We start from the raw sequence: 96,479 nt of genomic DNA on the forward strand, positions 1-96,479 counted from the left end.
AAATGAAACTCAAAGGGCTGAGCCCTGTACAATACAGGACCCAGCCCTTAAATCGTCCCAGCCTTTAAACTGTCCAACTTTACGGGGTCAGTTCATGGCCTGGGTGACGGATTTTGCGGCCAAGACACCATACGAGTTGGATCAGGTTATGCGGAGTTTTGTTGCTCTGCGAACGATGGGGCTCGATCCAACAAACGGCTTAATGCGGGACTTGGGCGATAGTGCCGCCGCGATGGGAATTCCTGTCATACAAGCGGTCGAAGCTATGAAAGACGCTGTGACTGGTGAGAACGAGCGCCTCAAAGAGCTGGGCATCACAGCTTCCAAAGAAGCCGGCATGATTACGTATCACTATACAGACTCGACCGGAAAGATGATGGAGGCCTCCGTCGAGGCGACAGATCGCATCGGTATTCAGGCCAAGCTGATGGAAATTTTCAACGAGAAATACGGCGGAGCAATGGAAAAGCTGTCCAGCACATGGGGCGGCATGATTTCCAACGTAGCCGACATCTGGACCCAGTTTCAGTTAGCCATCATGAGCGCCGGCCTGTTCGACTGGATGAAGGAAAAGCTGAAGATGGTATTGGATACCATCAATCAACTGAAACAGAGCGGTGAGCTTGACAGGTGGGCGGCCTCTATCGGGCAGAAAATCCAGTTTGTGCTGGAAAGCGCGTGGAATTTTGCCACCAATGTATTCAGCGTCCTGCAAAAGCTCGGCGGGTATCTCAAAATCGCCGCCGACTATGTGGGCGGATGGGAGCGCCTTGGAGTAATCCTTGCCGGCATGGCCTTCGCGCCGATGCTGATTTCAACTGCTGCGGGCCTTGTCCAGATCGCCCTTGGGCTGACGATGCTCACAACCGCGCTGATGGCCAATCCGATTGTTCTGATCATTGCCGCCATAGCCATCGCAATCGCGGCAGCTGCCTATCTCATATATGCCAATTGGGACAGTATCGTCGCATTCTTCGTCAATATCTGGAACTCGATTTCTGCCGGCGCCAAGGCCGCTTGGGCGTCGATCAAGGAATGGCTTGGGTTCGATCCGGTCGCGGCATTGTCGTCAGCATGGTCCTCGATCTCGACCGTCATTTCTGATGCATGGGCTTCCCTGCCACCGCTGACATGGGACAATGTGCTCACGGCGCTCGACTGGCTTTCGTGGTTATCGCCGCTGCGCTGGCTGGATTTTGTTCCCGGCTTTTCATGGTCTGGCATCATTACCGGCACGATTGATTGGGCACAGTATATCGCGAGTTTCGAATGGTCCGATTTCCTGCCTTCGTTTTCGTGGCCGGAGATAAAGCCGCTCGATCTGCCCGAGATGCCGGATATAGCGGGCTGGATCGGCGGAATGGGCGACAAGGCCATGGCCGCGATAGAAGGCCTTTCATCCCGCCTCGGCAGCGCCTGGTCGCGGGTCAGGTCCGCCTTTTCCTTCGGGGCAAGCGCAAAGGTCGATGTGATGGACCCGGCGACGATCCAGGCGGCGCAGGCCGCCACGGCTGCGCTCAAAGCGGATATGCAAGCTGTGGCAGCGACCGACACCACCGGCGCGATGGGACAGCTTGCGCGCCTCGATGCCGAAGCCGGGCGTATCAAACAGGCGGTCACCAACTCGGTGCAACAGGCGCAATCCTATCTGGCCGGCGTCAGCCTTTATAATCAGGGCGCGGCGCTGATGGATACGATGGCGGCGGGCATCCGCGCTCGCGCGGTGGTGGTCATCGCCGAAATCCAGAAGATGGCTCAGGCGGTGCGTGACCATCTGCCATCCTCACCGGCCAAGGTCGGCCCGCTCTCCGATATCCACCGGCTCAAATTTGGGGAAACCATCGCCTCGTCCATCCGTCCCGCGCCGATGGTGAAGGCAATGCGCGGCGCTGCAGCGGCAACCATGGCGGCAGCAAGCATTTCTGGAACGAGTATTCCGGTCTCGGCGCAGCCCGTTGCCGGCGCGGCGGTGCGGGCTGAGGTGGCAGCGCGCAGCCAGTCGGCCTCCATCGCATCAGGGCAGACGGGCGGCGGCGTCCATATCGAGTACAAGCCGACCCTGCAACTCTCCGGCGATGCGAAGAGCGCCGAGGCGACTTTCCGGAAAGAACTGGATGCTCATGCTCGCCACATCGCCAAGCTTGTCGAGGAAGAGCGCCGGAAAAACGATAGGAAAAAGGCGTGATCTATCTGCTCGGCTCCATTCCCTTGGGCATTGCGCCGCTGACCGGCCCGACGGCGCATTCTTATGAACGCGCGGCGACGTTCGCACAGCACGCGCCGACACGCGGCAAGCCCGTGCTGCAGGAGATCGGCGAGGAACTGGACACACAATCCTTCGATTTCTTCTTTTCAGAAGAGTTCTGCGATCCGGGCGAGGAGCTGGCGAAGCTGGAAGCGGCCTTCGCGTTAAAATCACCGCTTCCGCTGGTCCTCGGAAACGGCGTTTTTAACGGGAAGCGCTACGTGGTTGAAAGCCTGTCTGTGACCGTGGCCAAAACGGATCGGGGCGGGTCGCCGGTGCGCATTGAGGCGTCGATTTCGTTGTTGGAAGACCCGATTGCGGGCGGGCTGTTCTCGCTCATCACCTCCCTCGCAAAATCCCGCGCGCCTGCCGTTTCCAAGGGCGCGGCGCAAAATCCGCAGGTGAAAAAATGACGGCGAAGCTCACCGGCGACTATTTCGAGCATGTCACCCAGACCGGCGACCGCTGGGATTTGCTGGCCTATCGTTATTATGGCGACCAGTACAAGCAGACCGTCCTGATCGAGGCGAACCGGCACCTGTTTCTCGATGACCTGTCAGTCCCACCGCTTGTTTTGCCCTATGGCATCACGCTGAAAATCCCGGTGATCGTGGAAGAGGCTACCAACACCGACCTGCTGCCGCCGTGGAAACGGGACAATCCCGTTTATGGAGGGCGGTGATGGCGACGAAGCCCTATTTCCAGCTCATCTATCAGGGTGTCGATATTTCGTCGGAACTGGATCCCGAGACCACTTCTGTCAGCTACACCGACAAGCACCATGGCGAGATGGACGAGATCAGCGTCACGGTACAGGATAAGGACGGCAAATGGAAAGGGGAATGGTGCCCGGAACCGGGCGACACCATGTCCCTGACGATCTTCGATGGCCTCGGCGGTGTGCTGCCCTGCGGTGAATTCGAGATGGACGAGCCAGAAGCGTCCGGTGATAGCAGCGGCGATACCATGACCATGCGCGGCATCGCCGCGCCGATCAGCAAGCCACTGCGAACCGAGAAAACCCGCGCCTTCGAAAAACAGCCTTTGCGCGCGATCGTCAGCAAGGTGGCCGGCGAAAATGGTCTTTCAGTCGAAGGCGATATCGAGAACATCAATTTCGAGCGCGTGTCCCAGCGCCGGGAACGTGATCTGGAATTTCTAACGCGCCTTGCCGAAGATACGGGCCATTATTTTACGGTGAAGGGCAAGCGGGCGATTTTCACCTCGTTCCGCTCGATCGACGGCCGCGCCGCCGCGCTCGTCATCAACCATACCATGATCGGCACCACGCTGCTGAGCTACAGTCTCAAATTCCAGACGGCCGAAACCTATTCGAAAGCAAGCGTCAGTTATCTCGACGCCAACAAAAAAGAGCCGATAAAGGCCGAGGAAAAGGACGCCCAGGTCAAGACCGGCGACACGCTCAAGATTTCCGGGGAGCGGACAGAAAGCCCGGCCAATGCCAAGGCGCTGGCAAGGTCTCGCCTGCATTACAAGAATCGGAAAAGCCGCTCCGGCTCGATCTCGCTGGTGGGGGATGTCCGGGCGTTGGCAGGCGTCACCGTCGATATGGCGGATTTCGGGAAATATGCCGGTATCTATCTGATTGACAGTTCAACCCACAATATGAGCCGGAGCGGTTACACTACGGACGCGGAGTTGCTCGATGCGCGCGCAAAATGATTTCCAGCAGAACAGTTCTAACAAGCGTGGGATCGTGGTCGATCGCGATCCCAAAAAGATGCGCGTGAAGGTGCAGTTTCAGGACGAAGATGACACCGTTTCTTTCTGGGTTGATGTGCTGGCGCGGTCTTCGGGAACCACGAAGAGTTTCATGATGCCGGATGTGGATGACGAAGTGTGGTGCGCCGTCGATATGAAGGGAGAAGACGGTTGCATTATCGGCTCCAAGTATAATGACAAGGATGCACCGCCTTTCGATGGCAATGACGATCTCGGCGTGACCTTTCCGGGCGGATCGATCCACATCGACCGCGCCAGTGGCGCAATCACGATCAACGTATCCGGCGAAGTCACTATCACCGGCGCAAGCGGACATCTGAAATAATGCCCCGGATCGTGCGTCTTGGTGATATTTCTTCTCATGGCGGCGTGGTGATCTCGTCCGCTTCGAAATGGCAGTGCGAAGGCTCGTTGATTGCCCGAAAAGGCGATCTTCATTCATGCCCCATTCCGGGTCATGGCGTGACGCCTATTATATCCGGATCGGGGAAATACCGCTGCGAGGGCGAGCCGATAGCGCGCGATGGGGATGCATGCGGATGTGGTGCGGTCATGATATCCGGCGCATCCAAGTGGGATTGCGACTAAGGGGCTGGCTTGCCTTGACCGGCTTTTCCGGCTAGCCTCGGTTGCCATCTGAAGGATTGACCGGAACCCAGTTCCGGTCATTTTTTATGTGCCGTCCGATAGTTTGGCGGCATGATCGACAAAGACAAAATTCGCCATCGCCATTGGTCGCTCAAGGTCAGCCGCATCGACCCGGAAACGGGTATTGCCGCTGATACCTATGGCGCGATCGTCACCGCCATCGACGATCTGCATCAGTCTATTTCCAACCTGATCATGACGCCGAAGCGCTCCGTGCCGACCGAGCCGGAAAAGGGCTGCGACATCGATGGCGCGATCGACAAGCATCCGGACATCGGCATTCCGTTGCTTACCCGCGAAATCTGGGACGCCATCACCATCTGGGAGCCGCGCGTCGTGGTCGAGAAGGTTGACGTGCTATTGGCACAGTTTTCCCATTTCAAGACACGGGTTTTCTGGCGACCGGTCGAGGGGGTGCTTGCCGATCAGTACATGACGGAGGTCCAATATCGTGCCTGATCCCGTCAAAAGGACGATTGAGCAACTGCGGGCCAATGGCGCGCCGCAGTTTTTCGAGCGCGATCCAGCCAAGCTGAAGGCGCTGTTCAAGCAGGAGTTCGAGCGCGTTTCCGGTCGCACGCTCTATCCGGCGCAGACCGAAATGTTCTTGATCGAAACCGCTGCCTATTCGCTTTCGATATTGAACGAGGCGGCGCAGACCGCGACCGAGCAAAACACCGCAGTGTTTGCCGAGGGCGTCCACCTTGAAAATCGCGGCTCGAATGTTTCGACCTTTCGGCTTCTGGCGCAGCGGGCCAAAACGGAGCTGCGGTTCGAGCTTAATCAGGTGCGGCTGGTCGATGTGGTGATCCCGCGCGGCACTCGTGTCGCGTCCGGTTCCGCTGTCATCTTCGCCACCGACGCCGACCTGATCATCCCGGCCGGGATGCTGGCGGCCACGGTGCGCGGCACGGCCGAGACGCCCGGCGCTGCCTTTAACGGCCTCGGCGTTGGCGCCGTGGCCGACCTGCTCGATCCGATTGCCTATGTCACCAGCGTCCGCAACGTGTCGATCGTCGAGGGCGGCACGGATGACGAGGATCTCGAGCGCTTTCGTCTTCGGGTGGTCAATGCGCTCTATACCATCGCCAAGACCGGCCCGCGTAATGGCTATCGCGAGCATGTCATGGCTGTCGATCCGGAGATTGTGGATGTCGAGCCGGTCAGGCCGGAGCCGGGCTTTATCAATATCTATCCGCTCACCAGAACAGGCCAGCCCAGTCAGGCACTGAAGGATGCCATCCTCGCCTATCTCGACCCCGACACATTGCGCCCCATGGGCGATGACGTGACGGTGCATGATCCCGTCCGTATTGGATTTCGCTTCACCCTGATCGTGCGTTCGCTCGAAGCGGTTGCCGGACTGGATGCCACTGCCCGCGCGGCGGCGGAAACGGCCTTTTTCCCATGGACGCAGGAGCTTGGCGCACAGATTGCGCCATCGGCCATCATCGCCGCCGTCAAGACGATTCCCGGCGTGACCGATGTCGCCATCGGCGGGCTGGATTTCACCGATCTGCCGAAAACCCATTATGCCGGGCTCGATGAGCTAATCGTCAAACTTGAGGTCAAGGCGAATGTCTGACCCGTTCATCCCGCTTGAGCTTGTTCCGCCCGGCGTCAATGACCGCCGTTCGCGGGATTTCATCAGCGCCTTGGGCGCATTGCTGGCTGATTTCAGGCCATCCGCCCTCATGATCCAGGACCCATGGACAGTCCAGTCATCGCTGTTGCCGATCATGATCGTCGAGGCCGGTCTATCCGAATTCGTTTCGCCCAATATGCGCGAGGATTTGGTGCGATCGCTGATCGCCCATGCGCCTGAAATCCATGCCCGCACCGGCACGGTGCGTGGCGTCAAGCTGGCGTTAGAGGCCATAGGCGTATCCGCCCGCTGGACGCAATGGTGGGAAGAGACGCCCAAGGCGCATCACGATACACACAGGGTTGTGCTTTTCCTCTCCGACACGGTGATCGACGGCCATGCGCCGCTCGATCTCGCCAATCAGCGCGCCGCCGCCCGCATCATCGCCGCCACCAAACGCCACAGCCAGGACATTGCCATCCAGTACGGCCTGCGCGGCCTTTCTAACGTCTACGCTGGCGCTGCCTCGCGACGTGGCCGCACGGTGCGTATCAACGCGCCGCAGCTCGGCGATGAAAGCTTCTCTACACCTTCCTACGCAGGGACAGGCGCGCGCGTCGTCCGTGACATCCGCATCAACGCAAAGGTCTGACCATGGCGCAAAACTACTTTTCCATCGTTACGAATGTAGGCCGTAACAAGCTGGCGCTCAGCGCAGCCGGCGGCGAAGAGGTGACGATCACGCATTTCGCGATTGGCGATGGCAACGGTGCAGAGGTCAACCCGACCGCCGCTAGCACGGCATTGGTGCGCGAGGTCTGGCGGACGCAGGTTGAAAGCGTTGAAATCGACCCGCTCAACCCATCTGCGGTACTGGTGACCGCGATCATTCCGACCAATGTCGGTGGTTGGTGGATGCGTGAGTTCGGCATTTTTGACCGTGCCGGCGACATGATCGCGGTGGCGAAGCCCGTCTCGCAATATAAGTCAACCGCGCTTGAAGGGCAGCTTGAAGATATCCGCTACGAATTCCAGATCATCATAGGCGAGACAGCCAACGTCACGATGCTGGTCGATCCGTCAGTCTTGCTGGCGAGCCGGGATTTCGTCGAGAAGCGCAAAGTGCCTGTGGCGCAGCTCTCCCTCACGCCGTGGGTGCCGGTAAAATCCATGACCGTCACCGCGCCGCCCGCAAATGCTGCCGCGTGGGATACCTACGTCATCCCCAACGGCGCGACGGGGGCATGGGCTGGGAAGGCTGGCGGTGTCGCGGAGTGGACCGGCGCGGCCTGGAATATCTTTGTTCCGAAGGACGGTCACGGTATAGGCCTGCCGGATGGGCGCGTCTTTTTGCGCGTGGCCGGCACTTATATCGAGTGGCTCGCCAGCCGCGAATGGGTGACCTCCCGGAAGACACCGGTGGAGCGGCTCAATAGTCTGCCTTGGCTCTCCGTGCAGAGCGTTACGCTGACCGCTCCGCCTGCGGCGCCAGCAGCGGGGGACATTTATCTGATCCCAGCGGGGAGTATCGGTAAATGGGCGGGACAGGCCGGGAAGCTCGCGGAATGGTCGGGCACGGATTGGACGTTTATTGCGCCTCGCGACGGCCATGGCGTCAGCCTGCCGGATGGACGGGTGTTTGAGCGCATCGGTGGCGCATATGTCGAAAAAATTGCCCAGGATGTACAGTCAGGCAGGTGGGTATATGTCGAGGACGCAAGCCCGGATGTTAACCGGGTGGTCGTGAGCCCGACGCCTGCCCTCACGGCGTTAACCGCGGGCCTCGGACTACGCGTTAAAGCCAAGAACTCCAGCACCGGTAAATCGGTGATGGCGGTTTCCGGTTTACCGGACAAGGAGCTTGTGCGGCTTGACGGGTCGACCCTCTACGACAGCGATATCGTGGCGGGCGGCATTTACGACTTCATTTATGATGGAGCCAAGTTCCGGGTTTTAAGCGCGCTATCCACTCCCCAATTGCGCCGGCCCATCACGCTCCATGTCAATGCCGCGATCGGTAATGATGCAAACGATGGCTCCGCCAATGACGCCGCCCACGCGATCGCCTCCATTCAGGGGGCGGTAGACCAGGCATTCGCGTATGGCCCTGGTCCCTACACGGTGACCATCCGTGTCGCTGCCGCTACCTACGGACGCGTCAGGATACCCGAGAGGGTCGGGCCGACCCTGTCCATTATCGGCGATGTCGCTACACCTGGCAACGTTGTGATCAATGGTGGCGCCGGCGCGGATACCTTCTCGGTTTATGGATCGAATGTCGTATCGGTTTCCGGTGTGCGAGCGCAGATGATTCAATCCGGCACGGAGCGCAGTGGCTTTATTTCCTACGGGCAGTCCACGCTTAACGTTGATCGCTGTGAGACCGGCGCTATCGATGGGGCATCCCTGCAGGCCTATGGCGGCGGTGTGATCAACGTCTCCAATCATCGCTTCACCAGCAGTTCCAGGTTCATGTACCGCGCCAATGTCGGCGGGCGGATTAGTATTGCAGGCACACAAACGCTGGTAGGCGTGGTCCCCCTCGGCAGCGCCGCCGCCCAGGCTGATAATGGCGGTGTAATTGTCGCCTCTCCTTCCAATCCAGTCACTTTCGTTAACCGAGAGAACCTCGCCGCAGGCGCGCGTTATCGCGTGATTATGAATGGTTTGATCGACACGGTGGGCGGCGGCCCCAATTTCTTCCCCGGCGTCGGTGATGGCGCCACCTCGACAGGAGGCCAATATGTATGATCCCTATGACTGGTATTGGCGCGCTGATGATGGACGCGTCTTTTCTTCGGCCCGGCAAGCGATTGTTGACGCCGACGATGAGGAATACCTCGGATGGCGCAATGACGCGCGCCAGCCGACGCCGTGGCCGCTGGATGATGCCGGACAGCAAACCGATGCGGCCTTGCAGGCTGTCCTGACGCCCTTTGGCCTCTATGTCGGGCTTGCGGAGGCCAAGGCCGGGCATAAGGCTGCGGTCGATCAGGCGGCGGAGCGTGAGCGGAAAAAATACATCACGCCCGGCGAAGGGCAGGCAATGGAGTATCAGCAGGCGGCAACCGAGGCGATCGCTTATCTGGCCGCGCTTGAGGCCGATCCGAAATATGAGCCCGAACCGGGCGCATACCCGATGCTGGAGGCGTCGATCGGCATTGATGGCGATACGCTTGCGGAGGTGGCAACGACCGTGGCTGCGATGCACACGCAATGGCAGATGATAGGCTCCGCTATCCGCACCGTTCGGCTCGCCGCAAAAGCGGCAGTCGGCGCGGCGGAGAGCGTCGAGGCCGCGCAGGCAGTACTGGATGGAATCAAATGGCCCACGCCGCAAGAGGTGGCGCGCTAGTCAAGGACGGCCACGTCAATTCGTGGCGGCGGGGTATCCGGCAAGAAGACCCGCCCGACAGCAGGGGTAGATAACCGTCGCGTCCGCGCCCTTTCGGGCAAGCGGCTTGTGACCGATTCTTGAGTATGAGTATATGACCTTCCAGCCTAACCACATCGCCGTCGATCCGGTTTCGCCGCCCGCTGCTTACATTGGCGGCAAGCGCCAGCTCTCGCGCCGCATCTGCGAGTGCATCGCAGCGGTGCCCCATTCGCTTTATGCGGAGCCTTTTGTCGGCATGGGCGGCGTGTTCTTTAAACGGTCATCTGCCCCACGTACCGAGGTGATCAACGACCGCTCCGGCGATGTGGTCAACCTGTTCCGCATTTTGCAGCGGCACTATCCATACTTCATGGACATGCTGAAATTCCAGATCACGAGCCGCCGCGAGTTCGAGCGGCTCAAGGCGAGCAATCCGGTCACTCTGACTGATCTCGAGCGAGCGGCTCGGTTCCTGTATCTTCAGCGTCTGACCTTCGGCGGAAAAGTGGCCGGCCGGACTTTTGGCGTCCAGCGCGCTGGCTCAGCCCGTTTCAATCTCACGCGCCTCGCACCCATCTTAGATGATATCCACGAACGGCTTACGGGCGTAGTGATTGAAAACCTCGACTGGCTAGACTTTATCGACCGCTACGATCAGCCAGAAACGCTGTTCTACCTCGATCCGCCCTATTGGGGATCTGAGGATTATTACGGCAAGGAACTGTTCAGCCGGGACCAGTACGAGGTAATGGCCGGGCGTCTCGCCCGCATCAAGGGCCGCTTCCTGCTCTCCATCAACGACGTGCCGGACATTCGCTCGATCTTCTCCGCCTTCGACATCGAGGACGTGTCGCTGACCTACACTGCCAGTGGCGGCCGGGGGAAAGCGGTGCGGGAATTGATCATCAGTAACGGATGATCCGATGATCGGCGTTAGCGTTTTTGGTTTTTTGTGCCAAAGCTAACGCCGATTTGTGCCAAAGGTCGCGCCGCGCCACACCGTCATTCCTGTGCTTGTCACAGGAATCCATGCCTCAACCTATCCATTCACGACAACGGCGCAAATACGTACCTTTCCTCCCGCATTGCGCAGATGATGTGGAACACGCTTGGCATTCCAAGACTATATGCAGGAGACAAGTATTGAGGCGCAGAGAAAACAAGCGAAAGCTAATATATTAAAAGAGTAAGGAAATCTCAAGCACCCATGTTGCACTGCAACAAAAGCTGGTGTTAGCTGAGCCAAATTGGGGAAATCGTATGTATCGAACCGCAAAGTTGCTCAGCGCCGCGCTGCTGTCGTCGTCCGTCTCTCATGCCGCGCCTGCATCCGATCTGCGCGCGCAGATCGTCATCTACGGGTGCACGCCGGCGGGGATCACTGCCGCAATCGCGGCGAAGCGGCGCGAGCATGATGTCGCGCTTGCCTGCCGCGACGGCTGGATCGGCGGCTTGAGCACCAACGGGCTCGGCTATGCCGATGCGGGCAATCATCATGCGATTGGCGGCCTTGCGTTGCAGTTCTATAAGGACGTCAAATCCTATTATGCCGAACGGGGTATTACCGACATCCCCGCGGCGCAGGCCCACCCCGGCTCACCCAACGACGTTCCCGGCACGCAATGGGTGTTCGAGCCACATGTCGCAGAGGCGATCTATCAGCGCTGGCTCGACCAGCACGGCATCGTGCCGATCTATAATTTCAAGCTTCGGCTCGACCAGGGCGGTGTCGTCTCGCAGGATGGCAAAGTCCGGGAAATGGTCGCGGAAGACGGCCGAAAGATCACGGGCGACATGTTCATCGACGCCAGCTACGAAGGCGACCTAATGGCGATGGCAGGCGTGTCCTTCACGACAGGCCGCGAAGCCAATGCCCAATATGGCGAAACGCTCAACGGCAACCAGCCGCTCAATTCGGTCTCGCACAATTTTACCGCAGACGTGGATCCGTATATCGTTCCCGGAAAGCCCGAGAGCGGGCTGCTGCCGCGGATCGAGCCCGGTCCCGCCGGCGTGGAGGGCGCGGGAGACAAGCGCATCCAGGCCTATACCTATCGCCTGTGCATGACGAAGCGGCCAGACATCCGGGCGCCGTTTCCGAAGCCCGCCAACTACGATCCGCTTCAATACGAGCTGCTTGCCCGCTATTACGACACCGGCTGGCGCGACCCCTTTACCAAATACGACGCCATTCCGAACGGCAAGACCGATACCAACAATTTCGGCGCCTTCTCCTTCGATAATATCGGCATGAATTATGGCTATCCGACGGGCTCCTATGCCGAGCGCGAGCGCATCGTCGCGGAACATCGCGACTATCAGCAGGGGCTGTTGTGGTTCATGCAGAACGACCCCCGCGTTCCCGCCGACGTGCGCGCCGCGATGGCGCCGTGGGGGCTGTGCGGCGACGAATTCAAGGATAACGGCCACTGGCCACGGGAGATCTACATGCGCGAAGCGCGCAGGATGGTCTCCGATTTCGTGATGGCGGAGAAACACCTTCGCGGGCTGGAGCCGACGCCGCAATCGGTCGGGCTCGGCTCGTACAACATGGATTCGCACAATGTGCGACGCTATGTCGACGCCCGCGGCTTTGCTCGCAACGAAGGCAATATCGAAGTGAGCCCGGGCCGCGATTATGAGATCAGCTACCTCTCGCTGGTGCCCCGCCGGAACGAGGCGCGCAACCTTCTGGTGCCTGCGGCGATCTCCGCATCGCACATTGCCTATGGCTCAATTCGCATGGAACCGGTCTTCATGATTCTGGGAGAGTCTGCCGGCACCGCTGCAAGCCTGGCGCTCCGGTCTAACAGCGACGTTCAGGATGTACGCTACGACGCGCTCGAACCCGAACTGGTCACGGCGGGCCAGGTACTCCATCCGGATAGCACCGTCGCCCGCTATTACAAGAAAATCAGGAGGAAGCTTGCCTCTATATATGCAGGCTTGACTGATTAGAAACGCTGCCGGGATAAAATAGGCGCCTTTTCATTACGGAACCTTTCACCGAAGCGGGGCGTTGTGCCGGACCGTTTCACCGGCTGAGGGGCTCCATGTCGTTCGATTTTTTCTCATACGATTTCTTCCTATTCGTTCTCATCGGCTTTTGCGCGCAGATCGTTGATGGCGCGCTCGGCATGGCGTTCGGCGTGCTGTCCACAACCAGCCTTCTTGCCATCGGGATGCCGCCGGCGACGGCGAGTGCGATGACGCATGTGGCGGAAATGTTCACCACCGCCGCGTCGGGCGCTTCCCATGCTTATCATCGCAATGTGAACTGGCATTTCGTCGCGCGGCTGGCGCCTGCGGGGATCGCGGGCGGCATCATCGGCGCCTATGTCCTCACCCAAATCGACGGCAAGGCGATCGAGCCGTTCGTCTCGGCCTATCTGGTGGCCGTCGGGCTCTATATCCTGTTCAAGGCCTTGCGCCCGCTCTGGCCGCGCGATGTGCGCGACTGGATCATCCCTTATGTGGGCTTTTGCGGCGGCCTTCTCGATGCGGCGGGCGGTGGCGGTTGGGGGCCGATTGTCACGACATCGCTCGTCGGGCGCGGCCATGATCCGAAAAAGGTGATCGGCTCCACCAACCTGACCGAATTCCTGGTGACGGTGTCGATCTCCGTCACCTTCGTGCTGACGCTCGGCTGGTCCGAATTGCACGCGGCCATAGGGCTGATCATCGGCGGCGTCCTCGCCGCGCCCATCGGCGCTTATGTGGTCAAGCGCGTGCCGGTACGCCCGCTGATGGTGGCGGTTGCGCTCATCATCATCGCCACCTCGGCCATCCGGATATTTTAAGGAACTTCACACTTCCAACGCCGCGAAACTTGCGCCATCCGACCGGCAATGACTATCTTACGGTGCTATTCCCGGTTGCCGGCGGGCGAAATGCCGTCCGGCAGACACGAAAGGCAGGCGTTAGTGCGAAGAAAGCCGAAAGACAGGAAGCTCTCCGCAGACATTCTCAGGGTCATCCGCAACCGGCCTGGCCACAGGCCGCATTCCGCCAACAGAGGGGCGGGAGATACGGTTATCGCCTCCTACAACGTGCATAAATGCATCGGCGTGGACAAGAAATTCGATCCTGAACGCACCGCGCAGGTCATTGCTGAAATCGATGCGGATGTGATCGCCATTCAGGAAGCGGACAAGCGCTTCGGGCGCCGCTCGGGACTGCTCGATCTCGATTGGCTGGAGCGGACAAGCGGGCTTGTGCCCGTGCCGATCGACGCCATGTCGCCCACCGGCCATGGCTGGCATGGCAATCTGATTTTGCTGCGCAGGGGCACGGTGCTTCGCGTTCGCCAGCTCAAGCTGCCCGGCGTCGAGCCCCGCGGCGCGCTGGTGGCGGATATCGATTTTGCCATCGGCCATCTGAGGATCATCGCGGCGCATCTGGGGCTGCTCAGGCGCTCGCGCGAGCAGCAGGCGGAGGCGATCATGGCCGCTTTCGAGGCGGAGGAGGCGCGCCCTACCCTGCTTATCGGCGATCTCAACGAATGGCGCGTCGGCAAGCGCTCCTCGCTCGCCTCGCTGCTTCCCATTTTCGACCCGTCATCAGGCGCGGTGCCCAGCTTCCCCTCGCGCTTTCCGGTGCTGGCGCTCGACCGGGTGCTCGGCCATCCGCACGATCTGGTGACAATGCTGGAAGTGCACAACACGCCGCTGGCGCGCATCGCCTCCGATCATTTGCCGATCAAGGCGCATATCGATCTGGAGGCGGCGCTTCTATCCACGAGGGAACCGCTTACAGATAGGGTGAGCCGAGCCATATGATACGCTCCATCAGTCGACGAAGGAACGGCCGGGCGCGCAATTCCTGCAGGATAACCGGCTTGGCGCCTTTCATCGCGGCGCGGATGCGAGTGTCCACCTTCCTCGCGAAACGCTTGTCGAACACTTCCAGATCCACCTCGAAATTCAGCCGCAGCGAGCGCGGATCGAGATTGGAAGAGCCGACATAGGCCCAGAGGCCATCCACCACCATCAGCTTGGAATGATCAAAATGGCCGGCCGCGCGCCAGATGCGGCAGCCATCCTTGAGCAGTTGGTCGAACTGCGCCGTCATCGCATGATCGACAAGCTTCAGATTGTTCACGCCCGGCACGAGGATATCTACCACGACGCCGCGACGCGCCGCGGTGACGAGCGCGGTGATCAACTCGCGGTCGGGCAGGAAGTAAGGCGACATGATGCGGATATAATCCTTGGCGACGGAGAACGCGCCCATCATAATGCGGTGATTGGTTTCAAGGCTCTTATCCGGCCCGGAAGGCACGACGCGCGCCATGGTGCCGGCGCCGAAAGGCGCCTTGGGCGAGACGACCGCCCAGGCGGGGCCTGAAAGCAGCTCGCCCGTGGTGAAAAGCCAATCCTCCAGCGCCGTGTGAAACAGATCCGTGACGATGGGCCCGGTGACGCGGAAATGCGTGTCACCCGAGACGCCGTTCCCCACGATGGCGGCGGCGAAACCGGCACGGATGTTCATGCCGCCGGTAAAAGCGGTCTCGCCATCGATGATCAATATCTTGCGGTGGGTGCGCAGATTGGCATAGGGCAGCCTAAGGCCCATGATGATGTTACCGTTGAACACATCGACCGGCACGCCGCGCCGCTTCAAATAGCCGACGATGCTGGGAATGGAATAGCGGGCGCCGACGGCGTCAATCAGCACACGAACCTCGACACCTCGCCGGATGGCCTTCGCCAGCGCATCGGCAAATCGGATGCCGACGACATCCCTGTCGAAGATATAGGTTTCCAAGAGGATGCTGCGTTGCGCCGCTTCCATGCCCGCGAGCATCGCGGCATAGGCGTCGTCGCCGCTCTCCAGAACGGCAATGCTGTTGCCGGAGGTAAGCTTGTAGCGGCTGACGCGATCGCCGAGCCGCTTCATGGCGGTTAGCGCGTTACCAAAACGCCGCTCCATCGTATTGCCGGTCACGTCATATTCGGCGAGGTGATACCGTTCGACCTTGGGCATTCCGGCGCGTTGCAGCGTCAACGTCGACCGGCGGATGCGGTTGATACCTGCGACCGCGTAGATCAGCGCGCCTATGATGGGCGACAGAACGATGACGCCGACCCAACCGATCGCCGCGCGGACCTCTTCCTTCGTCATCGTCGCATGGATGGCCGCGGCCGCCCCCATGACAACCGAGACGACGGCGAAGATTTGCGCCCAATGGGTGGAAATGACTTCAAGCATGACAGCCCGACTGTTTTCTTGAACGCATGATCTTATCCAAAAACCTGCAACCTTTTGCTGACGCGGGCGTTCGGTTCGGGATCTGCTTTATCCGCGAAACCGGAGACTTTGGAAAGAGCACCCCGGCAATATGGATGAAGCAATCAACAAAAGCGCAGAAGAAATAGGCCCCTTCGGCCAATAGAAATCCAAAGTATTACTTGAAGTATTTCCTTAGTAAAACGCGCGTATAAGAAAATTAACTTAACCATATTCATCCTGGAGAACTGCAATGGCGAAGATTGTGAAAACTATTCCCAATACCAACATCCCAGATATGGCCAATGTTCAGCAAATGCTGCACAGCAAATGGTCATGGTTCGTCGGGATCGGCATCCTGCTCTTGCTGCTGGGCGGCCTCGCGCTCGGCAATATGATCGCCGCGACGGTGGCGTCGGTCTATTTCATCGGGTTGCTGATGCTTCTGGGCGGCATCATCGAGATCGTCCATGCCTTCGGCGTGCAGGGCTGGAAGAGCTTCCTGTTCTGGCTTCTCAGCGGGCTGCTCTATGCCGCCGCCGGCATCGTCGCTTTCCTCAATCCGCTTCTCGCCTCGGCGGTGTTCACCTTTCTGCTGGCAGCGGCGCTTCTCGCGGTCGGCATCATTCGCATATGGACCGGCTTCGAGACCAGGCATACCACGACGGGCTGGGGCTGGATCGTGGCGACGGGCGTATTGACCGCGCTTGCGGGCCTCATCATCGCGCTCGGCTGGCCGATCAACAGCCTGTGGGTGCTCGGCGCGTTCCTTGCCATAGACCTGATCTTCCAGGGCTGGTCGTTCATCGCGTTCGGCCTCGGCCTCAAGGGTTACGGCACGCCTGCGCCAATCGCCGCCGCCGTCAAGACCACTGCTTCCCGGTCCACCACGCGAGCAAAACCGGCGACAAGAGCGAAAACAGCCACCTCACGGGCGAGAACGACCGCCGCCAAGGCGAAATCGAAATAAAGACGTGCTGACGTTACGATCCGGAGAGAGCCGTCATGTCCTTCGCCACGATCATTGCCCACACCCCCATTTGGGTGTGGTTTCTTTTAGCCTACCTGCTCTATGGCGGCATCAAGGCCTTGCAGCCAAGGGAGATGACCTGGCTGCGGATGCTTCTCCTGCCAATTCTTTTCCTCGTCTGGGGGCTTTATGACATTGTAACGGTGCTGCACCATCCCATCCTCGCCCTTGTCGCCTTTGCGGGCGGGATCGTCATCGGCGGCGCCATCGGCTGGCTTCTGGCCGCGCATCAGGATGCGGCATGGATCGACCCGGCGAGCCGGCTCATCCATCGCCCCGGAACGCCCGTGACGCTGATCTTGATCCTCATCGGTTTCATCTGCAAATATGCGCTTTCCGTCGCCCTGGCATATCATGCCGACCTTGCCGCCAGCCCCGACTATAATGTGCTCTCCGGCGCCATTGCGGGCGCGGTGGATGGCGTGTTCTGGGGCATGACTGGTCGCCAGCTTAATCAGGCGTTCGGCGGGAAGACTACGTAACCGCACACGCCTTCACCCTCGTGGTTCGAGGCTCGCTACCCTCGCACCTCACCATGAGGGTGAAGGGGCCGCGGTTTCAGAAGCCCTCATGGTGAGGTGCGACCCTGGCCCGGATCGTGAGCTTGTCGAACGGTCCGGGTCAGGGGAGCCTCGAACCACGAGGGCGCTTGGCACCCTCCATCAAAACAGGTCGACGGGCGGCCCTTAGGCTGGTAGAAGCCCGCAGTTCCCGATCTTTCGAAAATGAGCTTGCCAAGTATGTCCGCCGCAGCCGACCATCCCGTTTCCAGACGCCGCACCTTCGCGATCATCGCCCACCCGGACGCCGGCAAGACGACGCTGACGGAGAAGCTGCTGCTGTTCGGCGGCGCGATCCAGCTGGCCGGCGAGGTGAAGGCCAAGAAGGACCGCATCCAGACGCGTTCGGACTGGATGAAGATCGAGCGCGAGCGCGGCATCTCCGTCGTCACCTCGGTCATGACGTTCGAATACAAGGATTGCGTCTTCAACCTGCTCGATACGCCGGGCCACGAGGACTTCGCCGACGACACCTATCGCACGCTGACGGCGGTGGACTCGGCGGTCATGGTCATCGACGCGGCCAAGGGCATCGAGCCGCGCACGTTGAAGCTCTTCGAAGTCTGCCGGATGCGCGACATTCCGATCATCACCTTCATCAACAAGATGGATCGCGAGGCCCGCGACCCGCTGGAAATCCTCGACGAGATCGAGGAAAAGCTGGCGCTCGACACCGCGCCGATCACCTGGCCGATCGGCTCCGGCAAGAGCTTTGCCGGGACGTACGATCTCCACAACAATACGCTGCGCCAGAAGGACGCCGAGGAACAGCCGGTCAAGGTCAACGGCCCCGAGGACGCGGCGAAGCTGCTGCCTGAAAACGAGCGTCAGGCGTGGATCGACGGGCTGGAGCTGGCGCAAGGCGTCTGCCGTCCTTTCGATCTCCAAGCCTTCCGCGAGGGCCACATGACGCCGGTCTATTTCGGTTCGGCGTTGAAGAATTACGGTGTGCGCGACCTGATCGAAGCGTTCTGCGATTTCGGGCCAAGCCCGCGCGCGCAGGATGCCGACACGCGCAGGGTGGAGGCGACGGAGGAGCGGATGACCGGCTTCGTATTCAAGATCCAGGCCAATATGGACCCCAACCACCGCGACCGCATCGCCTTCCTGCGCGTCTGCTCGGGCAAGCTGGCGCGGGGGATGAAAGCCAAGCTGGTGCGCACCGGCAAGCCGATGAGCCTTTCGGCGCCGCAATTCTTTTTCGCCCGCACGAGGCAGATCGCCGACGAGGCCTTTGCAGGCGATGTGGTCGGCATACCGAACCATGGCACGCTGCGCATCGGCGATACGCTGACCGAGGGCGAGGACATATTGTTCCGCGGCGTGCCGAATTTCGCGCCGGAAATTCTCCGCCGCGTTCGGCTCGACGATGCGATGAAGGCGAAGAAGCTGAAGGAAGCGCTGCAGCAAATGGCCGAGGAAGGCGTGGTGCAATTGTTCCTGCCCGATGACGGCTCGCCGGCCATCGTCGGCGTCGTCGGCGCACTGCAGATCGATGTTTTGACCGAGCGGCTGAAGGTGGAATATTCTCTCCCCGTGGGCTTCGAGCAATCGCGCTTTTCGGTCTGCCGCTGGATTTCGGCTGATGACCCAGCGGAGCTCGCCCGCTTTATTGCGACGCACCGCGCCGATATCGCCCACGATCTCGACAACGATCCGGTCTATCTCGCGCAGAACGGCTTCTCGTTGAACTACGAGGCCGAACGCTGGAAGGGGATCCGCTTTGCGACGATCAAGGATTATCAGGTGCGGGAGAAAGCGGCTTAGGGCCGTGCCTGGTTAATAGAATCGCTAGACGATCCTACCCCCCTCTGGCTTGCCAGCCATCTCCCCCTCAAGGGGGGAGATTACGCCTTCATAGGCATGCGGCACCAATCGCAGACGTTACAGAAGGGTGCGGAGGGTTGTGTCAGCCAATCTCCCCCCTTGAGGGGGAGATGCCCGGCAGGGCAGAGGGGGGTAGGATCGTCAAGCGATTCTATTAAACTAGGAGCCACTCTAAACCATCAGATGCCGCAGTTTGTCCGGGTTGCGCATGATATAGATCGCGGTGATCAACCCCTCCTTTATATCGAGCGTCACGGTCTGCGGCAGATCGTCAGCTTCGATGGTAATAATGCCCGGCAGCCCGTTGATATTTTCAATGCGATGGACTGGAGGCATCCCGGCCTTTTCGGCAATACCGACGAAGAACCGCACCGTCTTATCCCGTCCGTATATCGGGTTGAGCGCGGCACTCCTGATACCGCCGCCATCGGAATAGATGATGACATCCTCCGCAAGCAGGCTTTGCAAAGCCGTCGGATCGCCACTGCGCGAGGCCTGGAAGAAAGCTTCCGCGATGCTGCGCCCACGGTCTTCGGGAACAGGATAACGCGGGCGGCTTTCACGCACATGATCCCGCGCGCGGCTGGCAAGTTTGCGGCAAGAGGCCGGATCGCGATCCAGAATGCTGGCCACTTCCTCGAAATTCACATCGAACACATCGTGCAGGAGAAAGGCGGCGCGCTCCAGTGGCGATAGGCGCTCCAGCGCCATCATCAGCGTCAGCGTGAGATCGTCATCCTCATCTTCCACAAGCTCGACGACAGGCTCGGGAAGCCAGGTGCCGGGATAGGTTTCCCGGCGCACCCGTGCCGATTTCATGTGATCGAGGCAGAGCCGCGTGACGATGCGCGCGAGAAACGCCTTCGGATCGCGCACAGAGGCCCGGTCCTTGGCTGTCCAGCGCAGCCAGGCATCCTGTACGATATCCTCCGCCTCCGCGACCGATCCGAGCATGCGATAGGCAATGCGGATCAGGCGCGGGCGGAGCGTCTCGAAAGCCGCTCCGAGATCGACGACGGCATTATGCGACGGCATGAACCGCTTTCACCGGATGGATCGAGCGGAAGCCGACAGAGATACGGTTCCACGCGTTGATGGTGGTGATCACGAGGGTCAGCTTGACGATTTCCTCCTCGCTGAACTGGGCTTTCAGCGCTTCATAATCCGCATCGGGCGCCCGCGTCTCGGCAACCAGCGTCAGCGCCTCGGTCCAACCCAGCGCGGCCCGCTCGCGGTCGGTGTAAAGCGGCGATTCCCGCCAGCCGTCGAGCAGGTAAATCCGCTCCTCCGTCTCGCCATGGGCGCGGGCTTCGCCGGTGTGCATATGGATGCAATAGGCGCAGCCATTGATCTGCGAGGCGCGAATTTTGACCAGATGCCGGATGGTTTCATCGAGCCCGCTGTGTGCCACCTTGTTTTCCATGTCGAGCATGGCCTGCATAAGCTGCGGCGCGACGGCGAAGGAGTTCATTCTCGGTTTCATCGGATAGCTCCATGATTTGGTTATGCGATGTCTAGACGAGATGGGGGGTGGGAGTGTGACATGGGGGACGATTTTTTTAGGTGCAGCGCGTGTGAGTCCCCCTCTGCCTTGCCAGGCACCCCCACCCCAGTCGTCATCCTCGGGCTTGACCCGAGGATCCACGGCAAGGGGGCGGAAGCAGTACTATCGTCCGGGACGGCATCATGAAAATTCAGCCCGGATATCGACCGCACGCGCTTTTTGGAACGCGTCGATGCCATGGCGAGATCAGCGCCCCTCAGCCATGGATCCTCGGGTCAAGCCCGAGGATGACGACTGGAAACGGGGGAGATGCCTGGCAAGGCAGAGGGGGGTGACAGCGCCTCCGCAATCTTTTCGGCCAGACGGGAAGCCACCTCTTCCTTGCTCATATCCGGCCAATCCTCGACACCCCGTTTCGAGACGATGCGCACCGTGTTGCGGTCGCCGCCCATGACGCCACTTGTATGCGAGACATCGTTGGCGACGATCCAGTCCGCACCCTTCCTCTCCAGCTTTCGCTTTGCATTGGCGAGAAGATCCTGCGTTTCGGCGGCGAAGCCGACGACAAGGCGCGGGCGTTTGGCGTGATGGCCGACGCCGGCGAGAATGTCGGGGTTTTCCACCATGCGCAGCGTCGGCGGCGCGCCGCCCGGGCTCTTCTTGAGTTTCTGCGCCCATTCGCTCTCCACCCGCCAGTCGGCGACGGCGGCGACCATGACCGCCGCATCGGCGGGCAGGAGGGATTCGACCGCGCTCTTCATCTGCTGCGCCGTCTCGACATGAATGAGCGAAACGCCTTCGGGGTCGGGGATCGAGACCGGGCCGGAAACGAGGCGCACCGTAGCGCCGAGCCGGGCAAGGGCCGCGGCGATAGCATGGCCCTGTTTGCCCGAGGAGCGGTTGGCGATATAGCGGACCGGATCGATCGGCTCGACGGTTGGGCCGGATGTCACGATGATGGTTTTGCCGGCTAACGGCAGATAGGCCGATTTGAAGAACGCCTCGATGCTGGCGACGATTTCGAGCGGTTCGGCCATGCGGCCAATGCCCGCCTCGCGGCTTTCCGCCATCTCGCCCCCGTTAGGGCCGACGAAGCGGATGCCATCCCGCGCCAGCGTTGCGCGGTTGCGGCGCGTCGCAGGATGATCCCACATCAGCGGGTTCATGGCCGGAGCGATGAGCACCGGCGCGGTGGTGGCCAGCAGCACGGCCGTGGCGAGATCGTCGGCAAGACCGTTAGCCATCTTGGCCATCAGATCGGCGGTGGCTGGCGCGGCCACGATCAGATCCGCCTCGCGCGACAGCCGGATATGGCCGACATCCTGCTCGTCCTCGCGGGAGAAGAGATCGGTGAAGACATGATCGGCGGCCAGCGCGCCGACCGACAGCGGCGTGACGAATTCCTGCGCCGCCTTGGTCATGATGGGGCGTACGGAAGCGCCGCGCTCGCGCAGGCGGCGGATGAGATCGAGGCATTTATAGGCTGCTATGCCGCCGCCGATGATGAGGAGAAGCCGCTTTCCGGCCAATGTTTGACCCGGGGGGGAATGCCCCTCACCCTTACCCTCTCCCCGCAAGCGGGGCGAGGGGGGCATCAGCGTTGACGTCTCTTCCTTCTCCCCGCTGGCGGGGAGTTCCAGATGGCTCAGGAGCACCCTCGCCTCCTCTTCCATGGAGCGGCCGTTGCGGGCGGCGCGCTGGCGCAGGCGTTCCTTGGCTGCGTCGTCGAGATTGCGGATGGTGATGCTGGCCATTTGATTGCAACCCTCCAAATGAAATCGCGCATAGCGCAATCATTGCAATCACTTTAGGCCATTTTCCCTATAAATGGAAGCCGAATGCGAGGCCGACGACGGCGAGTGCAATCAATGCCAGCGCAACCCGGCCCCAGCGTGAAGCGCGCGCCGCAGCCCTCCCGATGGCTTCCGTCGTTTCCAGATCGTAGCGCAGGCCGTTTTCCGCCATCCGGTCCAGCTCAAAGGAAATTCGTTCGAAACGCTTGGCGAGATCGGGCGTCTGGCGCAGCAGGTGTAGGAGCGCGAAGGCGCTTTCGCGCGCATCGGTGACGATGCCAACCGGGCCGAGATTCTGCCTGATATAGTCGCTGACCACCGGCTCGGACGCCTTCCACATGTTGAAATGCGGATCGAGCGTACGCGCCACGCCTTCGACCACCACCATGGTCTTCTGAAGCATCAGCAGCTCCGGGCGGGCCTGCATGTCGAAGAGTTCTGTCACTTCGAAAAGCAGGGTTAGCAGCTTGGCCATGGAGATGGTTTCCGCCGACTGGCCATGGATCGGCTCGCCTATCGCGCGGATCGCCTGGGCGAAGCTCGCGGCATCGTGGCGGTGCGGTACATAGCCGGCTTCGAAATGCACGTCGGCGACGCGGCGATAATCGCGCGTGATGAAACCATAGAGGATTTCGGCGAGGAAGCGGCGCTCCTTCTTGCCCAGCCGTCCGGTGATGCCGAAATCGACGGCGACGATGATGCCCTGAGGATCGACGAAGAGATTGCCGGGGTGCATATCGGCATGGAAAAAGCCGTCGCGCAGCGTGTGGCGCAGGAAGGACTGGATGAGCGTTTCGGCAAGCCGCACCAGATCGTAGCCGGCGGCGCTCAATGCCTCCACATCGGACATCTTGATGCCGTCGATCCATTCGAGCGTCAGCACATCGCGGCCCGTGCGCTCCCAATCCACGGCGGGTACGCGGAAGCCGGGATCGTCCTTCACATTTTCGGCGATTTCCGAGAGGGCGGCGGCTTCGAGCCGCAGATCCATCTCGATACGCGTGGTCTGGGCGAGCGTTTCGGTGATCTGGACCGGGCGCAGGCGGCGCGTGGCCGGCACATGGCGCTCTTGCAACCGCGCCAACATGAAGAAGCTTTCGAGATCGCGGGCGAAGCGCTGGCGGACGCCGGGGCGGATGACCTTGACGGCGACCTTGTGCGGGACACCGTCACGGAGAACCTCCGCCGGATGGACCTGGGCAATGGACGCCGCGGCTATGGGAGAGCCGAAGCGGACGTAGAGATCATCGATGTGGCGGCCAAGCGAACCCTCTATCCCCTTGATCGCGGCCTCACGCGGGAAATAATCGAGCTTGTCCTGCAGGAGCGCCAGATCGAGCGCCACGTCACGCCCGACGATATCGGGCCGTGTCGCCAGGAACTGACCAAGCTTGACATAGGAGGGACCCAGCCGGTTCATCGCGCGCGACATGCGCTCGGAACGCTGGGCCATGCGGCTGCGACGGCGCGCCAGCAGCCCGGCGATGCGGTGGCCGAAGGCGGGCAGCCCGGTCAGCCCATCGGCAGGCAGCGCGGAAATGACGCCCTCGCGCGTCATGATCCACCCGGCATGGATCAGCCTGAAGGCGGCGGCGAGACTGCTCATGCGGGGGTACTCATATCTCGTGAGACGGGATGGATCAGCCCTCTATGAAACACCCCCCTCTGCCTTGCCAGGCATCTCCCCCTCAAGGGGGGAGATTGGCTGACATGAACCTCGGCATTCTTTCTGCAACGTCTGCGATTGGAACCGCGCTTGATGAAGGCGTAATCTCCCCCCTTGAGGGGGAGATGGCTGGCAAGCCAGAGGGGGGTAACTCGTTGAACGCAAACAGTTTCCATCTGGACTAAAGCTTCCAGCCGGAATGAAGCGCGGCGATGCCGCCGGAATAGTCGCGCCAGGTCACGCGCTCGAAGCCGGCGGTGCGGATCATCGCGGCGAAATCGGCCTGGCGGGGGAATTTGCGGATGGATTCGACGAGATAACGATAGGAATCGCCGTCGCCGGCGACTATCTGGCCGATGCGGGGAATGGCGTTAAACGACCAGCCATCATAGATGCGATCAAGCAGCGGCATTTGAACTTCGGAAAATTCGAGGCAGAGGAAGCGTCCGCCCGGCTTCAGCACCCGGTAGGCTTCCGACAGCGCCCGGTCGATATGCGGAACGTTGCGGATGCCGAAGGCGATGGTGTAGGCGTCGAAGCGGCAGGCCTCGAAAGGCAGCTCCTCGGCATTGGCCTCGACGAATTCGATATTGTCGGCAAGTCCCTTCTTCACCGCCCGGTCATGGCCGACGGCAAGCATGGAGCCGTTGATATCGAGAACGGTGGCCTGCGCCTTGCGCCCGGAAGCCTCCAGAATGCGGAAAGCGATATCGCCGGTGCCCCCCGCGACATCGAGCACCTGCCAGCCCTCGCGCTTCGGCGGTGAAAGCCAGTTCACCATCGCATCCTTCCAGACGCGGTGCAGCCCGGCGGACATCAGGTCGTTCATGAGATCGTAGCGGGAGGCGACGCGGTGGAACACCTCGTTGACCAGCCCCTGCTTCTCATCCTCGCCGACCTTGCGGAAGCCGAAGGAATTCTCCATGCCGCCTCTGGCACCGACGCGGTCCGAACTGCCCTGTTCCTGGCTCATACCGTCACCTATCCGCTCTTCGATCCGCTGTTATGACACCGATATAAAGCTTGCATCGGGCGATACAAGCAGGCACGACGATGTTTAGAGTTTTGTTTTACCGCAATGAGATACCCATGGGCATTACCGTCATCGATCATCCGCTTGTCCAGCACAAGCTCACCATCATGCGCAAGAAGGAGACCTCGACGGCGACTTTCCGGCGGCTGCTGAAGGAGATATCGCTGCTGCTTTGCTACGAGGTGACGCGCGATCTGGAACTGACGACGATACGCATCGAAACGCCGCTGACGGAAATGGACGCGCCGACGCTGGAAGGCAAGAAGCTGGTCTTCGCCTCCATCCTGCGCGCCGGCAACGGACTGCTTGAGGGGATGCTCGATCTGGTGCCCGCGGCGCGCGTCGCCCATATCGGGCTCTACCGTGACCACGAGACGCTGCAGCCGATCGAATATTATTTCAAGGCGCCGGAGGATATCGTCAACCGGCTCATCATCGTGGTCGACCCGATGCTCGCCACCGCCAATTCGGCCATCGCGGCCATCGACAAGCTGAAGGAGCGCGGCGCGAGCAACATCCGCTTCCTCTGCCTCCTCGCCGCGCCAGAAGGCATCGAGCGCTTCACCAAGGCCCACCCGGACGTGCCGGTATTCACGGCGGCTATCGATAGCCATTTGAACGAGAAGGGCTATATCGTGCCGGGGCTGGGCGATGCGGGTGATCGGATGTACGGGACGAAATAGGGCTGCACTGCACCAGTCGCGGCGATAGTATAGAGGGCGTCTGCCAGCACCCCCATTAAACCATGACTAATTCTAAAGTGTTTCACTTTCAGATGGAAGCGCGCTGCGATCTCACCCCTCTGGCTTGCCAGCCATCTCCCCCTCAAGGGGGGAGATTACGCTTTCATGAACGCTCGCGCACCAATCGCAAGCGTTGCAGAATAAGCACCGAGCGTTGCGTCAGCCAATCTCCCCCCTTGAGGGGGAGATTGGCTGGCAAGGCAGAGGGGGGTGAGAACACGAACGATTCCGTCAAAATAAGCACCGCTCACAGCTAGCCTGCCATCAAATCGGAATTCCGTGCTCGTCATAGCCGATGATCTCATCAGCGCTGCGATCATCGAGGATAGGCAGTTGGGCCCAGCGCTCACGCATTTCGCGCAATTCATCAAGCAGGCGCTCCTGTTCCGGAGTGCTTGGGGCGGTCGTTTCCGGTTTTTTGCTATCAGGGAACATCGGTTGTCCTCCATTCACATATATAGGATTTCACCTTAACTTCTGCCCGTTGTCAAAACGGCTAAGTCTTACTCGCTCTAATTGACATAAACATATCTTTATGTCATTAAATCCCACCAGCAGGGCACAGCAGGTAATTTGGCATTATGAGTTCTCTTGACGATCTCTTCGGACCCCAAGCACCAAAGCCGGACGGTTCGGAAGTGCTGGCTGCGCTGACCAAGGCGGCGCGGGAGCGCATCCTCATTCTCGATGGGGCGATGGGGACGCAGATCCAGGGGTTGGGCTTCCACGAGGAACATTTTCGCGGCGAGCGTTTCAGCGCCTGCGAGTGCCATCTGCAGGGCAACAACGATCTCCTCACGCTGACCCAGCCGGCGGCCATCGAGGACATCCACTACGCCTATGCCATGGCCGGGGCGGATATCCTCGAAACCAATACCTTTTCCTCTACCTCCATCGCGCAGGCCGATTACGGCATGGAGGAGATGGTCTATGAATTGAACCGTGACGGTGCGCGCCTTGCCCGCCGCGCCGCGCTGCGGGCTGAGCAGGCGGATGGCCGCCGCCGCTTCGTTGCCGGCGCGCTGGGGCCGACCAACCGCACCGCGTCCATCTCGCCCGATGTCAACAATCCGGGCTTCCGCGCCGTCTCCTTCGATGATCTGCGTATCGCCTATGCGGAGCAGCTGCGCGGCCTGATCGATGGCGGCGCCGATATCATCCTCGTCGAAACCATCTTCGACACGCTGAACGCCAAGGCGGCGGTCTTCGCCTGCGAGGAAATCTTTGCCGAGAAAGGCGTCCGCCTGCCGGTGATGATATCGGGCACGATCACCGATCTCTCCGGCCGCACGCTTTCCGGGCAGACGCCAACGGCGTTCTGGTATTCTCTGCGCCACGCCCAGCCCTTCACCATCGGGCTCAATTGCGCGCTGGGGGCCAACGCCATGCGCGCCCATCTGGCGGAGATATCAGGCGTTGCGGATACATTCGTCTGCGCTTATCCCAATGCCGGCCTGCCCAATGAATTCGGCCAGTATGACGAGAGCCCGGAGGCGATGGCGGCGCAGATCGAGACCTTTGCCCGTGAGGGGCTGGTCAATGTGGTCGGCGGCTGCTGCGGCTCGACGCCGGATCATATCCGCGCCATCGCCGAGGCCGTCTCCCGGCACAAGCCCCGCGCCATTCCAGAAATTCCGCCGCTGATGCGGCTTTCCGGTCTTGAGCCGTTCACGCTGACCAAGGATATCCCCTTCGTCAATATCGGCGAGCGCACCAATGTCACCGGCTCCGCCAAATTCCGCAAGCTGATCACGGCAGGCGATTTCGCCGCCGCGCTCGATGTCGCCCGCGACCAGGTGGAGAACGGCGCGCAAATCATCGACGTCAACATGGATGAGGGCCTGATCGATTCTCAGAAGGCGATGACCGAGTTCCTCAACCTCGTCGCCGCAGAGCCGGATATCGCGCGCGTTCCCGTGATGATCGATTCCTCCAAATGGGAGATCATCGAGGCAGGTCTGAAATGCGTTCAGGGCAAGCCGCTGGTCAATTCCATCTCGATGAAGGAGGGTGAGGAGGCCTTCCTGCATCACGCGAGGCTCTGCCGCGCCTATGGCGCCGCCGTCGTCGTCATGGCCTTCGACGAGCAGGGGCAGGCGGACACGAAAGAGCGCAAGGTCGAGATCTGCACCCGCGCCTATAAGCTCCTGACCGAGCAGGCGGGCTTCCCGCCGGAAGACATCATCTTCGATCCCAACATCTTCGCGGTGGCGACGGGCATCGAGGAGCACAACAATTACGGCGTCGATTTCATTGAGGCGACGCGCGAGATCATCGCGACGCTGCCCCATGTCCATATCTCCGGCGGCGTGTCGAACCTCTCCTTCTCGTTCCGCGGTAATGAACCGGTGCGCGAGGCGATGCATGCGGTGTTCCTCTACCACGCCATCCAGGCGGGCATGGACATGGGCATCGTCAATGCGGGCCAGCTCGCCGTCTATGAATCCATAGAGCCGGACTTGCGCGAGGCCTGCGAGGACGTGGTGCTCAACCGCCGTGCGGATTCGACCGAACGCCTGCTGGAGCTTGCCGAGCGCTTCAAGGGCGCCGCCGGCAAGGAAGCCAAGGAGCGGGATCTGAAATGGCGCGAATGGCCGGTGGAAAAGCGGCTGGAGCACGCGCTGGTCAACGGCATCACCGAATATATCGAGGCCGACACCGAGGAAGCGAGGCTCGCCGCCAAACGTCCGCTGCATGTCATCGAGGGGCCGCTGATGGCCGGGATGAATGTCGTCGGCGATCTCTTCGGCTCGGGCAAAATGTTCCTGCCGCAGGTGGTGAAATCCGCTCGCGTCATGAAGCAGGCCGTGGCGGTCCTCCTGCCCTATATGGAGGAGGAGAAGCGCCTCAATGGCGGCGGCAGCGAGCGCCAGAGCGCCGGGAAGGTGCTGATGGCGACCGTCAAGGGCGACGTGCACGATATCGGCAAGAACATCGTCGGCGTCGTTCTCGCCTGCAACAATTATGAGATCATCGATCTCGGCGTCATGGTGCCGGCGACGAAGATATTGCAGACAGCGCGCGAGGAAAACGTCGATATCATCGGCCTTTCCGGCCTGATCACCCCATCGCTCGACGAAATGGCGCATGTGGCGGCGGAGATGGAGCGCGAGGGCTTCGATATCCCGCTCCTCATCGGCGGCGCCACGACGAGCCGGGTGCACACGGCGGTGAAGATTCATCCGCGCTATGAACGGGGCCAGACGGTCTATGTCGTCGATGCCAGCCGCGCCGTCGGCGTCGTCTCCAGCCTTCTATCGCCGGACGGCAAGCAAACCTATATCGATGGCGTGCGCACCGAATACGCCAAGGTGGCCGCCGCCCATGCGCGCAACGAGGCGGAAAAGCAGCGCCTGCCGCTCGCCCGCGCCCGCGCCAATGCGCAAAAGATCGACTGGGACGCCTACACGCCACCCAAGCCCGCATTTCTGGGAACCCGCACCTTCGAGAATTGGGATCTGGAGGAGCTATCCCGCTATATCGACTGGACGCCCTTCTTCCAGACCTGGGAGCTGAAGGGCCGCTATCCGGCGATTCTCGAAGACGAAAAGCAGGGCGAGGCCGCCCGCCAGCTTTACGCTGATGCGCAAGCGATGCTGAAGAAAATCATCGACGAGAAATGGTTCCAGCCAAGGGCGGTTATCGGCTTCTGGCCGGCCAATAGCGTCGGCGACGATATAAGGCTGTTCACCGACGAGAAGCGTAGCGGAGAACTCGCGACCTTCTTCACCCTGCGCCAGCAGCTTTCCAAGCGCGACGGCAGGCCGAACGTGGCGCTGTCCGATTTCGTCGCGCCGGTTGGGACCCGCAAGCCGGATTATGTCGGCGGTTTCGTGGTGACGGCGGGCATCGAGGAGGTGGCGATTGCCGAACGCTTCGAGCGCGCCAATGACGATTATTCCTCGATCCTCGTGAAAGCGCTCGCCGACCGTTTTGCCGAGGCCTTCGCCGAATTGATGCATGAGCGCGTACGCAAGGAATTCTGGGGCTACGCGGCGGAGGAAAAGCTGACGCCGGAAGAGCTGATCTCCGAATCGTATCACGGCATCCGCCCCGCGCCGGGCTATCCCGCCCAGCCCGATCATACCGAGAAGACGACGCTTTTCCGCCTGCTCGATGCGGAAAAGGCGACGGGCGTAGAGCTTACCGAAAGCTATGCGATGTGGCCGGGCTCGTCCGTCTCCGGCCTCTATCTAGCACATCCCGAAAGCTATTATTTCGGTGTCGCCAAGGTCGAGCGCGACCAGGTCGAGGACTATGCCGCCCGCAAGAATATGAGCGTGGCGGAGGTCGAGCGCTGGCTCGGGCCCATCCTCAACTATGTGCCTGATAATCGGCCCGCATCGGCGGAGGCGGCGGCATAACGCTGACGCCCTCCTTCCCCCTTGCGGGGAAGGTGCCCGCGGAGCGGGCGGATGGGGGTGGTGACGGGTGTGCTCTCTTTTGAACCACCCCCACCCGGCCCGGAGCCCGTCCTGGGCTTGCCGAAGGCAAGACCCGGGAGGCCACCCTCCCCGCAAGGGGGAGGGAAGGCGGCCCCTTCACATTACCGCGATTTAACCCTGCCATTCACATTCCATTCACGCCCTTGGGACCATGTTGTGCGCGTGAAATTCATCCCCCCAATCAATGAATTTCCTCGCCTCAATGAAAAGGAATCAAGATGAAAAGTCTTGTCATCGCCGTCACCGCGTTTTCCATCCTCGCCCCCACGGCGGCTCTCGCTCAGTATCAGCCGAAGCACGGCTATGAGCGTCCGGTGGAGCAATCCTATGGCAAGCGTCACGACGATCGCCGCGACATGCGCCGCCATGACGACCGCCGTGACATGCGCCGTCACGATGACAGGCGTGAGCGTTGGTCGCGAGGCAGAGAGTTGCCGCGCAGCTATCGCAGCCATGTCGTGCGCGACTATGGCCGCTATCGCCTGAGCAGGCCGCCGCGCGGACACCAATGGGTGCGGGTGGATAACGACTATTTGCTGATCAGCATCGCCAGCGGCGTGATCTCCTCCATCGTCGCGGGCCGGTAAATCGGCCTTGATCCGGCTATAGGAATGAAAGGCGGCTCCGAAGGCCGCCTTTTTCGTTTTGAGCGGTTCATGTTTTGATGGAATCGCGAGGCATACCCCCCTCTGGCTTGCCAGCCATCTCCCCCTCAAGGGGGGAGATTACGCTATCATTGCCGTTTCCGCCAATCGTCAACATTCCCAGGATAAGTGCCGTCATCGATGCAGGCCAATCTCCCCCCTTGAGGGGGAGATGGCTGGCAAGCCAGAGGGGGGTATACTGTCCCGCCAGCATTTCCATCTGAATATGAAATGCTCTAGCCTATGCGGCCTGTGACAAATCCTCACGAGCATGGTTCTGGGCCATCGCCTGTTTGATCGCTATCGGCAGCACATCGGCGAACTTGGCGGCAAGCACACCGTGGATCGTCGCGCGATCATTCGGCTCGAACAGCTCAAAGCCCTGTACGCAGCCATAGGGCGTGGCGCCGATTCTGATTTCCTCCAGCGCCGCCAAGGCCTTTTTTCCCTTCACCGCATCTACATAGGCGAGTCCCATCGGCTCCGAGACGGCAACGCCATGCCGCGTTATTTCGAGATGATTGGCAAGCGACACGGTATCGAACTGAGCGATATCGCGGTACCGAAAGGAAATTTGCCGGTTGAGCACATCCGGGTGCTCCGAGAAAAAAAGCTGCAAGGTTGAGCGGCGCAAGGGGTGCGGATAATGATGGACATTCAGAAACCGGCCGCTCATGCCCGCGAGAACCGCGCCCTTCCATTGCGCCAGACGATATCTTGGCAAATTATGTTGGTATCCGGGAATTTTCCCGAGAAGCTGTCGGAATTTATACTTCCAGCGCGTATTTTCAGGCACGTCCCAGACGCCATGCAGCAGGGGTAGCTCATCCCTGTAGAAATCTGCCGGCTGCAATGGTGCATTCAGGAAAAAATCGTCATTAGCATAGATGAAATGTTCCGACAGGCTTGGGATTCGCCAAAGCGCGGCCGCGATGGTCCGGGCGTTGAAATTGGGACGAACGGCGTTCAATCCAGCGAAAATATCATCATGCGACACGATCTTGAGAAATGACGGATCGCATTTTCCTTCCGTGATGAAGGAATCGAGATGCTCAGGCTTTTGATTGTCGGTGACGATGAGAATCCGGCGGATGAACGGCGCATATTTTATCACCGATGCGATGTGATAATAGATCTCGCCGTTGTCGGTATAGCGCTCACTGGTCGTCGCCTCGAAATGGGTCGTGCCGGAAACCGGGGCGAATTCCTGGCGCGCCGCGATGTGTTTCGGGTCCTGCCCATCCACCCAGGCGATGACGTAATCGATCTTCAAAACGATCCCCTCTGCGACGCGCTGTTACAAAACCGTAACAATTTCGTCACGTGGGGGCAACGGGTAGCCGGCTGATAATCCCAGGGAAAAACAGGCGCGCTCAAGACGCGATTTTCCGGTCCTCCGGCTCCCGCTCGACGCCCAGACGCTTCATCAGCGCCATGGCATCGGCAGGGGCGCGAACCTTCGCGTCATTGTCGAAATAGACATAGACATCTCGCCCGCTCTGCAGTGGTCTGGTCGGATCGAGCACCCGCTCGGCATTATCAGGCTCGCGGCCATGCGCCCAGGCGCGCACACGCTCGGCCCAGCGGTCGAGCGACTTGTCATCGTAGCCGCTGGTATAAAGCTCCTGCGAACCGTGCAGGCGGCAATAGACGAAGTCGGCGGTGAGGTCCATCAACAGCGGCCATTCCACCGTATCGGCGCAGACCAGCGCCACGCGATGGCGGCGCAGCAGCGCGATGAATTCGGGCGAGCGGAAACTGTCATGACGGATTTCGACGGCGTGGCGGATGGAGCGTTTCGCATCGCTTTGTGTAAAGGCGCGCCCCTCCAGCCGGGCATCGTGATGTCGGGCGATTTCGGAAGCCTGCCGGGTATCGTGCGGCAGAAGGCTGAGAAAGGCATCGAACAGTTCCGCGTCGAATTTCAGGTTCGGCGGAAATTGCCAGAGAATCGGCCCGAGTTTGCTACCCAGCCGAAGGAGGCCCGAGGCCATGAAATTGGCAAGCGGCGTTTCCACGTCCCGCAGCCGCTTGAGATGGGTGATGTAGCGCGAGCCCTTGATGGCGAAGACGAAATCATCGGGCGTGCTCTCGCTCCACCGGGCGAAGCTTTCGGGCCGCTGCAGGCTGTAGAACGTGCCATTGACTTCGATCGAGGGAAAATGCTCCGCGGCGTATGTCAGTTCCAGCCGCTGCGGCAGCCTTTCTGGATAGAACACCCCGCGCCAGCGCGCATAGGTCCATCCCGATATGCCGATGCGGATCGTTCCAGCCCTCGCCATCGTTTTCGCCTGTGCCTGAATGGGTCGATGAGCGGAAAACGCAGGGGTCGCCCATATCGTTCCCATGGCGTGGCCACGCCATTATTCGGTGGAGCTATTACCGTCTTTTACTGAGGAACTGCTCGGCCTCTTCTGTCGCATTGGCTAATGCCCGGATATCGCCGCTCCGCAACGCGACAACCAACTGCTCAAGAAGCCGGGTAGCTCGCACCGTATCGGCTCCCTCAATGCCCGTTTCATCTGTTAGGCCAGGCAGCATGAGCCAGACAAGATCAACTCCAAAGGCCTTGCTGTATTTCAACGCAACGTCGGCGTCGAATGTGTTCTTGCCGATCTCGTGAGCGCGATAGGTGTCTTCGATTATCCCGGATTTCTTGGCCGCGGCGCGCAAAGTCTTGAACCCGGCGGCAATCCTCGCCTGGCGAAGTCGGGCTGCACGCGCGGCAATGAGCTTCTCTCGGTCGTCCGCTGGATGCGGCGGATTTGGTGAAGGTTGCGGCATAATGGCCTTACGGGACCCGCAATCTCACGCCAGGGCCACCGCCGTTTTCAGGGATGAACTCGATTCCGACCGCTTCGAATGCCGCGACAAGGCTGGCGAGATTATTGGAAATCGGCATGCGCGCACCGCGTTCGAAATCTGCGATTGTCTGCCGGGAAACATTTGCAGCCTCAGCCAATTCTGCCTGACTCCAACCGAGCATACCTCGTGCACCACGGCACTGTTCCGGTGTCAGGCTTTTCATACGTCGTACTTTCTGATTGACATCAATCATTTTGTAGGTAGCTTGTTATGGAAAATGCAGCCGAGCGAGATGTTTGAGCCATCTTGCCCGGCCTGACCAAAATCAAGCTGGTGAGAGCTCGGATCGTGGCTGATTCTGAGGATAGCAGAACTTTGCCTGCCGTCACCCGTCCGAAATTGTTGATTATCTCAATTAAGCAATCATGCGGGGAAAAATGACATTACAAACAGAAGATGTTTCGACCTCAACCGATAAGCCGACTCCGCAAGAAGGCCTGAAACTCGTTCAAGCCTTCCTTCAAATTTCAGACCCGGCAAAAAGGCGGGAAGCGCTGGCATTGGTGCAAGCGCTCGCGGAAGGTCAGCCGGAAACGGACGCATCGTAGCCCGATGCTCGATCTCATCAACGGCCTGCTGTCAGCCGTATCTATTGTGCTGACCGTCGCTACCGTGGCCGTCTGGCTCGATGCGCTGCGATCGGACGGCCCGTCCTGACCTACCGCGCCGGGGTCTGCGGCACGACCGAACAAGGTGGATTGCCGCTAGAATTGGCGCGGGGAAAAAAGCCCGTGAGTACCATCTCTTTGCCTTGAACGCTTTGATGCCGACCGCCGCATTTGCCGAGGCAAACGGCATTCCGGCCTATAATGTCTGCAATGGCGCCTTGCGCAGGATCGTGCAATTCACGCTGCGCTCTTACGCGACCCAGCGGCCATCGCCGCCGCTGCGGGCAAAGCGCAGGGCTCGCCCATATCGGTTCCCCGAAGGCGGAAGCTTCAATATATTGCGCTTGAATGATACGGCATTTTGCCGTATAAAAACGGAAAGGAATGTGTCATGCCCAAACCCATTGTCGAAAACGATACCGCCCGGCTCGAAGCGCGCATTCCGGCCCAGGTCTACGATCAAATGCAACGCGCGGCGCGCCTGCGCGGCATGACACTGACGGGCTATCTTATCGCCACCGCAGGCGAGGACGCCCGGCGCGTTGTCGAACAGGCCGAAATCATGCGCCTTGCGCGCGCCGATCAAATCCGCTTCGCGGAGGCGTTGATCGATCCGCCCAAGCCGAATGAGCGGCTGGCCCGCGCCGCCAAGCGGCACGCCGAACTGATCGAGCGCCGGTGAGCGCCCGCTTCATCATCGAGCCGCTGGACAAGAAGCACAAGCGAACAGACTTCTCTTGTGGCAACGAGCGTATCGATACCTATTTCCGCGAAATAGTATCGCAGGACGTGAAGCGCAAATATGCGACCTGCTTCGTAGCAAGGGAGATTGCGACGGATCGTGTTTCCGGATTCTATACCCTGTCTTCCAGCAACGTGCCTCTGAATGAAGTTCCCGAGTCCCTGGCGAAAAAGCTGCCGCGCTATCCTTCCGTCCCGGCAGTGCTGATCGGCTGGCTCGGTCGCCATGGCGACTATGCCGGGCAAGGGCTTGGGGAGGTTTTGCTGTTCGATGCGATCAAGACTGTCGCAACCTCGTCCATCGGAGCACATGCCATCTTCGCCGACGCCATCGACGACAAGGCCGCATCATTCTACGCGAGCTTTGGGTTCATACCTTTGATCGAGCGACCGCGTACGCTTTATCTATCGGTGACGACGGCATTGAGCTTGATCGGGCAGAACTGAACTGGCGGAGAGAGCGGGATTCGAACCCGCGATACGGTTTCCCGTATACACACTTTCCAGGCGTGCGCCTTCAACCACTCGGCCACCTCTCCGTCCGTCTGTTCCCGCAAATTTGAGGCGGGGAACAGATAAATAAATGCACCGAACATTCGATGGCGTTGGTTAGGCGCCAACCATCCGGTGCGGCGCGGACTATAGTCAGAAAAGCCGCGCGTTCAACCGCTATTTCGCATGAATCCGAAAAGAATCTGATCTCGCCCGGCGGCGATTGCGCCGTGCATCGTCGCGCTCTAAAATTCGGGACGGCTGATTGCCAAATTCACAGAGTGTACCCATGTTCCGTTTTCTGTTTCGCGTATTCGCCATCGCCGCGCTGGCGCTCTCCGTCATCCTCGCCGTACTCGATGCCGCGCGCTCCGTGGGCGCGTCGAGAATGGTCGCTACACCTTTGGCGGATATCTGGGCCGCCGCCTCCCCGCAAACCTTTGCCGATGCAAAAACGCTGGTGACGCATTATATCGGACCTATCGGCTGGGACCCGGTGCTGGTCTGGGTGCTGGATTGTCCCGCCTGGGCTGTCTTCGCGAGTATGGCGCTGCTCTTTTATGCCATGGGATATCGCCGCGAAGCCAGGTTTGGCCATTTGGTCGTTGACTGAGCATGATCCCGAAAAGTTGCAGACTTTTCGGATAAGATCATGCGGCTAGGTAAGCGGCATGATCCCGAAAAGTTGCAGACTTTTTGGATAAGATCATGCGGCCAGGCAAGCGGCATGATCCCGAAAAGTTGGCTAGCTTTTCGGACAAGATCATGCGGCTGAAACGAAATTGACCATAGGAGAAAGCGGATGTCGCTGATTGAAAAACTGAGCCGGAAAACGCGGATGCCGGCGCTGGAAGAGGCACTCCCGGGCCGGGCCGCTTCGATCCCGACGGCCCTCACGCATTTCATCACGGGAAGACCGCTCAAGGGGCCGTGGCCCGGCAACATGAAGAAGATCATGTTCGGCATGGGCTGCTTCTGGGGCGTGGAGCGGCTGTTCTGGCAGATGCCGGGCGTCCATGCGACGGCGGCAGGCTATGCCGGCGGCATCACGCCGAACCCGACCTATGAGGAAACCTGCACCGGCCTGACCGGACACAACGAAGTGGTTCTGGTGGTCTATGATCCGGCGATCGTCAATCTTGCCGATCTCCTTAAAACCTTCTGGGAAGAGCATGACCCGACGCAGGGCATGCGGCAGGGCAACGATATCGGCACCACTTATCGCTCCGGCATCTATACATTTTCGCCCGAGGATCGGCGCGTTGCCGAGGACAGTCGCGAAGCGTATCAGAAGGCGCTGGATGCGCGAGGGCTCGGTGAAATCACCACCGAAATCCTGGACGCGCCGGAATTCTATTACGCCGAGGATTACCACCAGCAATATCTTGCCAAGAACCCCGGCGGCTATTGCGGCCTGAAAGGTACGGGCGTCGCCTGTGTCGCGTCCTGACGACAACTGTGGGGAGTTTCCCGGCGCCTAAGATTCCGCGTGAAATTCGTTTGCCGGCATGCCAGATTGAAGCTCAAGTGTGCGGGTGGGTCTGCGCGCTGTATAATCTGTATAGAGTGATCCAGAGGGTTTAGAAAATGAAACAGATTGTCCTTGGCCTGATGGCCGCGACCGCCCTTTCCGTGGGCGGCATGTCGGCCGGCGCTTGGGCGGCCGAGCCGGCTGTCGTCTACGATCTTGGCGGAAAATTCGACAAATCGTTCAACGAAGCGGCCTATGATGGCGCCGAGAAATACAAGAAGGACACCGGCATCGCCTATCGCGAGTTCGAGATCCAGAATGAGGCGCAGCGCGAGCAGGCATTGCGCAAATTTGCCGAAGACGGCAATTCGCCCATCGTCATCGCCGGCTTCACCGCAACGGCGGCCATCGAAAAAGTGGCGACCGAATTCCCCGACACCCAATTCGTCATCATCGATGCGGTGGTAGAGAACAAGCCGAATGTCCGCTCCGTCGTCTTCAAGGAAGAGGAAGGCTCCTATCTCGTCGGCCTCCTGGGCGCCATGGCCTCCAAGTCCGGCACGGTCGGCTTTGTGGGCGGCATGGATGTGCCGCTGATCCGCAAGTTCGCCTGCGGCTATGTCGCCGGCGTCAAGGCCACCAGCAAGGACGCCAAAGTCATCCAGAACATGACCGGCGACACGCCTTCGGCATGGAACGATCCGGCCAAGGGCGCCGAGATCGCCAAATCGCAGATGGACCAGGGCGCGGATGTGATCTACCACGCGGCCGGCGGCACCGGCATCGGCGTGCTCCAGGCGGTTGCCGACGCCGGCAAGCTCGGCATCGGCGTCGATTCAAATCAGGATGGCCTGCATCCCGGCCATGTGCTGACGTCCATGGTCAAGCGCGTCGATACTGCCGTCTACAACGCCTTCAAGGATGCGGCTGATGGCAAGTTCACCGCCGGCACTCAGAATTTGGGCCTGAAGGAAAATGGCGTCGATTATTCTGTCGATGAATACAACGAAAAGCTGATCAGCCCGGAAATGAAAAAGGCTGTCGAAACAGCCAAGGCCGATATCATCGCCGGCAAGATCACCGTTCATGACTACATGACGGACAACAAGTGCCCTTATTGATCGGGCGGCCTGTGGATTGAATGCGAAACCGCCGGGTGATGAGCCCGGCGGTTTTGTATTGAAAAACGCTGGTTCCAGGCATACCCCCCTGGCTTGCCAGCCATCTCCCCCTCAAGGGGGGAGATTACGCCTTCATGAACGGTCAGCGCCAATCGCCGACATTGTAGAAGAGGGTAGCAGTCGATGCCAGCCAATCTCCCCCCTTGAGGGGGAGATGCCTGGCAAGGCAGAGGGGGGTGTGAGGAAGCGCACAGACATTTCACCCTCACCAATGCGGCGGCTTCGTCACCGGAATATCCGGCGCGGCCTGTTCCTCCAGCACGAGAAACCGATCCGTCAGCGCATCGAGCTTTTTACGCATCGCTTCGATGGTCTTCCACTGCTCGGTGATCTGCCCGGAGAGTTCCTCGATCGTCTTCTCCTGCTCCGCGATGCGGATTTCCAGTTCCACGATACGCTCCGCGTCGGTGCCGTTCATCGTTGTCTCCGTCCGATATCAAAGGGTAACCCTGCCAGAAACGGTCCGATCAATCCACCGCTTGAGGCGTCTTTCGGACTCTTTGGTGTTGACACGGGCGGCGTCCTTGGATGATTCGTGCTAAAAAGCATGGCCCCGAAAAGTTGCAGACTTTTCGGATAAGATTATGCGTTTAAAGGACTGGCTGGCGGTTTGACCATCCGGGAATGAAGATCACCAATGGATGGGATATGGCGCGGGCTGCAATCGAACTCATCGGCATCGACAAGCGTTTCGGGTTGGTCCATGCCAACCGCGATATCAATTTGGCGATAGAACGGGGTACCATTCACGGCATCATCGGCGAGAACGGCGCGGGCAAGTCGACGCTGATGTCTATCCTCTACGGCTTCTATCAGGCCGATCGCGGCGAGATCCGCGTCAATGGCAAAAAGGTCGCCATCATCGATCCCAATGCGGCCATCGCCGCCGGCATCGGCATGGTGCACCAGCATTTCATGCTGGTGGAAAACTTCACTGTGCTGGAAAATATCATGCTCGGCGTCGAGGGCGCGCCGCTGCTCTCCAAGGGCATCGCCAAAGTTCGCGCGACATTGCGACGGCTGGAGGAAGAATATGGCCTCGAAGTCGATCCCGACGCGCTGATCGAGGATTTGCCGCTTGGCCTGCAGCAGCGCGTGGAAATCCTGAAAGCACTCTATCGCGGCGCCGATATTCTGATCCTCGACGAGCCGACGGGCGTGCTCACCCCCGCGGAGGCCGACCATCTTTTCCGCATCTTGAGGAAACTCAAAGAGCAGGGAAAGACCATCGTCCTCATCACCCACAAGCTGCGTGAGATCAAGGCCGTCACCGATAACGTCTCGGTCATGAGGCAGGGGGAGATCGTCGCGACGCTGAAGACTAAGGATGCAAGCGTCGAGGAATTGGCGGAGCTGATGGTCGGAAGGCGTGTGCTCCTGCGTGTCGACAAAGGCGCGGCGAAGCCCGGCGAGGTCAAGCTTGCGGTCGAGAATTTGACCGTACGCGACAACCGGGGGTGTGTCGTTGTCGAAAACGTCTCCTTCAATGTTCGCGCCGGCGAGATTGTCGGCATCGCCGGCGTGGCGGGCAATGGTCAGTCGGAGCTGATCGAGGCGATTGCCGGCATTCGCCGCGCGGTTTCGGGAAAGGTGACGCTCGATGGCCGGCCGGTCGATGTCACCGGCAGGGCCAACCCGGCGGAACTCAGGCAACGCGGGCTCGCTCATGTGCCGGAGGATCGGCACCACATGGGGCTGGTGCTTCCTTTCGAGGAAAGCGAGAACGCCATTCTCGGCTATCACGACGATCCGCGCTATCTCAAGGGGCCGTTCCTTGACATCGAGGCGATACGCGCGGACGCGCAGAAGAAGATCGCGCAATACGATATCCGCCCCGCCGACGCCCGCCTGAAGACCGCCAATTTTTCCGGCGGCAACCAGCAGAAAATCGTGCTCGCGCGTGAGATCGAGCGCGATCCATCAGTTCTCATCGTCGCCCAGCCGACACGCGGGGTCGATGTCGGCGCCATCGAGTTCATCCACCGCCGCATCATCGAGATGCGCGATGCCGGCAAGGCCGTGTTGCTCGTCTCCGTCGAATTGGATGAAATCCGCTCGCTCTCCGACCGCATCCTGGTGATGTTCGCCGGCCGCATCGCCGGCGAATGCGGCCCAGAGGCAAGCGAAGGCGAAATCGGCCTGCTGATGGCGGGCGTGGAAAAGAAAGCGGCAGCGGAATGATTGCGACACAGGCACTCATGATTATCGATGTGCAGAATGCGATCGATGATCCGAAATGGGGCAGACGTGGCCAGCCCGGAGCAGAGGCGGCCATCGCGCAATTGCTCGCCGCGTGGCGCGAACGCCGCCTGCCGGTGATCCATATCCGCCACGATTCCACCGATCCGGATTCGCCCTACCGTCCCGGCACCAGCGGCAATGAGTTCAAGGCGGAAGTAGCGCCGCAGCCGGGCGAGCCTGTTGTTGATAAACGCACCAACAATGCCTTCATCGGCACCGATCTGATGGATGTGCTCGACGAGTTGCAAATCGGCAGCCTTGTCGTTACCGGCGTTCTCCTTGAAAACTCCGTCGATGCGACCGTGCGGATGGCTGCCAATCTCGGCTTCGAGGTCACCATCGCCGAAGATGCGGTGGCAAGCGTCAACCGCACGGACCATAACGGCAAGACGTGGGCAGCCGAAGATGTCCATGCCCTCACCCTGTCCATCCTCGATGGCGAATACGCGCGTATCTCCAATTCAAAAGCCATTATCGAGGCCCTGCCATGAGCCAACCTTTCGCCAAGCTCCCCGCCTGGGCGGATTACGGCCTGATCCCGCTCGTCAATCTGATCGTCGCCTTTCTCGTCGCGGGGCTGGTGGTTCTGCTCGTCGGGGAAAATCCGCTGCAGGCGGCGGTGCTGATGGTCAAGGGCGCGTTCGGCTCCGGACAGGGCATCGGTTATACGCTCTATTACGCCACGAACTTCATTTTCACCGGCCTTTGCGTGGCGGTAGCCTTCCATTGCGGCCTCTTCAATATCGGCGGTGAAGGGCAGGCCTATCTCGGCGGCCTGGGCGTCTCGCTGGTCTGTCTTGCCGTCGGCAATCTCCTGCCATGGTGGCTGACCTTTCCGCTCGCCATTCTGGGCGCGGCGCTTGCGGGTGCGCTATGGGCGCTCATTCCGGCCTGGCTGCAGGCGCGGCGCGGCTCGCATATCGTCATCACCACCATCATGTTCAATTTCATCGCCGCCAGCCTCATGGTTTACCTGCTGGTCGGCGTCCTGAAACCCGCCGCGTCCCAAGCGCCGGAAACCGCCGTTTTCGGGCCGGGCGGGCAGTTGCCGCAATTGGGCTGGCTGTTGCAGATGTTTGGCCTCAAGGTCCGCTCCGCCCCATTCAATGTCTCGTTTCTGCTGGCGCTTCTCTCTGCCTTCCTCGTCTGGGTGCTGATCTGGCGCACGCGCCTTGGCTATGAAATCCGCACCTTGGGCCTAAGCCCCCGCGCCGCCGATTATGCCGGCATCAGCCAGACGAAAATAATCATCATCACCATGATGATTTCGGGCGCATTGGCAGGCATGATGGCGCTCAACCCGATCATGGGCGCGCAGCATCGCATGCAGCTTGATTTCGTCTCCGGCGCGGGCTTCGTCGGCATCGCCGTGGCGCTGATGGGCCGCTCGCATCCTCTGGGCATCGTGCTGGCGGCGATCCTTTTCGGCATGCTCTATCAGGGCGGCGCGGAAATCGCCTTCGACATGCCCAATATCTCGCGCGACATGATCGTCATCATTCAGGGCCTGGTGATCCTCTTCGCCGGCGCGCTTGAGCATATGTTCCGCCCGGCGCTCCAGCGCCTGTTCGGGCGCATTGCCGGGTCTGCCTTACGCGCCGCGCCCGTCACCACCGGGGAGAGCCACTGATGGACGCTTACGTCACGCTCATCCAGCTTCTGGATTCCACCATCCGCCTTTCCGTGCCGCTGCTCTTTGCCTGCCTCGCCGGGCTCTATTCCGAGCGGTCAGGCATTTTCGATATCGGCCTTGAAGGCAAGATGCTGGCCGGCGCTTTCGCCGCCGGCACCGCCGCCTATCTCACGGACTCGGCAATGGCGGGCCTTCTCGCCGCCGTTCTGGTTTCGGTGCTGCTGGGGCTGGTGCACGGCTTCGCCTCGATCACCCATCGCGGCAACCAGATCGTCTCCGGCGTCGCCATCAATTTCATTGCGGCGGGCACCACGGTCATCTTGGGTCAAGCCTGGTTCCGGCAAGGCGGGCGCACGCCGTCGCTGCCTGCAGCTGCGCGTTTCGGCGATCTGCAATTGCCCGGCGCGGAGGCCTTGAGGGATGTACCGGTCATCGGCTATATCTATTCCGAGCTCATCTCCGGCCATTCCATCCTGGTCTATCTCGCCTTCCTCATGGTGCCGTTCACCTGGTGGGTGCTCCAGCGCACACGCTTCGGCCTTCGCTTGAGGGCGGTGGGTGAAAACCCGGCGGCGGTGGATACGGCGGGTATCTCCGTCCCATGGCTGCGTTATCGGGCCGTGATCTGCTGCGGCATCCTCTGCGGCTTGGCAGGGAGCTACCTTGCCCAGGCGCAAGGCGCGGGCTTCGTCAAGGACATGACGGCCGGCAAGGGCTATATCGCGCTCGCGGCGCTGATCTTCGCCAAATGGCGTCCGGTCAACGCCATGTTCGCCTGCCTGCTGTTCGGCTTCCTCGATGCGCTGGCGATCCGCATGCAGGGTCACCCGCTGCCGTTGATTGGCGAGGTGCCGGTGCAGTTCATGCAGGCGCTGCCCTATGTGCTCACCGTCGTCCTGCTCGCGGGCTTCATCGGCAAGGCCATCCCCCCAAGGGCGGGCGGGGTACCCTATGTCAAGGAACGCTAACCATATCGAGGGGAAAGCCCATGTCCAAGGACTTGTTTGATGCGGCCCATGCCGCAATGCAGAAATGCCATGCGCCTTATTCGAAATTTCCGGTGGGCGCGGCATTGCGCACAAGGGACGGGCGCATCTATGCTGGCTGCAATGTCGAAGTGATTTCTTTCCCGGAAGGCTGGTGCGCGGAGACGACCGCGCTTGGCGCTTTCGTCATGGGAGGGGGTGGGGAAATTTCCGAAATTCTCGTCCTCGCCGAGAAGCTTGAGAAATGCCCGCCTTGCGGCGGCTGCCGCCAGCGTCTGGCCGAATTCGCCGGGCCGGAAACGCCGCTGCATTTGTGTGACAACACCGGCGTGATGGAAACCGTGCTGCTGGGCGACCTGCTCCCGCGCGGCTTCAAGACGGATGTGATTGGGGGATAGAGGAATTTTTGTTTTGATGGAAACGCTGTTCACCCCCCTCTGCCCTACCGGGCATCTCCCCCTCAAGGGGGGAGATTACGCCCTCATTAACGTGCGGCGCCAATCGCCAACATTGCAGAATAAAGGCGGATGGCGGTGTCAGCCAATCTCCCCCCTTGAGGGGGAGATGCCCGGCAGGGCAGAGGGGGGTGTTTCAAAATGAACGAAGCAGCAAACCTGATCGCCGCACGGCTCGAAGAGACCAAGCTCGCTCCAAAAGTCGCCATCGTGCTCGGTTCCGGCCTCGGTCCCCTCGTGGATAGCATCGAGGATGCGGTGCGCTTCTCCTATGCCGATCTGCCCGGCTTTCCGCCAAGCGGTGTTTCCGGCCATGCGGGCGAGCTGGTGGCCGGGCGGCTTTCGGGCAAGCCGGTGCTCGTTCTCTCTGGCCGGGCGCACTATTACGAGCATGGCAATGCCGCCGCCATGCGTCCCGTTCTGGAGACGCTTAAAAGCCTTGGCATCGACACGCTGATCCTCACCAATGCCGCAGGCTCGGTGCGTGAAGATCTGGCGCCCGGCAGCGTCATGCTGATCGATGATCATATCAACTATTCCGGTCTCAACCCGCTCATCGGCGAGCCCTCCGATGCGCGTTTCGTCGGCATGACGTCCGCCTATGATTCCGGTCTCAAACAGGCTTTCGAAGCCGCCGCCCTCAAGGCCGGCGAGGCGTTGCCGCGCGGCGTCTATATGTGGTTCTCCGGCCCGTCTTTTGAGACGCCGGCGGAAATCCGCATGGCGCGGGTTCTGGGCGCGGATGCGGTGGGCATGTCCACCGTGCCGGAAGTCATCCTCGCCCGTTTTCTGGGTCTGCGTATTGCCGCCTGCTCGGTCATCACCAATTTCGGCGCGGGTATGACCGGAGCGGAACTGTCGCATCAGGAAACCAAGGACATGGCGCCCATCGGCGGTCGCCGCTTGCAGGCTATCTTAAAAAATCTGGTGGGAGAAATCGCATGACCGCAGACGACCGCAGATCGCTGGCGCTTCGCGTGCTGTCCTTGATCGACCTGACCGACCTTGACGACAATTCCACGGCGCAAGGCGTGGCAGAACTGAGCGCCCGCGCGATAACCCCGCATGGCCATACGGCGGCGATCTGCATATGGCCCCGTTTCATCGAGACGGCAAAGGCGCTTCTGCACGGAACCGGGGTGCGGGTCGCGACGGTCGTCAATTTCCCCCATGGCGGCACCGATATCGATGGCGTGCTGGCCGAGACGCGGCGGGCAATAAGCGATGGCGCCGACGAGATCGATCTCGTTCTGCCCTATCGCGATTTCGCCGCCAATGGCGCGGCCCTTTCCCGGCAGATGATCGGCTCCGTGAAAAAGCTCTGCGGCCGCAAGGTGAAGCTCAAGGTCATTCTGGAGACAGGCAAGCTCGCCGATGAAGCCGCAATCGAGTCCGCTTCGGAAGTGGCGCTGGAAGAGGGCGCGGACTTCATCAAGACCTCGACCGGCAAGGTGGAAATCAATGCCACGCCGGCGGCGTTGCGCATCATGCTGGAAGCGATCCGCGAGTCGGGCAGCGCAGCCGGGGTGAAGCCCGCCGGCGGCATCCGCACGCTCGACGATGCCGCGCAATATCTCGATTTCGCCGATGCGATCATGGGCGAAGGCTGGGTAAAACCGGAAACCTTCCGCTTCGGCGCGTCAAAGCTTCTCGACGATGTGCTTGGCCAGCTGGGCAGCGGCGCGAGCAGCACGGCGTCATCGGGCTATTGATCCCCATGCTGCCGCAAGAAATCATCCGCGCCAAGCGCGACGGAAAGGTGCTGCATCCAGACCAGATCGCCTTTTTCGCCAGAAGCATCGCCACCGGCGCTGTCAGTGAAGGCCAGATAGCCGCCTTCGCCATGGCGGTCTTCTTCAACGGCATGAGCCGCGATGAGGCGGTAGGGCTGACGCTCGCCATGCGCGATTCCGGCGATGTGCTCGATTGGTCGTCGCTCGATGGCCCGGTGGTGGACAAGCATTCGACCGGCGGCGTCGGCGACAATGTCTCGCTGATGCTGGCACCCATCGTCGCCGCCTGTGGCGCCTATGTGCCGATGATTTCCGGTCGCGGTCTCGGCCATACCGGCGGCACACTCGACAAGATGGATGCGATTCCCGGCTATATCAGCCAGCCCGACAAGGCGCGCTTCGAGACGACGGTGCGCGAGGCCGGCTGCGCCATCATCGGCCAGACCGCCGATCTGGCGCCCGCCGACAAGCGCTTCTATGCGATCCGCGACGTGACGGCGACGGTCGAATCCATCCCGCTCATCACCGCCTCGATTCTGTCGAAGAAGCTCGCCGCCGGTTTACAAGGGCTGGTGCTGGACGTGAAATTCGGCAATGGCGCGTTTATGACGAAAAGCCGCGATGCGACGGCGCTTGCCGAAAGCCTCGTCGCGGTCGCCAATGGTGCGGGCCTTCCCACCACGGCGCTCCTCACCGACATGGACCAGCCCCTGGCGCTCGCCGCGGGCAATGCCGTCGAGGTTAAGAATGCCGTCGACTTCCTCACCGGCGACCGGCGCGATGCGCGGCTCCTTGAGGTGACGCTGGCGCTCGCCGCCGAAATGCTCGTCACCGCCCGCTTGGCGCAAACGCCGCGTGAAGCGATGGAACAGGCGCAAGCAGCGCTGACAAGTGGCAAGGCGGCTGAAACATTCGGGCGGATGGTGGCGCTTCTCGGCGGACCCAGCGATTTCATATCGCGCCCCGCGCATTATCTCCCCGCCGCGCCTGTTATCCGCCAAGTGCCGTCGCCGCAAAAGGGCTTTGTCGGCTCCATTGAAACCCGCGCGCTGGGCTTGGCCGTCGTCGCGTTTGGAGGCGGACGCACGCGCCCCGAGGATAAGATCGATCACGCAGTCGGCCTCACCGCCCTGCAGCCGATTGGCGCTGAAATGAACGCGGGCGACCCGCTCGCGATGGTCCACGCCCGCGACGAGGCGGCAGCGGAGGCGGCGGTTCGCGCTGTCCAGGCCGCCTACGGTTTCGTGCCATTACGCCCGCGCGCCAGTCATCCGGTCAAGCGCCGGATTGCAGGATAAAGAATAGAATTTTATGTGCTGGCCCTGCCCACGGAAGGAAAGGCGCTGGCGAAAAGTCTCGGCGCGAAATTTGTCGAAATCCCCGGCGGCCACGGCAGCCCAATCGAGCAGCCGCAGCGCCTTGCGCGGATTCTTACGGCGTTTCTGCAGAACGCGTCGAGCGGATAGCTGGTTATATCAGGCGGATCGGCGCGGAGATGGACGTGGGTGATCCGCCAGCGTTTGTCCAGGCCCGCAACGAGGCGGCGGGTGGGTGGTCCAGGCCGCTTGCGGCTTTACCCAACTCAAACCCTGCGCCATCTGCCCGGTCAAGCGCCGCATCGCGGGGGTGACATTCTTGCCGGTTTGGAGAATATGCGAAAAACGCCTTACATCACATAGGCGGCAATCGAAGCGCCTGTCAGCACGACCGCCAATGCAATCATGATGCCATAAAAGCGCGGCCGGTCGAACAGCACCGCGAAAGCAGAGAACCATGCAACGATGGCCGCGCCGAGCGCGAAGAGGAACCCGGGCTTGTCGCCGATCGTGATGTTGACGGCCATCAGTCCGCCGATGATGAGCGCGCCGAATACAATCAGCAGCCCGGTGGCGTATCTTTCGTAATCGTCCATTTGCATTCCTCGATCAGGCGCGGATGCCCTTATTATTCGCTTCTAGGCATAACATATTATCCCTCGTCTCCAACAGCAAATCAGGATTTCGGATAGGATCAACGCCATGGAATCGCTTGGGATAATTTCCTTCGAAACGGCCATAGGCTCCTGCGCCATCTCCTGGGGCGAGCGGGGCATTGTTGGTGTGCAGCTGCCGGAGGCGAGCGCGGCGGCGACGCTGGCGAGGCTGCGGAAGCGGTTTCCGCCGGCGCAAGAGATGCCCGCGCCTGCTCCTGTGCGGGAGGTTATAGACGGCATCGTTGCCCTCCTCGAAGGCGAGAAGGCCGATCTTTCAAAGGCTCCGCTCGATATGGAAGGGCTACCGGCGCTTCATCGGCAAGTTTATGAGATCGCGCTCCAGATACCGCCCGGCGAAACCCTGACCTATGGCGCGATCGCGAGGCGGATCGGCGGTGTCAGCCTTTCGCAAGCCGTGGGGCAGGCGCTTGGCAAGAACCCCTTCCCCATCATCGTTCCCTGCCATCGCGTGCTCGGCACCGGCGGCAAGACGGGCGGCTTTTCGGCCAATGGCGGTGCTGAGACGAAGTTGCGGATGCTGACCGTCGAGGGGGCGAGGACGAGCGATGAGCCTGACCTCTTCGGCAATCTGCCGCTTGCGATGAAGCCGGGGCGCGGCTGAATTCAGCGGAGCTTCGAAACAACATCCGCCGAAAAGCGCAATTCGCGCATGGGGCGTACATGCCTGGTGGTCTCGCTATAGGTAGGGTGGGCCTTGTAAGCCGCCAGCGCCGCCTCGTCGGCGAATTCGGCATAGACGACGAGATCGATCCTGTCGCAGAGCGGATCGACCTTGGTGTTGTCAAGAACCTCGAACAGATCGCAGTAGGGGATCGTCCCCAATTGCTCCAGCCCTGTACGCATCTCGTCTAGAGACTGTCCTTCCTTGGCGCTGAAAAAAACGATGTGCCGGATCAAGGCGGACTCCTTTTCATCCAAGTTGGAAATTGGAGAAAGGCAATAAGGCAGTAGGGCAGTAAGGCAATAGGGAATTGGAGATTACAGGCAGAAAATGGCAGCAAGGCTGGTAACAAAAAGTTTGTCTTTTCCTACTGCCCTACTGCCTTATTGCCCTAATGTCTTCATGCGGCCGCGCGGCCCTTTTCCGTGCCGGGGGCCAGCGTCACTTTGAGGCCGTTCAGTTCCGGCGTCATGATGAGCTGGCAGGAAAGGCGGGAGTTGTTCTCAACGTGGAAGGTCTGGTCGAGCTGGTCCTGCTCCTCGTCGAGCGGCTCGTAGAGCTTGTCGCGCCAGCCCTCGTCCACATAGACATGGCAGGTGCCGCAGGCGCAGGCGCCGCCGCACTCGGCCTTGATGTCCAGCCCCCAGTCGCGGATGATCTCCATCACGCGGAAGCCTTCGAGCGCCTCCAGCGTATGGCGTTCGCCATTCTGGTCGGTAACGTGGATGAGAAGCGTATCGGAACTCACTATGATTATGCCGCCTTCAGTTTCTTCTGTAGCGAGGTGGATGAGGTCGTATACTGGAAGATAATGCGCTCGCCGGGCGCCACAATACGTTTTGCCGCGTGCGCCATCAAGGCCGCCTCGTGGAAGCCCGATAAGATGAGCTTCAGCTTGCCCGGATAGGTGTTGATATCGCCGATGGCGAAGATGCCCGGCTCGGACGTCTCGAACTTCTCTGTATCGACCGCGATTAAATTCTGGTCGAGATTGAGCCCCCAATCGGCGATGGGCCCTAGTTTCATCGTCAGGCCGAAGAACGGCAGGAGACGGTCGGCTTCGAGGATCTCCTCGCCTTCGGCACCCTTGAGGATGACTTTCGACAATTCGCCGTTCTCGCCCTGCAGGCTGCCCAACTGCCCCATGCGGAACGCGACACGGCCCTCTTTTTCCAGCGCCCACATCTTGTTGACGCTGTCGGGCGCGGCGCGGAATTCCGGGCGGCGGTGAACGAGTGTCACCGATTTCGCCACCGGCTCCAGATTGAGCGTCCAGTCAAGCGCGGAATCGCCGCCGCCGACGATGACCACATCACGGTCGCGGAACGCCTCGATCTTGCGCACGGCGTAGAAGACGCTCTTGCCCTCATAAAGCTCAATCTCCGGCACGGGCGGGCGCTTGGGCTGGAAGGAACCGCCGCCGGCGGCAATAACGATAATCTTGGTCAGGAAGGTTTCGCCGGCATCGGTCTCGACGCGGAAGCGGCCATCTTCGAGGCGCTCCAGCGCCGTCACCATGGTGGAGAAATGGAACTGCGGATCGAACGGCGCGATCTGCTTCAGGAGATTGTCGGTCAGCGCCTGTCCCGTGACCTCCGGCAGGCCCGGAATGTCATAGATCGGCTTTTCCGGATAAAGCTCGGCGCACTGTCCGCCCGGACGGTCGAGAATGTCAATGACATGGGCGCGCAGGTCGAGAAGGCCCAGCTCGAACACCGCGAACAGGCCAACCGGCCCCGCGCCAACGATTACAACGTCTGTTTCAATCAATTCGGACATTAATGCTTCCTGTCGTTCAAGTCGAAATATCGAAATTCTGGCGTGTGCTCGAGGCATCACCCCTTCTGCCCTACTGGGCATCTCCTCCTCCCCATCGTCATCCTCGGGCTTGACCCGAGGATCCACGGCTAAGGAGCGCTGACCTTGCCGTGGCATCGGGGCATTCCCGTAAGCGCGTATGGCCGATATCAGGGACGATTACTCATGATCCCGTCCCGTATGATAAGCCCGGTTCCGCCTCCTTGCCGTGGATCCTCGGGTCAAGCCCGAGGATGACGACCGGAAAGGCAGTAGATGGCCGGCAGGGCAGAAGGGGTATCTGGCGCTTCCATCCCACTTCAAGCCACCGGCATCCGCCGCCAGCTATAACTGCCAGCCTGCGCCGATCCACGCCCCGGCTGGTAATAGCCCGGCGTGTCGTGCAGATCGCGTCCCTTCAGGCGTTCCAGCGCTATCCGGTTGGTCACCTGCAAGGTGTCGAAACCGGCGCGAAGCATGAACACCACCTGATCGATCAGCACATCACCCACCGCTCGCAACTCTCCACTAAATCCGTGGCGGCCTTTCAGCAGTTCGGCTTTCGAATAGGACCGGCCATCGTTGAAAGCCGGGAACTGAAGCGCGATCAGCGGGATCGTGTCCAGCTTTTCGAGCAGCGGGTCGATATCCTCGCCCGGCGCAACGGCAACGCCGATCCGGCGATTGCTGGTGCGCCTGACATCGTCATCTAGCCCAAGCCATGCGGCCAGCGGCAGGATGACGGCAGGCGCATCGCCCGCTGCGTCCAGGCTTTCCGCCTCGATATAGGGATCGTCGCGGAAACCTTCACGGCCCCACAGTTGTTTTTGGTTCTGCTCGGCTGCACTCATGAATTCGTTCCTGTCGGCGATAGATTGGACAGCGTGTCGGTCAGGCCCGTGAGATGGATGCCGCATTCCGTCTTGTCCGAACCGGCCCAGCGCCCGGCGCGCTGGTCTTCTCCGTCCGCGACCGGCCTGGTGCAGGGCATGCAGCCGATGGAGCGGTAGCCCTTCTCGACAAGCGGATGGGCGGACAGGCCATGCGCGACCATATAGGCCTGCAGATCCGTCGTTTGCCAGCGGGCCAGCGGGTTGATGCGAATGCGCGGGCCGACCGCCTCGAACACAGGAAGCTCTGCGCGGGTCGAGGCCTGGAACTGCTTGCGGCCCGTCATCCAGGCGCGGTATGGCGCGACGGCGCGGGCCATCGGCTCGACCTTGCGGATATGGCAGCAGCGGTCCTTGTCGGTCATGGACAGGGCGCCGAAGGGGTCTTTTTCTTTAAGCGAAACCGGCAGGGGATAGACGTTGCGAACATCCGTCAGGCCAAACTCCTCAACCAACCGGTCGCGATGCGCGAGCGTCGCGCTGAAATGCTTGCCCGTATCGAGGAAGATGACGGGCGTCGAATGGTCGACCTCTGAAATCAAGTGCAGCAGCACGGCGGATTCCGCGCCGAAGGAGGAGACCACCGCGATCTCCTCGTTGAAGAGATGATCCACCGCGAGTTCGATGATGAGCCGCGAATCAAGCCCGCCATAGCGCGCTTCCAGCGCGCGCGCCTCGTCGGCTATGGCTTTTTCATCGATATCAGGCAGCACGGCTGATTTCACCATAGAGCGCCTCCTTGAACGGAGCCGCGCCCACGCGCCTGTAGGCGGCGAGGAAGGTTTCGTCCTTGCTGGCGCGCAGACCGAGATAGGTATCGACGATCTTTTCGATGGCATCGACCACCTCTTCCGAGGAGAAGCCGCGACCAGTGATTTCGCCGACCGTGGTGATCTCATCGGCCGAACCGCCAAGCGTGATCTGATAAAGCTCCTCGCCCTTTTTCTCGACGCCGAGAATGCCGATATGGCCGACATGGTGATGGCCGCAGGCATTGATGCAGCCGGAAATCTTGATCTTCAATTCGCCGATTTCCGACTGGCGCTCCGCCGCGCCGAAGCGTACGGAAATGCGCTGTGCCACCGGAATGGAGCGAGCATTGGCGAGCGCGCAATAATCGAGGCCCGGGCACGCGATGATATCGGTGATCAATCCGGCATTGGCGGTGGCGAGACCGTCGGTCAGAAGCAGTTCATAGACCATATGCAGATCGGCAAGCGCCACAGAGGGGAGCACCAGATTCTGCTCGTGGCTGACGCGGATTTCGTCCTGGCTGAACTTCTCGGCGATATCGGCAACCAGTTCCATCTGCTCGGCGCTGGCATCTCCGGGGATGCCGCCGATGGGTTTCAGCGAAATGGTGACGACGCCGTAATCCGGGTTCTTGTGCGGCGTGACGTTCTGGTCGACCCAGGCGGCAAAACCGGCATCCGCCTTCTTCGCGGCAGCAAGCGCCGCCCAGCCTTCCGGCCGCGCGAGCAGTGCCGGGGGGCGGAAATAGCTGTCGATGGCGGCGATATCGCCCTGCGGCAGCTTGAGGTCGCTCTCCTTCAGCGCCTGCCATTCGGCTTCGATCTGGCGGGTCAGTTCCTCCGTGCCGGTCTCATGAACGAGTATCTTGATGCGCGCCTTGTACTTGTTGTCGCGGCGGCCATGCAGATTGTAAACGCGGACGATGGCCGTGGTGTAGGACAGCAGGTCCTCGACGGGCAGGAAATCGCGGATCATCTTGGCGACCATCGGCGTGCGGCCCTGACCGCCGCCGACATAGACCGCGAAGCCCAGTTCGCCAGCCTCGTTCTTCTTCAGATGCAGGCCGATATCGTGGACCTGGATTGCCGCGCGGTCATGCTCGGCGCCGGTGACTGATATCTTGAACTTGCGCGGCAGATAAGAGAATTCCGGATGCAACGAGGACCATTGCCGCAAGATTTCGCCGAAGGGGCGCGGATCGGCCACCTCGTCGGCGGCGACGCCGGCGAAATGATCCGCCGTGACATTGCGGATGCAATTGCCTGATGTCTGCATGGCATGCATCTCGACTTCCGCCAGTTCGTCGAGAATCGCCGGAATGTCGCCAAGCGCCGGCCAGTTGTACTGGATGTTCTGCCGCGTGGTGAAATGGCCGTAGCCGCGATCATAAGTGCGGGCGATATGGCCAAGCTTGCGCATCTGGCGGCTCGACAGCGTACCGTAGGGTACGGCAACGCGCAGCATATAGGCATGAAGCTGGAGATAGACGCCATTCATCAGGCGCAGCGGGCGGAACTGCTCCTCGGTCAGTTCGCCTGATAGACGGCGCTGGACCTGATCCTTGAACTGCTCGACGCGGGCCGCGACAAAGGCATGGTCGAATTCGTCATAACGATACATGGCTTACAAATTCCCGGATAGGTTACGCGGTACGAAATCGATGGTCGGGCCGGAGATGCGGATGCGCTCGCGCAGGCGCAGCGGGTAGAGCGTACCGCCGCGTTCCTCGACATCGATCAGATTGACATCGACTACCAGATTGGCGCGGATCGCCGCCTTGCCGATGGCTTCCAGCGCCGCTTCCGCTTCGGCGTTCCGTGCAATGGACACCCCTTCGATCGTGGGACGCCATTCACCGTCGGCCCCATACCAGACGACTTCGCCATCGATGAGGCGGTTGGCGGTCAGAACCTTTGATGTCATGGGTTAAGTCCTTCAACTTCAGGCGAGCGTTTCATGGCAGTTTCCGCCTTGGGGGACAGGGAAGCGGGCGTAAACGCCAGGGAGATGCCCGGCACGATCTCGGCGCCGATGCCGGCATCGCGGAGCGTCGCCATCTCCTCGCCCGCGCGGCTGGAGAGGAACAGATCACCGGATTTGAGCCGCGCCACGCGCTTGCCCTCCTGGGCCAGTTGCACAAGCAGCGCACCGGCCTCGCGGCTCCTCGCACGGCATCCCTTGCGATTGCCGACAGCAATGCGCTCCGCATCGCGGCGGCCCATGGCGATGATGGCCTCGGAAACGCCCGTATCATGGACAATCACATCCGCTTCCATCAGCACGCGCTGGGCGCGCAGCGTCAGGAGATCCTCAGCGCCCGGACCCGCGCCGACGAGCCAGACATAGCCCTGCGGCGCGTCATGATGCTCAAGAAGCGCCTTCGCGGCGGCATGGGCGGCGGCCTCGTCGCCGCGCTCAACGCTCCGCGCCACAGTCCCGGAAAAGAAGGCGCGCCAGAACAGCCGGCGGGCGACGCCTTTGGCCAAAAATTTCTCGACGGCGGGACGATAAGCCTCCGCCAGCCGGGCGAGATCACCCAGACGGGGGATCAACGCCGCATCGATGCGGGCGCGGATCATCTGGGTCAGCACCGGGCCGGTGCCTTCAGAGCCGATGGCGATGGCAACCGGCGCGCGGTTGACGATGGCCGGGGTTAGAAAATCGCAAAGCTCGGGACGGTCCACCACATTGACGGGAATGCGCTGGCGACGCGCCTCGGCGGCGATTGCCGCTTCCATTCCTTCCTCGCCGGTGGCGACGAAAACCAGCTTTGCGCCGCCAAGATGGGCGGGAGCGAAGGGCTCGGCCACATGTTCCAGCCCGTGCTCCGCGATGTAACGCGCCAGCACCGGCGCCGGCTCCGGCGACACGATACGGACAACAGCGCTTGTCTCAGCCAAAAGCCGCACCTTGTTGAGCGCTTCCTCGCCGTCACCCACGACGACCACCACTTCGTTCCGGATACGGAAGAAGGCGGGGAAGACCGACAGGGAGGCTGGATTGGACGCCACGGGATATCCTTTTCGATAGGCCTGGATTATCGGCCATTCGCCAAGGATTTATAAGGAACAGACTTGCGCTTGAATATGGCGCGAAGCACCGTTTTTTTCTTAAACTGTGACGCCACCAGAATTTTCGTTCCCCTCACGAAGGGAATGAAAATCCCACAATTCTTATGGGATTTACCAATCAACACAAGTATTTAGAGTTGGCAGAACCAGCTTGAAATAGCCCTCTCGGGTTAAACCCGAGGACTGAGAATGGCGGCAGGACAAGGAGCATCGTTCCTACCTCTAATTTCCAGCCATAAACGCAGCGGGGACGTGCAGCGGCCAGCGCCATGGCAACACAGCGACGAGATCGAACCGCAATGACAGCCGCGTCCGGTCCGGCTGGCGCGCCAGCCAGAGGTCGGCGGCGGCTTCGATGCGGCGCATGGCGGTGTGGTTGACCGCCTCCATCGCCGCTTCGAGCGATGAACGGGCTTTGACCTCGACGATGAGGATCAAATCACCGCGCCTAGCGATGAGGTCGATTTCGCCAAGCCGGGTCTTGTAACGGCGCTGAACGATGCGGAAGCCTTTCAGCATCAAGGCAAGCGAGGCCAGCCGTTCCGCCGAATGGCCGCGAAAGAACGCCTTGCGCTTGCGGTCGAGCGCCGTCATCCCTTCTTCAGCTCGATGAGCCGCTGATAAAGCTCGCCTTTCTGCCCGCCGGTCATCTTCGCGGCTTCCCCCGCCGCTTTCGCCGGAGACATTTCGGCGGAAAGCGACAGGAGCAGGCGGTCGATATCCTCCGCGCTTGCCGGAGCGCGTGTCTCTTCGGGCGGGCCTACCAGCAGGACAACCTCTCCGCGCAGACGGTCCTCGCCGTCGAACTGGCGGGAGAGTTCACCCAGCGGCGCGGTCACCACCGTCTCATAGGCCTTGGTCAACTCGCGGCAGAGCGCGCCCTTGCGGGTCTCGCCGAAGACCGCCGCCATATCCGCCAAAGTGGCGGCGGTGCGGTTGGGGGATTCGAAGAAAACGAGCGTCGCGTCGATGCGCTGCAGCGCCTCGAGCCTCGCGCGGCGCTGCCCCTGCTTGACCGGCAGGAAACCGGCGAAGAGAAAACTATCCGTCGGCAGGCCCGATGCCGTGAGCGCCGCCAGCACGGCGGATGCGCCGGGGATGGGCACGACGCGGATGCCGGCGGCCTTCGCTTCCCCCACCAGCCGGTAGCCGGGATCGGAGACGAGCGGCGTTCCCGCATCGGAGACGAGCGCGACGCTCTTGCCCTCTTTAAGTGCGGCGATCAGCTTCGGCCCCGCCTCCGCCGCGTTGTGCTCGTGATAGGCGACGGGACGCCTGGTGATGCCGAAGCGATCGAGCAGGACGCGGGTGACACGGGTGTCCTCGCAGGCGAGGACATCGGCGCCCGCGAGGGTTTCGAGGCCGCGGACGGTCATGTCGCCGAGGTTGCCGATGGGTGTTGCGACGATATAGAGCGCGGGTTCAAGCGGGCGGGCATGGAACCGGGCCTGGCCGATGAGGTAGTCGCGGGAGGGGGTTTCGGTCAAAGAGAGCGCTCCTGTTTGCGTGGAAGCGCTATAGCACCCCCCTCTGTCCTGCCGGACATCTCCCCCTCAAGGGGGGAGATTGGCTGACACCACCCTCTGCCTTCCTTCCGCAAGGCTGGCGATTGGTGCCGAACGCCAATGAAGGCGTAATCTCCCCCCTTGAGGGGGAGATGTCCGGCAGGACAGAGGGGGGTGCTCGACGGTAAATGCATGGACACCGGCTTCATCTGAAAAGGTGACCCCACCCTATGCCACAAATCATCCGCTGCAAAACATCAAGCCGCCAGATCAGCCACAACCGCATCCAGCAGCAGCGCTCCATCAGGTGTGGCGCGGATGTGGGTGGCGTCCATCGGCTCGATCAGGCGCTGGCCGACGAGGCTTTCGAGCCTGCCCGGATCGATATCGTGGCCGGTCAGGCGGCGATAGCGCGCCAGATCCACGCCCTCGACAAGCCGCAGGCCCATCATGAGGAATTCGTCGCCTTCCTGATCGGGCGTCAGATATTCCTCTTCCACGATGCCATGGCCCTGGCTCTCGGCTTTTTCCAGCCAGGTTTCGGGATGGCGTTCGGTCATGGTGACGGTGCGGATGCCGTTTTCGACGAAGCGGCCATGGGCGCCGGGGCCGATGCCGGCATATTCGCCATAGCGCCAATAGACGAGATTATGCCGCGACTCCGCCCCCGGCGCGGCATGGTTGGAAATCTCATAGGCCGGAAGGCCGTGCGCCACCGTTACGGCCTGCGTTTCGAGATAGAGCGCGGCGGCATGGTCGCCATCGGGCGTCACCAGCTTTCCCGCCTTCCAGAGATTGTAGAAGGGCGTGCCTTCCTCGATGGTCAATTGATAGAGCGAGAGATGATCGGCGGCGAGCGCGATGGCCTGTTCCAGTTCCGCGCGCCATTCGGCGATCGACTGGTCGGGCCGGGCATAGATCAGATCGAAGGACAGGCGGGGGAAGATTTCGCGCGCGAGGCCGATTGCCGTCAATGCTTCCTCGACATTGTGCAGGCGGCCAAGCCGTTTCAGGTCCCGGTCGTTGAGAGCCTGTACGCCGAGCGAGACGCGGTTGACGCCCGCCGCGCGATAGCCGCGAAAACGCTCCGCCTCGACGCTCGACGGGTTGGCCTCCAGCGTCACCTCGACGCCATCGGCGATGCTCCAATTGGCGGCGATCTCGTCCAGCAGCCGTTCCACCGTAGCGGGCTGCATCAGCGATGGCGTACCGCCGCCCAGGAAGATGCTTGTGACGACGCGAGGACCTGTTCGCTGCCGTATCGTTCGCATCTCCCGCGCGAAGGCGGAAGCAAAGCGCGCCTGATCGACCGGCTGATGGCGGACATGGCTATTGAAATCGCAATAAGGGCACTTGGCCGCGCAGAACGGCCAATGCACATAGACGCCGAAGGTGTTTTCACCCTCGGTCATGCTATTCAATACCCAGCGCATCGCGGGCGAAAAGCTGGAAGGCCCGGGCGCGATGCGAAAGCGCTTCCGCCATGCCGGGCTTCCAGCCATGCTTTTCTTCCGCTTCCATTTCGCCGAACGTTCTTTCGTGACCGTCGGGGAGGAACATCGGGTCGTAGCCGAAGCCTTGGCTCCCGCGCGGCGGCCAGACGAGCGCGCCTTCCACTTCGCCGCGATAGAAATCCGTATGGCCATCCGGCCAGGCGATGCAGATGACCGAGACGAACCGGGCGGTACGCTTATCCGGCGTCAGCGCGCCCTTCTCCCGCAGGGCATTCTCTACCCGGTGCATGCCATAGACGAAATCGCGCGTACCATCAGGAGTTTCCGCCCAGTTGGCGGTGTAGACGCCGGGCGCGCCGTCAAGAGCGTCAACGGCAACGCCTGAGTCGTCCGACAGCGCAGGCAAGCCCGTCGCCTTCGCCGCTGCCAGTGCCTTGATGGCAGCGTTTTCCTCAAACGTCGTGCCGGTCTCTTCCGGCTCGGGCAAGCCAAGCTCGGCTGCCGATTGCGTCTCGAAACCGAACGGCCCGATCAGGTCATGAATTTCCTGGAGCTTGCCCTTGTTATGGGTTGCGACGATGAGCCGGCCCTTTTCAAGCTTCCGCATGGTCAAGCAACCGCCATCTTCTGCAATGAAACCAGCCTGATAATGCCAACCCGCGCGAGCGCCATCAGCGAGGCGAATTCCTCTTCCGAGAAGGGCGCGCCTTCGGCGGTGCCCTGGATCTCGACGATGCCGCCCTTGCCGGTCATGACGAAATTGGCGTCCGTCCCGGCGGTTGAATCCTCGGCATAATCGAGATCGATGACCGGCGCGCCATCGACGATGCCGCAGGAGATGGCGGCGACATGGTCTTTCAGCACCTTGTCGAGCTTGACCATCTGGCGGGTTTCCATCCAGCGCAGGCACTCGTGCAGCGCCACCCAACCGCCGGTGATCGCGGCGGTGCGGGTGCCGCCATCGGCCTGGATAACATCGCAATCCACCGTTATCTGCTGCTCGCCCAGCGCCTGCAGGTCGACCACGGCGCGCAAGGAACGTCCTATGAGGCGTTGAATTTCCAGCGTCCGCCCGCCTTGCTTGCCGGAGGAGGCCTCGCGGCGCATGCGATCGCCGGTGGAGCGCGGCAGCATGCCATATTCCGCCGTCACCCAGCCCTTGCCGGAATTGCGCATCCAGCCCGGCACTTTTTCCTCCAGGCTCGCCGTGCAGAGCACATGCGTATCGCCGAAGCGGACCAGGCAGGAGCCCTCGGCATGTTTGGAAACGCCGCGCTCGAAGGAGACGGCGCGCATTTCGTCGGCGGCGCGCTTGGATGGACGCATGGGATGAACCTCGATTCACAAAACTTAAAAAAGGGCTTTTAGGCTGCAAAAGCAGAAATAGAAAGGGAGTTACCGCCTGCCCGGCTTTGATCCCCGGAAAGTCCGTCATATATAATCATGTTCACCCGCTTCAGGGCAAAGGAGTCCATGCAACGGACATGATGAAAGCAGTGGTTCCCGAAACGCTCGCGGCCCTCGACCAGCGCTCGCGCGATATTTTCCGGCGCATCGTCGAGAGCTATCTGGGCGATGGCGAGCCGGTCGGCTCACGCAATCTTTCCCGCCTGCTGCCGCTGGCGCTTTCACCGGCGACGATCCGCAATGTGATGAGCGATCTGGAGCAGCTGGGCCTCATCTATGCGCCGCACGTTTCGGCGGGGCGCCTGCCGACGCAGATTGGTTTGCGCTTCTTCGTCGATGCGTTTCTGGAAATCGGCGATTTGCCGCCGGAGGAACGCAAGTCCATCGAAACACAGGTGCGCGCCGCAGGCGGCGCCCATTCGATGGAGAAGGTGCTGACCGAGGCGAGCCAGATCCTTTCCGGCCTGTCGCGCGGCGCGGGACTAGTGCTTGCCACCAAGGCGGAAGGCGGTGCGCTCAAACATATTGAATTCGTGCGGCTGGAGCCGACGCGGGCGCTCGCCGTTCTCGTCACCCAGAGCGGGGATGTGGAAAACCGCGTCCTCGACCTTCCGCCCGGTGTGACGGCCTCGCAGCTCATCGAGGCATCGAACTTTCTCAACGCGCATATCCAGGGCCGCACCCTCTCGGAAGCGCGCAGCGAACTGGCGCGGCTGAAGGACGAAACGAAGCAGGCGCTCGACACGCTGTCGCAGCATCTGGTCGAGCAGGGGCTCGCCATATGGAGCGGCGGCGGCAACGACCAGCCGACGCGGCTCATTGTGCGCGGGCGGGCCAATCTCCTGGAAAACCTCCACGCACAGGAGGATATCGAGCGGCTGCGGCACCTTTTCGACGATCTGGAAACCAAGGAAGGCATGATCCAGCTTCTCGAACTGGCGGAAGCCGGATCGGGCGTGCGCATCTTCATCGGCTCGGAAAACAAGCTCTTCTCGCTGTCCGGCTCCTCGCTCATCGTCGCGCCCTATCGCGACGCGGAGCAGCGGGTTGTCGGAGCGCTCGGTGTTATCGGCCCGACACGGCTCAATTATGCCCGCATCGTGCCGATGGTGGATTATACCGCGCAGATCGTTTCGCGACTCTTGCGTTGACGCTCGAGATTATGCATCTCTTCAAGCACTTGATTTTCAAGGTTTGAAGCTCGATATCCGGGCACGATGATTTCAGAACGGAAGAAGAGAAATGGCTGACGAAAAGCATAAGGGCGAGACGCCAGACCTGCATCAACGCGACATTAACAATCCCAGGGATCGCGATGCGCTGAAGCGCGCGGCCGACGATTTCCTTAAAAGCCGCAAGGCCGAGGCCCGCGCCGAAGCCGTGGAAGACGAGGCGGAAGCGCAAGACGCCGATCCGGTGGCGGAGCTTCAGGCCGAAAACGGCGAATTGAAGGACCAGCTCCTGCGGCTTGCCGCGGAGATGGAGAATTTGCGCAAGCGCACCGCCCGCGACGTGCAGGACGCCAAGACCTATGCGGTCGCCAATTTCGCCCGCGACATGCTGGCGGTTTCGGACAATCTGGCCCGCGCCCTCGAAGCCATTCCCGCCGAAGCGTTGGAAAAAGGCGACACCGGCCTCAAGGCGCTTGCCGAAGGCGTGGAGATGACCGAACGCGCCATGCTTTCCACGCTGGAACGCCACGGCGTGAAGAAAATCGAGCCTGAGGGCCAAAAATTCGACCCGCATTTCCATCAGGCGATGTTCGAAATTCCGAATAGCGATGTGCCGAACAATACCGTGCTGCAGGTGATGCAGCCCGGCTACGTCATCGGCGACCGCATGTTGCGCCCGGCACTCGTCGGCGTATCGCGCGGCGGACCGAAGCAGGCGGCAACCGCCGAAACGGCTGCGGAACCGGTCGATCCGCAGGCTGAGAAGGACGCTTGAGCATTTTATAGGCGGTTCATGTTTTGATGGAATCGCCAAGCGCCCTCGCCCTTCGAGGCTTCGTTCCGCTTCGCTTCACTACGCACCTCAGGATGAGGGCTACTGCGGCGCTGCAACCCTTCACCCTCATGGTGAGGTGCGAGCGTAGCGAGCCTCGAACCACGGGGTGAAGGGCGCACCGTTGCTTCCATCTAAAAATGAAATGCTCTAAGTGGGTAGCTTGTGGGTTAACTGGCTACTCACGTTGCCTAAACCACGCTCCCGGAAATAATTTTCCAGCGTGGCGGCATCCGCTGATGGTTCGGCGACCGCGACATAGGTGTCGGGCCGCAGCAGATAGGCGGCGTCGCGCTGCAGTCCCGCCTCAGCGTATCGCTCGTTCCAGCCGAATACGCGCAACACAACACCGCGCTTTTCGCACCAGGCCGCCAGTTCCGGTTTGGCTTCACCATAGACGTGGAGCTGCCAGCCGATCTTCGGGAGCGGTTCGAAATTGTCTGTTCCGTCATTGTCTGTCCCGTCGAGCCGCACGAATGGCAGGCGATCGCCGCCGCTGACTTTCCCGGCGGTTCCGACGCTGAGCGGGCTTTCCGGGTAACTGATCATGGTTTGCGAGACGATGCGGAACATCATCTCACGGGCGGCTTCGAAGCTGTATACGACCTTCATGAAGAGCGGAGCGATTCGTGTGCGCACGAATTCGGCAAAACTGCCCTGCGCGGTGACGAAGGTGAAGGCGCGGTCAGTAGTCTCCACCAGCTTGCGGGCGAAGGCGGGGCGCTCCGCCTCGTAACTGTCGAGCAGGCTGTCAGGAGCATCCCCCTTGATGACATCAGCGAGTTTCCACGCCAGATTGATGGCGTCCCCAATGCCGGTGTTCATCCCCTGCCCGCCCGCCGGACTGTGCACATGGGCGGCATCGCCAAGCAGAAATACATTTCCATGGCGGAAGCGGTCGGTAACGCGGTGGTGGACGCGATGGTCGAGAACCAGTTCACAGCTCTGACCTGAAGACCCAGCGCGCGCACCGCCTCCTGTCCGACATCGTCGAAGGCAAGCGTCTCAGCGCTGCCCACCCGGTTTTCGCGCACGGTTCCGACGAAACGCAGCTTGCCCGGCTCACCGTAGGGCATGATCAGAACGAAATCCGGTCCCTCGAAACTGATGGTGACCTCGCCGCTGATCGTATGCGTTCCAGCGTCTACCTCGACATCGGCAACATAAAAGAGCTGCTCGTAGGTGCCGCCCTCGAAACTGGCGCCAAGGTTCTTACGCACCGTTGAGCGCGCGCCGTCGCAGCCGGCCAGATAGCGCGCCCGGCATTCCGCCTTGCTTCCGTCGGGCAGCTGCAGCTGCGCCTCGACGCCCGTTCCGTCATCCAGGAAATCAAGAAGCTCGGTCCGGCGCTCGACAACAATCCCCCGCATCCGAAGGCGCTCGACCAGGAAGCTTTCATGGAGATCCTGCGGATAGATCAGAACGTATGGATAGGGTGTGATATCTGCGCCGAAATCCGAGAAATTGAGATGCGCCCTTCTCTTGCCGAGGGTCCAGATCTCAATGCCTTCGGCCTTGTTGCCGGCGGCAACGACCGCATCCGCCAGACCGAGCTGTCGATAAAGCTCCAGCGTCCGGGCGTGGACCGCCAGCGCGCGTGAAGTTGTGCCGGGTCCCTCCGATTTGTCGATGATCCGGACACGCGCACCCTGCGCATCGAGCCACAGAGCGAGGACAAGGCCGGTCGGCCCTGCGCCAACGATCAAAACATCTGTCTGCGTCATTGCCATCTCCTTTTAGATTCCTCGGATTGAAGAACCAGAAGGCACTTATTCGCTGGGCGGACGATCAGGGTTCGCTAACAGGTCCCGACACCCAAAGCCTCTATCCTTCAACCATCTGCAACAGCCCGCTCTGTTCGGCGATATCCCGCAGGCTCGACTGCGGGCGCGGGCCCATTTGCTGGATGACGATGCCTGCCGTCAGCGAACCGAGGCGGGCGCTGTCTTCCAGCGAGAAGCCATGGGTATAGCCATAGAGAAAGCCCGAGGCATAGAGATCGCCCGCGCCGGTCGTATCCACCAGCTCGCGGAGTTCGATGGCCGGGACGGCGACCGTTTCGTCGCCCGATACGATGATCGAGCCTTTCTCCGAGCGCGTCACCGCGGCGAGCTTGCAATCCTGGCGGATCGCCTCCAGCCCGGCCTCGAAGGATTCGGTCTGGTAGAGCGATTTCAGCTCCGCCTCATTGGCGAAGACGATATCAACCGTACCGGAGCGCATCAGCTCCAGGAATTCGTCACGGTAACGGTCGACGCAGAAAGGGTCGGAGAGTGTCATCGCCACTTCGCGCCCGTGCTCGTGCGCGATCTTGGCCGAAAGCCTGATCGCTTCCTTAGCGCGCGGCGGATCCCAGAGATATCCTTCGAAATAGGTGACCTTGGCTTCCGCGACCTTCGAGCTTTCCACATCTTCGGGTCCGAGCTCGACGCAGGCGCCGAGATAAGTGTTCATGGAGCGCTCGCCATCCGGCGTCACGAAGATCATCGAGCGGGCGGTGGGCACGCCGTTTTCCAGCGGACGGGTATCGAACACCACGCCCTGCGCGCGGATATCATGGGTGAAGATGCGGCCCAGATGATCCGCCGCGACCTTGCCGAAATAGGCGGCGCGACCGCCAAGGCTGGCGACCCCTGCCGCCGTGTTGCCGGCGCTGCCGCCCGACATCTCGATTGCCGGTCCCATGCGGTCATAAAGCAGTTCGGCCCGTGTCGTGTCGATCAGGTTCATCGCGCCCTTGATGATGACGTTCTTCACCAGAAACGCATCATCCGTGCGCGCGATAATATCGACAATCGCGTTGCCGATGCACAGAACATCGAATTTGGACATGGAAATCGCGTGGGCCCCAACAATTGACGATCATTGCGGTGTACCGTTTTGCGCCGTCTTTGGCTAGCCTGCACGATGCATGGCCTTTTCCAATGCGCGCCGGCATCCTATGTCTTGGGACATCGCGCATCGCGCCGGACGGAAGGGAAAACGATGATTTTCGATGCGGCAAACGCCGCCCTGCGGCACCTGTTCACACCGCAATTCCGCTCGCTCGTGTGGAAATCGCTGGGCGCGACGTTCTTGATCCTCGTCCTCCTTTGGGTGGCGCTCCGGCACCTTTTCACCTATCTGGCATGGCCCTATCTCGACCAGATGCTGCCGGGCCTGCCGCAATGGGCCGGGTGGCTCGGCACCATCGGCGCGATCTTCGCCAGTCTCGGCCTCGCGCTGGGGCTGGCGCTGCTGATCGCGCCCATAGCCGCCATCATCGCGGGATTTTTCCTCGACGATGCGGCGGAAATCATCGAACGGCAGGATTACCCCGCCGACCCGCCCGGCCAGCCGCTGCCGCTCGTGCAGTCACTCGGCCTTTCGTTGAAGTTTCTGGGCGTCGTCATCGTCGGCAACATCTTCGCCCTGTTTCTTCTGCTCGTGCCGGGCATCAATCTCATCGCCTTCTTCATCGTCAACGGCTATCTGCTGGGCCGGGAATATTTCGAATTCGCGGCCATGCGGTTCCTGACCCCTGACGAGGCAAAGGGGCTACGCAGCAAATACGCCGTCACGGTGTTCATGGCGGGGCTGGTGATTGCCGTCTTCCTCGCCATTCCGTTCGTCAATTTCCTGACGCCGCTCTTCTCCGCCGCGATGATGGTGCACCTCTACAAGGCGATCAGCAAACGAGAGCCTGCACCGGTCGCGGCCTGATTATGCCGCTCTTGTTTTAGCCGCATGATCTTGTCCAAAAAGTCTGCAACTTTTTGGGATCATGGTTTCCAAGCCGCATGATCTTATCCAAAAAGTCTGCAACTTTTTGGGATCATGCTCGGATCGTAATGAGCGGCGCGGGAATATCCGTGGTCTTCACCGCCGCCTTGCAGAGATCGGCGATGATACACATCTCACATTCGGGCTTGCGCGCCTTGCAGACATAGCGACCGTGCAGGATCAGCCAATGATGGGCATGGAGGAGATATTCCTTCGGCACGACCCGCATCAGCTTTTCCTCGACAGCTTCGGGTGTTTTGCCCGGCGCGAGGCCGATGCGGTTCCCTATGCGGAAAATGTGGGTATCGACCGCCATTGCCGGCTGACCGAAAGCCACGTTGAGCACTACATTGGCCGTCTTGCGGCCAACGCCGGGCAGTTTCACCAGTGCGTCGCGATTGTCAGGCACCTCGCCGCCATGATCGCGAATCAGCGCCTCCGACAGGGCGATGACATTCTTCGCCTTGTTGCGCCAGAGGCCGATGGTCCTGATATAGTCACCGACCTTTTCCTCTCCCAGCGCCAGCATCTTTTCGGGCGTGTCGGCGATGGCGAAGAGCGGGCGCGTCGCCTTGTTGACGCCGACATCCGTCGCCTGGGCGGAGAGCACCACGGCGACGAGCAGCGTGAAGGGGCTCACATATTCGAGTTCGCCCTTCGGCTCCGGGCGCTGGACCAAGAAGCGCCTGAAGATTTCGTGGATTTCCGGCCGGGTATAAAGCGTTCCCGCCACGCGGGACGGGCGTTTGGCCACGGCTTCCGATTTGATTTTGGCGTTTTCCATTCGCATCTCTATACTGGTTTGACGCACCGCACGGCAAGAAAGCTGATGACATGAGGCATCCAGACGGAGCAAATCCAGAAGCGAATGAAGCGCCCTTCTTCCGCGCCATGCTGGTGCCGCACCGCTCGCTCGGACGCACCGGATTCCTGGTGCTGATGGCGGTGCTCATCGCGGGCTGGATAATCTGCGGTGTCTTCTTTCTGTCATTGGGCGCATGGCCGGTGTTCGGCTTTTTCGGGCTCGATGTACTCATCGTCTATCTCGCCTTCCGCCTGAATTATCGCGCGGCCCGCGCCCGGGAAGAAATATCCGTCTCGCGCACCGCGCTCGACATAAGGCAAATCGCGCCATCGGGCCACACGCGCGAGCATCGCTTCAACCCATTCTGGGCGAGGTTCCGTATCGCGCGGCATGACGAGATCGGCATCACGGCGATGAATGTCGAGGGCGAAGGGCGGCGCGTTGCAATCGGCTCCTTCCTCAATCCGGACGACCGCGAATCTTTCGCCAGCGCATTCACCAAAGCGCTTGCGACCGCCAAAGGGCGTTGATCGGCTCCGATACCCTGTATATGCGTTTTGGCATCAATACAGGAGTTCCCATGATCACCGTTATCGGCTCCATCAATCTCGACCTTATCGCACGGACCATGCATCTGCCGAAGCCGGGCGAGACCGTATCGGGCTCCGATTTCCAGTCGGCGCCCGGCGGCAAAGGCGCCAACCAGGCGCTGGCGGCGGCAAGGGCTGGAGCCCGGGTCCGTATGGTGGGCGCCATCGGCAACGACGCCTTTGGAGGGGAATCAATGGCGCTTCTCGATGAAGGGGGCGTCGATCTCAGTCTCGTGCGCAAGGCGGAAGTGGCGACGGGAATAGCGCTCATTACCGTCGAGGCATCGGGTGAGAATGTCATCGTCGTCGTGCCGGGCGCGAATGGAACGGTTTCGCTAGGCGATGTAAAAGCAGCGGGCCTTTCCGGCGGGCATCTTCTGCTTCAGCATGAAATCCCACTCGCGACGGTCGGCGCGGCGTTGAAAGCGGCGCGGGAGAATGGCACCATTTCCATTCTGAATATCGCGCCCTGGCGCGACGAGGCGGCGGATCTGCTGCCGCTCGCCGATATCGTCATCGCCAACGAGACGGAGTTCGATCTGGCGGCCAGCCGGTTGAAACTTGAAGGCGCGGATCGGGAAAGCCGCATGGCGGATTTCGCGGCGAAGACCGGTCGTACAGTGATTGTGACGCTCGGCGCGGATGGCCTTTGCGCCGCCACGCCGCAAGAGGCATTCGCCATGCCTGCCTATCCCGTCAAGCCGGTCGATACGGTCGGCGCGGGCGACACATTCTGCGGTTATCTCGCCGCCGGTCTCGACATGGGGCTGGCCCTGAAGGCCGCCTGCCGCCAGGCAGCGATAGCCGCCTCGCTCGCGTGTCTGAAGCCGGGCGCGCAGCCGGCTATTCCGTTTGCGGATGAGTTGCCAACGTAAGCGGAATGCCCCTCATCCGCCTGCCGGCACGTTCGTCGCTCAAAAAGCCAAATCGTTGGCTTTTTGTCCGCTGCACGGATCGCTCCTCAACCCGCACGCGGGGAGAAGAAAGAGGTGGCAACGTCTACGCCCCCTCTCCCCGTTCTTCACGGAGGGTAAGGGTGAGGGGCAATAGAAGCGTCAAAGCGTTCCAATCCGCTCCGCAAGGAGCGCGAAGAAGCCGTCGTGGTCGACATCGCGCATGACGAGCGCGTTTTTCGGCCTGCCGGTGACGCCCCACCAGTCGATGACGGTCATGCCGAGGGTCAGCTCCGACTGCGTCTCGATCTCGACATTGCAGGTGCGGCCCGAATAAAGGTCCGGCTTCAGGAGATAGGCGATGACGTTGGGGTCGTGCAGCGGTCCGCCGTCGCTGCCGTATTTCGCTTCATCGAAGCGCTCGAAGAATTCGAGCAGCGCCACGCAGGCATCGCCTGGCTTGGTGCACATCGCGCGGAAAAGGTCGATGCGCTCTGCTTTGGTCAGCGCCTTGTGGGTGACGTCGAGCGGCATCACCACGATGGGAATTCCGGCGGCGAAGACGACCTTGGCCGCTTCCGGATCGACATAGATGTTGAACTCGGCGGTCGGCGTGATGTTTCCGCCTTCGAAAAAGGCGCCGCCCATCAGCACGATCTCGCGAATCCGGGGGGCGATTTCAGGGGCGCGGATCAGCGCCATCGCGATGTTGGTGAGCGGCCCGATGGGGCAGAGCGTGACGCTGCCCGGCTCCTCGCGCATAAGTGTCTCAATGATAAAATCGACCGCGTGCTGCGGCTGCAGCGGCATTTGCGGCTCCGGCAAATCCGGCCCGTCGAGCCCGGTGCGGCCATGGACATGTTCCGCCGTCACCAGCGGGCGCATAAGGGGCTGCGCGGCGCCGGCATAGACCTTCGTCTCCGGCTTGCCGGCCAGCTCGCAGATCTTGCGCGCGTTCTTTTGCGTCAGCGCAAGCGGCACATTCCCCGCGACGACGGTGAGGCCCAGAACGTCCAGCTCGGGGCTCGCCAATGCCAGAAGAATCGCCAGCGCGTCGTCCTGCCCGGGATCGGTATCGATGATGATCTTGCGCGCCATTGCCGCCCTGCTCCTTGCTCTTACACCAAAAGGGAAAACCCAGCGGGCAGGAATCCGATTCGGCTCTTGAAGAGACGGATTTCACGGACCATATCTCAAGGCAAGGGAGAAATGCCGAAACGGGTTTCGCCTCAAGTTTCTCACGTAGGTCCAGACGGAAAGCTGCCTCACACTTTTCCTGGACTTGCTGGGTACGGTCGCTTTTGATGAGGGCTGAACATGACACGCATGACACCGTTCTCGAGCCCGCTTCTGCTCGGGTTCGATACGATGGAAAAAACGCTGGAGCGCATCGCCAAATCCGGCGACGGATACCCGCCATACAATATCGAGCGTCTGCGCACCGATTCCGGCCATGAACGGCTGCGGATCACATTGGCCGTCGCGGGTTTTTCCGACAGCGACCTGGAAGTCACCACAGAAGATAACCAGCTGGTCATTCGCGGGCGGCAGACCGACGAAGAGGAACGCGAATTCCTGCATCGCGGCATTGCGGCGCGCCAGTTCCAGCGCGTCTTCGTGCTGGCGGATGGGATGCGCGTGATCGCGGCGCAGTTGAAGAACGGGTTGCTTTCAATCGATCTCGATCGCCCGGAACCAGAACGGCTCGTCAAGCGTATCGATATAAGCGTAATGGATTGAGGCCGCGCTTTATTTTCGCCGGATAATTATCCGAAAGTTCCGCAACCTTTCGGGATATGCCCCGGCTCTCAGGGCAAGGTCAGTTGCACGACTTGCCAGAATGGAGGCTAAAATGGCCACGAACAAGGAAATATTCACCGAAGCGGAATTCGCGCATCTGGGCGCGGGCGAAGTCGCCTATGTGCGCAAGATGCTGACCGACGATCTGGCACGCACCTTCCCTGCCCTGCCGCCGATGATGCCGGGGATGGAGCTATGGGCGCTTTTCGGCGCTGACGGCGCACCGATCGTACTCTCCGACGCGCGCGCCAATATCCTTGCGGGGGCGCAAGAGCATGAATTGCGCACGGTGATGCTGCATTAATTTTTCCGTGTCTCTGACTATAAAAGGGCTGCCCTTTCGAAGGCAGCCCTAAATTCGGTATTTTCGAATTAAGGCGTAATTGTTATTAGCCTTTCATCAATGGCGGGCCCTTTAAAGTAGGTATACTTTACATGTACTCCGTCACCCTCGATTACAGTGTCAGTTTTTCCACGAAATGCATCCAGCACTTCAGCTACCTTTTCAGGCGCATATTTTGTCGCCAGCGCTGAGACCCAAGCCTCGGCAATCTCCTTGTCGATATGGACGCCGTATCCTGTATCTTGTGTCCAGTCGTTCCACATAATCTTTACATTGCTGACTGAAGCGTTGTCATCGCTCGCATTAACGAACACTTTAACGGCGTCGGCCCCCGGAAAGATGCATCCCCATAGGTCAGGCAATCCTTCAGTTTTCATGATCTTGGAGTCCGGACATTTAATGATGTTGGAAATTTCGCGCGTCTCATCTGCAAAATTTTTGAGACCTGCTGCGTTTGCAGCGCCGATACACAGTGTAATAGAAATCAGCACGAACAGAGGTAGTTTCTTTGAAATTGTATCCATAGTTTATTCCTAATACTGGCTTTTTGCTTCACGCGCCCGCACCTTCCATACCGCAATCGACCTGCAACGCTGGCGATTGGCGGAAGCAAACTATAGGCCTTGATGGAAGCTGGCCGTCCGGCTTGATCTCAAGCCGCGTGAGACGTGGGCTGTGTTGTCAAAAACGCATAAAGCGCCTGCGCGTCGTAGGTATCACGGAGCTTTGCCACCATATCGGGATCGCGCATAAGGCGGGCGATGCGCGAGAGAGCCTTGAGATGGTCCGCGCCGGCATTTTCAGGGGCCAGCAACAGGAAAACGATATCCACCGGCTGATCGTCCAGCGCCTCGAAATCCACCGGATTCTCAAGACGCGCGAAAAGCCCGGTAATGCGCTTGACGCTGGGCAGTTTGCCATGCGGGATAGCGATGCCGTTTCCAACCCCCGTGGAACCCAGCCGCTCCCGCTGCAAGACCGTATCGAATACTTCTCGTTCGGGAAGACCCGTCAGCTCCGCGGCCTTCGCGGCCATGATCTGTAACAATTGCTTTTTGGAGCCCGCTTTCAGCGCCGGCATGATAGCCGTCGGCTGAATCAGATCGCTAAGATCCATCTCTCCATTCCTTCTTGATGCGGGATCAACAATCCCGAATTCTATATAAGTTTCCGCCCACCCCGAACAATACGGAAACCTTCAAACATTATATCACCGCCAGCCAATGCGGCTGACGGCAAAACTGCTACGCAACGCTACTTACAAACGGCTACTCTGTTTAGTCGCATGGACCCTCCCCCGAAAAGTCTGCAACTTTTGCTGACGCTGACCTTCGGTCCAGAACCATGCTAGGAACCCGATACTTTCTGCCCCTTCACCGCCGACGGATCGATCCAACCGATGTTTCCATCGGCCCGACGGTATACGATATTGACCTGGTCGTTGCCGGCATTGCGGAATACGAGAACCGGGCTGTCCTTCAAATCAAGCTCCACGACAGCGGAAGCCACGCTCATGGTGCGCAGCGACACCGAGGTTTCGGCGACGATCGTCGGCGCGTAATCCTTGATGACTTCAGCGTCGTCATCATCCTCCTCTTCAGGAGCGGGCGACATCACCCGATAGATCACGTCGTCATAGGCAGAATTGTTGTTGGCGACCTGATGCGACTTCAACCTTCGCTTGTAACGACGCAGGCGCGTCTCGATCCTATCAGCGGCCGCGTCGAAAGCCAATTGCGGGTCCTGCGCCTCGCCTGTGGCCTGCAGCGCCGCGCCGCTATCGAGATGCAACATGCAGTCTGCCGAAAAGCGGGAGCCGGATTTGACCACCGTGACATGGCCGGAATATCCGCCATCGAAATATTTGCCGACTATCTCGCCGATCCGTTCCTCGATGCGGATGCGGAAGGCATCGCCGATGTCCATGTGCTTTCCGGAAATACGCAGACTCATGTGGTTATACCTCGTTTGCGTTGCGCCCTGTGTCATCTAATCACAAGGCATGACGTGAGCAAAGCGGTCAGCTGCAAGCACTTTGCGCGCGGACCTATGATTAAACTTTCCCCGTTCCGATTAAACCACCTGCTGCCGTGCATCCCTCACGTCCTTTGGCCCAGATGGCCATGCAGCTTTCGACAGCTCGCGCATCTACTCACGCGAGCGGGCTTCTATTGAGTGACATTGCGAAAGTCAATTCAATCTTAAGAAGCCCTTAATGGACTCCCTCCCTGGTTGCGCCGGATGCGGCAATCGCCTTTTTCTCCCGCCGCCGCTGGATAGACGATGGAATGCTCATCGCTTCCCGGTATTTGGCGACGGTGCGCCGCGCGATATCCACGCCATCCCGATTGAGGATATCGACAATGGCGTCGTCGGACAATATCGAATCGGGGGTCTCGCGATCTATCAACCGGCGTATCCGATAGCGCACCGCCTCCGAGGAATGCGCGTCGTCCCCCTCCCCGGCGGACGCAATCGCCGCATTGAAAAAATAACGCAGTTCGAAGACACCGCGCGGTGTCAGCATATATTTGTTTGCCGTGATGCGACTCACCGTCGATTCATGCATGCCGATGGCGTCGGCCACATTGCGCAGATTGAGCGGCTTCAACTGCGTAACGCCCTTTGCCAGAAAGCCGTCCTGACGACGCACAATTTCGTGTGCGACCTTGAGAATGGTGCGGGCACGCTGGTCGAGGCTACGCGTCAGCCAATTGGCGTTCTGCAGACATTCGGAAAGAAACTCTTTGTCCTGCGGCCCGATACCACGCTTAACGACAGCGTGGTAATCATAATTGATGAGGACGCGCGGCAGGGCGGCGGGGTTCAGCTCGATTTCCCAACCACCGCCGGGAGCAGATAGGACGTGAATATCCGGCACGATGGCATCAGCCGTACCGGCGGAGAAAAGCGCGCCCGGCCTCGGGTCGAGGAGGCGGATCTCCGCCAGCATATCGAGAAGATCCTGCTCATCAACGCCGCAAAGCTTTTTCAAGGCTTGAAAGTCTCGCTTCGCCAGCAATTCGAGATTGGCGACCAGCGCCTGCATCGCCGGATCGAAACGGTCCTTTTCCTTTAATTGAAGGCTCAGACATTCGGCAAGATCGCGGGCGAAAAGCCCCGGCGGATCGAAGGTTTGCAACACGCCGAGCACCTGCTTCACCATCGGCAATTCAACGCCCATACGCCCAGCGACCTCGGAAATATCGGCACGCAGATAGCCCATTTCATCAAGATGATCGGCAAGTTCGGCGGCAATCAGCCTTATGACCGGGTCACTGAAAGCGAAGAGTATCTGCTCATCCACATATTCACGCAGCGAGACGCGATGCGCCGTCACCTGCTCGATATCGAACCCCTCGCCACCGCTGACATAGCCATCGCCGCCGGAAGATTTCCACTGCGAGGCAAGGTCGGGCGCGATCTGATCATAGCGACCGGGATCGTCCGGGAAAACGTTCTCCATGGAGCTATCATAGGTTTGCGCTATGGTGTCCGCATCCGGCGCGCCGCCCTCCTCCAGCCAATCGGTATCTGCTTCGCCTTGGCTCTCAAGGGGCAAATTATCGGCATCGCCAGCCATCTCCGTATCGTCAGCCTGATCGATACGCTCAAGCAACGGATTTTTCTCGATTTCCAGATCGATGAATTGCTCAAGCTCGATATGGGTCATCTGCAACAGCCGGATCGACTGCATCAGCTGCGGCGTCATGACCAATGATTGCGATTGCCGCAGATCGAGCTTCGGCGAAAGTGCCATGGCCTAAAACTCCCCCCCGTTTACGCACCTTTTTAAGCCGCATAATCTTGTCCGAAAAGTCAGCAACTTTTCGGGATCATGCTTCCACGCCCCTCCTTACAAAACTGGTACAAACCTTGCTTGTCAATGGGAATGGTGAGGTAGTGAGATAGCGAGCAGGTGAAAAATCACCACTCACTATCTCACTTTTCGAAGCATCAAAAGGAAAGTGATCGAGAACGCTCGTCGCCTAAACGTCCAGATTGGCGACGCTCAGCGCGTTTTCCTGGATGAACTCGCGGCGCGGCTCCACGGCGTCGCCCATCAGGCGGCTGAAAAGCGTGTCCGCATTGGTCGCATCCGAAATCTTGACCTGCAGCAGCGAGCGGGCATTCGGATCGAGCGTCGTTTCCCAGAGCTGGTCGGCATTCATCTCGCCCAAGCCTTTGTATCTTTGCAGCGTCAAGCCTTTCTTGCCAGTGGCAAACACGGCTTCGAGCAGCGCGAGCGGACCGGAGATGACTTCGATCTTGTCCTTACGGCGGAGCGCCGGGGGAGCAGCGTAGATCTCATGCAGGCGGGATGCAAAACGGTCGAGCTGGCGGGCATCGGCCGAACCGAGCAACGCCATGTCGAGCGTGGTCACATCCTTGACGCCGCGCAGCATCCGCTCGAAGCGATAGCCGCCATCTTCCGAAACATAGCCCGTCCAGCCGCGTTCCGTCTCCTCGGCGATGAGATCGAGACGGCGCGCAATATCGTCCGCCGCCGTCTGCGCTCTTTCCGCATTGCTCGCGAGTTCGAGGTTGAGCGCGCCGGCAATCGCCGCCTGCTCGACCACGTTGCGATTATAGCGCGTGTGCAGGCCGGTCAGCAGGTGGCGGACAGCCAGCGCATCGTTGATGACGGCATGCAGATCGGCGCTGGCCCGCACCTCGCCATTGGCGAGCGTCAGCGTTGCCTCTTCCAAGCCCGATTCAATGAGGAATTCCTCGAAGGCTTCCTCGTTCTTGATATATTGCGAGGACTTGCCGCGCGTCACCTTATAGAGCGGCGGCTGGGCGATATAGAGATGGCCGCGCTCGATCAGCTCCGGCATCTGCCGAAAGAAGAAGGTGAGCAGCAGCGTACGGATATGAGCGCCGTCCACGTCGGCGTCGGTCATGATAATGATCTTGTGGTAGCGCAGCTTGTCCGGATTGAACCCGTGCACTTCATCCTTGCCGATGGAGGTGCCGAGCGCCGTGATCAGCGTGCCGATCTGTTCCGACGAGAGCATCCTGTCCAGCTTCACGCGCTCTACATTGAGGATCTTGCCACGCAGCGGCAGGATCGCCTGGTTCTGGCGCGAGCGGCCGCCCTTGGCGGAGCCGCCGGCCGAGTCACCCTCGACGATGAAGATTTCGGATTTGGCCGGATCACGTTCCTGACAATCGGCGAGCTTGCCGGGAAGCGACGTGATACCGAGACTTGTCTTGCGGGTCATGTCGCGCGCCTTGCGCGCCGCCTCGCGGGCGGCGGCGGCCTGAATGACCTTCTCGATCACGGCCTTGCCCTGCGCCGGATGCTCTTCCAGCCAGATCGACAGGGCCTCGTTGACGCAGCTTTCCACCACGGGGCGCACTTCGGAGGAAACCAGCTTGTCCTTGGTTTGCGAGGAAAATTTGGGGTCCGGAACCTTGACCGAAAGAATGGCGGTCAGCCCCTCGCGGCAATCGTCGCCAATGAGCGACACCTTTTCCTTCTTGGTCATCCCTGAGCTATCGGCATAGCCCGTTATCTGGCGGGTGAGCGCGCCGCGGAAGCCGGCAAGATGCGAGCCGCCGTCGCGCTGCGGGATGTTGTTTGTGAAGCAGAGGACTTTTTCGTGGTAGGAATCGTTCCACCACATCGCCACCTCGACAGTCATGCCGTCCTTTTCGGTGCGGATATAGATAGGTTCGCCGATCACCGAACTCTTGCCGTTGTCGATATAGCGGACGAATTCAACCAGGCCGCCCTCGTAGTGCAGCTCGTGCTCCTTGATATCCGCGTGACGGCGATCGGTCAGCTTGATGCGCACGCCGGAATTCAGGAAGGCAAGCTCGCGCAGGCGGCGCTCCAGCGTATCGAAATCGAATTCGATCATGGTGAAGGTTTCGGACGAGGGCAGGAAGGTGACTTCCGTTCCCGTCTCGCTGCCGGCATCGCCGGTTATGGCGAGCGGCGCATCGGCCACGCCATGGGTGAAGCTCATCTCGAAAATCTGCCCCTTGCGGCGGATCTTCAGCTTCAGCCACACCGAAAGCGCATTGACCACCGACACGCCGACGCCATGCAGGCCGCCGGATACCTTATAGGAATTCTGGTCAAACTTGCCGCCCGCGTGGAGCTGCGTCATGATGACTTCAGCCGCAGAGACGCCTTCGGAGTGCATATCCGTGGGGATGCCGCGGCCATTGTCCGTGACGGTGCAGGAGCCGTCGGCATTGAGCGTGACGGTAACGAGCGTGGCGTGGCCGGCCAGCGCCTCGTCGATTGCATTGTCCACGACTTCGTAGACCATGTGGTGCAGGCCGGAACCGTCGTCCGTATCACCGATATACATGCCGGGGCGCTTGCGTACCGCATCCAGCCCTTTAAGCACCTTGATGGATTCAGCCCCATATTCGGAGGATGCGCCGGAGACCGTTTCCGGTGTCGTCTCGGATATTTCGCTCATGAAAAACTTTCGTCTGTCTGCCGAAAAGATGGCGCGGCGCAGGCCCCGCGAATCACGCGCCAAGATCGGGTTAATATAGGTGTTAAAGCCAGTTTTTCCAAATCTTTGCGGCGATTTTGCGGGAAAGAACCCGCCTCCCGTGGCGGGATTGCCGGTACCACCCTATATTGGACGCATGATGGAGTTTCATCCATGAGCGACATGACGATGGGTGGCGTATGCGCCAAAGCGGACCGTTCCGCTGATCCATTCATTCCACCCGCCCCTACCCCGCGGGAAAAGCCGGTGGGGCGCCTCGAACTCATCCGCATCATCTACCGCAACCCACTGGAGCTATGGGGGAAGCCCTCCTATAACGAGCCATGGGTCGAGGTGGACTGGATGGGGATGCACACCATCATCGCCAACGATCCCGGGCTGATCCGTCATGTGCTGGTCGATAATGCGAAGAACTACCGCATGGCGGCGGTGCGCCAGCGCATCCTGCGCCCGATCCTGCGCGACGGGCTGCTGACGGCGGAAGGCGAGGTCTGGCGACGTTCGCGCAAGGCGATGGCGCCGGTCTTCACGCCGAGGCATATCCATGGTTTCGCTGAAGCGATGCTGGAGCGTTCCGTAGCTTTTGCCGAGCGCTATCAAACACCAGGCCTCATCACCGATGTCGCCCGCGACATGACGCTGCTGACTTATGACATCCTGGCGGCGACGCTGTTTTCCGGTGAGATCGCCGGAGAGCCGGGCCAGTTCGCTCATGAAATCGACAATCTGTTCGAGACCATGGGCCGCGTCGATCCGCTGGATCTCTTGGGCGCGCCTGTATGGCTGCCTCGCTTTACTCAAATCCGTGGGCGCCGCTCGCTCGCCTTCTTCCGCAAGATCGTCGCCGATACGGTCGCGATGCGGAAAACACGGATGGCCAAGGGCGACGATGTCCCCAACGACTTCCTGACGCTGCTTTTGAAAACCGAAGGTCCGGACGGGCTTTCGCGCGCGGAGATCGAGGACAACATCATCACCTTCATCGGCGCGGGACACGAGACGACCGCCCGCGCGCTGGGCTGGACGCTTTATCTGCTGGCGGAGGCGGTGCAGGAGCGCGAAATCGTCGAAGCGGAGATCGATGGCTTCTTCGGCAAAGGCGGGCGTGATCTGCCGCCGCATCAATGGCTGGATAATCTGCCCTTCACTCGCGCGGCCTTCGAAGAGGCGATGCGGCTCTATCCGCCTGCGCCTTCCATCAACCGCGAGGCGGTGGAAGACGACCAGTATCGCGATTTGAAAATCGCAAAGGGTTCGACGGTTCTCGCCATGCCGTGGACGATCCACCGCCATCGCCTCTACTGGCAAAACCCGGAAGCCTTCATTCCAGCGCGCTTCCACCCGGAAAATCGCGACAAGATCGACCGCTTCCAATATTTGCCCTTCGGCGCGGGTCCGCGCGTCTGCATCGGCGCGAGCTTCGCGCTGCAGGAAGCCGTCATCGCGCTTGCGGTCCTTATTTCGCGTTACCGGTTCGATACGGTGGGGGAGACCAAGCCTTGGCCGGTGCAGAAGCTGACGACGCAGCCGCAGGGCGGCTTGCCGATGAAGGTGGCGCCGCGGGTCCAAAATAAAACTTGATTTCTTATGAAATTTCTCCATATATTATTTTATAGGAAATGGAGAGAGGGCAATGCAGGGATTCTCCGAGACACAAGCGCCGTTTGGCCGGGCACGGCCTGAACCGGGTCCGTCAGAGCGGGCATCGGTCGTTGCGAAGGCGTTAATCCGAGCGGCTGATCTTCTCGCTATCAGCGGCAAGGAACTGGCCGCTATCATTGGGTTTTCAGAAGCCTCGCTTTCAAGGCTGAGGCACGGCAGCGACACTACGCTGACGGGCAAGCCCTATGAACTGGCGCTGCTCTTCATTCGCGTCTATCGTTCGCTCGATGCCATCATGGGCGGTGATGACATAGCCGCGCAAGAATGGCTGCGCGCGGACAACACGGCGCTCGGTGGCAAGCCGCTGGAACGGATCAAAACGATTGATGGCCTCACCCATGTCCTCGCCTATCTGGACGCCCGGCGCGCTCCGGTCTGAGGCGCGTCCGCGCCAAGGAACCGCCTGGCGGCTGGTCGAGGCGCAGCATCGCGTTTCCACGATGAAGCTGGTCGATACGCTGGACGAGCAGGCGCGGCTTGAAGAAGCGCTTGACGCCACCAAGCCGCCGCTGCCACCGGAATGCCGTGGCCTCGATTATCTTCTGGCCACGCCATTTCGCTACGGTCGTTATCCCGGCGATTCGCGTTTCCGCCGCTCGGGCTATTCGCCCGGTGTCTTCTACTGCAGCGAGGCGATGGAAACCGCCGTCGCCGAGACCGCCTTCTACCGGCTGCTGTTCTTTGCCGAGAGCCCGCAAACGCCGTGGCCGCGCAATGCGCTGGAATTCACGGCATTTCAGGTGAAATTCGCGAGCAATGCGGCCATCGATCTGACCGCCGAGCCTTTCGTGAAGCACGAGGCGCATTGGATGCACCTGACCGAATATTCCGCCTGCCTTGCTCTTTGCAACGCAGCGCGGGATGCAGAAATCGGGCTCATCCGCTACCGCTCGGTGCGCGATCCGCAAGGCGGGGCGAACCTTGCAATCCTCTCCTGCCGCGCCTTTTCAAACCCGCGCCCCGCGCGCTTCGCCACCTGGCGCATGGTATTTTCCGATTATGGCGTCAGCGCGCTCTGCGACATGCCGGAATTGCGGCTGGGTTTCCCGATGGCGCTGTTTGCCGGCGACCCGCGTATGGTGCGTTGAAAGAGCATTCCTTTAGCCGCATGATCTTGTCCGAAAAGTCTACAACTTTTCGGGATCATGCTCTAAAGCCGCATATCGACATGCGGGATGCCATCTTCGGCATATTCATCCGAGACGGGCACAAAACCGAATGAGCCGTAGAATGCCCTGAGATGGCTCTGCGCGCTCAAGTCGATGGCGCGGCCCGGGAAGCGTTCCCGGCATTTGGCAATCGCCTCGCGCATGATCTTTTCGCCAAGCTTCCGGCCACGATGGCTTGGCGCGACGATGACGCGGCCGATCCGGGCAGAACCGTCGCCCACAGGTGGAAGCACGCGCAGATAGGCGGCGAGGTCGCCATTATCCAGCACCCGCAGATGAGCTGCGTCCAGATCCTTGCCGTCGAGTTCCGGATAAGGGCAGTTCTGCTCGACGATGAATGTATCGACGCGCAATTTCAGCATGGCGTAGAGATTGCGGGGAGCGAGTCCGTCGAGCCCGCTCCAGACGAATTGCAGCTGCGCGTCGCTCATCAGTAGACCACGACCGAGCGGATCGACTTCCCCTCATGCATAAGATCAAAGGCGGTGTTGATCTCTTCGAGCGGCATGGTGTGGGTGATGAGCGAATCGATGTCGATCTTGCCGTCCATATACCAGTCGACAATTTTCGGCACGTCGGTGCGTCCGCGCGCGCCGCCGAAGGCGGAGCCTTTCCAGACGCGCCCGGTGACGAGCTGGAAGGGCCGCGTCGAAATCTCCGTGCCCGAGGGAGCGACGCCGATGATGATCGATTCGCCCCAGCCGCGATGGCAGCATTCCAGCGCCTGGCGCATGGTGTGGACATTGCCGATGCACTCGAAGGAGAAATCCGCGCCGCCGCCGGTCAGATCGACGATCGCTTCAACCACCTTGTCGCGACCAACCTCGTCAGGGTTGACGAAATGGGTCATGCCGAATTTCTTCGCCATTTCCACCTTGGATGGATTCAAATCGACGCCGATGATCTTGTCCGCACCCACCATGCGCGCGCCCTGGATCACGTTGAGACCGATGCCGCCAAGGCCGAAGACGACGACATTCGCGCCGGGCCAGACCTTGCCCGTGTAGACCACCGCGCCGATGCCGGTGGTGACGCCGCAGCCGATATAGCAGATCTTGTCGAAGGGGGCGTCCTCGCGCACCTTGGCGACCGCGATCTCCGGCAGGACGGTGAAATTGGAGAAGGTCGAGCAGCCCATGTAATGGAAGACCTCGCCGCCATCGCAGGAAAAGCGCGAGGTCTTGTCCGGCATAAGCCCCTGCCCCTGCGTGGCGCGGATGGAGGTGCAGAGATTCGAGCGCTGCGACAGGCAGGTTTTGCACTGGCGGCATTCGGGCGTGTAGAGCGGGATGACGTGATCGCCCACCCTGACCGAGGTGACGCCCGCGCCCACCTCGCGCACGATGCCCGCGCCTTCATGGCCGAGGATCGCCGGGAACTTGCCCTCCGAATCGAGGCCGGAAAGCGTGTAGGCATCGGTGTGGCAGACGCCGGTCGCCATGATCTCGACCAGCACTTCGCCTGCCTTCGGGCCGCCGATCTCGACAGTCTCGATGGTAAGCGGCTTGTTGGCTTCCCAAGCCACGGCGGCGCGAGATTTCATGGCGGTTTCTCCCTATGGGCTGATTTGACATTTGAGTTCCGGTTGTGGCTAGGCTCGTGCCCAAATGTCAAATTCAAAAGTGATCCCGCTGCCGCAACTGCCCGTGACCGAAGTGCTTCCCGCGCTGGATCAAGCACTGGCGGATCATGCGCGCGCAGTGCTCGTCGCGCCGCCGGGCGCGGGCAAGACGACGCTGGTGCCGATCCATCTGCTTCAAGCGGATTGGCGCGGCGACGGCATGATCGTGCTGCTGGAGCCGCGCCGGCTTGCCGCTCGCGCCGCCGCGCGCCGCATGGCCGAACTGATGGGCGAGGAGCCGGGCGCGACGGTCGGCTACCGGATGCGGCTTGAAAGCAAGGTTTCGGCGAAAACGAAAATCCTTGTCGTCACCGAGGGCGTGTTCGCGCGTATGATTCTCGACGATCCGGATCTGAAAGGCGTCGCGGCGGTTCTGTTCGATGAGTTTCATGAGCGCAGCCTCGATGCGGATTTCGGCCTCGCGCTGGCGCTCGACGTGCAGGCGGGCTTGCGCGACGATCTCAAAATCCTCGTCATGTCGGCGACGCTTGACGGCGCGCGCGTAGCTTCTCTGCTTGGCGATGCGCCGGTGATGACAAGCGAAGGCCGCGCCTATCCGATAGACATACGCTACCGCGAACGCAAACCGGACGAGCGCATCGAGGATGCGATGGCGCGGGCTATCCGCGAGGCTTTGACCCAAGAGACGGGGAGCATTCTCGCCTTCCTGCCCGGCCAAGGCGAGATAGAACGCACGGCGCAGCAGCTGGAAAGCCAGTTGCCCGCTAACGTCATTCTCGCTCCCCTCTATGGAGCGATGGAAGGGCGGGATCAGGATATCGCCATCAAGCCTGCGCCCACTGGCAAGCGCAAGATCGTGCTGGCCACCTCGATTGCCGAGACGTCTCTCACCATCGATGGCGTGCGCGTGGTGATCGATAGCGGCCTTGCGCGTTTGCCGAAATACGAACCGGCCACCGGGCTTACCCGGCTTGAAACCGTACGCGCCTCGCGCGCCGCCGCCGATCAGCGCGCGGGCCGCGCCGGGCGAACGGAACCGGGCATTGCCATCCGTCTGTGGCATTCCGGCCAGACGGCTTCGCTACCGCCTTTCTCGCCGCCGGAAATTCTGGAGGCGGACCTTTCAGGCCTCGTGCTCAATTGCGCCGCATGGGGCGTGACTGATCCGGCGACGCTCGCCTTTCTCGATCCGCCGCCGAAACCGGCGCTGGCGGAAGCGCGGTCCTTGCTGACACGGCTGGGGGCGCTGGATGAAGCAGGACGCCTGACGCCCGAGGCGCAAGCGATGCGCGCGCTGGCACTGCCCGTCCGGCTGGCGCATATGGTCGCTGAGGCGGCTAAGCGCGGCGAGGCACAGGCCGCAGCGGAACTCGCCATGCTTTTGACCGAGCGCGGACTTGGCGGCAACGACGCCGATCTCGAAACCCGCGCCTCACGAATTCGCAACGACCGTTCTGACCGCGCCCAACGGGCGAAGGGACTGGCGAAGCGTCTGGCGGCTTCAGTGCCGAACAAGGGGCAACCCGCCGGTTCCAGCATCGGCCGCATGTTGCTCGACGCCTATCCCGACCGCATAGCCAAAGCGCGCGGACAGGTGGGGCAATTTCTGCTCGCCAACGGGCGCGGCGGCGAAGTCGACGCGGGATTGAGCCTTAGCCGCGCGCCATGGCTCGTCGTAGCCGACATGAGCGGCAAGGCGGGCCGAGCCCGGATTCTTTCGGCGGCGGAAATTTCCGAGACGGAAATCCGCATGGCGCTTGGCAACAAGATCGAGAGCGGAAAGCAGGTCATTTATGACCCGGAAAAGAATGCGCTGCGGGCGCGGGAAGCGGTTCGCATCGGTGCGATTGCCCTGTCCGAAAAGCCGCTCGCGGCGCCGTCGGGGGCTGCTGCCGACGAAGGCGTGATCGCCGCCGTGCGCCAGCATGGGCTTTCCATCCTGCCATGGAGCAAAGAGGCGGAAACCTTGCGCCGCAGACTCGGCTGGCTGCACAAGGGTTTGGGCGAGCCATGGCCGTCGATGGAGGATGGATACCTTCTGGAAAAGCTGGAAGACTGGCTGTTGCCGTTCCTCACCGGCGAGGCGCAGCTTAACCGCATTCCCGGCCATGCGCTCAAGAACGGGCTGATGAGCCTCGTGCCCTTCGATTTGCAACGCAATGTAGACAAGCTCGCGCCTACCCATTTCGAAGTGCCTACCGGCTCGCATATCCCGATCCGCTACGATGCGGAAGAGCCTGTCATCGCGGTGCGGGTGCAGGAACTGTTCGGCCTCGCCGTCCATCCGGCGATTGCCGACGGCAAGGTGCCGCTGCTGCTGGAGCTGCTGTCTCCCGCCCATCGCCCGATCCAGATCACCCGCGATTTGCCGGGCTTTTGGAAAGGCTCCTGGGCCGATGTGCGCGCCGATATGCGCGGGCGATATCCAAGGCATGTCTGGCCGGAAGATCCGGCTACGGCTGATCCCACAAGGCGCGCGAAGCCGCGCGGGCAATAGATATTGAAATGGAACGGTTGGTGGGGCAGTACCCCCCTCTGCCCTGCCGGGCATCTCCCCCTCAAGGGGGGAGATTGGCTGACACGACGCTCCGCCTTCATTCTGCAACATTTGCGATTGGTGCCGCGCGTTCATGAAGGCGTAATCTCCCCCCTTGAGGGGGAGATGCCTGGCAAGGCAGAGGGGGGTGAGATGAAGCGCGCTTGCGGTAGCTTGAGAAATAGATAGGATCACAAATGACCCCCGAATTCAGCAACCGCGCCTCCTATCTCTCGCGCCGGCTCCGGCTCACCACGCTGGTGCGGCTGCGGTGGCTGGCGATTGCGGGGCAGACCGCGGCCATCCTCACCGTGATGCTCTATCTGGAATTCCCGTTCCCGGTCGGCATCTGCCTGGGGCTGATCGCTGCCTCGGCGTGGCTCAATCTTCTCCTTTCCTTCCGCTATCCCGTCAACCATCGCCTCTCGCCGGAAGCCGCCTTCGCCGTTCTCGCCTTCGATCTCTTCCAGCTTGCGGGGCTCATCTACCTGACCGGCGGGTTGCAGAATCCCTTCGCTGTGCTTTTGATCGTGCCGGTGGTCATCTCGGCCACCTCGCTTCCCGCCCGCAGCACGATGATCCTTGGCGCTCTCGTCGTCGCCTGCACCACGCTGCTCGCCATCTATCATCGCCCCCTGCCCTGGTATCCCGGCGTCGAGATGACACTGCCCATCCTGCTCGTCGCCGGGGTGTGGTGCGCCATTGTTTCGGCGCTCGTCTTCACAGGGGTCTATGCCTACCGCGTGGCGGAGGAAGCCCGGCAATTGGCCGATGCGCTCGCCGCCACGGAGTTGGTGCTGCAGCGCGAACAACACCTCTCCGCGCTTGACGGGCTTGCCGCCGCCGCCGCGCATGAGTTGGGTACGCCGCTCGCCACCATCGCTCTCGTGGTGAAGGAGATGCAGCGCGCCCTTGGGTCCGACGACCGCGTGGCTGATGATCTGGAGCTTCTGCGCTCGCAGACGCAGCGCTGCCGCGAGATATTGCAGCGACTGACCAGCCTTTCATCCGAAGGCGAGGAGCATATGTCGCGCCTGCCGCTGTCCTCGCTCATCGAGGAGGTGATCGCGCCGCACCGTAATTTTGGCATCGCCATCGATGTCAGCCGGACAGGCGGAGAGGGAGCGGAGCCTATCGCGCGGCGCAATCCCGGCGTGATCTACGGTCTGGGCAATCTCATCGAGAACGCCGTCGATTTCGCACGCACAAATGCGAGCGTCGCCTGGAGATGGACCGAGAGCACGGTGGAAATCACCATTCTCGACGATGGCCAAGGTTTTACACCTGATATTCTCGACCGTATCGGCGAGCCTTATATGACAAGCCGCGAGGCGGGGGCCAATAGCGGCGGGGGCCTTGGACTTGGGCTTTTCATTGCCAAGACGCTCCTTGAGCGTTCCGGCGCGCATATCACTTTCCGTAATCGCAGCGATCCCGGACAGGGCGCGGAAATACGGGTGGTTTGGCCGCGAACAGCTTTGGAGGGAAATTTCGCCTGATCTTCCAGCGCGATTTGACTTTTCGACATATGGCCATCAATAAGAAGCCAGATAAAAAAGTAGGAAAATACCCTGATGGAAGATGCAGATCAGGACAGCGCCGCCGCGATTGGCGGGGACCCTTCCCTTCTTCTGGTCGACGATGACAAGCCCTTCCTGCAGCGCCTCGCCCGCGCCATGGAGAGCCGTGGCTTCTGTGTGACGACGGCCGAATCCGTCGAGGAAGGCATTGCGGCGGTCAGGCACGCGGCGCCCGCCTATGCGGTGGTCGACATGCGTCTTGGCGATGGTAACGGACTCGATGTCATCGAGGCGATCCGCAGCCGCAGGCCAGATACCCGCGCCATCGTTCTGACCGGCTATGGCAACATCGCCACTGCGGTCAACGCGGTGAAGCTTGGCGCCATCGATTATCTTTCCAAGCCCGCCGATGCCGATGAGGTCTTTGCCGCGCTCACCCGGCGCTCAGGCGAAAAAGTCGTGCCGCCGGAAAACCCGATGTCGGCCGACCGGGTGCGGTGGGAACATATCCAGCGGGTTTATGAAATGTGTGAGCGCAACGTTTCCGAAACCGCCCGCCGCCTCAATATGCATCGCCGGACGTTGCAGCGGATATTGGCGAAGAGAGCGCCGAGGTAGTGAATGGTGAGGCAGTGAGCAGTGAGCAGTGAGCAGAAAAAAATCTACTGCTCACTGCTTACTGTCTCACCGCTCACTACCTCTATCCCCGCCAACTCCGCTACCGTCAACCGTGCCGCGCCTATGCGGGCGAAGCGTAGCGTCATTGCCTTGCGGGTCGCCGCCGCCAGCCGGTGTTCCGGTGCGTCGCGCAGGATTTCCGCACCATAGCCATCGGAGAGAATGAGGCCGCATTCCGCAGGGAAGATTTCGTGGGGCACGCCTGGGTGGCTAGCGAAGAACAGCCGATCGCAATGGAGGCGATATTCCGGCCATTTGCGGTCCGCTTTCCAGTCCTCGATCGATGATTTGATCTCGACGATCCAGATATCGCCGCTCTTGGTCAGCGCGGCCAGATCGGCGCGCCGCCCGGAGGCGAGTGGCAGTTCCGGCAGAACGGCAAGCCCCATTTCCAGAAACAGGCGCTGCACGCCACGCCGCACCAGCATGGCGTTTTCCGACTGGCGCCCGTCGGCAAGCGGATGCGTCTGATTGGGGACTATAATCGGCATGATCGAGCATTTTTGCAAAGGCGAGAGACATCGGAGCATGACCCCAAACCGAAGGGCACCGCCGGCAAAAAGTTGCAGACTTTGCGGATAAGATCACGAGACAAAAAACAAATGTGACTTTTTCGTGCCACACCAGCTGTTTTGGAAGACGCCTCTCCAGACAAAACTCGCATTATGGTTAACCGTCAGTTAAGAAAGCGGCGATTACGTTCATATACTTAAGTGGGTGATTCGCTAGGGCTACATACTATTTCACGAGGGAAAATACATGAATATCAAGCAGTTGCCGGTGGCTTTCACAATGATTGCCGCAGCCGCCCTCGCAGGCTGTTCAACAAGCGAACGCGAACATCAAATAGCATACGCCTCGGTCACGGATGCAGGATATACGCTTCCCGCGATACCTCAAGCCAAGATCCCTCCCCAATATAAGCGCCAGATCGTCGATTACCACACCAGCGAAACGCCGGGGACGGTGATCGTCGATACCGCGAACAAGTTTCTTTATTACGTCATGCCCGGCGGCAAGGCGATGCGCTACGGCATCGGCGTCGGCAAGGAGGGCTTTGACTGGTCGGGTACGGCGCGCGTCGCGATGAAGCGCGAATGGCCCATATGGACACCGCCCGCGCCGATGATCAAGCGCCGGCCTGAGCTGGCGGAATTCCGTGGCGGCATGCAGCCGGGACTACAGAACCCGCTCGGCCCGCGCGCGCTTTATCTCTACAAGGGCGGCAACGATACCGGCTATCGCCTGCACGGCACGCCCGAATGGTGGTCGATCGGCAAGGCAATGTCATCCGGCTGCATCCGCTTGCTCAATCAGGATATCATCGATCTTTATAACCGCGTGGATGTCGGCGCGAAGGTGATTGTGAAGTGAGGGCAGTAGGGCAGTAGGGCAGTAGGGCAGTAGGGCAGTAGGGAAAGATACCGCGCAAGCGAGCGGTCAATGGCAACCGCCAAACATATTGCCCTACTGCCCTATTCCCTTAATCTCAGATCGACTCGACCTGTTGCACTTCCGGCACGAAATGGCGGAGCAGGTTCTGGATGCCGTGCTTCAGCGTCGCCGTCGAGGATGGGCATCCAGAGCAGGCGCCCTTCATGTGCAGATAGACCGTTCCCTTCTCGAAACCGCGGAAGGTGATGTCGCCGCCGTCCTGCGCCACGGCGGGACGGACACGCGTTTCCAGCAGTTCCTTGATCATATCGACGATCTCGCCGTCGGCCTCGTCAAAGAACTCGCCCTCGCCATGCTCGGGCTCGGCGGCGGTCTCAGCGGCCATCACCGGTGTGCCGGCCATGAGATGTTCCATGATCGTGCCAAGAATGGCGGGCTTCAGATGCTGCCAGTCCGGGCCGTCGTTCTTTGTGATGGTGATGAAATCATAGCCGAAGAATACGCCCGTCACGCCCGGGATGGCAAAGAGCTTGGCGGCGAGAGGCGACGTGTTGCTCGCCGCGCCCGCATCGCGGAAATCAGCCGTGCCTTCCGGCATGACTACTTTTCCGGGCAGGAATTTCAGTGTCGCCGGATTGGGCGTTGTTTCGGTCTGGATGAACACAAGCGTTCTCCTGCGCTAGAGCATGAATAGGTTCGCTCTATATAGGCGCGTCACGCCACCGCATCAATGTCTTCATCGGTGAGACTGTGCGGCACCACAGTGACCGGAATGGGGAAAATTGCGCCGCGCCCGGCGATCGACTGCACCAGCGGCCCCGGCCCTTCGCTGCCAGCGCCAGCGGCGAGCACCAGGATGGCGATGTCCTGGTCTTCCTCGATAAGCTTGAGGATCTCCTCGGATGTCTGCCCCTCGCGGAGCACAAGCTCAGGCTCCAGCCCCTGTTCCTCGCGCAGCTTGGCTGCGAATTTATCCAGCGCGGCCTGGGCGCGTTCTTCCGCTTCCGCGCGCATGATGTCGCCTACGCCCAGAAAATGCTGGAAATCGGCCGAATCAATCACGAACAGCAGAACCAGCGAGCCGCCGGTATTTCGAGCGCGGCGCGCGGCATAGGCGACCGCGCGGTCGCACTCCGGCGTTTCGTCGATGACGGCAAGGAACTTGCGGCGATGTCCGGCTTCCCGGCTTAAGCGTTTTGAAACCATGGCGTCAATGTGTCATCGTGAAACGAAACGTGCAAGGTGGGCTTGGCTGATATCAATCCTGCAGGAACCCAATAATATCGCGGACATGGCGCATGGTTTCCTCGGCAAGAACGCTTGCGCGCTCGCCACCATCCTTCAAGACCGAGTCGACATAGGCCTGATCGCCTGAAATGCGGCGCATTTCCTCGGTGATCGGCGAAAGCCTCGCCACGGCGAGATCGGCCAAGGCCGGCTTGAAATCGGAAAACTGCCTGCCGCCGAAATCGCGGATGACCGTCTCTTTGTCCGTGCCGGAAAGGGCGGCATAAATGCCGACGAGATTGTCCGCCTCCGGTCGGCCCGCGAGCCCTTCCACATCGGACGGCAACGCTTCCGGATCGGTCTTCGCCTTGCGTATCTTTTTGGCGATGGTATCCGCGTCATCGACCAGGTTGATGCGCGAAAGATCGGACGGGTCGGATTTCGACATCTTCTTCGTGCCGTCGCGCAGCGACATGATGCGCATGGCCGGCCCCGAAATCATCGGCTCGGTCAGCGGGAAGAAGCCGGAAACCTGCTCGTCGCCCACCTGCATATCGACGCCGATGCCGAGCGAGGCGATGCGGTCGGAATAGTCATTGTTGAATTTCTGCGCGACGTCGCGCGTCAGTTCCAGATGCTGCTTCTGATCGTCTCCGACAGGCACATGCGTCGCGCGGTAGAGCAGGATATCGGCGGCCATCAGGTTGGGATAGACGAACAGCCCGGCGGAGGCGTTCTCGCGGTCCTTGCCGGCCTTGTCCTTGAACTGCGTCATGCGGTTGAGCCAGCCCATGCGGGCCACGCAGTTGAACACCCAGGCGAGTTCTGCATGCTGGCGTACGCGGCTCTGGTTGAAGACGATGCTCTTCTTCGGATCGATGCCGGAAGCGAGAAACGCCGCCGTGACTTCACGGGTAAACTGCATCAGCTCGACCGGATCGGGATTGACCGTCAATGCATGCATATCGACGATGCAATAGAGGCACTCATGGCTGTCCTGCAGGTCCAGCCAGCGCTTGATCGCCCCCAGATAATTGCCCAGATGCAGATTTCCCGTCGGCTGGATGCCGGAGAAGACGAGCGGTTTGAAACTATCCATGGGTGCTTCCTTTTGAAGCCGGTGGAGCATGATTGCGCGCTTTTGGCAGAGCGGTGCCCAGCGATCAAGCGGAATCGCTGCCTTGCTTTTTAACGCCAACCGCCGCCTTGCGCTTCAAACTGCGCCTGATCATGCCGGCGTTGGCGCCGCCCAGACCGAAGGCAAGCGCGAAATAGACGATCCCGCCCGCCGCCACGAGCAGGCCCACCGTCGCGGCTTGAACAAGGAAGGGAACGCCGGTGGCAAGCAGATGGCCCTGCCACTGCATCGCGTAATAAAGCCCCCCCGCCATGACCGCCGCCGCAAGGACGAGGCGCGGGATGCGGGTCAAAAGAGGAATGTCCTTCCCCCAATGCCCGCGCCAGGCGAGTGTCGAGAACAGGAGGACGACATTGATCCAGCCGGCGACGATTTCCGCCACCGCTATGCCGGCTGCCCCGTACCGCGGAAAGAGCGTCAGGGCGAGCGTGACGTTCACTATGACCGAAATGGCGGCGAATATCATCGGCGTGCGGGTATCCTCGCGGGCGAAGAAGCCGGGAATGAACGCCTTGATCAGCACGAAGGCGGGCAGGCCAAGGCCGTATATCGCCAAAATACCGGCGACGACGCGTGTGGCATCGGGGGAAAACTCGCCGCGCTCGTAGAGGAGCCGCACGATCGGCTCCGACATGACGAGGAGAGCGGCGGCGGCTGGCAGTGTCAGGAACAGCGTGAACTCGACCGAGCGGTTCTGCAGATTCGCCGCTTCCTTCAAATTGCCGGAGCGAAGCGCGCGAGCAAGTTCCGGCAGAAGCACCGTCGCCACCGCGATGCCCACCACGCCCAGCGGCAGCTGATAGATGCGGTCGGCATAGACGAGCGAGGAAACCGCGCCCTCCCTGCTTGAAGCAATATTGGTGTTGATCAGAAGATTGATCTGGGTGATGCCGCCGGTCACCGCCGCCGGAAGCGCCAGGATGAGCAGGCGTTTGACATTGGGCGTGAAGCGCGGACGACGAAAGCCGATCTTTATGCCCGCCTTGCGCACCGCTGTCGAGACGATGGCGAGCTGCACAAAGCCCGCCGCCATCACGCCCCAGGAGAGGCCGTAGCCCACTGACATCGCGTCATGGCCATTATACCAGGCCCAGCCGAGCACGCCGATCAGGATGAAATTGAGGAAGACCGGCGCGATTGCCGCCGCGAAATAGCGGTGCAGCGAGTTCAGCATCCCGCTCATCATCGCCCCAAGCGACATGCAGGCGAGATAGGGGAACATGATGGCTGCAAGCGTGATCGTGTTTCGGAATTTTTGCGGATCATCGATGAAGCCCGGCGCAATCACGTAGCGCACCAGAAACGGCATCGACAGTTCCATGACGATGGTGAGGCAGAGCAGAACCGTGAAAAGGACGCCGAACACTTCCTCCGAGAAACGCCTGGCACCATCGAGTCCGTTCTTCTCGATTTCCTTGGCGAAAAGCGGCACGAAGGCGGAGTTGAACGCGCCTTCGGCAAAAAGCCGGCGGAACGTGTTGGGAAAGCGGAACGCCGCATTGAACGCATCGGCCACCGGCCCAGTGCCAAGCGCCGCCGCCATCAGCATTTCGCGGGTGAAGCCGAAGATACGGCTCGCAAGCGTGCCCGACGCGACGGTGGCGAATTTTTTAACGAGGCTCATGGGTTGGAGCCTTTCATTTTGCAGGTATTATCCTTGTCAAACACCCCCCTCTGCCCTGCCGGGCATCTCCCCCTCAAGGGGGGAGATTGGCTGGGAGTTCCGCTTTCGCCAATCTCGAACGTAGCAGAATAATGGACCGTCATTGATGACGGCCAATCTCCCCCCTTGAGGGGGAGATGCCCGGCAGGGCAGAGGGGGGTGAAGAACGAAAGCAATTCCATCAAAATAAAAACCGCATTATTCCGCTGCCTGGTGCGCGCGGCTGCCAGCGCGTGCAGGGGCCTCTTCCTTGCCGAATAGCGCCAGGAGCTTGCGCTTGATATTGCCCTGCCGTGAGGCGCTGGAAACTTTGTGCCCTACAAGGTCCGTGACGTAAAAGGCATCGATCACCTTCTCGCCGAAGGTTGTGATATGCGCCGAGGCGATGTCGAGCGAGAGACCGGAAATCACGCCGGTAAGCTCCGATAAAAGGCCCGGGCGGTCCAGCCCTTCCACCTCGATGACAGTGAATTTGTTCGACAGCGTGTTGTTGATTTCCACCCGTGGCTCGACGCGGAAGGCCTTCGCGGCGCGCTTCGGCTTCACCCGCCTAGCGAGCATGTCGGGGAGATGCGAGCGGCCCGAGAGCACATCCTCGATCAGCTTGCCGACGCGCTGCGCCCGCCGCTTCTCATCATCGTCCGTCTCGAATTCGCGGTTGATGAGGATAGTGTCGAGCGCGCGCCCGTCGCTCGTCGTAAAGATCTGCGCATCCACGATATTGGCGCCGGCGCCGGCGCATGCACCAGCGATCACCGAGAGCAGGCGCGGGTGGTCGGGCGCCAGCACTGTGATCTCGGTTACGGCCTCAAAGGCGCGCGGCTCGACCATCGTAGCGAGAGCCTTCCCCGCCGCATCCGTCTCGCGGATGAACTTGGCATGCCGCGCCTGATCCTCCAGGCTGACGGTGAGAAAATAGTTCTGATAGTGCCGGCTGAGATAGCTTTCCCGCTCCTCCTCCGGCCAGGTATCAAGGGCCGCGGCAAGCTGCGTCCGCGCGTGGTCGAAGCGGTTCTGGCGCGAGACTTCCGAGAAACCGCCGGTGAGCAACAACTCGGTCTCATAAAAGAGCGTGCGCAGGAGCTGGCCCTTCCAGCCGTTCCAGACACCGGGGCCGACCGCCTTGATGTCGCAGACCGTGAGGATCAGAAGCAACTTCAGCCGCTCCAGCGTCTGCACTCTGGCTGCGAAATCCTCGATGGTCTTGCGGTCATTCAAATCGCGCGACTGCGCGACCATGCTCATGGTCAGGTGCTCCTGCACCAGCCAGGCGACCGTCTCGGTTTCGGCGAGGGTGAGGCCAAGGCGCGGGCAGAGCCGGCGCGCGATGCGGGCGCCTGCATCAGAATGATCTTCCGGGCGCCCCTTGGCAATGTCATGCAGAAGCAGCGCGATGTAGAGGAGGTTGCGATCTTTCTTTAGCGCCGGCATCAGCGTGTTGGAGAGCGGATGCTCGTGCCCCAACTCCCCATGCTCGATTTCGGAGAGAACCGCGATGCAGCGCAACAGGTGCTCGTCCACCGTATAATGGTGGTACATGTTGAACTGCATCATCGCGACGATCTTGCCGAAATCGGGAATGAAACGTCCAAGCACGCCGGATTCGTTCATCCGCCGCAGGATGAGCTCCGGATTGCGCGGCGATGTCAGGATTTCGAGAAAAAGGCGATTGGCTTCCGGGTTCTCGCGCAAATCGGCATTGATCAGCTTTAGGGAGCGCGTGATCTGCTGCATCGCTTGCGGATGAAACTCCAGGCCGTTCTTATCGGCCAGATGAAACAGCCTGATGATATCGACCGGGTCGCGCTCGAACACGCCCTCATCGGCGATGTTGATGCGGTGATTATCGGCAACGAAGCTTTGCGTACCGGCGAGCTTGCGCTTGCGGCGTGAGAAGGTGAGGAAGATGCGGTTGAAGCCCGGCACATGTTTTGCCTGCTCCTCCTCCAGCGCCGCGCAGATGATGCGCGTCAGGTCGCCGACATCCTTGGCTACAAGGAAATAGTGCTTCATGAAGCGCTCGACATCGTGAAGACCGGGATGCGACGTATAGCCGAGCCGGCTGGCGATTTCGCGCTGGATGTCGAAGGAGAGCCGCTCCTCCGCCTTGCCGGTCAGGAAATGCATGTGGCAGCGCACTGCCCAGAGGAAATCCTCCGCCTTCATGAACAGCTTGTGCTCGGCGCGTGAAAGCACGCCGGCCTTGACCAGTTCCTCGCTGGTGCGCACGCGGTAGAAATATTTGGCGATCCAGAACAGCGTGTGCAGGTCGCGCTGCCCGCCCTTGCTTTCCTTGACGTTCGGCTCGACCAGATAGCGCGTTTCGCCGGTCTTACGGTGGCGGGCGTCCCGCTCGGCGAGCTTGGCCTGGATGAACAAAGGGGCTGTGCCCTGGACCACTTCTTCATCGAAGCGCCGCGTCATCTCGTCGAAGAGTTCGCGGCTGCCGCAGAGAAACCGCGCTTCCAGAACCGCCGTGCGGATGGTCATATCCTCTTTTGACAAGCGGACCGTTTCATCGACGTTGCGCGTGGCGTGGCCGACCTTGAGCCCTAGGTCCCACAGCATATAGAGGACATATTCGACCACCTGCTCGCCCCATGGGGTCTGCTTGTAAGGCAGCAGAAACAGCAGGTCGATATCGGAGCCAGGAGCCAACGCGCCGCGCCCATAGCCGCCGACGGCAAGGATCGCCATGCGCTCGGCCTTGGACGGATTGGTGGCTGGATAGACGTGGGTCACCGCAAAATCATGGAGCGTTTCGATGATGACGTCCATCAAATGGCAAAGGCGGATGGCGCAACGCCGCCCGCCGCCATCCTTCATCAGCATCGCTTCGGCGCTCGCCCGCCCGCTCGCCATCGTGGCCTTCAGCGTTTGCAGGACCTGGCCGCGCAGGACGTGACCGTCAGCCTCTTTTGCGAGCGTATCCAACTGCCGGCGCAGCTTTTCGTAACTCGCGATCTGTTCAAGCTTCAGGTCTGACGCGCTCATGAGGGTTTACCAATGGGATGGATTGCCCCCTATAGCGCGTTTTAAAGGGTGTGGGTATGAAAAAGGTGAGGTCGCGGAATACCTTACCGGCCCCTTGCGCCTGCACGCGGGGGAAAATTCTAAAGGTATCGCTCGGCGTCCATCCGGCCATGCAGCACGCGAACTATGATGATTTCGCTCTTCGTCTCCCGGAAATAAACGATATGTGATCCCACCGCGTATTTCAGGTAATCTTTGCGACCGACTGCAACGGGGCGTCCCTTTTTCGTTCCCGCCGCAAGCCCCTCAAAAGCCGCCGCAAGTTTATCCTGATAGCTCTCGGCCTGTTCGACGGACCATTGGCTGGCGGTATAGAGCCATATATCCGCAAGATCGCGGTCGGCAGCCGGTGAAAGCCGGTACTGCCGCTTAACTCCCATAGACGGCTCGCATTCTCGCCTTGAACGCTTCGTTGTCGAACGGCTGCGGTTCACCCGATTCCTCGCCTTCGATCAGAGCCGCTTCCAAAGCCTTCACCTTTGCCTCGTGTTCTTCCAGCAGCCGAAGACCGGCCCGCACGACATCACTGGCTGAACCGTAGCGACCTGTTTTTACCTGGCTGTCGATGAAACCGGTAAAGTGATCGCCAAGGGAAATGGATGTGTTCCTTGCCATTTGCGAAACTCCTGCAAATCGATACCAAATAGTACCAATAAATCACATTCTACGCAAATAAAGTGCGCCCCCTTGCGTAGGGAGGCGCAACGTCTCGTTGTCCTCACGTCGTCGCGTTATAGGCCGCAATCGCCGCCATATTCACGATATCCGAATCCTTGGCGCCCAGCGAAACGAGCTGCACCGGCTTGTCGAGGCCGACGAGCAGCGGGCCGATGACGGTGGAGTTGCCCAGTTCCTGCAGCATCTTGGTGGAGATCGAGGCGGAGTGAAAGGCGGGCATGACCAGCACATTGGCCGGGCCGGACAGGCGGATGAACGGATATTGCTCCATCAGCGCCGGATTGAGCGCCACATCGGCGCTCATCTCTCCGTCATACTCGAAATCGACGCGGCGCTTGTCGAGGATTCTGACCGCCTCCTGGATACGCTCTGACCGCTCGCCGCCCATATGGCCGAAGGTGGAATAGGCAAGCAACGCGACCCGCGGCACATAGCCCATGCGCCGCGCCATGCCCGCTGCTTCTTCCGCGATATCGGCAAGCTCTTCCGCGTCAGGCATTTCATGCACCGCCGTATCGGCGACGAAAACCGTCCGTCCACGGCACAGCGCGATCGATACGCCGATAACCTTATGGCCTGGCTTGGCATCGATGACGCGGCGAACATCTTCCAGACCCGTCGCATAATTGCGCGTCACGCCCGTCACCATGCCATCGGCATCGCCCAGCGCCACCATGCAGGCGGCAAAATGGTTGCGGTCGTTGTTGATGATGCGGTGGCAATCGCGGAAGAGATAGCCCTGCCTCTGCAGCCGCTCGTAGAGATAATCGGCATAAACAGTGTTGCGGCTCGAAAGGCGCGCATTGATGATCTCGATGCCGGCCTTGGCGAGATCGACGCCGGCTAACTCAGCCGTTTCTCGAATACGATCCTCGCGTCCGAGCAGGATGGCGGTGCCGAGGCGCTGGTTGGCGTAGGAGACCGCCGCGCGCATGACCTGTTCCTCCTCGCCTTCGGCGAAGACGATGCGCTTCGGCTGGCGGCGTACCCGCTCATAGATGCCTTGCAGCGTCGAGGCGATGGGGTCGCGGCGGGCGGAGAGCTCGCGCGCATAGGCCTCCAGATTGGCGATGGGTTTGCCGGCGACGCCCGATTCCATCGCCGCCTTGGCCACCGCCACCGGAATGGCGGAAATCAGGCGCGGATCGAAAGGCACGGGGATGATGTAGTTCGGCCCGAAGCGCGGGCGGTTGCCCTGATAGGCGGCGGCGACATCGTCAGGCACGTCTTCACGCGCCAGCTCGGCCAGCGCATTGGCGGCGGCGACCTTCATGTCCTCATTAATGGTGGTGGCGCGCACGTCGAGCGCACCACGGAAGATGTAAGGAAAGCCCAGAACGTTGTTGACCTGGTTCGGATAGTCCGAGCGCCCAGTCGCCATGATAGCGTCGGAACGGATGCGTGCCACTTCCTCCGGCGTGATTTCAGGGTCCGGATTGGCCATCGCGAAAATAACCGGGTTCGGCGCCATGGAGCGCACCATTTCTTCCGTCAACGCCCCCTTGGCGGAAACGCCAAAAAAGATGTCCGCCCCGTCCATCGCTTCGGCGAGCGAGCGCTTTTCGGTTTTCACCGCATGGGCGGATTTCCACTGGTTCATGCCCTCTTCGCGGCCCTGGTAGACGACGCCCTTGGTATCACAGAGGATGACGTTTTCGGCTGCGAAACCCATCGCCTTGACGAGTTCGATGCAGGCGATGCCCGCCGCGCCCGCGCCGTTGCAGACGAGCTTCGTCGTCGTCATGTCGCGCCCGGTCAGGTGCAGCGCGTTGATGAGGCCTGCCACCGCGATAATCGCCGTGCCATGCTGGTCGTCGTGGAACACCGGAATGTCCATCAGCTCGCGCAGGCGGCTTTCGATGATGAAACAGTCCGGCGCCTTGATATCTTCCAGATTGATGCCGCCGAAGGAGGGACCGAGATAACGCACCGCATTGACGAAAGCGTCGATATCGGTGGTGTCGACTTCCAGATCGATGGAATCGACATCGGCGAAACGCTTGAACAGCACCGCCTTGCCTTCCATGACAGGCTTCGATGCCAGCGCGCCGAGATTGCCTAGACCAAGGATCGCCGTGCCGTTGGAGATCACCGCGACCATGTTGCCCTTGGCGGTGTAATCATAGGCCAGCGCCGGATTTTCCGCGATGGCTTTAACCGGAACGGCCACGCCGGGCGAATAGGCGAGCGAAAGGTCGCGCTGCGTCGCCATCGGCTTGGTCGGGTTGATCTCCAGCTTGCCGGGACGGCCTTGGCTGTGGAAATCGAGCGCTTCCTGTTCGGTGACCGAAGGAGCGGTCCGGCTGGTGGGCGTGGGGCTTGGCGTATCGACGGACATATTCCCTCCCGGTGCTTTGTCTGTGGAGAAAAATGCGATACCGCTAGCGTGGCGCTGTGTAAACAGCACCCTAGGTGTTTGATCCCAGACTTTAATGGTGCATTCTTTTCTCAGGAATGGAAGGAATCATTATGGGCCAGTTTCTCCATGGGAGCGCCACGACGACTGAGGCAGTCC

At 60.8% G+C, this 96,479-nt stretch carries 96 protein-coding genes, 1 tRNA gene and 2 pseudogenes; 51 read left to right on the forward strand and 48 right to left on the reverse strand.

From position 1 onward, the window contains the following. The first annotated feature begins 265 nt into the window (after window positions 1-265). The 15 genes from C7477_RS11610 (at window position 266) to C7477_RS11680 (ending at window position 14,375) form a co-directional block, all read left to right on the forward strand. Window positions 266-2,185, forward strand: a complete 1,920-nt coding sequence (locus C7477_RS11610; RefSeq protein WP_110752261.1) for a tape measure protein — start codon at window positions 266-268, stop codon at window positions 2,183-2,185. Continuing rightward, the gene (locus C7477_RS11615) at window positions 2,182-2,658 is read left to right on the forward strand and encodes a phage tail protein (protein ID WP_110752263.1); all 477 of its coding nucleotides are present in this window, start codon (window positions 2,182-2,184) and stop codon (window positions 2,656-2,658) included. Before C7477_RS11610 ends, C7477_RS11615 begins: the two co-directional genes overlap by 4 nt. Next, the gene (locus tag C7477_RS11620; RefSeq protein WP_110752266.1) at window positions 2,655-2,927 is read left to right on the forward strand and encodes a tail protein X; all 273 of its coding nucleotides are present in this window, start codon (window positions 2,655-2,657) and stop codon (window positions 2,925-2,927) included. The genes C7477_RS11615 and C7477_RS11620 overlap by 4 nt, the downstream gene beginning before the upstream one ends. After that, the gene (locus C7477_RS11625) at window positions 2,927-3,928 is read left to right on the forward strand and encodes a phage late control D family protein (RefSeq protein WP_110752268.1); all 1,002 of its coding nucleotides are present in this window, start codon (window positions 2,927-2,929) and stop codon (window positions 3,926-3,928) included. The genes C7477_RS11620 and C7477_RS11625 overlap by 1 nt, the downstream gene beginning before the upstream one ends. Then, window positions 3,912-4,313, forward strand: a complete 402-nt coding sequence (locus C7477_RS11630; protein ID WP_110752270.1) for a phage baseplate assembly protein V — start codon at window positions 3,912-3,914, stop codon at window positions 4,311-4,313. Before C7477_RS11625 ends, C7477_RS11630 begins: the two co-directional genes overlap by 17 nt. Further along, window positions 4,313-4,576 carry a PAAR domain-containing protein gene (locus C7477_RS11635; protein WP_110752272.1) on the forward strand — a complete coding sequence of 88 codons (264 nt, stop codon included), beginning with the start codon at window positions 4,313-4,315 and terminating at the stop codon, window positions 4,574-4,576. The genes C7477_RS11630 and C7477_RS11635 overlap by 1 nt, the downstream gene beginning before the upstream one ends. A 111-nt stretch (window positions 4,577-4,687) precedes the next feature. Next, window positions 4,688-5,095 (forward strand): GPW/gp25 family protein, encoded by a 408-nt coding sequence (locus C7477_RS11640; protein WP_110752274.1) that lies wholly within the window; start codon window positions 4,688-4,690, stop codon window positions 5,093-5,095. Continuing rightward, window positions 5,088-6,221, forward strand: a complete 1,134-nt coding sequence (locus tag C7477_RS11645; RefSeq protein ID WP_110752276.1) for a baseplate J/gp47 family protein — start codon at window positions 5,088-5,090, stop codon at window positions 6,219-6,221. Before C7477_RS11640 ends, C7477_RS11645 begins: the two co-directional genes overlap by 8 nt. Further along, window positions 6,214-6,873: a phage tail protein I gene (locus tag C7477_RS11650; RefSeq protein WP_110752278.1), complete on the forward strand. Its 660-nt coding sequence runs from the start codon at window positions 6,214-6,216 to the stop codon at window positions 6,871-6,873. The genes C7477_RS11645 and C7477_RS11650 overlap by 8 nt, the downstream gene beginning before the upstream one ends. Window positions 6,874-6,875: 2 nt before the next feature. Then, complete coding sequence (locus tag C7477_RS18980; RefSeq protein ID WP_181418401.1) at window positions 6,876-8,972, forward strand: phage tail-collar fiber domain-containing protein; 2,097 nt, start codon at window positions 6,876-6,878, stop codon at window positions 8,970-8,972. Next, the gene (locus tag C7477_RS11660; RefSeq protein WP_110752280.1) at window positions 8,965-9,576 is read left to right on the forward strand and encodes a hypothetical protein; all 612 of its coding nucleotides are present in this window, start codon (window positions 8,965-8,967) and stop codon (window positions 9,574-9,576) included. Before C7477_RS18980 ends, C7477_RS11660 begins: the two co-directional genes overlap by 8 nt. Before the next feature lie 133 nt (window positions 9,577-9,709). Next, entirely contained in the window at window positions 9,710-10,516 is an 807-nt protein-coding gene (locus C7477_RS11665; protein ID WP_110752282.1) for a DNA adenine methylase, read from the forward strand. Between the two features lie 341 nt (window positions 10,517-10,857). After that, a complete protein-coding gene (locus C7477_RS11670) occupies window positions 10,858-12,555 on the forward strand; it encodes an FAD-dependent oxidoreductase (RefSeq protein ID WP_110752284.1) in 1,698 nt (565 codons plus the stop codon). Window positions 12,556-12,650: 95 nt separating this feature from the next. Next, window positions 12,651-13,397 (forward strand): sulfite exporter TauE/SafE family protein, encoded by a 747-nt coding sequence (locus C7477_RS11675; RefSeq protein WP_110752286.1) that lies wholly within the window; start codon window positions 12,651-12,653, stop codon window positions 13,395-13,397. A gap of 90 nt (window positions 13,398-13,487) precedes the next feature. Next, window positions 13,488-14,375 (forward strand): endonuclease/exonuclease/phosphatase family protein, encoded by an 888-nt coding sequence (locus C7477_RS11680; RefSeq protein ID WP_110752442.1) that lies wholly within the window; start codon window positions 13,488-13,490, stop codon window positions 14,373-14,375. Here C7477_RS11680 and C7477_RS11685 read toward each other — a convergent pair. Then, window positions 14,347-15,807 (reverse strand): phospholipase D-like domain-containing protein, encoded by a 1,461-nt coding sequence (locus C7477_RS11685; RefSeq protein ID WP_110752288.1) that lies wholly within the window; start codon window positions 15,805-15,807, stop codon window positions 14,347-14,349. The genes C7477_RS11680 and C7477_RS11685 overlap by 29 nt on opposite strands. A gap of 316 nt (window positions 15,808-16,123) precedes the next feature. Here C7477_RS11685 and C7477_RS11690 point away from each other — a divergent pair. The 3 genes and pseudogenes from C7477_RS11690 to C7477_RS11700 form a co-directional block, all read left to right on the forward strand. After that, a pseudogene (locus C7477_RS11690) lies at window positions 16,124-16,654 on the forward strand (HdeD family acid-resistance protein); the annotation flags it as partial. Between the two features lie 176 nt (window positions 16,655-16,830). Continuing rightward, window positions 16,831-17,337, forward strand: a complete 507-nt coding sequence (locus C7477_RS11695; protein WP_110752290.1) for a DUF6622 family protein — start codon at window positions 16,831-16,833, stop codon at window positions 17,335-17,337. Between the two features lie 258 nt (window positions 17,338-17,595). Continuing rightward, a complete protein-coding gene (locus C7477_RS11700) occupies window positions 17,596-19,182 on the forward strand; it encodes a peptide chain release factor 3 (protein WP_110752292.1) in 1,587 nt (528 codons plus the stop codon). A gap of 231 nt (window positions 19,183-19,413) precedes the next feature. Here the strand turns inward: C7477_RS11700 and C7477_RS11710 are convergent, their stop codons facing one another. The 5 genes from C7477_RS11710 to ubiE all read right to left on the reverse strand — a co-directional run bounded on the left by C7477_RS11710 (window position 19,414) and on the right by ubiE (window position 25,178). Further along, entirely contained in the window at window positions 19,414-20,277 is an 864-nt protein-coding gene (locus tag C7477_RS11710) for a sigma-70 family RNA polymerase sigma factor (protein ID WP_110752294.1), read from the reverse strand. Further along, a complete protein-coding gene (locus tag C7477_RS11715; protein WP_110752296.1) occupies window positions 20,264-20,725 on the reverse strand; it encodes a carboxymuconolactone decarboxylase family protein in 462 nt (153 codons plus the stop codon). The genes C7477_RS11710 and C7477_RS11715 overlap by 14 nt, the downstream gene beginning before the upstream one ends. A 296-nt stretch (window positions 20,726-21,021) precedes the next feature. Next, a complete protein-coding gene (coaBC, locus tag C7477_RS11720; protein WP_110752298.1) occupies window positions 21,022-22,500 on the reverse strand; it encodes a bifunctional phosphopantothenoylcysteine decarboxylase/phosphopantothenate--cysteine ligase CoaBC in 1,479 nt (492 codons plus the stop codon). 67 nt (window positions 22,501-22,567) lie between these two features. Continuing rightward, on the reverse strand, window positions 22,568-24,145 hold the full coding sequence (gene ubiB / locus C7477_RS11725; protein WP_110752300.1) for a 2-polyprenylphenol 6-hydroxylase: 1,578 nt from the start codon (window positions 24,143-24,145) through the stop codon (window positions 22,568-22,570). Window positions 24,146-24,386: 241 nt separating this feature from the next. Continuing rightward, window positions 24,387-25,178 (reverse strand): bifunctional demethylmenaquinone methyltransferase/2-methoxy-6-polyprenyl-1,4-benzoquinol methylase UbiE, encoded by a 792-nt coding sequence (gene ubiE, locus C7477_RS11735; protein ID WP_110752304.1) that lies wholly within the window; start codon window positions 25,176-25,178, stop codon window positions 24,387-24,389. A 116-nt stretch (window positions 25,179-25,294) separates the two neighbouring features. Here ubiE and upp point away from each other — a divergent pair, with 116 nt between their 5' ends. Beyond that, on the forward strand, window positions 25,295-25,921 hold the full coding sequence (gene upp / locus C7477_RS11740) for a uracil phosphoribosyltransferase (protein ID WP_110752306.1): 627 nt from the start codon (window positions 25,295-25,297) through the stop codon (window positions 25,919-25,921). A gap of 324 nt (window positions 25,922-26,245) precedes the next feature. On the opposite strand, the gene C7477_RS11745 is transcribed toward upp, so the two are convergent. Beyond that, the gene (locus C7477_RS11745; protein ID WP_181418403.1) at window positions 26,246-26,416 is read right to left on the reverse strand and encodes a type II toxin-antitoxin system VapB family antitoxin; all 171 of its coding nucleotides are present in this window, start codon (window positions 26,414-26,416) and stop codon (window positions 26,246-26,248) included. A 143-nt stretch (window positions 26,417-26,559) separates the two neighbouring features. Between C7477_RS11745 and metH the strand changes: the two genes are divergently transcribed. Both metH and C7477_RS11755 read left to right on the forward strand, forming a co-directional pair. Continuing rightward, window positions 26,560-30,345, forward strand: a complete 3,786-nt coding sequence (gene metH / locus C7477_RS11750; RefSeq protein ID WP_110752308.1) for a methionine synthase — start codon at window positions 26,560-26,562, stop codon at window positions 30,343-30,345. Between the two features lie 299 nt (window positions 30,346-30,644). Then, entirely contained in the window at window positions 30,645-31,013 is a 369-nt protein-coding gene (locus C7477_RS11755; protein ID WP_110752310.1) for an RcnB family protein, read from the forward strand. Window positions 31,014-31,311: 298 nt separating this feature from the next. Here the strand turns inward: C7477_RS11755 and C7477_RS11765 are convergent, their stop codons facing one another. The 4 genes from C7477_RS11765 to C7477_RS11780 form a co-directional block, all read right to left on the reverse strand. Then, window positions 31,312-32,343: a Stealth CR1 domain-containing protein gene (locus C7477_RS11765; RefSeq protein ID WP_110752312.1), complete on the reverse strand. Its 1,032-nt coding sequence runs from the start codon at window positions 32,341-32,343 to the stop codon at window positions 31,312-31,314. Window positions 32,344-32,443: 100 nt separating this feature from the next. Continuing rightward, window positions 32,444-33,352: a DUF72 domain-containing protein gene (locus C7477_RS11770; protein WP_110752314.1), complete on the reverse strand. Its 909-nt coding sequence runs from the start codon at window positions 33,350-33,352 to the stop codon at window positions 32,444-32,446. Between the two features lie 97 nt (window positions 33,353-33,449). Next, complete coding sequence (locus C7477_RS11775; protein ID WP_110752316.1) at window positions 33,450-33,854, reverse strand: helix-turn-helix domain-containing protein; 405 nt, start codon at window positions 33,852-33,854, stop codon at window positions 33,450-33,452. Window positions 33,855-33,861: 7 nt separating this feature from the next. Then, window positions 33,862-34,128 carry a helix-turn-helix transcriptional regulator gene (locus C7477_RS11780; RefSeq protein WP_245411821.1) on the reverse strand — a complete coding sequence of 89 codons (267 nt, stop codon included), beginning with the start codon at window positions 34,126-34,128 and terminating at the stop codon, window positions 33,862-33,864. Between the two features lie 435 nt (window positions 34,129-34,563). Here C7477_RS11780 and C7477_RS19515 point away from each other — a divergent pair, with 435 nt between their 5' ends. The 3 genes from C7477_RS19515 to C7477_RS11795 are packed head-to-tail and all read left to right on the forward strand — an operon-like array spanning window position 34,564 to window position 35,731. After that, window positions 34,564-35,037 carry an alginate lyase family protein gene (locus C7477_RS19515; RefSeq protein WP_110752320.1) on the forward strand — a complete coding sequence of 158 codons (474 nt, stop codon included), beginning with the start codon at window positions 34,564-34,566 and terminating at the stop codon, window positions 35,035-35,037. Beyond that, the gene (locus tag C7477_RS11790; protein ID WP_110752322.1) at window positions 34,935-35,225 is read left to right on the forward strand and encodes a type II toxin-antitoxin system TacA family antitoxin; all 291 of its coding nucleotides are present in this window, start codon (window positions 34,935-34,937) and stop codon (window positions 35,223-35,225) included. The genes C7477_RS19515 and C7477_RS11790 overlap by 103 nt, the downstream gene beginning before the upstream one ends. Continuing rightward, window positions 35,222-35,731, forward strand: a complete 510-nt coding sequence (locus C7477_RS11795) for a GNAT family protein (RefSeq protein ID WP_110752324.1) — start codon at window positions 35,222-35,224, stop codon at window positions 35,729-35,731. The genes C7477_RS11790 and C7477_RS11795 overlap by 4 nt, the downstream gene beginning before the upstream one ends. A gap of 2 nt (window positions 35,732-35,733) precedes the next feature. On the opposite strand, the gene C7477_RS11800 is transcribed toward C7477_RS11795, so the two are convergent. Then, window positions 35,734-35,823, reverse strand: a tRNA-Ser gene (locus C7477_RS11800). A gap of 242 nt (window positions 35,824-36,065) precedes the next feature. On the opposite strand from C7477_RS11800, the gene C7477_RS11805 reads away from it, so the two are divergent. The 3 genes from C7477_RS11805 (at window position 36,066) to C7477_RS11815 (ending at window position 38,368) form a co-directional block, all read left to right on the forward strand. Next, a complete protein-coding gene (locus tag C7477_RS11805; RefSeq protein ID WP_110752326.1) occupies window positions 36,066-36,389 on the forward strand; it encodes a hypothetical protein in 324 nt (107 codons plus the stop codon). A 189-nt stretch (window positions 36,390-36,578) separates the two neighbouring features. Further along, window positions 36,579-37,226, forward strand: coding sequence for a peptide-methionine (S)-S-oxide reductase MsrA (msrA, locus tag C7477_RS11810; protein WP_110752328.1), 648 nt, complete (start codon window positions 36,579-36,581; stop codon window positions 37,224-37,226). 137 nt (window positions 37,227-37,363) lie between these two features. Then, window positions 37,364-38,368 carry a BMP family lipoprotein gene (locus C7477_RS11815; RefSeq protein WP_110752330.1) on the forward strand — a complete coding sequence of 335 codons (1,005 nt, stop codon included), beginning with the start codon at window positions 37,364-37,366 and terminating at the stop codon, window positions 38,366-38,368. Window positions 38,369-38,633: 265 nt separating this feature from the next. Here the strand turns inward: C7477_RS11815 and C7477_RS11825 are convergent, their stop codons facing one another. Then, a complete protein-coding gene (locus C7477_RS11825; RefSeq protein WP_110752334.1) occupies window positions 38,634-38,846 on the reverse strand; it encodes a SlyX family protein in 213 nt (70 codons plus the stop codon). Window positions 38,847-39,076: 230 nt separating this feature from the next. Here C7477_RS11825 and C7477_RS11830 point away from each other — a divergent pair, with 230 nt between their 5' ends. The 9 genes from C7477_RS11830 to C7477_RS18985 all read left to right on the forward strand — a co-directional run bounded on the left by C7477_RS11830 (window position 39,077) and on the right by C7477_RS18985 (window position 46,942). Beyond that, the gene (locus C7477_RS11830) at window positions 39,077-40,609 is read left to right on the forward strand and encodes an ABC transporter ATP-binding protein (protein WP_110752448.1); all 1,533 of its coding nucleotides are present in this window, start codon (window positions 39,077-39,079) and stop codon (window positions 40,607-40,609) included. After that, a complete protein-coding gene (locus C7477_RS11835) occupies window positions 40,606-41,160 on the forward strand; it encodes a cysteine hydrolase family protein (protein WP_245411822.1) in 555 nt (184 codons plus the stop codon). Before C7477_RS11830 ends, C7477_RS11835 begins: the two co-directional genes overlap by 4 nt. Next, window positions 41,157-42,299 carry an ABC transporter permease gene (locus tag C7477_RS11840; RefSeq protein WP_110752336.1) on the forward strand — a complete coding sequence of 381 codons (1,143 nt, stop codon included), beginning with the start codon at window positions 41,157-41,159 and terminating at the stop codon, window positions 42,297-42,299. The genes C7477_RS11835 and C7477_RS11840 overlap by 4 nt, the downstream gene beginning before the upstream one ends. Further along, window positions 42,299-43,270: an ABC transporter permease gene (locus C7477_RS11845; RefSeq protein ID WP_110752338.1), complete on the forward strand. Its 972-nt coding sequence runs from the start codon at window positions 42,299-42,301 to the stop codon at window positions 43,268-43,270. Before C7477_RS11840 ends, C7477_RS11845 begins: the two co-directional genes overlap by 1 nt. Window positions 43,271-43,290: 20 nt before the next feature. After that, on the forward strand, window positions 43,291-43,686 hold the full coding sequence (locus C7477_RS11850; RefSeq protein ID WP_110752340.1) for a cytidine deaminase: 396 nt from the start codon (window positions 43,291-43,293) through the stop codon (window positions 43,684-43,686). A 198-nt stretch (window positions 43,687-43,884) separates the two neighbouring features. After that, window positions 43,885-44,688 carry a purine-nucleoside phosphorylase gene (locus C7477_RS11860; RefSeq protein ID WP_110752344.1) on the forward strand — a complete coding sequence of 268 codons (804 nt, stop codon included), beginning with the start codon at window positions 43,885-43,887 and terminating at the stop codon, window positions 44,686-44,688. After that, window positions 44,685-45,455: a deoxyribose-phosphate aldolase gene (deoC, locus tag C7477_RS11865; protein ID WP_110752346.1), complete on the forward strand. Its 771-nt coding sequence runs from the start codon at window positions 44,685-44,687 to the stop codon at window positions 45,453-45,455. Before C7477_RS11860 ends, deoC begins: the two co-directional genes overlap by 4 nt. 5 nt (window positions 45,456-45,460) lie before the next feature. After that, a complete protein-coding gene (gene deoA, locus C7477_RS11870; RefSeq protein WP_110752349.1) occupies window positions 45,461-46,774 on the forward strand; it encodes a thymidine phosphorylase in 1,314 nt (437 codons plus the stop codon). 15 nt (window positions 46,775-46,789) lie between these two features. Beyond that, window positions 46,790-46,942 (forward strand): alpha/beta fold hydrolase, encoded by a 153-nt coding sequence (locus C7477_RS18985; RefSeq protein ID WP_181418405.1) that lies wholly within the window; start codon window positions 46,790-46,792, stop codon window positions 46,940-46,942. A 200-nt stretch (window positions 46,943-47,142) separates the two neighbouring features. Here C7477_RS18985 and C7477_RS11875 read toward each other — a convergent pair whose 3' ends face one another. Further along, window positions 47,143-47,388, reverse strand: coding sequence for a hypothetical protein (locus tag C7477_RS11875; protein WP_110752351.1), 246 nt, complete (start codon window positions 47,386-47,388; stop codon window positions 47,143-47,145). A 106-nt stretch (window positions 47,389-47,494) separates the two neighbouring features. Between C7477_RS11875 and C7477_RS11880 the strand changes: the two genes are divergently transcribed. Then, entirely contained in the window at window positions 47,495-48,070 is a 576-nt protein-coding gene (locus C7477_RS11880; protein WP_110752353.1) for a methylated-DNA--[protein]-cysteine S-methyltransferase, read from the forward strand. 2 nt (window positions 48,071-48,072) lie between these two features. Here C7477_RS11880 and C7477_RS11885 read toward each other — a convergent pair whose 3' ends face one another. The 13 genes and pseudogenes from C7477_RS11885 to rph all read right to left on the reverse strand — a co-directional run bounded on the left by C7477_RS11885 (window position 48,073) and on the right by rph (window position 58,926). Then, window positions 48,073-48,366, reverse strand: a complete 294-nt coding sequence (locus C7477_RS11885) for a Dabb family protein (RefSeq protein ID WP_110752355.1) — start codon at window positions 48,364-48,366, stop codon at window positions 48,073-48,075. 164 nt (window positions 48,367-48,530) lie between these two features. After that, a complete protein-coding gene (locus C7477_RS11890) occupies window positions 48,531-48,878 on the reverse strand; it encodes a 2Fe-2S iron-sulfur cluster-binding protein (protein WP_110752357.1) in 348 nt (115 codons plus the stop codon). Between the two features lie 5 nt (window positions 48,879-48,883). Next, window positions 48,884-49,909: an NAD(P)/FAD-dependent oxidoreductase gene (locus C7477_RS11895; RefSeq protein WP_110752359.1), complete on the reverse strand. Its 1,026-nt coding sequence runs from the start codon at window positions 49,907-49,909 to the stop codon at window positions 48,884-48,886. 338 nt (window positions 49,910-50,247) lie between these two features. After that, on the reverse strand, window positions 50,248-50,778 hold the full coding sequence (locus tag C7477_RS11900; protein ID WP_110752361.1) for a DUF934 domain-containing protein: 531 nt from the start codon (window positions 50,776-50,778) through the stop codon (window positions 50,248-50,250). Beyond that, window positions 50,775-51,545 (reverse strand): phosphoadenylyl-sulfate reductase, encoded by a 771-nt coding sequence (locus C7477_RS11905; RefSeq protein ID WP_110752363.1) that lies wholly within the window; start codon window positions 51,543-51,545, stop codon window positions 50,775-50,777. The genes C7477_RS11900 and C7477_RS11905 overlap by 4 nt, the downstream gene beginning before the upstream one ends. Next, window positions 51,520-53,190 carry a nitrite/sulfite reductase gene (locus tag C7477_RS11910; protein ID WP_110752365.1) on the reverse strand — a complete coding sequence of 557 codons (1,671 nt, stop codon included), beginning with the start codon at window positions 53,188-53,190 and terminating at the stop codon, window positions 51,520-51,522. Before C7477_RS11910 ends, C7477_RS11905 begins: the two co-directional genes overlap by 26 nt. Before the next feature lie 3 nt (window positions 53,191-53,193). Then, on the reverse strand, window positions 53,194-53,493 hold the full coding sequence (locus C7477_RS11915) for a DUF2849 domain-containing protein (RefSeq protein WP_110752367.1): 300 nt from the start codon (window positions 53,491-53,493) through the stop codon (window positions 53,194-53,196). 59 nt (window positions 53,494-53,552) lie between these two features. Beyond that, window positions 53,553-54,611: pseudogene (locus C7477_RS11920) on the reverse strand (SAM-dependent methyltransferase); the annotation flags it as partial. A gap of 252 nt (window positions 54,612-54,863) precedes the next feature. Then, complete coding sequence (locus C7477_RS11925) at window positions 54,864-55,235, reverse strand: YraN family protein (RefSeq protein ID WP_110752371.1); 372 nt, start codon at window positions 55,233-55,235, stop codon at window positions 54,864-54,866. After that, window positions 55,232-56,128 carry a 16S rRNA (cytidine(1402)-2'-O)-methyltransferase gene (gene rsmI, locus C7477_RS11930; protein ID WP_110752373.1) on the reverse strand — a complete coding sequence of 299 codons (897 nt, stop codon included), beginning with the start codon at window positions 56,126-56,128 and terminating at the stop codon, window positions 55,232-55,234. Before rsmI ends, C7477_RS11925 begins: the two co-directional genes overlap by 4 nt. Window positions 56,129-56,403: 275 nt before the next feature. Then, window positions 56,404-57,558 carry a radical SAM family heme chaperone HemW gene (hemW, locus tag C7477_RS11940; protein ID WP_245411823.1) on the reverse strand — a complete coding sequence of 385 codons (1,155 nt, stop codon included), beginning with the start codon at window positions 57,556-57,558 and terminating at the stop codon, window positions 56,404-56,406. A 1-nt stretch (window position 57,559) separates the two neighbouring features. Further along, window positions 57,560-58,207: an RdgB/HAM1 family non-canonical purine NTP pyrophosphatase gene (gene rdgB, locus C7477_RS11945; RefSeq protein WP_110752379.1), complete on the reverse strand. Its 648-nt coding sequence runs from the start codon at window positions 58,205-58,207 to the stop codon at window positions 57,560-57,562. A 2-nt stretch (window positions 58,208-58,209) separates the two neighbouring features. After that, window positions 58,210-58,926 (reverse strand): ribonuclease PH, encoded by a 717-nt coding sequence (rph, locus tag C7477_RS11950; protein WP_110752381.1) that lies wholly within the window; start codon window positions 58,924-58,926, stop codon window positions 58,210-58,212. Between the two features lie 158 nt (window positions 58,927-59,084). Between rph and hrcA the strand changes: the two genes are divergently transcribed. Continuing rightward, window positions 59,085-60,158 (forward strand): heat-inducible transcriptional repressor HrcA, encoded by a 1,074-nt coding sequence (gene hrcA / locus C7477_RS11955; protein WP_110752383.1) that lies wholly within the window; start codon window positions 59,085-59,087, stop codon window positions 60,156-60,158. Between the two features lie 91 nt (window positions 60,159-60,249). Beyond that, on the forward strand, window positions 60,250-60,954 hold the full coding sequence (grpE, locus tag C7477_RS11960) for a nucleotide exchange factor GrpE (RefSeq protein WP_110752385.1): 705 nt from the start codon (window positions 60,250-60,252) through the stop codon (window positions 60,952-60,954). A 207-nt stretch (window positions 60,955-61,161) separates the two neighbouring features. Here grpE and C7477_RS19370 read toward each other — a convergent pair whose 3' ends face one another. The 3 genes from C7477_RS19370 to C7477_RS11970 all read right to left on the reverse strand — a co-directional run bounded on the left by C7477_RS19370 (window position 61,162) and on the right by C7477_RS11970 (window position 63,843). After that, on the reverse strand, window positions 61,162-61,947 hold the full coding sequence (locus C7477_RS19370) for an FAD-dependent monooxygenase (protein ID WP_146226095.1): 786 nt from the start codon (window positions 61,945-61,947) through the stop codon (window positions 61,162-61,164). Next, the gene (locus C7477_RS19375) at window positions 61,833-62,735 is read right to left on the reverse strand and encodes an FAD-dependent oxidoreductase (protein ID WP_181418406.1); all 903 of its coding nucleotides are present in this window, start codon (window positions 62,733-62,735) and stop codon (window positions 61,833-61,835) included. The genes C7477_RS19370 and C7477_RS19375 overlap by 115 nt, the downstream gene beginning before the upstream one ends. A 100-nt stretch (window positions 62,736-62,835) precedes the next feature. Further along, window positions 62,836-63,843, reverse strand: a complete 1,008-nt coding sequence (locus tag C7477_RS11970) for an adenosine kinase (protein ID WP_110752387.1) — start codon at window positions 63,841-63,843, stop codon at window positions 62,836-62,838. Between the two features lie 153 nt (window positions 63,844-63,996). Between C7477_RS11970 and C7477_RS11975 the strand changes: the two genes are divergently transcribed. After that, a complete protein-coding gene (locus tag C7477_RS11975; protein ID WP_110752452.1) occupies window positions 63,997-64,713 on the forward strand; it encodes a sulfate transporter family protein in 717 nt (238 codons plus the stop codon). Window positions 64,714-64,825: 112 nt separating this feature from the next. Here C7477_RS11975 and nth read toward each other — a convergent pair whose 3' ends face one another. After that, on the reverse strand, window positions 64,826-65,557 hold the full coding sequence (nth, locus tag C7477_RS11980; protein ID WP_110752389.1) for an endonuclease III: 732 nt from the start codon (window positions 65,555-65,557) through the stop codon (window positions 64,826-64,828). 50 nt (window positions 65,558-65,607) lie between these two features. Between nth and C7477_RS11985 the strand changes: the two genes are divergently transcribed. Together C7477_RS11985 and C7477_RS11990 are read left to right on the forward strand one after the other, a co-directional pair. Beyond that, the gene (locus C7477_RS11985) at window positions 65,608-66,108 is read left to right on the forward strand and encodes a DUF2244 domain-containing protein (protein WP_110752391.1); all 501 of its coding nucleotides are present in this window, start codon (window positions 65,608-65,610) and stop codon (window positions 66,106-66,108) included. 50 nt (window positions 66,109-66,158) lie between these two features. After that, the gene (locus C7477_RS11990) at window positions 66,159-67,043 is read left to right on the forward strand and encodes a ribokinase (protein WP_110752454.1); all 885 of its coding nucleotides are present in this window, start codon (window positions 66,159-66,161) and stop codon (window positions 67,041-67,043) included. A 180-nt stretch (window positions 67,044-67,223) separates the two neighbouring features. Here the strand turns inward: C7477_RS11990 and C7477_RS11995 are convergent, their stop codons facing one another. Then, complete coding sequence (locus tag C7477_RS11995; protein WP_110752393.1) at window positions 67,224-68,159, reverse strand: nucleoside hydrolase; 936 nt, start codon at window positions 68,157-68,159, stop codon at window positions 67,224-67,226. 219 nt (window positions 68,160-68,378) lie between these two features. On the opposite strand from C7477_RS11995, the gene C7477_RS12000 reads away from it, so the two are divergent. Together C7477_RS12000 and C7477_RS12005 are read left to right on the forward strand one after the other, a co-directional pair. Continuing rightward, window positions 68,379-68,801, forward strand: a complete 423-nt coding sequence (locus C7477_RS12000; RefSeq protein ID WP_110752395.1) for an Hsp20 family protein — start codon at window positions 68,379-68,381, stop codon at window positions 68,799-68,801. Window positions 68,802-68,901: 100 nt separating this feature from the next. Continuing rightward, a complete protein-coding gene (locus C7477_RS12005) occupies window positions 68,902-69,165 on the forward strand; it encodes a BQ00720 family protein (RefSeq protein ID WP_110752397.1) in 264 nt (87 codons plus the stop codon). A 68-nt stretch (window positions 69,166-69,233) separates the two neighbouring features. Here the strand turns inward: C7477_RS12005 and C7477_RS12010 are convergent, their stop codons facing one another. From C7477_RS12010 to gyrB, 5 genes are all read right to left on the reverse strand, one after another. Then, a complete protein-coding gene (locus C7477_RS12010) occupies window positions 69,234-69,728 on the reverse strand; it encodes a hypothetical protein (protein WP_110752399.1) in 495 nt (164 codons plus the stop codon). Window positions 69,729-69,856: 128 nt separating this feature from the next. After that, complete coding sequence (gene ptsN / locus C7477_RS12015) at window positions 69,857-70,321, reverse strand: PTS IIA-like nitrogen regulatory protein PtsN (protein WP_110752401.1); 465 nt, start codon at window positions 70,319-70,321, stop codon at window positions 69,857-69,859. A gap of 230 nt (window positions 70,322-70,551) precedes the next feature. Further along, window positions 70,552-71,157 carry a ribosome hibernation-promoting factor, HPF/YfiA family gene (hpf, locus tag C7477_RS12020; protein ID WP_110752402.1) on the reverse strand — a complete coding sequence of 202 codons (606 nt, stop codon included), beginning with the start codon at window positions 71,155-71,157 and terminating at the stop codon, window positions 70,552-70,554. Window positions 71,158-71,416: 259 nt separating this feature from the next. Beyond that, complete coding sequence (gene rpoN / locus C7477_RS12025; RefSeq protein WP_110752404.1) at window positions 71,417-72,964, reverse strand: RNA polymerase factor sigma-54; 1,548 nt, start codon at window positions 72,962-72,964, stop codon at window positions 71,417-71,419. Between the two features lie 229 nt (window positions 72,965-73,193). Continuing rightward, window positions 73,194-75,644: a DNA topoisomerase (ATP-hydrolyzing) subunit B gene (gene gyrB / locus C7477_RS12030; RefSeq protein ID WP_110752456.1), complete on the reverse strand. Its 2,451-nt coding sequence runs from the start codon at window positions 75,642-75,644 to the stop codon at window positions 73,194-73,196. A 192-nt stretch (window positions 75,645-75,836) separates the two neighbouring features. On the opposite strand from gyrB, the gene C7477_RS12035 reads away from it, so the two are divergent. Genes C7477_RS12035 through C7477_RS12045 form a run of 3 tightly spaced genes read left to right on the forward strand, consistent with a single transcriptional unit; the run spans window position 75,837 to window position 78,433 of the window. After that, entirely contained in the window at window positions 75,837-77,264 is a 1,428-nt protein-coding gene (locus tag C7477_RS12035) for a cytochrome P450 (protein WP_245411824.1), read from the forward strand. 52 nt (window positions 77,265-77,316) lie between these two features. Beyond that, window positions 77,317-77,724: an antitoxin Xre/MbcA/ParS toxin-binding domain-containing protein gene (locus tag C7477_RS12040; RefSeq protein WP_110752406.1), complete on the forward strand. Its 408-nt coding sequence runs from the start codon at window positions 77,317-77,319 to the stop codon at window positions 77,722-77,724. Then, window positions 77,684-78,433 carry an RES family NAD+ phosphorylase gene (locus C7477_RS12045; protein WP_110752408.1) on the forward strand — a complete coding sequence of 250 codons (750 nt, stop codon included), beginning with the start codon at window positions 77,684-77,686 and terminating at the stop codon, window positions 78,431-78,433. Before C7477_RS12040 ends, C7477_RS12045 begins: the two co-directional genes overlap by 41 nt. A 62-nt stretch (window positions 78,434-78,495) precedes the next feature. Here the strand turns inward: C7477_RS12045 and C7477_RS12050 are convergent, their stop codons facing one another. Further along, window positions 78,496-78,945: a GNAT family N-acetyltransferase gene (locus C7477_RS12050; RefSeq protein WP_110752410.1), complete on the reverse strand. Its 450-nt coding sequence runs from the start codon at window positions 78,943-78,945 to the stop codon at window positions 78,496-78,498. Continuing rightward, window positions 78,945-80,057 carry an S-(hydroxymethyl)glutathione dehydrogenase/class III alcohol dehydrogenase gene (locus tag C7477_RS12055; protein ID WP_110752412.1) on the reverse strand — a complete coding sequence of 371 codons (1,113 nt, stop codon included), beginning with the start codon at window positions 80,055-80,057 and terminating at the stop codon, window positions 78,945-78,947. The genes C7477_RS12050 and C7477_RS12055 overlap by 1 nt, the downstream gene beginning before the upstream one ends. 79 nt (window positions 80,058-80,136) lie before the next feature. On the opposite strand from C7477_RS12055, the gene hrpB reads away from it, so the two are divergent. The 3 genes from hrpB (at window position 80,137) to C7477_RS12075 (ending at window position 84,770) form a co-directional block, all read left to right on the forward strand. Then, window positions 80,137-82,593: an ATP-dependent helicase HrpB gene (gene hrpB, locus C7477_RS12060; RefSeq protein WP_110752460.1), complete on the forward strand. Its 2,457-nt coding sequence runs from the start codon at window positions 80,137-80,139 to the stop codon at window positions 82,591-82,593. A 236-nt stretch (window positions 82,594-82,829) separates the two neighbouring features. Continuing rightward, window positions 82,830-84,131 (forward strand): ActS/PrrB/RegB family redox-sensitive histidine kinase, encoded by a 1,302-nt coding sequence (locus C7477_RS12070; protein WP_110752416.1) that lies wholly within the window; start codon window positions 82,830-82,832, stop codon window positions 84,129-84,131. Between the two features lie 75 nt (window positions 84,132-84,206). Next, window positions 84,207-84,770 carry an ActR/PrrA/RegA family redox response regulator transcription factor gene (locus tag C7477_RS12075; protein ID WP_110752418.1) on the forward strand — a complete coding sequence of 188 codons (564 nt, stop codon included), beginning with the start codon at window positions 84,207-84,209 and terminating at the stop codon, window positions 84,768-84,770. 44 nt (window positions 84,771-84,814) lie between these two features. Here C7477_RS12075 and C7477_RS12080 read toward each other — a convergent pair whose 3' ends face one another. Then, entirely contained in the window at window positions 84,815-85,321 is a 507-nt protein-coding gene (locus tag C7477_RS12080) for an MmcB family DNA repair protein (protein WP_110752420.1), read from the reverse strand. A gap of 268 nt (window positions 85,322-85,589) precedes the next feature. Here C7477_RS12080 and C7477_RS12085 point away from each other — a divergent pair, with 268 nt between their 5' ends. Next, the gene (locus C7477_RS12085; RefSeq protein WP_110752422.1) at window positions 85,590-86,204 is read left to right on the forward strand and encodes a L,D-transpeptidase; all 615 of its coding nucleotides are present in this window, start codon (window positions 85,590-85,592) and stop codon (window positions 86,202-86,204) included. A gap of 115 nt (window positions 86,205-86,319) precedes the next feature. Here the strand turns inward: C7477_RS12085 and C7477_RS12090 are convergent, their stop codons facing one another. The 8 genes from C7477_RS12090 to C7477_RS12130 all read right to left on the reverse strand — a co-directional run bounded on the left by C7477_RS12090 (window position 86,320) and on the right by C7477_RS12130 (window position 96,302). Then, window positions 86,320-86,889, reverse strand: a complete 570-nt coding sequence (locus C7477_RS12090) for a NifU family protein (RefSeq protein WP_110752424.1) — start codon at window positions 86,887-86,889, stop codon at window positions 86,320-86,322. Between the two features lie 50 nt (window positions 86,890-86,939). Next, the gene (locus C7477_RS12095) at window positions 86,940-87,431 is read right to left on the reverse strand and encodes a universal stress protein (protein ID WP_110752426.1); all 492 of its coding nucleotides are present in this window, start codon (window positions 87,429-87,431) and stop codon (window positions 86,940-86,942) included. Between the two features lie 52 nt (window positions 87,432-87,483). Then, window positions 87,484-88,551 (reverse strand): tryptophan--tRNA ligase, encoded by a 1,068-nt coding sequence (gene trpS / locus C7477_RS12100; RefSeq protein ID WP_110752428.1) that lies wholly within the window; start codon window positions 88,549-88,551, stop codon window positions 87,484-87,486. 64 nt (window positions 88,552-88,615) lie between these two features. After that, complete coding sequence (murJ, locus tag C7477_RS12105; RefSeq protein ID WP_110752430.1) at window positions 88,616-90,214, reverse strand: murein biosynthesis integral membrane protein MurJ; 1,599 nt, start codon at window positions 90,212-90,214, stop codon at window positions 88,616-88,618. Window positions 90,215-90,451: 237 nt separating this feature from the next. Continuing rightward, complete coding sequence (locus tag C7477_RS12115; protein ID WP_110752434.1) at window positions 90,452-93,247, reverse strand: [protein-PII] uridylyltransferase; 2,796 nt, start codon at window positions 93,245-93,247, stop codon at window positions 90,452-90,454. Window positions 93,248-93,366: 119 nt separating this feature from the next. Further along, the gene (locus C7477_RS12120; RefSeq protein WP_110752436.1) at window positions 93,367-93,666 is read right to left on the reverse strand and encodes a type II toxin-antitoxin system RelE/ParE family toxin; all 300 of its coding nucleotides are present in this window, start codon (window positions 93,664-93,666) and stop codon (window positions 93,367-93,369) included. Further along, the gene (locus C7477_RS12125) at window positions 93,656-93,901 is read right to left on the reverse strand and encodes a type II toxin-antitoxin system ParD family antitoxin (protein WP_110752438.1); all 246 of its coding nucleotides are present in this window, start codon (window positions 93,899-93,901) and stop codon (window positions 93,656-93,658) included. Before C7477_RS12125 ends, C7477_RS12120 begins: the two co-directional genes overlap by 11 nt. 103 nt (window positions 93,902-94,004) lie before the next feature. Then, the gene (locus C7477_RS12130) at window positions 94,005-96,302 is read right to left on the reverse strand and encodes an NADP-dependent malic enzyme (protein ID WP_110752440.1); all 2,298 of its coding nucleotides are present in this window, start codon (window positions 96,300-96,302) and stop codon (window positions 94,005-94,007) included. Between the last annotated feature and the right edge of the window lie 177 nt (window positions 96,303-96,479).

This window comes from Paramesorhizobium leguminum, from assembly GCF_003217235.1.
Lineage (GTDB): Bacteria > Pseudomonadota > Alphaproteobacteria > Rhizobiales > Rhizobiaceae > Paramesorhizobium > Paramesorhizobium leguminum.

What these genes read in the sequence shown, in the direction of transcription:
- C7477_RS11660 (WP_110752280.1), top strand. Translation starts at nt 8,965, where the DNA reads ATGTATGATCCCTATGACTGGTATTGGCGCGCTGATGATGGACGCGTC.
- C7477_RS12120 (WP_110752436.1), bottom strand. Translation starts at nt 93,666, where the DNA reads ATGGGAGTTAAGCGGCAGTACCGGCTTTCACCGGCTGCCGACCGCGAT.
- C7477_RS12010 (WP_110752399.1), bottom strand. Translation starts at nt 69,728, where the DNA reads ATGGATACAATTTCAAAGAAACTACCTCTGTTCGTGCTGATTTCTATT.
- C7477_RS11990 (WP_110752454.1), top strand. Translation starts at nt 66,159, where the DNA reads ATGATCACCGTTATCGGCTCCATCAATCTCGACCTTATCGCACGGACC.
- C7477_RS12050 (WP_110752410.1), bottom strand. Translation starts at nt 78,945, where the DNA reads ATGAGCGACGCGCAGCTGCAATTCGTCTGGAGCGGGCTCGACGGACTC.
- C7477_RS11715 (WP_110752296.1), bottom strand. Translation starts at nt 20,725, where the DNA reads ATGAAACCGAGAATGAACTCCTTCGCCGTCGCGCCGCAGCTTATGCAG.
- C7477_RS12000 (WP_110752395.1), top strand. Translation starts at nt 68,379, where the DNA reads ATGACACGCATGACACCGTTCTCGAGCCCGCTTCTGCTCGGGTTCGAT.
- C7477_RS11640 (WP_110752274.1), top strand. Translation starts at nt 4,688, where the DNA reads ATGATCGACAAAGACAAAATTCGCCATCGCCATTGGTCGCTCAAGGTC.
- C7477_RS11745 (WP_181418403.1), bottom strand. Translation starts at nt 26,416, where the DNA reads ATGTTCCCTGATAGCAAAAAACCGGAAACGACCGCCCCAAGCACTCCG.
- C7477_RS11860 (WP_110752344.1), top strand. Translation starts at nt 43,885, where the DNA reads ATGAACGAAGCAGCAAACCTGATCGCCGCACGGCTCGAAGAGACCAAG.
- C7477_RS12005 (WP_110752397.1), top strand. Translation starts at nt 68,902, where the DNA reads ATGGAGGCTAAAATGGCCACGAACAAGGAAATATTCACCGAAGCGGAA.
- C7477_RS11755 (WP_110752310.1), top strand. Translation starts at nt 30,645, where the DNA reads ATGAAAAGTCTTGTCATCGCCGTCACCGCGTTTTCCATCCTCGCCCCC.
- coaBC (WP_110752298.1), bottom strand. Translation starts at nt 22,500, where the DNA reads ATGGCCAGCATCACCATCCGCAATCTCGACGACGCAGCCAAGGAACGC.
- C7477_RS11845 (WP_110752338.1), top strand. Translation starts at nt 42,299, where the DNA reads ATGGACGCTTACGTCACGCTCATCCAGCTTCTGGATTCCACCATCCGC.
- gyrB (WP_110752456.1), bottom strand. Translation starts at nt 75,644, where the DNA reads ATGAGCGAAATATCCGAGACGACACCGGAAACGGTCTCCGGCGCATCC.
- C7477_RS11925 (WP_110752371.1), bottom strand. Translation starts at nt 55,235, where the DNA reads ATGACGGCGCTCGACCGCAAGCGCAAGGCGTTCTTTCGCGGCCATTCG.
- rph (WP_110752381.1), bottom strand. Translation starts at nt 58,926, where the DNA reads ATGCGTCCATCCAAGCGCGCCGCCGACGAAATGCGCGCCGTCTCCTTC.
- C7477_RS12085 (WP_110752422.1), top strand. Translation starts at nt 85,590, where the DNA reads ATGAATATCAAGCAGTTGCCGGTGGCTTTCACAATGATTGCCGCAGCC.
- C7477_RS11880 (WP_110752353.1), top strand. Translation starts at nt 47,495, where the DNA reads ATGGAATCGCTTGGGATAATTTCCTTCGAAACGGCCATAGGCTCCTGC.
- C7477_RS12055 (WP_110752412.1), bottom strand. Translation starts at nt 80,057, where the DNA reads ATGAAATCTCGCGCCGCCGTGGCTTGGGAAGCCAACAAGCCGCTTACC.
- C7477_RS11630 (WP_110752270.1), top strand. Translation starts at nt 3,912, where the DNA reads ATGCGCGCGCAAAATGATTTCCAGCAGAACAGTTCTAACAAGCGTGGG.
- C7477_RS11995 (WP_110752393.1), bottom strand. Translation starts at nt 68,159, where the DNA reads ATGGCGCGCAAGATCATCATCGATACCGATCCCGGGCAGGACGACGCG.
- C7477_RS11825 (WP_110752334.1), bottom strand. Translation starts at nt 38,846, where the DNA reads ATGAACGGCACCGACGCGGAGCGTATCGTGGAACTGGAAATCCGCATC.
- C7477_RS19375 (WP_181418406.1), bottom strand. Translation starts at nt 62,735, where the DNA reads ATGACGCAGACAGATGTTTTGATCGTTGGCGCAGGGCCGACCGGCCTT.
- deoC (WP_110752346.1), top strand. Translation starts at nt 44,685, where the DNA reads ATGACCGCAGACGACCGCAGATCGCTGGCGCTTCGCGTGCTGTCCTTG.
- C7477_RS11650 (WP_110752278.1), top strand. Translation starts at nt 6,214, where the DNA reads ATGTCTGACCCGTTCATCCCGCTTGAGCTTGTTCCGCCCGGCGTCAAT.
- hpf (WP_110752402.1), bottom strand. Translation starts at nt 71,157, where the DNA reads ATGAGTCTGCGTATTTCCGGAAAGCACATGGACATCGGCGATGCCTTC.
- C7477_RS12035 (WP_245411824.1), top strand. Translation starts at nt 75,837, where the DNA reads ATGAGCGACATGACGATGGGTGGCGTATGCGCCAAAGCGGACCGTTCC.
- C7477_RS12045 (WP_110752408.1), top strand. Translation starts at nt 77,684, where the DNA reads ATGTCCTCGCCTATCTGGACGCCCGGCGCGCTCCGGTCTGAGGCGCGT.
- grpE (WP_110752385.1), top strand. Translation starts at nt 60,250, where the DNA reads ATGGCTGACGAAAAGCATAAGGGCGAGACGCCAGACCTGCATCAACGC.
- C7477_RS11970 (WP_110752387.1), bottom strand. Translation starts at nt 63,843, where the DNA reads ATGTCCAAATTCGATGTTCTGTGCATCGGCAACGCGATTGTCGATATT.
- C7477_RS11675 (WP_110752286.1), top strand. Translation starts at nt 12,651, where the DNA reads ATGTCGTTCGATTTTTTCTCATACGATTTCTTCCTATTCGTTCTCATC.
- C7477_RS12125 (WP_110752438.1), bottom strand. Translation starts at nt 93,901, where the DNA reads ATGGCAAGGAACACATCCATTTCCCTTGGCGATCACTTTACCGGTTTC.
- upp (WP_110752306.1), top strand. Translation starts at nt 25,295, where the DNA reads ATGGGCATTACCGTCATCGATCATCCGCTTGTCCAGCACAAGCTCACC.
- C7477_RS11780 (WP_245411821.1), bottom strand. Translation starts at nt 34,128, where the DNA reads ATGATTGATGTCAATCAGAAAGTACGACGTATGAAAAGCCTGACACCG.
- C7477_RS12130 (WP_110752440.1), bottom strand. Translation starts at nt 96,302, where the DNA reads ATGTCCGTCGATACGCCAAGCCCCACGCCCACCAGCCGGACCGCTCCT.
- nth (WP_110752389.1), bottom strand. Translation starts at nt 65,557, where the DNA reads ATGGAAAACGCCAAAATCAAATCGGAAGCCGTGGCCAAACGCCCGTCC.
- C7477_RS11680 (WP_110752442.1), top strand. Translation starts at nt 13,488, where the DNA reads ATGCCGTCCGGCAGACACGAAAGGCAGGCGTTAGTGCGAAGAAAGCCG.
- C7477_RS11850 (WP_110752340.1), top strand. Translation starts at nt 43,291, where the DNA reads ATGTCCAAGGACTTGTTTGATGCGGCCCATGCCGCAATGCAGAAATGC.
- C7477_RS11610 (WP_110752261.1), top strand. Translation starts at nt 266, where the DNA reads ATGAAAGACGCTGTGACTGGTGAGAACGAGCGCCTCAAAGAGCTGGGC.
- C7477_RS11915 (WP_110752367.1), bottom strand. Translation starts at nt 53,493, where the DNA reads ATGACATCAAAGGTTCTGACCGCCAACCGCCTCATCGATGGCGAAGTC.
- C7477_RS11625 (WP_110752268.1), top strand. Translation starts at nt 2,927, where the DNA reads ATGGCGACGAAGCCCTATTTCCAGCTCATCTATCAGGGTGTCGATATT.
- C7477_RS11710 (WP_110752294.1), bottom strand. Translation starts at nt 20,277, where the DNA reads ATGCCGTCGCATAATGCCGTCGTCGATCTCGGAGCGGCTTTCGAGACG.
- C7477_RS11975 (WP_110752452.1), top strand. Translation starts at nt 63,997, where the DNA reads ATGATTTTCGATGCGGCAAACGCCGCCCTGCGGCACCTGTTCACACCG.
- C7477_RS11620 (WP_110752266.1), top strand. Translation starts at nt 2,655, where the DNA reads ATGACGGCGAAGCTCACCGGCGACTATTTCGAGCATGTCACCCAGACC.
- trpS (WP_110752428.1), bottom strand. Translation starts at nt 88,551, where the DNA reads ATGGATAGTTTCAAACCGCTCGTCTTCTCCGGCATCCAGCCGACGGGA.
- C7477_RS11840 (WP_110752336.1), top strand. Translation starts at nt 41,157, where the DNA reads ATGAGCCAACCTTTCGCCAAGCTCCCCGCCTGGGCGGATTACGGCCTG.
- ubiE (WP_110752304.1), bottom strand. Translation starts at nt 25,178, where the DNA reads ATGAGCCAGGAACAGGGCAGTTCGGACCGCGTCGGTGCCAGAGGCGGC.
- C7477_RS11895 (WP_110752359.1), bottom strand. Translation starts at nt 49,909, where the DNA reads ATGTCCGAATTGATTGAAACAGACGTTGTAATCGTTGGCGCGGGGCCG.
- C7477_RS11775 (WP_110752316.1), bottom strand. Translation starts at nt 33,854, where the DNA reads ATGCCGCAACCTTCACCAAATCCGCCGCATCCAGCGGACGACCGAGAG.
- C7477_RS11815 (WP_110752330.1), top strand. Translation starts at nt 37,364, where the DNA reads ATGAAACAGATTGTCCTTGGCCTGATGGCCGCGACCGCCCTTTCCGTG.
- C7477_RS11695 (WP_110752290.1), top strand. Translation starts at nt 16,831, where the DNA reads ATGTCCTTCGCCACGATCATTGCCCACACCCCCATTTGGGTGTGGTTT.
- C7477_RS18980 (WP_181418401.1), top strand. Translation starts at nt 6,876, where the DNA reads ATGGCGCAAAACTACTTTTCCATCGTTACGAATGTAGGCCGTAACAAG.
- C7477_RS11875 (WP_110752351.1), bottom strand. Translation starts at nt 47,388, where the DNA reads ATGGACGATTACGAAAGATACGCCACCGGGCTGCTGATTGTATTCGGC.
- C7477_RS12040 (WP_110752406.1), top strand. Translation starts at nt 77,317, where the DNA reads ATGCAGGGATTCTCCGAGACACAAGCGCCGTTTGGCCGGGCACGGCCT.
- C7477_RS11805 (WP_110752326.1), top strand. Translation starts at nt 36,066, where the DNA reads ATGTTCCGTTTTCTGTTTCGCGTATTCGCCATCGCCGCGCTGGCGCTC.
- rpoN (WP_110752404.1), bottom strand. Translation starts at nt 72,964, where the DNA reads ATGGCACTTTCGCCGAAGCTCGATCTGCGGCAATCGCAATCATTGGTC.
- C7477_RS11905 (WP_110752363.1), bottom strand. Translation starts at nt 51,545, where the DNA reads ATGGTGAAATCAGCCGTGCTGCCTGATATCGATGAAAAAGCCATAGCC.
- hrcA (WP_110752383.1), top strand. Translation starts at nt 59,085, where the DNA reads ATGATGAAAGCAGTGGTTCCCGAAACGCTCGCGGCCCTCGACCAGCGC.
- rdgB (WP_110752379.1), bottom strand. Translation starts at nt 58,207, where the DNA reads ATGCGGAAGCTTGAAAAGGGCCGGCTCATCGTCGCAACCCATAACAAG.
- C7477_RS11985 (WP_110752391.1), top strand. Translation starts at nt 65,608, where the DNA reads ATGAGGCATCCAGACGGAGCAAATCCAGAAGCGAATGAAGCGCCCTTC.
- C7477_RS19515 (WP_110752320.1), top strand. Translation starts at nt 34,564, where the DNA reads ATGCGCTGCGATCGGACGGCCCGTCCTGACCTACCGCGCCGGGGTCTG.
- C7477_RS11900 (WP_110752361.1), bottom strand. Translation starts at nt 50,778, where the DNA reads ATGAGTGCAGCCGAGCAGAACCAAAAACAACTGTGGGGCCGTGAAGGT.
- C7477_RS12095 (WP_110752426.1), bottom strand. Translation starts at nt 87,431, where the DNA reads ATGGTTTCAAAACGCTTAAGCCGGGAAGCCGGACATCGCCGCAAGTTC.
- deoA (WP_110752349.1), top strand. Translation starts at nt 45,461, where the DNA reads ATGCTGCCGCAAGAAATCATCCGCGCCAAGCGCGACGGAAAGGTGCTG.
- msrA (WP_110752328.1), top strand. Translation starts at nt 36,579, where the DNA reads ATGTCGCTGATTGAAAAACTGAGCCGGAAAACGCGGATGCCGGCGCTG.
- C7477_RS11910 (WP_110752365.1), bottom strand. Translation starts at nt 53,190, where the DNA reads ATGTATCGTTATGACGAATTCGACCATGCCTTTGTCGCGGCCCGCGTC.
- C7477_RS11830 (WP_110752448.1), top strand. Translation starts at nt 39,077, where the DNA reads ATGGCGCGGGCTGCAATCGAACTCATCGGCATCGACAAGCGTTTCGGG.
- C7477_RS12070 (WP_110752416.1), top strand. Translation starts at nt 82,830, where the DNA reads ATGACCCCCGAATTCAGCAACCGCGCCTCCTATCTCTCGCGCCGGCTC.
- C7477_RS11635 (WP_110752272.1), top strand. Translation starts at nt 4,313, where the DNA reads ATGCCCCGGATCGTGCGTCTTGGTGATATTTCTTCTCATGGCGGCGTG.
- hemW (WP_245411823.1), bottom strand. Translation starts at nt 57,558, where the DNA reads ATGACCGAGGGTGAAAACACCTTCGGCGTCTATGTGCATTGGCCGTTC.
- C7477_RS11700 (WP_110752292.1), top strand. Translation starts at nt 17,596, where the DNA reads ATGTCCGCCGCAGCCGACCATCCCGTTTCCAGACGCCGCACCTTCGCG.
- C7477_RS12115 (WP_110752434.1), bottom strand. Translation starts at nt 93,247, where the DNA reads ATGAGCGCGTCAGACCTGAAGCTTGAACAGATCGCGAGTTACGAAAAG.
- C7477_RS11685 (WP_110752288.1), bottom strand. Translation starts at nt 15,807, where the DNA reads ATGCTTGAAGTCATTTCCACCCATTGGGCGCAAATCTTCGCCGTCGTC.
- ubiB (WP_110752300.1), bottom strand. Translation starts at nt 24,145, where the DNA reads ATGAGCAGTCTCGCCGCCGCCTTCAGGCTGATCCATGCCGGGTGGATC.
- C7477_RS12080 (WP_110752420.1), bottom strand. Translation starts at nt 85,321, where the DNA reads ATGCCGATTATAGTCCCCAATCAGACGCATCCGCTTGCCGACGGGCGC.
- murJ (WP_110752430.1), bottom strand. Translation starts at nt 90,214, where the DNA reads ATGAGCCTCGTTAAAAAATTCGCCACCGTCGCGTCGGGCACGCTTGCG.
- ptsN (WP_110752401.1), bottom strand. Translation starts at nt 70,321, where the DNA reads ATGGATCTTAGCGATCTGATTCAGCCGACGGCTATCATGCCGGCGCTG.
- C7477_RS11770 (WP_110752314.1), bottom strand. Translation starts at nt 33,352, where the DNA reads ATGGCGAGGGCTGGAACGATCCGCATCGGCATATCGGGATGGACCTAT.
- C7477_RS12075 (WP_110752418.1), top strand. Translation starts at nt 84,207, where the DNA reads ATGGAAGATGCAGATCAGGACAGCGCCGCCGCGATTGGCGGGGACCCT.
- C7477_RS11790 (WP_110752322.1), top strand. Translation starts at nt 34,935, where the DNA reads ATGCCCAAACCCATTGTCGAAAACGATACCGCCCGGCTCGAAGCGCGC.
- C7477_RS11670 (WP_110752284.1), top strand. Translation starts at nt 10,858, where the DNA reads ATGTATCGAACCGCAAAGTTGCTCAGCGCCGCGCTGCTGTCGTCGTCC.
- C7477_RS11835 (WP_245411822.1), top strand. Translation starts at nt 40,606, where the DNA reads ATGATTGCGACACAGGCACTCATGATTATCGATGTGCAGAATGCGATC.
- C7477_RS11665 (WP_110752282.1), top strand. Translation starts at nt 9,710, where the DNA reads ATGACCTTCCAGCCTAACCACATCGCCGTCGATCCGGTTTCGCCGCCC.